Source organism: Bosea sp. (in: a-proteobacteria) (genome assembly GCF_023953965.1).
In the GTDB taxonomy this organism is placed as follows: domain Bacteria; phylum Pseudomonadota; class Alphaproteobacteria; order Rhizobiales; family Beijerinckiaceae; genus Allobosea.
Genome location: NZ_JAMLIX010000002.1, coordinates 333,120 through 438,823, shown reverse-complemented (window position 1 = coordinate 438,823; position 105,704 = coordinate 333,120). Strand labels below are relative to the sequence as shown.

Annotated in this window: 132 protein-coding genes and 2 tRNA genes (2 of these 134 cut by a window edge); 64 read left to right on the top strand and 70 right to left on the bottom strand. The window is 65.7% G+C overall.

From position 1 onward, the window contains the following. Window positions 1-663, top strand: the 3' portion of a protein-coding gene (locus M9917_RS17180) for a malonate--CoA ligase (protein WP_297255716.1). The gene continues 873 nt to the left of window position 1, outside the view; 663 of the gene's 1,536 nt are visible here — the last part of the coding sequence; its start codon lies beyond the left edge, outside the window; its stop codon occupies window positions 661-663. Here M9917_RS17180 and M9917_RS17175 read toward each other — a convergent pair. The 8 genes from M9917_RS17175 to M9917_RS17140 form a co-directional block, all read right to left on the bottom strand. After that, complete coding sequence (locus M9917_RS17175) at window positions 650-1,195, bottom strand: carboxymuconolactone decarboxylase family protein (protein ID WP_297255714.1); 546 nt, start codon at window positions 1,193-1,195, stop codon at window positions 650-652. The two genes, M9917_RS17180 and M9917_RS17175, sit on opposite strands and share 14 nt — an antisense overlap. A gap of 17 nt (window positions 1,196-1,212) precedes the next feature. Then, window positions 1,213-2,076: a carbon-nitrogen hydrolase family protein gene (locus M9917_RS17170; RefSeq protein WP_297255712.1), complete on the bottom strand. Its 864-nt coding sequence runs from the start codon at window positions 2,074-2,076 to the stop codon at window positions 1,213-1,215. Further along, window positions 2,073-3,743: an ABC transporter ATP-binding protein gene (locus M9917_RS17165; protein ID WP_297255710.1), complete on the bottom strand. Its 1,671-nt coding sequence runs from the start codon at window positions 3,741-3,743 to the stop codon at window positions 2,073-2,075. Before M9917_RS17165 ends, M9917_RS17170 begins: the two co-directional genes overlap by 4 nt. Continuing rightward, complete coding sequence (locus tag M9917_RS17160) at window positions 3,740-4,612, bottom strand: ABC transporter permease (RefSeq protein ID WP_297255708.1); 873 nt, start codon at window positions 4,610-4,612, stop codon at window positions 3,740-3,742. The genes M9917_RS17165 and M9917_RS17160 overlap by 4 nt, the downstream gene beginning before the upstream one ends. Beyond that, window positions 4,609-5,553: an ABC transporter permease gene (locus M9917_RS17155; protein ID WP_297255706.1), complete on the bottom strand. Its 945-nt coding sequence runs from the start codon at window positions 5,551-5,553 to the stop codon at window positions 4,609-4,611. Before M9917_RS17155 ends, M9917_RS17160 begins: the two co-directional genes overlap by 4 nt. Window positions 5,554-5,648: 95 nt before the next feature. Next, window positions 5,649-7,229, bottom strand: coding sequence for an ABC transporter substrate-binding protein (locus M9917_RS17150; protein WP_297255704.1), 1,581 nt, complete (start codon window positions 7,227-7,229; stop codon window positions 5,649-5,651). A 42-nt stretch (window positions 7,230-7,271) separates the two neighbouring features. After that, the gene (locus M9917_RS17145) at window positions 7,272-8,741 is read right to left on the bottom strand and encodes a M81 family metallopeptidase (protein WP_297255703.1); all 1,470 of its coding nucleotides are present in this window, start codon (window positions 8,739-8,741) and stop codon (window positions 7,272-7,274) included. A gap of 8 nt (window positions 8,742-8,749) precedes the next feature. Continuing rightward, window positions 8,750-10,075 carry an aspartate aminotransferase family protein gene (locus M9917_RS17140; RefSeq protein ID WP_297255701.1) on the bottom strand — a complete coding sequence of 442 codons (1,326 nt, stop codon included), beginning with the start codon at window positions 10,073-10,075 and terminating at the stop codon, window positions 8,750-8,752. Between the two features lie 205 nt (window positions 10,076-10,280). On the opposite strand from M9917_RS17140, the gene M9917_RS17135 reads away from it, so the two are divergent. The 12 genes from M9917_RS17135 to M9917_RS17080 all read left to right on the top strand — a co-directional run bounded on the left by M9917_RS17135 (window position 10,281) and on the right by M9917_RS17080 (window position 17,412). Next, on the top strand, window positions 10,281-11,171 hold the full coding sequence (locus M9917_RS17135; protein ID WP_297255699.1) for a MurR/RpiR family transcriptional regulator: 891 nt from the start codon (window positions 10,281-10,283) through the stop codon (window positions 11,169-11,171). Window positions 11,172-11,179: 8 nt separating this feature from the next. Further along, on the top strand, window positions 11,180-11,401 hold the full coding sequence (locus M9917_RS17130; RefSeq protein ID WP_297255697.1) for a hypothetical protein: 222 nt from the start codon (window positions 11,180-11,182) through the stop codon (window positions 11,399-11,401). Continuing rightward, complete coding sequence (gene hisD / locus M9917_RS17125; protein WP_297255696.1) at window positions 11,398-12,702, top strand: histidinol dehydrogenase; 1,305 nt, start codon at window positions 11,398-11,400, stop codon at window positions 12,700-12,702. Before M9917_RS17130 ends, hisD begins: the two co-directional genes overlap by 4 nt. Window positions 12,703-12,845: 143 nt before the next feature. Further along, window positions 12,846-13,241, top strand: a complete 396-nt coding sequence (locus tag M9917_RS17120; protein WP_297255694.1) for a response regulator transcription factor — start codon at window positions 12,846-12,848, stop codon at window positions 13,239-13,241. A gap of 50 nt (window positions 13,242-13,291) precedes the next feature. Continuing rightward, a complete protein-coding gene (locus M9917_RS17115) occupies window positions 13,292-13,522 on the top strand; it encodes a hypothetical protein (RefSeq protein ID WP_297255692.1) in 231 nt (76 codons plus the stop codon). Between the two features lie 125 nt (window positions 13,523-13,647). Next, window positions 13,648-13,974, top strand: coding sequence for a hypothetical protein (locus M9917_RS17110; protein WP_297255690.1), 327 nt, complete (start codon window positions 13,648-13,650; stop codon window positions 13,972-13,974). Between the two features lie 120 nt (window positions 13,975-14,094). After that, window positions 14,095-14,170 (top strand) — tRNA-Phe (locus tag M9917_RS17105). Between the two features lie 164 nt (window positions 14,171-14,334). After that, window positions 14,335-15,579, top strand: coding sequence for a tyrosine-type recombinase/integrase (locus M9917_RS17100; protein ID WP_297255689.1), 1,245 nt, complete (start codon window positions 14,335-14,337; stop codon window positions 15,577-15,579). Then, complete coding sequence (locus M9917_RS17095; protein ID WP_297255687.1) at window positions 15,579-16,604, top strand: hypothetical protein; 1,026 nt, start codon at window positions 15,579-15,581, stop codon at window positions 16,602-16,604. The genes M9917_RS17100 and M9917_RS17095 overlap by 1 nt, the downstream gene beginning before the upstream one ends. A gap of 96 nt (window positions 16,605-16,700) precedes the next feature. Beyond that, on the top strand, window positions 16,701-16,895 hold the full coding sequence (locus M9917_RS17090) for a helix-turn-helix domain-containing protein (protein ID WP_297255685.1): 195 nt from the start codon (window positions 16,701-16,703) through the stop codon (window positions 16,893-16,895). Between the two features lie 68 nt (window positions 16,896-16,963). After that, a complete protein-coding gene (locus M9917_RS17085) occupies window positions 16,964-17,098 on the top strand; it encodes a hypothetical protein (protein WP_297255683.1) in 135 nt (44 codons plus the stop codon). Further along, window positions 17,098-17,412: a winged helix domain-containing protein gene (locus M9917_RS17080; RefSeq protein WP_297255681.1), complete on the top strand. Its 315-nt coding sequence runs from the start codon at window positions 17,098-17,100 to the stop codon at window positions 17,410-17,412. The genes M9917_RS17085 and M9917_RS17080 overlap by 1 nt, the downstream gene beginning before the upstream one ends. Window positions 17,413-17,488: 76 nt before the next feature. Here the strand turns inward: M9917_RS17080 and M9917_RS17075 are convergent, their stop codons facing one another. After that, window positions 17,489-18,700 carry an IS256 family transposase gene (locus tag M9917_RS17075; protein WP_297254662.1) on the bottom strand — a complete coding sequence of 404 codons (1,212 nt, stop codon included), beginning with the start codon at window positions 18,698-18,700 and terminating at the stop codon, window positions 17,489-17,491. A gap of 231 nt (window positions 18,701-18,931) precedes the next feature. On the opposite strand from M9917_RS17075, the gene M9917_RS17070 reads away from it, so the two are divergent. Genes M9917_RS17070 through istB form a run of 4 tightly spaced genes read left to right on the top strand, consistent with a single transcriptional unit; the run spans window position 18,932 to window position 23,224 of the window. After that, window positions 18,932-19,345, top strand: a complete 414-nt coding sequence (locus M9917_RS17070) for a hypothetical protein (protein ID WP_297255679.1) — start codon at window positions 18,932-18,934, stop codon at window positions 19,343-19,345. Then, on the top strand, window positions 19,342-20,820 hold the full coding sequence (locus tag M9917_RS17065; RefSeq protein ID WP_297255677.1) for a bifunctional DNA primase/polymerase: 1,479 nt from the start codon (window positions 19,342-19,344) through the stop codon (window positions 20,818-20,820). The genes M9917_RS17070 and M9917_RS17065 overlap by 4 nt, the downstream gene beginning before the upstream one ends. Window positions 20,821-20,864: 44 nt before the next feature. Further along, on the top strand, window positions 20,865-22,364 hold the full coding sequence (istA, locus tag M9917_RS17060) for an IS21 family transposase (protein WP_297250232.1): 1,500 nt from the start codon (window positions 20,865-20,867) through the stop codon (window positions 22,362-22,364). Next, window positions 22,361-23,224, top strand: coding sequence for an IS21-like element helper ATPase IstB (istB, locus tag M9917_RS17055; protein WP_465246306.1), 864 nt, complete (start codon window positions 22,361-22,363; stop codon window positions 23,222-23,224). The genes istA and istB overlap by 4 nt, the downstream gene beginning before the upstream one ends. A 254-nt stretch (window positions 23,225-23,478) precedes the next feature. Here the strand turns inward: istB and M9917_RS17050 are convergent, their stop codons facing one another. After that, the gene (locus M9917_RS17050; protein ID WP_297255675.1) at window positions 23,479-24,117 is read right to left on the bottom strand and encodes a hypothetical protein; all 639 of its coding nucleotides are present in this window, start codon (window positions 24,115-24,117) and stop codon (window positions 23,479-23,481) included. A 283-nt stretch (window positions 24,118-24,400) separates the two neighbouring features. Between M9917_RS17050 and M9917_RS17045 the strand changes: the two genes are divergently transcribed. Together M9917_RS17045 and M9917_RS17040 are read left to right on the top strand one after the other, a co-directional pair. After that, window positions 24,401-24,736 carry a hypothetical protein gene (locus tag M9917_RS17045; RefSeq protein ID WP_297255673.1) on the top strand — a complete coding sequence of 112 codons (336 nt, stop codon included), beginning with the start codon at window positions 24,401-24,403 and terminating at the stop codon, window positions 24,734-24,736. Between the two features lie 66 nt (window positions 24,737-24,802). Beyond that, the gene (locus M9917_RS17040; protein WP_297255671.1) at window positions 24,803-25,090 is read left to right on the top strand and encodes a helix-turn-helix domain-containing protein; all 288 of its coding nucleotides are present in this window, start codon (window positions 24,803-24,805) and stop codon (window positions 25,088-25,090) included. A gap of 241 nt (window positions 25,091-25,331) precedes the next feature. On the opposite strand, the gene M9917_RS17035 is transcribed toward M9917_RS17040, so the two are convergent. Beyond that, entirely contained in the window at window positions 25,332-25,541 is a 210-nt protein-coding gene (locus M9917_RS17035) for a hypothetical protein (protein ID WP_297255669.1), read from the bottom strand. A 194-nt stretch (window positions 25,542-25,735) separates the two neighbouring features. Here M9917_RS17035 and M9917_RS17030 point away from each other — a divergent pair, with 194 nt between their 5' ends. Beyond that, window positions 25,736-26,038: a c-type cytochrome gene (locus tag M9917_RS17030; protein WP_297255667.1), complete on the top strand. Its 303-nt coding sequence runs from the start codon at window positions 25,736-25,738 to the stop codon at window positions 26,036-26,038. A gap of 91 nt (window positions 26,039-26,129) precedes the next feature. Here M9917_RS17030 and yacG read toward each other — a convergent pair whose 3' ends face one another. Together yacG and M9917_RS17020 are read right to left on the bottom strand one after the other, a co-directional pair. After that, entirely contained in the window at window positions 26,130-26,333 is a 204-nt protein-coding gene (yacG, locus tag M9917_RS17025) for a DNA gyrase inhibitor YacG (protein WP_297255665.1), read from the bottom strand. A 67-nt stretch (window positions 26,334-26,400) separates the two neighbouring features. Beyond that, window positions 26,401-27,009 (bottom strand): Maf-like protein, encoded by a 609-nt coding sequence (locus M9917_RS17020; RefSeq protein ID WP_297257106.1) that lies wholly within the window; start codon window positions 27,007-27,009, stop codon window positions 26,401-26,403. Between the two features lie 297 nt (window positions 27,010-27,306). On the opposite strand from M9917_RS17020, the gene M9917_RS17015 reads away from it, so the two are divergent. Then, complete coding sequence (locus M9917_RS17015; protein WP_297255663.1) at window positions 27,307-27,690, top strand: hypothetical protein; 384 nt, start codon at window positions 27,307-27,309, stop codon at window positions 27,688-27,690. 46 nt (window positions 27,691-27,736) lie between these two features. On the opposite strand, the gene M9917_RS17010 is transcribed toward M9917_RS17015, so the two are convergent. From M9917_RS17010 to M9917_RS17000, 3 genes are read right to left on the bottom strand one after another with little or no spacing between them, the layout of a single operon-like run. Next, window positions 27,737-28,573, bottom strand: a complete 837-nt coding sequence (locus M9917_RS17010; protein WP_297255661.1) for a CDP-alcohol phosphatidyltransferase family protein — start codon at window positions 28,571-28,573, stop codon at window positions 27,737-27,739. Between the two features lie 45 nt (window positions 28,574-28,618). Further along, window positions 28,619-29,359: a phosphatidylserine decarboxylase gene (locus M9917_RS17005; RefSeq protein ID WP_297257105.1), complete on the bottom strand. Its 741-nt coding sequence runs from the start codon at window positions 29,357-29,359 to the stop codon at window positions 28,619-28,621. 58 nt (window positions 29,360-29,417) lie between these two features. Continuing rightward, window positions 29,418-31,328, bottom strand: coding sequence for an ABCB family ABC transporter ATP-binding protein/permease (locus M9917_RS17000; RefSeq protein WP_297255659.1), 1,911 nt, complete (start codon window positions 31,326-31,328; stop codon window positions 29,418-29,420). A gap of 182 nt (window positions 31,329-31,510) precedes the next feature. Between M9917_RS17000 and M9917_RS16995 the strand changes: the two genes are divergently transcribed. Both M9917_RS16995 and M9917_RS16990 read left to right on the top strand, forming a co-directional pair. Next, window positions 31,511-31,852 (top strand): hypothetical protein, encoded by a 342-nt coding sequence (locus tag M9917_RS16995; RefSeq protein WP_297255657.1) that lies wholly within the window; start codon window positions 31,511-31,513, stop codon window positions 31,850-31,852. Window positions 31,853-32,060: 208 nt separating this feature from the next. Further along, on the top strand, window positions 32,061-33,215 hold the full coding sequence (locus M9917_RS16990) for a helix-turn-helix transcriptional regulator (RefSeq protein ID WP_297255655.1): 1,155 nt from the start codon (window positions 32,061-32,063) through the stop codon (window positions 33,213-33,215). Window positions 33,216-33,222: 7 nt separating this feature from the next. Here the strand turns inward: M9917_RS16990 and M9917_RS16985 are convergent, their stop codons facing one another. The 3 genes from M9917_RS16985 to cysS form a co-directional block, all read right to left on the bottom strand. Continuing rightward, on the bottom strand, window positions 33,223-33,570 hold the full coding sequence (locus tag M9917_RS16985) for a hypothetical protein (RefSeq protein WP_297255653.1): 348 nt from the start codon (window positions 33,568-33,570) through the stop codon (window positions 33,223-33,225). 183 nt (window positions 33,571-33,753) lie between these two features. Further along, window positions 33,754-35,352 (bottom strand): citramalate synthase, encoded by a 1,599-nt coding sequence (gene cimA, locus M9917_RS16980; RefSeq protein ID WP_297255652.1) that lies wholly within the window; start codon window positions 35,350-35,352, stop codon window positions 33,754-33,756. Next, window positions 35,349-36,809 carry a cysteine--tRNA ligase gene (gene cysS, locus M9917_RS16975; RefSeq protein WP_297255650.1) on the bottom strand — a complete coding sequence of 487 codons (1,461 nt, stop codon included), beginning with the start codon at window positions 36,807-36,809 and terminating at the stop codon, window positions 35,349-35,351. The genes cimA and cysS overlap by 4 nt, the downstream gene beginning before the upstream one ends. Window positions 36,810-37,132: 323 nt before the next feature. Between cysS and M9917_RS16970 the strand changes: the two genes are divergently transcribed. Next, window positions 37,133-37,462 (top strand): hypothetical protein, encoded by a 330-nt coding sequence (locus M9917_RS16970; protein WP_297255648.1) that lies wholly within the window; start codon window positions 37,133-37,135, stop codon window positions 37,460-37,462. A gap of 6 nt (window positions 37,463-37,468) precedes the next feature. On the opposite strand, the gene M9917_RS16965 is transcribed toward M9917_RS16970, so the two are convergent. The 3 genes from M9917_RS16965 to M9917_RS16955 all read right to left on the bottom strand — a co-directional run bounded on the left by M9917_RS16965 (window position 37,469) and on the right by M9917_RS16955 (window position 39,459). Continuing rightward, the gene (locus M9917_RS16965) at window positions 37,469-37,984 is read right to left on the bottom strand and encodes a CreA family protein (protein WP_297255646.1); all 516 of its coding nucleotides are present in this window, start codon (window positions 37,982-37,984) and stop codon (window positions 37,469-37,471) included. Between the two features lie 83 nt (window positions 37,985-38,067). Next, entirely contained in the window at window positions 38,068-38,601 is a 534-nt protein-coding gene (locus M9917_RS16960; RefSeq protein ID WP_297255644.1) for a hypothetical protein, read from the bottom strand. A gap of 45 nt (window positions 38,602-38,646) precedes the next feature. After that, the gene (locus M9917_RS16955) at window positions 38,647-39,459 is read right to left on the bottom strand and encodes a fumarylacetoacetate hydrolase family protein (protein ID WP_297255642.1); all 813 of its coding nucleotides are present in this window, start codon (window positions 39,457-39,459) and stop codon (window positions 38,647-38,649) included. Between the two features lie 62 nt (window positions 39,460-39,521). Here M9917_RS16955 and M9917_RS16950 point away from each other — a divergent pair, with 62 nt between their 5' ends. Further along, window positions 39,522-40,607, top strand: a complete 1,086-nt coding sequence (locus M9917_RS16950; protein WP_297255640.1) for a TRAP transporter substrate-binding protein — start codon at window positions 39,522-39,524, stop codon at window positions 40,605-40,607. Between the two features lie 10 nt (window positions 40,608-40,617). Here M9917_RS16950 and M9917_RS16945 read toward each other — a convergent pair whose 3' ends face one another. Beyond that, entirely contained in the window at window positions 40,618-41,568 is a 951-nt protein-coding gene (locus M9917_RS16945; RefSeq protein WP_297255638.1) for a phosphoribosylaminoimidazolesuccinocarboxamide synthase, read from the bottom strand. Between the two features lie 275 nt (window positions 41,569-41,843). On the opposite strand from M9917_RS16945, the gene M9917_RS16940 reads away from it, so the two are divergent. Next, window positions 41,844-42,965, top strand: coding sequence for a DUF2865 domain-containing protein (locus tag M9917_RS16940; RefSeq protein ID WP_297255636.1), 1,122 nt, complete (start codon window positions 41,844-41,846; stop codon window positions 42,963-42,965). 80 nt (window positions 42,966-43,045) lie between these two features. Here the strand turns inward: M9917_RS16940 and gltX are convergent, their stop codons facing one another. After that, window positions 43,046-44,386, bottom strand: coding sequence for a glutamate--tRNA ligase (gene gltX / locus M9917_RS16935; RefSeq protein ID WP_297255634.1), 1,341 nt, complete (start codon window positions 44,384-44,386; stop codon window positions 43,046-43,048). Between the two features lie 217 nt (window positions 44,387-44,603). On the opposite strand from gltX, the gene M9917_RS16930 reads away from it, so the two are divergent. The 5 genes from M9917_RS16930 to M9917_RS16910 all read left to right on the top strand — a co-directional run bounded on the left by M9917_RS16930 (window position 44,604) and on the right by M9917_RS16910 (window position 46,590). After that, on the top strand, window positions 44,604-45,251 hold the full coding sequence (locus M9917_RS16930; protein WP_297255632.1) for a hypothetical protein: 648 nt from the start codon (window positions 44,604-44,606) through the stop codon (window positions 45,249-45,251). Between the two features lie 35 nt (window positions 45,252-45,286). Further along, on the top strand, window positions 45,287-45,691 hold the full coding sequence (locus tag M9917_RS16925; RefSeq protein ID WP_297255630.1) for a hypothetical protein: 405 nt from the start codon (window positions 45,287-45,289) through the stop codon (window positions 45,689-45,691). Continuing rightward, window positions 45,688-45,960, top strand: coding sequence for a hypothetical protein (locus M9917_RS16920; RefSeq protein WP_297255628.1), 273 nt, complete (start codon window positions 45,688-45,690; stop codon window positions 45,958-45,960). Before M9917_RS16925 ends, M9917_RS16920 begins: the two co-directional genes overlap by 4 nt. After that, window positions 45,957-46,091: a hypothetical protein gene (locus M9917_RS16915; protein ID WP_297255627.1), complete on the top strand. Its 135-nt coding sequence runs from the start codon at window positions 45,957-45,959 to the stop codon at window positions 46,089-46,091. Before M9917_RS16920 ends, M9917_RS16915 begins: the two co-directional genes overlap by 4 nt. Before the next feature lie 88 nt (window positions 46,092-46,179). Next, window positions 46,180-46,590, top strand: a complete 411-nt coding sequence (locus M9917_RS16910) for a hypothetical protein (protein ID WP_297255625.1) — start codon at window positions 46,180-46,182, stop codon at window positions 46,588-46,590. Between the two features lie 762 nt (window positions 46,591-47,352). Here the strand turns inward: M9917_RS16910 and M9917_RS16905 are convergent. From M9917_RS16905 to M9917_RS16875, 7 genes are all read right to left on the bottom strand, one after another. Continuing rightward, on the bottom strand, window positions 47,353-47,685 hold the full coding sequence (locus tag M9917_RS16905) for a hypothetical protein (protein WP_297255623.1): 333 nt from the start codon (window positions 47,683-47,685) through the stop codon (window positions 47,353-47,355). After that, complete coding sequence (locus M9917_RS16900) at window positions 47,682-48,143, bottom strand: hypothetical protein (protein ID WP_297255620.1); 462 nt, start codon at window positions 48,141-48,143, stop codon at window positions 47,682-47,684. Before M9917_RS16900 ends, M9917_RS16905 begins: the two co-directional genes overlap by 4 nt. Continuing rightward, complete coding sequence (locus M9917_RS16895) at window positions 48,140-48,706, bottom strand: lysozyme (RefSeq protein ID WP_297255618.1); 567 nt, start codon at window positions 48,704-48,706, stop codon at window positions 48,140-48,142. The genes M9917_RS16900 and M9917_RS16895 overlap by 4 nt, the downstream gene beginning before the upstream one ends. A 66-nt stretch (window positions 48,707-48,772) precedes the next feature. After that, the gene (locus tag M9917_RS16890) at window positions 48,773-49,171 is read right to left on the bottom strand and encodes a hypothetical protein (RefSeq protein WP_297255617.1); all 399 of its coding nucleotides are present in this window, start codon (window positions 49,169-49,171) and stop codon (window positions 48,773-48,775) included. Further along, on the bottom strand, window positions 49,168-50,127 hold the full coding sequence (locus tag M9917_RS16885) for a hypothetical protein (protein ID WP_297255615.1): 960 nt from the start codon (window positions 50,125-50,127) through the stop codon (window positions 49,168-49,170). Before M9917_RS16885 ends, M9917_RS16890 begins: the two co-directional genes overlap by 4 nt. Further along, entirely contained in the window at window positions 50,127-50,468 is a 342-nt protein-coding gene (locus M9917_RS16880; protein ID WP_297255613.1) for a hypothetical protein, read from the bottom strand. Before M9917_RS16880 ends, M9917_RS16885 begins: the two co-directional genes overlap by 1 nt. Continuing rightward, a complete protein-coding gene (locus M9917_RS16875) occupies window positions 50,465-51,616 on the bottom strand; it encodes a hypothetical protein (protein ID WP_297255611.1) in 1,152 nt (383 codons plus the stop codon). Before M9917_RS16875 ends, M9917_RS16880 begins: the two co-directional genes overlap by 4 nt. A 41-nt stretch (window positions 51,617-51,657) precedes the next feature. Here M9917_RS16875 and M9917_RS16870 point away from each other — a divergent pair, with 41 nt between their 5' ends. After that, a complete protein-coding gene (locus M9917_RS16870; protein WP_297255610.1) occupies window positions 51,658-51,957 on the top strand; it encodes a hypothetical protein in 300 nt (99 codons plus the stop codon). Here M9917_RS16870 and M9917_RS16865 read toward each other — a convergent pair. Then, window positions 51,943-52,161: a hypothetical protein gene (locus tag M9917_RS16865; protein ID WP_297255608.1), complete on the bottom strand. Its 219-nt coding sequence runs from the start codon at window positions 52,159-52,161 to the stop codon at window positions 51,943-51,945. The genes M9917_RS16870 and M9917_RS16865 overlap by 15 nt on opposite strands. 26 nt (window positions 52,162-52,187) lie before the next feature. Here M9917_RS16865 and M9917_RS16860 point away from each other — a divergent pair, with 26 nt between their 5' ends. Continuing rightward, complete coding sequence (locus M9917_RS16860) at window positions 52,188-52,463, top strand: hypothetical protein (protein ID WP_297255606.1); 276 nt, start codon at window positions 52,188-52,190, stop codon at window positions 52,461-52,463. Between the two features lie 254 nt (window positions 52,464-52,717). Here the strand turns inward: M9917_RS16860 and M9917_RS16855 are convergent, their stop codons facing one another. Continuing rightward, window positions 52,718-53,308 carry a phage antirepressor N-terminal domain-containing protein gene (locus tag M9917_RS16855; protein WP_297255604.1) on the bottom strand — a complete coding sequence of 197 codons (591 nt, stop codon included), beginning with the start codon at window positions 53,306-53,308 and terminating at the stop codon, window positions 52,718-52,720. Between the two features lie 272 nt (window positions 53,309-53,580). Next, window positions 53,581-53,940 carry a hypothetical protein gene (locus M9917_RS16850; RefSeq protein WP_297255602.1) on the bottom strand — a complete coding sequence of 120 codons (360 nt, stop codon included), beginning with the start codon at window positions 53,938-53,940 and terminating at the stop codon, window positions 53,581-53,583. A 132-nt stretch (window positions 53,941-54,072) separates the two neighbouring features. Between M9917_RS16850 and M9917_RS16845 the strand changes: the two genes are divergently transcribed. The 3 genes from M9917_RS16845 to M9917_RS16835 are packed head-to-tail and all read left to right on the top strand — an operon-like array spanning window position 54,073 to window position 54,742. Next, entirely contained in the window at window positions 54,073-54,207 is a 135-nt protein-coding gene (locus tag M9917_RS16845) for a ribbon-helix-helix domain-containing protein (protein ID WP_297255600.1), read from the top strand. Further along, the gene (locus tag M9917_RS16840) at window positions 54,204-54,473 is read left to right on the top strand and encodes a hypothetical protein (protein ID WP_297255599.1); all 270 of its coding nucleotides are present in this window, start codon (window positions 54,204-54,206) and stop codon (window positions 54,471-54,473) included. The genes M9917_RS16845 and M9917_RS16840 overlap by 4 nt, the downstream gene beginning before the upstream one ends. Then, on the top strand, window positions 54,464-54,742 hold the full coding sequence (locus tag M9917_RS16835; RefSeq protein WP_297255597.1) for a hypothetical protein: 279 nt from the start codon (window positions 54,464-54,466) through the stop codon (window positions 54,740-54,742). The genes M9917_RS16840 and M9917_RS16835 overlap by 10 nt, the downstream gene beginning before the upstream one ends. Here M9917_RS16835 and M9917_RS16830 read toward each other — a convergent pair. Further along, entirely contained in the window at window positions 54,717-56,762 is a 2,046-nt protein-coding gene (locus tag M9917_RS16830) for a hypothetical protein (RefSeq protein WP_297255596.1), read from the bottom strand. The two genes, M9917_RS16835 and M9917_RS16830, sit on opposite strands and share 26 nt — an antisense overlap. A gap of 67 nt (window positions 56,763-56,829) precedes the next feature. On the opposite strand from M9917_RS16830, the gene M9917_RS16825 reads away from it, so the two are divergent. The 3 genes from M9917_RS16825 (at window position 56,830) to M9917_RS16815 (ending at window position 57,755) form a co-directional block, all read left to right on the top strand. After that, entirely contained in the window at window positions 56,830-57,117 is a 288-nt protein-coding gene (locus tag M9917_RS16825) for a type II toxin-antitoxin system RelE/ParE family toxin (RefSeq protein ID WP_297255594.1), read from the top strand. A gap of 1 nt (window position 57,118) precedes the next feature. After that, complete coding sequence (locus M9917_RS16820; RefSeq protein ID WP_297255592.1) at window positions 57,119-57,400, top strand: addiction module antidote protein; 282 nt, start codon at window positions 57,119-57,121, stop codon at window positions 57,398-57,400. A gap of 82 nt (window positions 57,401-57,482) precedes the next feature. Further along, complete coding sequence (locus M9917_RS16815; RefSeq protein WP_297255591.1) at window positions 57,483-57,755, top strand: hypothetical protein; 273 nt, start codon at window positions 57,483-57,485, stop codon at window positions 57,753-57,755. A 121-nt stretch (window positions 57,756-57,876) separates the two neighbouring features. On the opposite strand, the gene M9917_RS16810 is transcribed toward M9917_RS16815, so the two are convergent. From M9917_RS16810 to M9917_RS16695, 24 genes are all read right to left on the bottom strand, one after another. Next, complete coding sequence (locus tag M9917_RS16810) at window positions 57,877-59,853, bottom strand: phage tail tip lysozyme (RefSeq protein WP_297255589.1); 1,977 nt, start codon at window positions 59,851-59,853, stop codon at window positions 57,877-57,879. 17 nt (window positions 59,854-59,870) lie between these two features. Then, window positions 59,871-60,566 carry a hypothetical protein gene (locus M9917_RS16805; RefSeq protein WP_297255587.1) on the bottom strand — a complete coding sequence of 232 codons (696 nt, stop codon included), beginning with the start codon at window positions 60,564-60,566 and terminating at the stop codon, window positions 59,871-59,873. Between the two features lie 12 nt (window positions 60,567-60,578). After that, entirely contained in the window at window positions 60,579-61,094 is a 516-nt protein-coding gene (locus M9917_RS16800; RefSeq protein WP_297255585.1) for an HNH endonuclease, read from the bottom strand. Between the two features lie 9 nt (window positions 61,095-61,103). Further along, window positions 61,104-61,313: a hypothetical protein gene (locus M9917_RS16795; RefSeq protein WP_297255583.1), complete on the bottom strand. Its 210-nt coding sequence runs from the start codon at window positions 61,311-61,313 to the stop codon at window positions 61,104-61,106. Beyond that, a complete protein-coding gene (locus M9917_RS16790; RefSeq protein ID WP_297255581.1) occupies window positions 61,313-62,731 on the bottom strand; it encodes a packaged DNA stabilization protein in 1,419 nt (472 codons plus the stop codon). Before M9917_RS16790 ends, M9917_RS16795 begins: the two co-directional genes overlap by 1 nt. Then, window positions 62,731-63,123 carry a hypothetical protein gene (locus tag M9917_RS16785; RefSeq protein WP_297255580.1) on the bottom strand — a complete coding sequence of 131 codons (393 nt, stop codon included), beginning with the start codon at window positions 63,121-63,123 and terminating at the stop codon, window positions 62,731-62,733. The genes M9917_RS16790 and M9917_RS16785 overlap by 1 nt, the downstream gene beginning before the upstream one ends. A 68-nt stretch (window positions 63,124-63,191) precedes the next feature. Continuing rightward, a complete protein-coding gene (locus M9917_RS16780) occupies window positions 63,192-64,439 on the bottom strand; it encodes a P22 phage major capsid protein family protein (RefSeq protein ID WP_297255578.1) in 1,248 nt (415 codons plus the stop codon). Between the two features lie 20 nt (window positions 64,440-64,459). Continuing rightward, window positions 64,460-65,317 (bottom strand): hypothetical protein, encoded by an 858-nt coding sequence (locus M9917_RS16775; protein WP_297255576.1) that lies wholly within the window; start codon window positions 65,315-65,317, stop codon window positions 64,460-64,462. Between the two features lie 207 nt (window positions 65,318-65,524). Continuing rightward, window positions 65,525-66,679, bottom strand: coding sequence for an SGNH/GDSL hydrolase family protein (locus M9917_RS16770; RefSeq protein WP_297255575.1), 1,155 nt, complete (start codon window positions 66,677-66,679; stop codon window positions 65,525-65,527). 73 nt (window positions 66,680-66,752) lie between these two features. Further along, window positions 66,753-67,004 carry a hypothetical protein gene (locus M9917_RS16765; protein WP_297255573.1) on the bottom strand — a complete coding sequence of 84 codons (252 nt, stop codon included), beginning with the start codon at window positions 67,002-67,004 and terminating at the stop codon, window positions 66,753-66,755. Next, window positions 66,991-69,183: a portal protein gene (locus M9917_RS16760; RefSeq protein WP_297255571.1), complete on the bottom strand. Its 2,193-nt coding sequence runs from the start codon at window positions 69,181-69,183 to the stop codon at window positions 66,991-66,993. The genes M9917_RS16765 and M9917_RS16760 overlap by 14 nt, the downstream gene beginning before the upstream one ends. 5 nt (window positions 69,184-69,188) lie before the next feature. Further along, entirely contained in the window at window positions 69,189-70,499 is a 1,311-nt protein-coding gene (locus M9917_RS16755; RefSeq protein ID WP_367273926.1) for a PBSX family phage terminase large subunit, read from the bottom strand. Next, window positions 70,459-70,929 (bottom strand): helix-turn-helix domain-containing protein, encoded by a 471-nt coding sequence (locus tag M9917_RS16750; protein WP_297255569.1) that lies wholly within the window; start codon window positions 70,927-70,929, stop codon window positions 70,459-70,461. The genes M9917_RS16755 and M9917_RS16750 overlap by 41 nt, the downstream gene beginning before the upstream one ends. Before the next feature lie 785 nt (window positions 70,930-71,714). Next, complete coding sequence (locus tag M9917_RS16745; RefSeq protein ID WP_297255567.1) at window positions 71,715-72,242, bottom strand: hypothetical protein; 528 nt, start codon at window positions 72,240-72,242, stop codon at window positions 71,715-71,717. Between the two features lie 212 nt (window positions 72,243-72,454). Further along, window positions 72,455-72,631 carry a hypothetical protein gene (locus tag M9917_RS16740; protein ID WP_297255565.1) on the bottom strand — a complete coding sequence of 59 codons (177 nt, stop codon included), beginning with the start codon at window positions 72,629-72,631 and terminating at the stop codon, window positions 72,455-72,457. After that, entirely contained in the window at window positions 72,628-73,134 is a 507-nt protein-coding gene (locus M9917_RS16735) for a hypothetical protein (RefSeq protein WP_297255564.1), read from the bottom strand. Before M9917_RS16735 ends, M9917_RS16740 begins: the two co-directional genes overlap by 4 nt. A 58-nt stretch (window positions 73,135-73,192) precedes the next feature. Beyond that, window positions 73,193-73,978: a hypothetical protein gene (locus tag M9917_RS16730; RefSeq protein ID WP_297255562.1), complete on the bottom strand. Its 786-nt coding sequence runs from the start codon at window positions 73,976-73,978 to the stop codon at window positions 73,193-73,195. 142 nt (window positions 73,979-74,120) lie between these two features. Next, window positions 74,121-74,768 carry a DNA-methyltransferase gene (locus M9917_RS16725; RefSeq protein ID WP_297255560.1) on the bottom strand — a complete coding sequence of 216 codons (648 nt, stop codon included), beginning with the start codon at window positions 74,766-74,768 and terminating at the stop codon, window positions 74,121-74,123. Continuing rightward, window positions 74,765-75,163 carry a hypothetical protein gene (locus M9917_RS16720; protein ID WP_297255558.1) on the bottom strand — a complete coding sequence of 133 codons (399 nt, stop codon included), beginning with the start codon at window positions 75,161-75,163 and terminating at the stop codon, window positions 74,765-74,767. Before M9917_RS16720 ends, M9917_RS16725 begins: the two co-directional genes overlap by 4 nt. After that, complete coding sequence (locus tag M9917_RS16715) at window positions 75,160-75,681, bottom strand: helix-turn-helix domain-containing protein (protein WP_297255556.1); 522 nt, start codon at window positions 75,679-75,681, stop codon at window positions 75,160-75,162. The genes M9917_RS16720 and M9917_RS16715 overlap by 4 nt, the downstream gene beginning before the upstream one ends. Further along, window positions 75,678-76,088, bottom strand: a complete 411-nt coding sequence (locus M9917_RS16710; protein ID WP_297255554.1) for a hypothetical protein — start codon at window positions 76,086-76,088, stop codon at window positions 75,678-75,680. Before M9917_RS16710 ends, M9917_RS16715 begins: the two co-directional genes overlap by 4 nt. 266 nt (window positions 76,089-76,354) lie before the next feature. Continuing rightward, complete coding sequence (locus tag M9917_RS16705; RefSeq protein ID WP_297255553.1) at window positions 76,355-77,176, bottom strand: ParB/RepB/Spo0J family partition protein; 822 nt, start codon at window positions 77,174-77,176, stop codon at window positions 76,355-76,357. A gap of 6 nt (window positions 77,177-77,182) precedes the next feature. Then, window positions 77,183-78,238 carry a hypothetical protein gene (locus M9917_RS16700; RefSeq protein ID WP_297255551.1) on the bottom strand — a complete coding sequence of 352 codons (1,056 nt, stop codon included), beginning with the start codon at window positions 78,236-78,238 and terminating at the stop codon, window positions 77,183-77,185. Then, window positions 78,235-78,474: a hypothetical protein gene (locus M9917_RS16695; protein WP_297255549.1), complete on the bottom strand. Its 240-nt coding sequence runs from the start codon at window positions 78,472-78,474 to the stop codon at window positions 78,235-78,237. Before M9917_RS16695 ends, M9917_RS16700 begins: the two co-directional genes overlap by 4 nt. An 89-nt stretch (window positions 78,475-78,563) precedes the next feature. On the opposite strand from M9917_RS16695, the gene M9917_RS16690 reads away from it, so the two are divergent. The 15 genes from M9917_RS16690 to M9917_RS16620 all read left to right on the top strand — a co-directional run bounded on the left by M9917_RS16690 (window position 78,564) and on the right by M9917_RS16620 (window position 86,938). Continuing rightward, window positions 78,564-78,929 (top strand): XRE family transcriptional regulator, encoded by a 366-nt coding sequence (locus M9917_RS16690; protein ID WP_297255548.1) that lies wholly within the window; start codon window positions 78,564-78,566, stop codon window positions 78,927-78,929. 268 nt (window positions 78,930-79,197) lie between these two features. After that, window positions 79,198-79,494: a hypothetical protein gene (locus M9917_RS16685; protein WP_297255546.1), complete on the top strand. Its 297-nt coding sequence runs from the start codon at window positions 79,198-79,200 to the stop codon at window positions 79,492-79,494. Beyond that, the gene (locus M9917_RS16680) at window positions 79,491-80,021 is read left to right on the top strand and encodes an ImmA/IrrE family metallo-endopeptidase (protein ID WP_297255544.1); all 531 of its coding nucleotides are present in this window, start codon (window positions 79,491-79,493) and stop codon (window positions 80,019-80,021) included. The genes M9917_RS16685 and M9917_RS16680 overlap by 4 nt, the downstream gene beginning before the upstream one ends. Before the next feature lie 620 nt (window positions 80,022-80,641). Beyond that, complete coding sequence (locus tag M9917_RS16675) at window positions 80,642-80,971, top strand: hypothetical protein (protein WP_297255542.1); 330 nt, start codon at window positions 80,642-80,644, stop codon at window positions 80,969-80,971. 5 nt (window positions 80,972-80,976) lie between these two features. Then, window positions 80,977-81,348, top strand: coding sequence for a hypothetical protein (locus M9917_RS16670; RefSeq protein WP_297255540.1), 372 nt, complete (start codon window positions 80,977-80,979; stop codon window positions 81,346-81,348). Between the two features lie 3 nt (window positions 81,349-81,351). Beyond that, window positions 81,352-81,480 carry a hypothetical protein gene (locus M9917_RS16665; RefSeq protein WP_297255539.1) on the top strand — a complete coding sequence of 43 codons (129 nt, stop codon included), beginning with the start codon at window positions 81,352-81,354 and terminating at the stop codon, window positions 81,478-81,480. Between the two features lie 23 nt (window positions 81,481-81,503). Next, a complete protein-coding gene (locus M9917_RS16660) occupies window positions 81,504-82,379 on the top strand; it encodes a DUF7666 domain-containing protein (RefSeq protein WP_297255537.1) in 876 nt (291 codons plus the stop codon). A 173-nt stretch (window positions 82,380-82,552) separates the two neighbouring features. Continuing rightward, window positions 82,553-83,050 (top strand): siphovirus Gp157 family protein, encoded by a 498-nt coding sequence (locus M9917_RS16655; protein ID WP_297255535.1) that lies wholly within the window; start codon window positions 82,553-82,555, stop codon window positions 83,048-83,050. 2 nt (window positions 83,051-83,052) lie between these two features. Further along, window positions 83,053-83,700, top strand: a complete 648-nt coding sequence (locus M9917_RS16650; RefSeq protein ID WP_297255533.1) for a hypothetical protein — start codon at window positions 83,053-83,055, stop codon at window positions 83,698-83,700. After that, window positions 83,697-84,146 (top strand): hypothetical protein, encoded by a 450-nt coding sequence (locus M9917_RS16645; RefSeq protein WP_297255531.1) that lies wholly within the window; start codon window positions 83,697-83,699, stop codon window positions 84,144-84,146. Before M9917_RS16650 ends, M9917_RS16645 begins: the two co-directional genes overlap by 4 nt. Continuing rightward, the gene (locus tag M9917_RS16640) at window positions 84,146-84,478 is read left to right on the top strand and encodes an HNH endonuclease signature motif containing protein (RefSeq protein ID WP_297255529.1); all 333 of its coding nucleotides are present in this window, start codon (window positions 84,146-84,148) and stop codon (window positions 84,476-84,478) included. The genes M9917_RS16645 and M9917_RS16640 overlap by 1 nt, the downstream gene beginning before the upstream one ends. Further along, window positions 84,478-84,618: a hypothetical protein gene (locus M9917_RS16635; protein ID WP_297255528.1), complete on the top strand. Its 141-nt coding sequence runs from the start codon at window positions 84,478-84,480 to the stop codon at window positions 84,616-84,618. Before M9917_RS16640 ends, M9917_RS16635 begins: the two co-directional genes overlap by 1 nt. After that, entirely contained in the window at window positions 84,615-84,890 is a 276-nt protein-coding gene (locus M9917_RS16630) for a hypothetical protein (RefSeq protein ID WP_297255526.1), read from the top strand. Before M9917_RS16635 ends, M9917_RS16630 begins: the two co-directional genes overlap by 4 nt. Continuing rightward, window positions 84,877-85,902: a site-specific integrase gene (locus tag M9917_RS16625; protein ID WP_297255524.1), complete on the top strand. Its 1,026-nt coding sequence runs from the start codon at window positions 84,877-84,879 to the stop codon at window positions 85,900-85,902. The genes M9917_RS16630 and M9917_RS16625 overlap by 14 nt, the downstream gene beginning before the upstream one ends. Before the next feature lie 172 nt (window positions 85,903-86,074). Then, on the top strand, window positions 86,075-86,938 hold the full coding sequence (locus M9917_RS16620) for an outer membrane protein (RefSeq protein WP_297255522.1): 864 nt from the start codon (window positions 86,075-86,077) through the stop codon (window positions 86,936-86,938). 79 nt (window positions 86,939-87,017) lie between these two features. Here the strand turns inward: M9917_RS16620 and M9917_RS16615 are convergent, their stop codons facing one another. The 3 genes from M9917_RS16615 to M9917_RS16605 form a co-directional block, all read right to left on the bottom strand. Then, window positions 87,018-88,403, bottom strand: coding sequence for a class II 3-deoxy-7-phosphoheptulonate synthase (locus tag M9917_RS16615; RefSeq protein ID WP_297255520.1), 1,386 nt, complete (start codon window positions 88,401-88,403; stop codon window positions 87,018-87,020). Between the two features lie 325 nt (window positions 88,404-88,728). After that, a complete protein-coding gene (gene gor, locus M9917_RS16610) occupies window positions 88,729-90,099 on the bottom strand; it encodes a glutathione-disulfide reductase (protein ID WP_297255517.1) in 1,371 nt (456 codons plus the stop codon). After that, window positions 90,092-91,336, bottom strand: coding sequence for an O-antigen ligase family protein (locus M9917_RS16605; protein WP_297255515.1), 1,245 nt, complete (start codon window positions 91,334-91,336; stop codon window positions 90,092-90,094). The genes gor and M9917_RS16605 overlap by 8 nt, the downstream gene beginning before the upstream one ends. A gap of 224 nt (window positions 91,337-91,560) precedes the next feature. Between M9917_RS16605 and M9917_RS16600 the strand changes: the two genes are divergently transcribed. From M9917_RS16600 to M9917_RS16590, 3 genes are all read left to right on the top strand, one after another. Next, entirely contained in the window at window positions 91,561-92,526 is a 966-nt protein-coding gene (locus M9917_RS16600; protein WP_297255513.1) for a Bug family tripartite tricarboxylate transporter substrate binding protein, read from the top strand. 98 nt (window positions 92,527-92,624) lie between these two features. Further along, window positions 92,625-93,104, top strand: a complete 480-nt coding sequence (locus M9917_RS16595) for a tripartite tricarboxylate transporter TctB family protein (RefSeq protein ID WP_297255512.1) — start codon at window positions 92,625-92,627, stop codon at window positions 93,102-93,104. 13 nt (window positions 93,105-93,117) lie between these two features. Further along, window positions 93,118-94,617, top strand: coding sequence for a tripartite tricarboxylate transporter permease (locus M9917_RS16590; protein ID WP_297255510.1), 1,500 nt, complete (start codon window positions 93,118-93,120; stop codon window positions 94,615-94,617). An 89-nt stretch (window positions 94,618-94,706) separates the two neighbouring features. On the opposite strand, the gene M9917_RS16585 is transcribed toward M9917_RS16590, so the two are convergent. The 3 genes from M9917_RS16585 to M9917_RS16575 all read right to left on the bottom strand — a co-directional run bounded on the left by M9917_RS16585 (window position 94,707) and on the right by M9917_RS16575 (window position 96,529). Beyond that, on the bottom strand, window positions 94,707-95,204 hold the full coding sequence (locus tag M9917_RS16585) for a DUF2059 domain-containing protein (RefSeq protein WP_297255508.1): 498 nt from the start codon (window positions 95,202-95,204) through the stop codon (window positions 94,707-94,709). A gap of 169 nt (window positions 95,205-95,373) precedes the next feature. After that, window positions 95,374-96,075: a ribose-5-phosphate isomerase RpiA gene (gene rpiA / locus M9917_RS16580; RefSeq protein WP_297255506.1), complete on the bottom strand. Its 702-nt coding sequence runs from the start codon at window positions 96,073-96,075 to the stop codon at window positions 95,374-95,376. A gap of 109 nt (window positions 96,076-96,184) precedes the next feature. Further along, entirely contained in the window at window positions 96,185-96,529 is a 345-nt protein-coding gene (locus M9917_RS16575; protein ID WP_297257103.1) for a hypothetical protein, read from the bottom strand. Between the two features lie 200 nt (window positions 96,530-96,729). On the opposite strand from M9917_RS16575, the gene M9917_RS16570 reads away from it, so the two are divergent. Together M9917_RS16570 and M9917_RS16565 are read left to right on the top strand one after the other, a co-directional pair. Then, the gene (locus tag M9917_RS16570; protein WP_297255505.1) at window positions 96,730-97,428 is read left to right on the top strand and encodes an HAD family hydrolase; all 699 of its coding nucleotides are present in this window, start codon (window positions 96,730-96,732) and stop codon (window positions 97,426-97,428) included. A gap of 27 nt (window positions 97,429-97,455) precedes the next feature. Next, window positions 97,456-97,530 (top strand) — tRNA-Val (locus M9917_RS16565). 51 nt (window positions 97,531-97,581) lie between these two features. Here the strand turns inward: M9917_RS16565 and M9917_RS16560 are convergent. The 4 genes from M9917_RS16560 to M9917_RS16545 form a co-directional block, all read right to left on the bottom strand. Beyond that, window positions 97,582-97,929 carry a hypothetical protein gene (locus M9917_RS16560; protein ID WP_297255503.1) on the bottom strand — a complete coding sequence of 116 codons (348 nt, stop codon included), beginning with the start codon at window positions 97,927-97,929 and terminating at the stop codon, window positions 97,582-97,584. After that, a complete protein-coding gene (locus tag M9917_RS16555; RefSeq protein ID WP_297255501.1) occupies window positions 97,926-98,831 on the bottom strand; it encodes a hypothetical protein in 906 nt (301 codons plus the stop codon). Before M9917_RS16555 ends, M9917_RS16560 begins: the two co-directional genes overlap by 4 nt. 7 nt (window positions 98,832-98,838) lie before the next feature. Beyond that, on the bottom strand, window positions 98,839-99,111 hold the full coding sequence (locus tag M9917_RS16550; RefSeq protein WP_297255500.1) for a spike base protein, RCAP_Rcc01079 family: 273 nt from the start codon (window positions 99,109-99,111) through the stop codon (window positions 98,839-98,841). Window positions 99,112-99,218: 107 nt separating this feature from the next. Continuing rightward, complete coding sequence (locus M9917_RS16545) at window positions 99,219-100,277, bottom strand: hypothetical protein (protein ID WP_297255498.1); 1,059 nt, start codon at window positions 100,275-100,277, stop codon at window positions 99,219-99,221. A 109-nt stretch (window positions 100,278-100,386) separates the two neighbouring features. Between M9917_RS16545 and M9917_RS16540 the strand changes: the two genes are divergently transcribed. Both M9917_RS16540 and M9917_RS16535 read left to right on the top strand, forming a co-directional pair. Continuing rightward, window positions 100,387-101,298, top strand: a complete 912-nt coding sequence (locus tag M9917_RS16540; RefSeq protein ID WP_297255496.1) for a lytic transglycosylase domain-containing protein — start codon at window positions 100,387-100,389, stop codon at window positions 101,296-101,298. 180 nt (window positions 101,299-101,478) lie between these two features. Next, window positions 101,479-102,057, top strand: coding sequence for a L,D-transpeptidase (locus M9917_RS16535; RefSeq protein ID WP_297255494.1), 579 nt, complete (start codon window positions 101,479-101,481; stop codon window positions 102,055-102,057). Window positions 102,058-102,112: 55 nt separating this feature from the next. On the opposite strand, the gene M9917_RS16530 is transcribed toward M9917_RS16535, so the two are convergent. After that, entirely contained in the window at window positions 102,113-102,475 is a 363-nt protein-coding gene (locus tag M9917_RS16530) for a gamma-butyrobetaine hydroxylase family protein (protein ID WP_297255493.1), read from the bottom strand. A gap of 161 nt (window positions 102,476-102,636) precedes the next feature. On the opposite strand from M9917_RS16530, the gene moaA reads away from it, so the two are divergent. The 3 genes from moaA to M9917_RS16515 form a co-directional block, all read left to right on the top strand. Continuing rightward, window positions 102,637-103,650, top strand: coding sequence for a GTP 3',8-cyclase MoaA (gene moaA, locus M9917_RS16525; protein WP_297257102.1), 1,014 nt, complete (start codon window positions 102,637-102,639; stop codon window positions 103,648-103,650). Between the two features lie 85 nt (window positions 103,651-103,735). Further along, window positions 103,736-104,317: a hypothetical protein gene (locus M9917_RS16520; protein WP_297255491.1), complete on the top strand. Its 582-nt coding sequence runs from the start codon at window positions 103,736-103,738 to the stop codon at window positions 104,315-104,317. Next, a protein-coding gene (locus M9917_RS16515) for a hypothetical protein (protein ID WP_297255488.1) crosses the window boundary here: on the top strand, window positions 104,307-105,704 show its 5' portion. Its footprint extends 60 nt past the window's final position; only the first 1,398 of its 1,458 coding nucleotides appear in the window; it begins with the start codon at window positions 104,307-104,309; its stop codon lies beyond the right edge, outside the window. Before M9917_RS16520 ends, M9917_RS16515 begins: the two co-directional genes overlap by 11 nt.

The following is a 105,704-nucleotide window of genomic DNA, read 5'->3' as shown; positions in this document are numbered from 1 at the left end:
GACTGGCGCGAGCGGACCGGCCACGCCATCCTCGAGCGCTACGGCATGACCGAGACCAACATGAACACCTCCAACCCCTATGACGGGGACAGGGTGGCGGGCACGGTCGGCTTCCCGCTGCCGGGCGTGGCGCTGCGCGTCGTCGAGCCGGAGACGGGCGAGCCGCTCGGCGCCGAGGCGATCGGCATGATCGAGGTCAAGGGTGCCAACGTCTTCAAGGGCTATTGGCGCAACCCCGAGAAGACCGCCGCCGAGTTCCGCCCCGACGGCTTCTTCATCACCGGCGATCTCGGCAAGGTCGATGCCGCCGGCTATGTCCACATCGTCGGGCGCGGCAAGGACCTGATCATCACCGGCGGCTACAACGTCTATCCCAAGGAGGTCGAGGCCGAGATCGACGAGATGCCGGGCGTGGTCGAGAGCGCGGTGATCGGCCTGCCGCATCCCGATTTCGGCGAGGGCGTCACGGCGATCGTCGTCGCCAAGCCCGGCGCCGATGTCTCGGCTCAGGACATCGCCAAGGCGCTGGAGCAGCGCCTGGCCAGGTTCAAGCAGCCCAAGCAGGTCTTCGTCGTCGACGAGCTGCCGCGCAACACCATGGGCAAGGTCCAGAAGAACCTGCTGCGCGACCAGTACAAGGATATCTACGTCACGCCGGCGTGAGCGGCCGCGCCGCCATTTCGGCTGCGACGGCGTCGTCGATCGGCGTGTCATAGGTCATCAGCAGATAGCCCAGCACCGAATAGAAGCCGACGGTCGCGATCAGGTCGAACACCGCCTCGCGCCCCAGCGCCGCCGCAAGCTCGGCTTCCAGCGCCGGCGACAGGCGCCTGTCGTCGAACAGCGCATCGACCGCGCGCGCGATCAGCCCGTCCTCGCCCTCGGGCTCGCCGCGCAGCGCGGCGATGCGCCGGTCGCTCATGCCGAGGACCCTGGCCCGGCTGACATGATGGGCCCATTCATAGGGCGAGCCCATGCGGTGGGCCGCGCGCAGGATCACCACCTCCGAGCGCACGGGCCCGAGCGCACTGTCCTTGACGATGTGCTGGCGCAGCGGCGCCCACGCCTTCAGCAGCGCGGGGTGGTGGGCCATCGTGCGGTAGACGTTGAGCGCGCCGGCGAAGCCGGTCTTCATCTCGGCGATGGCCGCGGGCCAGTCGGCATCGCTGATCGGCGGGCAGGGAGAGTTCGTCATCGGATGATCTCGTCGGTTCAGGGCGTGAGGTACCTGGCATAGAGCGCCGGCGCCCGGTCGGCCCAGATGCCGGTGAAGCTGCGATAGCGCGCAACCTCGGCGAGGTCGATCCCGACGCGCAGCACGTCCTCACGGTCATGATCGAGCGCGCCGAGCACGCGGCCGTCGGGCGCGACCGCGCAGGAGCGGCCGAAGAAGCGCTGCCCGCCGCGGCTGCCGCTGCGGTTGCAGCTCAGGAAGAAGACGCCGTTCTCGGTCGCGCGCGTATAGGCGCGGTGGATGAAGAGGCCCTCATCCGCCACCGGCGCGGTCTCAGGCCCGAAGGAGGCCCAGACGCAGGTGACGATGCTCGCACCCTGCAGCGCGAGGATGCGGGTGATCTCGGGAAAGCGGATATCGTAGCAGATCTGCATGCCGAGCCGCGTGCCGAACACCGGACAGGTCTCGATGCTGTCGCCGCCGGTGAAGAACAGCTTCTCGTTCTGCCACTGATGGACCTTGGTGTAGTCGCCGAGCACGCCCTCCGGCCCGATCAGGAGCGAGGCGTTGCGCATCACGCCGGCGCGCAAGGCATCGCGCAGGCCGAGCCCGATGACGAGATGCACGCGGTGGCGGGCCGCGAGCGCGACGAGCGCCCTGATCTCCTCACCGTCCGGCGCGGCGCAGGCCTCGTAGAGCGCCGCGCCGAAATGCGGCACGTCGGCGACCACCGGCCCACCCGGCACCAGGGGCTCGACATAGCCGGTGTTCGACAATTCCGGAAACAGGATGAGCTGCGCGCCCTGCCCCGCTTCCGCCGCGACGATATCGTGGATGCGCCGGAAATTCGCGGCCGGCGCCAGGGGCTCGACGTCGAGCTGGACGAGGCTTGCGGCAATCATGCGCCCACTCCGGCGATGCGGCGCCCGGCCGCGAAATCCCAGTCCCGTCCCGGCGCCGCGTTGATCAGGGCCCGGGTATAGTCATGGCTCGGGCGGCCGAGAACCTCGGCGGCCGGCCCCATCTCGACGACGCTGCCGCGCTGCATCACCATCACCTCGTCGCAGATCTGCGCGGCGACGCGCAGGTCGTGGGTGATGAACAGCACGGCGAGGTTCCGCCGCTCCTGGATCTCGGCCAGGAGATCGAGCACCTGCGCCTGAACCGAGACGTCGAGCGCGGAGACCGCCTCGTCAGCGACGATCACCTCCGGCTCCATCATCAGGGCGCGCGCGATGGCGATGCGCTGGCGCTGGCCGCCGGAGAACTGGTGCGGGAAGCGCTCAAGGCTGATCGCGGGCAGGCCGACCACCTCCATCAGCTCGCCCGCGCGCTTCAGCGCCGCGCCGCGATCCTCGCCGAGATTGAGCGGCCCCTCGATCAGGCTCTCGCCGATGCGCAGGCGCGGATTGAGCGAGCGATTGGGGTCCTGGAACACCATCTGAACGCGCCGCCGCGCCGGGGCCAGCGCCTGCTGGCCCTTCAGATTGGCGATATCCTGCCCGTTGACGCGGATCTCGCCCGCTGTCGGCTCTTCCAGCCGCATCAGGCAGCGCGCCACGGTCGACTTGCCCGAGCCGCTTTCGCCGACGATGCCGAGCGTGCGCCCCCGTGCGAGCCCGAAGCTGACATCGTTCACCGCGCGCACATTGCGCCTTTCGCGCCCGAGAAGCTTGCCGATGAACGAGCCCAAGGAGAAGGTCTTCTCCAGGTTGCGGATCTCCAGCACGGTCTCAGGCCCGGCCGCGGCGCGCGGGGCGCGCGGCGTCAGCGACGGCACCGCCTGCAAGAGCTCGCGCGTGTAGTCCTCGCGCGGCCGGCTCAGCACCTGCTCGACCGGGCCGGTCTCGACGATCTCGCCGCGGCGCATCACGCAGACCCGGTCGGCGATGTCGACGACCACGCCCATGTCGTGGGTGATGAAGAGGACGGCGGTGTTCTGCTTGTCCTGCAGCTCGCGGATCAGGCTCAGGATCTGCTTCTGGGTGGTGACGTCGAGCGCGGTCGTCGGCTCGTCGGCGATCAGGAGCTTCGGCTTCAGCGCCAGCGCCATCGCGATCATCACCCGCTGGCGCTGCCCGCCGGAGAGCTGATGGGGATAGCTGTCGTAGATCCGCGCCGGATCGGGCAGATGCACCGCGGCGAAGGCGGCGAGCGCCGCCTCGCGGCGCTCCTTCGGCCGCATCCTCGTATGCGCCCAATAGACCTCGTCCATCTGCAGCCCGATGGTCAGCACCGGGTTCAGCGCCGTCATCGGCTCCTGGAAGATCATCGCCATCTCGGCGCCGCGCAGCGCCCTGGTGCGCGCGGGCGTCGCGGTGAGGATGTCCTCGCCGTTGAGCAGCACGGCGCCGGCCGTCGCCTGCAGCTCGTCGCGCGGCAGCAGGTCCATCGCGACCAGCGAGGTCACCGACTTGCCGGAGCCCGATTCGCCGACGAGGCAGAGCGTCTCGCCCGGATGGATGTCGAAATCGATGCCCTTCAGGATCTCGGCGGGACGGCGCCCGCGCGTCGCGACCCTGAGGTCACGGACGCTGAGGACGGGTTCAGTGGCGGCGGTTGCGGTCACGGGGCCCTCCCCTGCATCTTCGGATCGAGCCGGTCGCGCAGCGCGTCGCCGAGCAGGTTGATCGACAGGATGCACAGCGACAGGACGATCGCCGGCCAGAACACCAGCCAGGGGTTGATCGCGAAATAGAGACGCCCCTCGGCCATGATGTTGCCCCAGCTCGGGATCTCCGTGCCGATGCCGACGCCGAGGAAGGAGAGCGCCGCTTCCGTCAGGATGGCGGAGGCGTACATATAGGTGCCCTGCACGATCAGCGGCGCGATCGTCGTCGGCAAGAGGTGCTTGCGGATCAGCGTCGTCGGTGGCGTGCCGAGCAGCACGGCGGCGTCGACATAGGTCTCCTCGCGCGCCGCGATGACCCGCGCCCGGACGAGACGCACCACCTGCGGGATCGCCGGGATCATGATCGCGAAGATCACGGTGACGAGCCCGCCGCGCACCAAGGCGACGATGGCGATGGCGAGCAGGATGCCGGGGATCGCCATCAACCCGTCCATCATCCGCATCAGCACGCCGTCGAAGGCGCGGTACCAGCCGGCGAGCAGGCCGAGCGGCAGCCCGATCACGATGGCGCCGATCGCGACGCCGGCGCCGACCAGGAGCGAGACCCGCGCGCCGTAGACCACGCGCGAATAGAGGTCGCGGCCGAAGGAATCCGTGCCCAGCCAATAGGTGCCGGAGGCCGGCTTCAGCCGCATCGCGGCATTGAGCCTGGTCGGCTCGAAATTGGCGAGCTGCGGCGCGAACACCGCCATCACGATCACGGCGGCGAGGACGACGACGGCGAGCACCGTCGTCCAGTGCGGCGGGTTCTCCATGAGGCGGCGGCGCGCAGCCACGCCCTGCGCGGGGTTCGACGGAGCGCTCATTGGTAGCGGATCCTCGGGTCGGTCAGCGCATAGGAGAGGTCGATCAGGAGGTTGATCAGCACATAGGTGCCGGCCGTCAGCAGGATGATCGCCTGGATCAGCGGATAGTCGCGGGCGAGCACGCCGTCGACCACGAGGCGCCCGAGGCCGGGAATGTTGAACACCGTCTCGGTGACGACGACGCCGGAGACCATCATGGCGAAGCCCGTGCCGACGACCGTGAGGATCGGAATCGCGGCATTGCGCAGCGCATGGCGGAACAGCACGATCCGCTCGCCCAGTCCCTTGGCGCGGGCGGTGCGGACATAATCCTCGCGCAGCACCTCCAGCATCGAGGCCCGCGTCATCCGCGAGACCAGCGCGATATAGAAGGAGGAAAGCGCCAAGCCCGGCAGCACGATGCGGTGGAGGAACGGGCCGAAGCCCTCGGCAAAGGGCTTGTAGCCCTGCACCGGGAACCATTTGAGGTTGACCGAGAAGACGGCGATCAGCACGTAGCCGATCACGAAGATCGGCACCGAGAAGCCGACGACCGAGAGCGCCATAACGAAGCGGTCGATCAGCCCGCCATGGCGCCAGGCGGCGAGCACGCCGAGCGGCAGCGAGATCACCACCGTGAAGATCATCGCCATGACCGCGAGCGCGAGCGTCGGCCCGACGCGCTGGCCGATCATCTCCAGCACCGGGCGCTGCGAGATCAGCGAGGCACCGAAATCGCCCTCCGCCATGCTGGCGATCCAGGCGATGAACTGGCTGGCGATCGGCTTGTCGAGCCCGAGATTCTCGCGGATGGCGGCAAGCTGCGCCGGCGTCGCCTGGTCGCCGGCGATCGCCTGGGCCGGATCGCCCGGCGTCAGCCGCAGCAGCAGGAAGACGAACAGCGCCACGAAGAACATGACGGGGATCGCCATCACGAGCCTGCGCAGGAAATAGGAAGCCATGGAGCTCTCCACGCGCCTGGGCATCCGCCGCGCGGGCGATGCCGGAAACCGGGTCGGTCGGGCCGGGCGGCGGATCGCCGCCCGGCCCGCGCGGCTTACTTGCCGACGCCCCAGAACAGGGTGATCGGACCGGGCTGGAGGTTCTTCAGGCTGGTGCGCCAGGCGGCCACGGCCTGGAATTCGCCGGCGTTGTAGTAGAATCCCTCGTCCCAGGCGATCTGCTGGATCTCGCGGGCGATCTTCTTCTGCTCGTCGAGCGTCGCGGCGGTCAGATAGGCGGTGCGCAGCTCCTCGACGCGGGCGCTTTTCGGCCAGCCCGACCAGGCGGTATCGGCGCCCGAGCCGTCGAGCATCGCATGCACGGTCGGGTTCCAGATGCCGGAGACGCCCCAATAGGTGAAGAACATGTTCCAGCCGCCCTGCGCCACCGGCTGCCAGCCGTTCTTGCGCGACTGCAGCGTCGCCCAGTCCATCGAGACGACATCGACCTTGAAGCCGGCCTCGCGCAGCCGCTCGGCCGCGACGATCGGCTGGGTCGAGAGGATCGTGAGGTCCGTCGGCTGCATCATCAGCACCGGCGTTCCGTCATAGCCTGAAGCCTTGAGCAGCTCCCTGGCCTTGGCCATGCGCTCCTTGGCGTCGCCCTTGAGGAATTCCGAGCCGGCATCGGAGGCGAGCGGCACGTCGCAGCCATAGACCGAGGCGCAGAGCTTGTAATACTCGCTGTCGCCGATCGCGGTCTGCATCAGCTGGTCCTGGTCGAGCGCGAACATCGCCGCCTGGCGGACCTTCGGGTTGTCGAAGGGCGGCAGGCGGTGGTTGAAGCGGCCGGTGACCTGGCTGCCGAGCGCATTGATGGCGCCGGTCTTGATCTCGTCATTGGCCTTGAGCAGCGGCAGCAGGTCGATCGTCACCTGCTCGATCAGGTCGACATCGCCGGATTGCAGCGCATTGATCGAGGTCTGCATGTCCGGCATCGCCTTCCACACGACCTTGTCGACATTGATCACCTTGCCGCCGGCGGTCCAGCTCATCGGCTCGGAGCGCGGCTTGTAGTCCTTGTTCTTGACGTAGACGGCCTGGTCGCCCGGGCGATACTGATCCGCCACGAAGCGGAACGGGCCGGAGCCGATCATCTCGGTCACCTGCTTGCCGGCGGGCGTCTCGGCGAGGCGCTTCGGCATCATGAAGGGCGGCACCGGCGAGGGCTTGGCCAGAAGCTCGAGCACCTGCCCGAAGGGCTTGGCGAGCTTGATCACCAGCACCTTGTCGGAGGTCGCCTCGATCGAGGCGACATGCGCCATCATGGTGCGGGCTGCGCCGTCGTTCTCGGCCCAGCGCTTCAGCGAGGCGACGCAGTCCTCGGCCTTGACCGGGGTGCCGTCATGCCAGGTCAGCCCGTCGCGCAGCGTCAGCGTATAGGTCATCTTGTCGGCGGAGACGGCATAGTCGGCCATCTGCGGCTGGGGAGCGTACTTGGCGTCCATGCCGAGCAGCGTGTCGAACACCATGAAGCCGTGCGTGCGCACGATCTGCGCGGTGCTCAGGATCGGGTCGAGCGTCCTGAGCGGCGCCTGCATGACGACGTTGAGCGTCGTCTCGGCAAAGGCCGGCATCGCGTAAACGGAGCCCGCGAGCAGCGCGGCAACCCCGAAAGTCTTGAATCGAAACGTCATTGTAATCCCCTCTCGCGTGATTGATCTGGTTGGTCGGCGTCGTCAGGCGGGAGCGTCGCTCCACGGATAGGCCCCGGCCGTGTCGAGCTGCCGGTACGGAATCAGCCGCACGTCGGCGGGGCCGAGATCGGGCGTGTCGACCACCAGGATGCGGTCGGCCATCGGCTCGTAGTAATCGCGGAAATGGGTCTTCGAGCGCAGCAGGATCACGTCGTAATCCTCCGGCCGCTCGCCGAAGATGAAGAACGGGTCGCCATCGACGGCGAAGGCGAAATGCGAGACCACCGAGACGCGGACCCGGCCGATCTGAAGGAGCGCCGTCAGCCCGAGATCGACGAAGGAGCCGCGCTGATAGCGCCCGGAGACGGTGAAGGATTTCGGCCCCGACCAGATCACCCGCGCCACGGCCTCGAGCGGCCCGCCGGTCTCCGGCGCCGTCTTGCCGGCGAGCCTGACCGCAATCTCTGCCCCCTCGCCCGCTTCATGGGCCTGGGCCGCGGTCTCGGGATCGAGCAGGAAGGGCACATTGACCCGCCCGACGTCGCGGGTCAGCAGCAGGCGCAGCAGATGGGTCGAATCGTTCATCCGGTCGGCATGCTCGAGCAGCACGATCGGCCGGCCCCCGGCGGGCCGGCGCGCGATGTCGGCGAGCGCTTCCTCGGCGCCCAGGATCGGGATCGCGGCCGCGATGGCATGGCGCGCCGCGCGCAGCCGGCCCGAGAAGACGTCAGCCTTCGCCTGCGCCACCTCCTGCCCCGCCCAGTCGAGGCAGATCACCGACATGCCGGTATTGGCGCTGTCGGCATAGGAGAAGCCGGCCATGATCGAGATGTCGCAGTCGCCGGCGGCCTCGGTGGCGCGCGCCTCGGCGATGATCGAGGCCAGCGGCTGAAGCGCCGTCGCCGACATGATGGAGGGGATGACGACATCCGGCCGCGCCACGGCGAGGCCGGGCCGGCGGCCCCCGCGCAGCAGCCTCAGGAGCGCGCGGGCCGCCCGCTCGCCGGTCTCGCCCATGTCGATATGCGGGGAATGGCGGTAGGCGACGGCGATGTCGGCGCCGCGCAGCGTCTCACGGTCGATATTGCCGTGATAGTCGAGCGCGACCGCGATCGGCAGCGACGGGGCGGCGGCGCGCAGCGCATCGATGACATGCCGCTCGACGTCCCGGTAGGACGGCGCCCAGCAGGCGCCGTGCAGGAACAGGATCACGCCGTCGAGGGGCGCGCTGCGGGCGACGCCGTCGATGATCTCGGCGGTATAATGCGCGACCGCCTCGTCGGCGGTCGGTCCGAGCGCGCCGAGCAGCGTATGGAACAGCGGCACGAATTCCGCGCCTTGCGCCTCGCAGATCTGCAGGGCGCCGCCCGGAACCGTGTTGGTGCCGCGGAAACGCTCGGTCAGCGCGGCGCCACGCACGCAGACGCGCTCGAACTCCGCCAGCTCCACGATCTGCGGAACGGCCGTGACCGATTCGAGATTGAAGCCGGCGAAAGCGATGCGCAGCGTCATGGCGGCGATCAGCCCTTGACCGCAGCGTCGATCGCGCCGCCGATCCGCTCGACGATCTGGTCGACCTCCTCGGGTCTGATGATGTAGGGCGGCGCCAGCAGGACGTGGTCGCCTTGCCGCCCGTCGATGGTGCCGCCCATCGGGTAGCTCATCAGGCCGCGCGCCATCGCCTCCGTCTTGATCCGGGCATGGATCTTCAGCGCCGGGTCGAAGGGCGCCTTGGTCTGCCTGTCGGCGACGATCTCGATGCCGCGGAACAGGCCGCGCCCGCGGATGTCGCCGACATGGGGATGCTGGCCGAGCCGCTGGTCGAGCCCGGCCTGCAGGCGCTCGCCCATCAGCCGGACGTTCTCCAGCATCTCCGGCTGCGCGATCAGCTCGACGACCTTGTTCGCCGCCGCCGCCGCCATCGGATGGCAGATATAGGTGTGGCCGTGCTGGAACAGGCCGGAGCCCTCGGCGAAGGCGCGGTAGATCGTCTCCGAGAGAAGCACCGCGCCGATCGGCTGGTAGCCGCCGCCCAGCCCCTTGGCGATGGTGACGATATCGGGCGAGATGCCCTCCTGCTCGCAGGCGAACAGCGTGCCGGTTCGGCCCATGCCGCACATCACCTCGTCGAGGATCAGGAGCACGCCGTATTTGTCGCAGATGCGGCGGATGCGGGCGAAGTAATCCGCGACCGGAGCGACGGCGCCGAGCGTCGCGCCGACCACCGGCTCGGCGATGAAGGCGATGACCTCTTCCGCGCCGAGCTCCAGGATCTTGGCCTCGAGCTCGTCGGCGAGCCGGGCGGCGTAGGCTTCAGGCGTCTCGCCGGCCTTCTGGTCGCGATAGGCGTAGCAGGGCGAGACATGATGCGTCTCGGGCAGGATCGGCTGGAACTGCGCGCGCCGCCAGGCATTGCCGCCGGCGGCCAGCGCGCCGAGCGTGTTGCCGTGATAGCTCTGCCGGCGCGCGATGAAGTGGCGGCGCTGCGGCTCACCGATCTCGACGAAATACTGCCGCGCCATCTTCATCGCCGCCTCGACGGCCTCCGAGCCGCCGGAGACGAGATAGACGTAGTCGAGGCCCTCCGGCGCCAGCCCGACCAGCCGCTCCGCCAGCTCCTCGGCGACGTCGGTGGTGAAGAAGGAGGTATGGGCATAGGCGATGCGGTCCATCTGCGCGCGCATCGCGGCCATCACCTGCGGATCGCCGTGGCCGAGGCAGGAGACGGCGGCGCCGCCGGAACCGTCGATATAGCTGCGACCCTCCGCGTCGGTGATGAAGACGCCCTGCCCCGCGACAGCTCGCGGCAGGCGGCCGCCGATCGAACGATGGAGGATCCTGGTCATCTCAGCTTCCCGGATTGGCGCGGACATGGCCGCCGCGGCGGCCGTCTCATGACATGTCCCGTCAAATGATGCAACATTTGTTTTATAGAATACAAATCAGAAACAGTTGACTTGTGATCTGTTGCAAAAGAACATCCGTTGCAACCGCGCCGGTCGCCGTGGGACAAGCGGGAAAGCCGTATCCGGGCAGGAAGGTGTGATTCAGATGGTGCAGGCCGATCCCTTGCGCGAGCACATCGTCAGCCTCTTCGACGGCATGCCGCCGCAATTACGCCAGGCGGCGCGCTACATCCTGGAGCATCCGCAGGAGGTCGCGCTGGTCTCGATGCGCGAATTGTCGCGCAATGCCGGCGTGCAGCCCTCGACGATGACACGGCTCGCCAAGTTCCTGGGCCTTGCCGGTTACGACGACATCCGCGCCCATCATGCCGAGGCCATCCGCCTGCGCGTCGACGGCTTCGCGGCGCGCGCGATGCAGCATGGCGAGGAGGACAGGGACATGGCGGCGGCACAATTGTCGCGCCGCATGCTGCAGGGCCTCGCAGCCCAGATCGCGCGCCTGGCCGAGCCCGCCTCGCTGGAGCGCCTTTCGGCCGCCGCCGACCGGCTCGCCCGGGCGCGGCGCATCTTCGTGCTGGGCCTGCGCTCCTGCCATTCGGTCGCCTGGCATTTCCACTATGTGATGGCACTGCTCGGCGAGAAGAGCGTCCATCTCGACGGGCCTGCCGATACGGTCGGCGACGGGCTGATCCGGGCGGGGAAGGACGACGTCCTGCTGGCGATCTCGATCAACCCCTATGCCCTGCACAGCCTCGAACTGGCGCAACTCGCGCGCGAGAAGGGGCTCGGCATCGTCGCGATCACCGACAGCGAGGTCTCGCCGCTGGTCGGCATCGCCGACCACGCCGTGCTCTGCTCGACCGAGAGTCAGAGCTTCTTCCATACGCTGGCGCCGGCGCTCGCCATCTCCGAGGTGCTCTGCGGCCTCTTGGCGAACAAGGACCGGGCCGCCGCGCTGGAGGCGCTGCAGCGCGCCGACCGGCATCTTCTGTCCCTCAACACCTATGCGAGCGCCATTCCGCGCCGGAGGATCTGAACATCCCCATGGCCGGCTGGTCGGGGATCGAGCTCACCACCGTGCGCCAGCAGCGCCGCCGCATGGTCGAGGCGAGCCTGCGCATCCTCGGCCAGAGCCTCGCCGCGCCCGACCGGCCGGCGGTCTTCCACCGCGAGCCGGGGCGCCTGATCGTGCGCCGCACGGTTCGCCTCAAGCCGGACCGGGACGGGCGTCCCGCCGCCCCGCGACAAGGAGCAGCCGCCTCATGATACGCCAGCTCAAGCAAGCCGCCGCCCCCGCCGCCGGCCAGGGCGGCGATCCGGCCGTCGCCGCCACCGTCGAGGCCATCATCGCCGACGTCGCCGCCCGCGGCGACGCCGCCGTGCGCGAGCTCTCGGTCAGGTTCGACCGCTGGGACCGGAGCGATTACCGCCTGACCCGCAAGGAGATCGACGCCTGCCTGTCGGAGCTTCCCGCCAGCGCCATCGCCGACATCCGCTTCGCCCAGGAGCAGGTGCGCAACTTCGCCCACAGGCAGCGCGAATGCCTGCTCGACCTCGAGGTCGAGACCCGGCCGGGCGTCATCCTCGGCCACCGCAACATCCCCGTCGGCTCGGTCGGCTGCTATGTGCCGGGCGGCAAGTACCCGCTGCTCGCCTCGGCCCATATGTCGGTGATCACCGCCAAGGTCGCCGGCGTCGGCCGGATCATGACCTGCGCCCCGCCCCACCAGGGCAAGCCGGCGCCCGCCATCGTCGCCGCCCAGCATCTGGCCGGCGCCGACGAGATCTACTGCCTCGGCGGCGTCCAGGCCGTCGCCGCCATGGCCGTGGGCACGCAGACCATCACACCGGTCGACATGCCCGTCGGCCCCGGCAACGCCTATGTCGCCGAGGCCAAGCGCCAGCTCTTCGGCCGCGTCGGCATCGATCTCTTCGCCGGCCCCACCGAGACCCTCGTCATCGCCGACGACAGCGCCGATCCCGAGATCTGCGCCACCGACCTGCTCGGCCAGGCCGAGCACGGACCCGACTCGCCCGCCATCCTCCTGACAAGCTCGGAAAAGCTCGCCCGCGCGACCATCGCCGAGATCGAGCGCCTGCTCACCATCCTGCCCACCGCAGCCATCGCCGCAAGGGCCTGGCAAAACCACGGACAGGTCATCCTCTGCGACGAGGACGAGCTCGTCGCCGAGGCCGACCGCATCGCATCCGAGCATGTCCAGGTCATGACCCGCGACCCAGACCTCTTCAAGAACCGCATGCGCAACTACGGCGCCCTCTTCCTCGGCGCCCGCACCAACGTCGCCTATAGCGACAAGGTCATCGGCACGAACCACACCCTGCCGACGCTGGGCGCCGCCCGATACACAGGCGGCCTGTGGGTCGGAAAGTTCATGAAGACCTGCACCTTCCAGAAAATCCTCACCGACGAGGCCAGCGTCGCCATCGGAGAATACTGCTCGCGCCTGTCCATCCTCGAAGGCTTCGCAGGACACGCCGAACAAGCCAACATCAGGCTCAGAAAACTCGGTAACAAAAATATCCCATACGCCCAACCCGCCAAATGAAATGGTAAAAGAGCGGAGCCCGATACGATCCGGCGCTCTTGTCTTACGCACGGGAAGCCCCTACAGGGATCTGCCCCTGCGGAGAAGAAGCGGGCATTCCGCGACAAGGCCGGTTCCGGAAGCCGCGCGTGCGGGACGGCGGCATGGGACAGGACATCATGACGGCCGAGCCCGCTACCAGGCGACATATCCTCATCGCCGATGACGACCCGATGAGCCGGGACATGCTCAGTCGCCGGCTCGCGCGCCAGGGATTCGCCGTCACCACCGCCGAAACCGGCAAGTCCGCCCTTTCCCTCCTGGAGACGGGGCGGTTCCATGCCGTCCTGCTCGACGGGATGATGCCCGAAATGCCCGGCCTCGACGTGCTGCGGCATCTGCGAGGCGCCGCGAATCAGACGCGTGTGATCATGGTGACGGGCAAGGCGCTTTCGAACGACATCGAGGAAGCGATGGCGCTGGGCGCGGACGGCTACGTCACCAAGCCCGTCGATTTCAGGAAGCTCATGGCTCTCATCGAAGACGAGAAGCAGGGCTGATCCACCCCGAGGGGCTGCCGGCAAGCGCGGGCATCTTTCGCGGGCCGGCCTTGTCCGATCCCGACGACGGGGCCATTCTCACGCGGATGAAGCTCCTGCTCGCCCTCGGGATCGCCGCGAGCTGCGGCCTGGCGATCTGGCTGGCTCTGGACGGCAACGCCGTGATCGCTCTGCCGCTCGTCATCGTCGTGGGCGCCCTGGTGCGGGCCCTGGTCCGCATCGTCCGCGGCAAGCATTTCCGCCCCGCCGAAACGCCGATCGCACAGGATCCCAAAGACTGAGCCTAACCCGACCGCCGGGCGAAAGGAACGGCTAACCAAACGGCCGGCTTCACGCTGCAACCCGGCCGCTTCGATGGTAATCTGTGTTCTAGCCGACCACTGCAATCTTCGACGCTGGAGGATCGATGGCTGACAAGGTGAGGGATCTGCTCGGGCGCGAGATCGAAACGTTGCGCGCCGACGTGCTCAAGGCAGGGGTCCTCAACGCGAAGGCCCTGCAGGACAGCGCGGAAAGCCATGTCGCGCACCTCCATGAGGTGCTGCACGAATCCTCCGACCTGCAGGAAGCCTCGTTCCGGGTGGTCAACACCGTCATCGGCTTCGCCAAGCTGCTCTACAGCCAGGCCCCGGTGGCCGAATCGGAACGGGCCCGGCTCACGGCGCTCGCAGCCATCGATCGCCTCGCCGCTGTGATGGGCGGCTGCACATGGCGGGAGGCCGCGGCATCCTGAACCGCGCCGGCTGCGGGCGGCGCAGCGATGAAGAAAGCCGGCCAAAGTGACTGGACAGGCCGGGCGGCGGCCTCTATATCGCCCCCACCAACACGGACGGCCCCACGCCGATCCCGGTTCGCCCAGGTAGCTCAGTTGGTAGAGCATGCGACTGAAAATCGCAGTGTCGGTGGTTCGATTCCGCCCCTGGGCACCATTTTACCATTCGCTCACGTTCGCCGACGTTCACAAACCGGCCAAAACGGCCGGTTTTTTCATGTTTGGCGTTCACTGGCGTTCGTGGGTGACCGTTGACAGTCGCGAAGAATGTTGGCCTTCCTGTTGGCTCCTGACCAAGGCCAACATATTCGAGGCCAACAGATGGCCCTTACGGACAGTGCAATCCGAAACGCCAAGGCCACCGGCAAGCTGGTGAAGCTGTCCGATGGTGAGGGGCTGCAGCTCTGGATCACGCCGAACGGATCGAAGCTCTGGCGCCTGGCCTATCGGCTCGACGGCAAGCAGAAGAAGCTCTCCATCGGCACCTATCCTGCGATCGACCTGAAGACGGCACGTCAGAAGCGCGAGGAGGCGAAGCAGCTCCTGCGCGACGGCAAGGACCCTTCGGCCCAGAAGAAGGTCGACAAGCTCTCCGAGGCGGTCGCGCGAGGCGCGACCTTCGGCATCCGCGCCGACATGCTGATCGAGGCGAAGGAGAAGGCCGGCAAGGCGCTGGCCACGGTCGACAAGGTCCGCTGGCTGTTGAGCCTGGCCCGCCCCGACCTCGCCAAGCGCCCGATCGGCGAAATCAGCAGCATCGAAATCCTGGCCGTTCTCCGGAAGCTCGAAAATAAGGGCAATCTGGAAACCGCCAAGCGGTTGCGCTCCACGATCGGTGAAGTGTTCCGGGCGGCCATCATCGATAGCCTCGTCGCCAGTGATCCGACCGCTGCGCTGCGCGGAGCGATCCGGCCACCGGTCACGGTGAGCCATGCCGCGGTCACTAAGCCCAAGGCGCTCGGGGCGCTCTTGCGTGCCATAGATGGGCTCGACGGGCAGCCGACGACGCGCATAGCCCTGCAACTCATGGCGCTCCTCTATCCGCGTCCCGGCGAGCTTCGCATGGCCCGCTGGCAGGAGTTCAATTTCGAGCTCTGCGAATGGCTGATCCCGGCTGAGCGGATGAAGATGCGGATCGAGCACTACAAACCGCTGCCCCGGCAGGCCATCGCCCTGCTCGAGGAGTTGCGGACGCTCACTGCCGACATCGGGGAACAGGGCGGTAAGGCGCTATTGTTCCCATCATTGCGGACATGGCAGAAGCCGATCAGCGAAAACACGCTGAACGCAGCGCTGCGACGTCTGGGGTATTCGAAGGACGAGGCCACGGCACACGGTTTCCGCGCCTCCGCCTCGACGCTCTTGAACGAATCGAAGCTCTGGCACGCCGATGCCGTCGAGCGCTCCCTTGCCCACGAGGAGCCGAACAAGGTTCGCCGGGTCTACGCTCGCGGCGAATATTGGGATGAGCGGGTGAAGATGGCGCAGTGGTGGGCCGATCAGCTCGACGCTTGGCAGGCTGGGAAGACAGATGCCGCTGCGTCGACGGGAAAGGCAGTGTCGTGATGGACGATGCCTCCGAAGATATTTGGGAGAACGAGAGGCGCTGGCCATTGGCACCGCCTGGCTATCTATTCCTCGTTCCGGCATTCAATCGGATCGGGCGCCGTCTGTATGGCGATGCGTGGCAGGATGATCTCGGCGCGAACGAATTTTGGCCATTCTTGCCCGCCGATCCCGTAGAGGCGGACCCGGCCACGCTCGATTGGGCGAAGTGGATGGTTCTGGGAGAAAGGAGGCGATCGACGCCGGCCCCAGAGCCCCAATCTCAAACAGATCTGGCTTCGGCTCCAGACGATGGCGCGCGTCGACCACCGCTCGCTCTCGTTCATCCCGGCTGGCAACGGCACTTCAAAAAGCCAGAGCTCATCACACCGAAAGCGTTCCCGTTTCAGGATGGGGAATGGGATCGGTTGAAGGAGCGGGTCGACGCTCGAAATCGAAAAATTCAGCCCGGCATTGAAAAAGTGCTGGCCGCGACCCGTTGGCTCTACGATGCGATCTTCGAGCGCAAAATTCAGCCGTTCATCATGAGACAGGAAGGGGGCGACTGGCAGGCGTCAGCCCCCGACGACTGGATGGCGCCATCCCTCGATACGCTTCGAGCTAGGGTACGCAATGCCAGCATGTATCCAGGGGCCGCATCTTCCCGAGATGGGTCTCATTGGATTTTCCTGCCCGAAAAACGGCTGGACGATGCGCTTCAATCTGCAATCGCGCCGTCTCTGCTAAGCGTGGGGCTGCCGGCCTCGTCATGTTCGACTGCGACCGCCGGTGCCGCTTCACCGACAATGATGGTGAATATCACTCGGGCTATAGACCGCTCGGCTGAGCTGCTACGGCAAAACAATGATGCCACGAAGGAGGAAATCTATGCGGCTGTGCAAGCCGACGTTGGCGGCATCAGTCGTAACGCGTTCGAAACCAAAGTCTTAGGCGCCGGGCGCGAGCGAGCGGGGTTTCCTCGGAAAGGCAAACCCGGTCGGAAACGGAAATCGCCGAGCCAGAAATCGCCGAACCTAATCGAATAGCCAATAAATCGCGGAGGGCTTCCCGCGAATTCTCAACAGTATCAGCTTCCTCGCATCGCCCACCGCGTTCACCCGAATGCCAGCGAAGAGGAAGATATGGATCGCAACCCGGAGCTCCTGGCCTATTCGCCCAAGCAGGCCGCCCAATCCATCGGCATCGGCCTGACTGCCCTGTATGCCGAGATCGGCGCCGGCCGCATCAAGATGCGCAAGTACGGCAGGCGCACTCTCATTGCCGCCGAGGACCTGAAAACGTGGCTCGCGCGCCTCCCCGTGAAGGAGGCTGCGTAAGCACTATGGCCCGCAAACAATCGAGGCCGGTCACTCGCGAGAGTGCCGACCTCGGGAATGGACTTTGCTTGGCGGCTGTCCTTCCCGACCAATACACCATCGCCCCTGTCATCGCCACATTGCGGCGGCGCTTCGGTCTTTCCGATCATGTCGCCGCCCTGATCGCCGATCTCGCCGGGATCGGGCCGCAGGAGGTGCGCTGATGGCACGTCGTGGATATCCGAAGCTCGTCGTGCGCCTTCCTGACGGTTCGGCAATTCTGCCGGTCGGCCGGGAAGCGATGACGCTCCTCCTGCTCGTGAAGAAGGGCGACCAGGGCCTGCGGGCGTTCGATTTCCCGGAAGGCGCGCCCTATAGACTCGCGGCCTATGTTTGCGATCTGCGGTCGAAGATGAACCTCGCGATCGAGACGGATTACGAGAAGCACACGACCGGAGAGCACGCGATCTACACGCTGCGCACGCCCGTCCAGATCGAGCACATCGACTATGGCGACGGCGTCGGAGTGGCAGCATGAACGCAGCTCCTCCCGTCATCGACGATAGCGTCCGTCAATGTGGTGTAATTTCGGGTGTGGGACCGGGCCGTCATGATCAGGCGGCCTTTGGTGTAATCTGAAGGGGCCTTTCGTCCTCGATCGCCGGTGTGTTGAGGTCCGCCATGGCCTCGACCTGCATGTATCGATGCTGAAGCTGCCACTCGTCGTTGGCTTCGAGCAGGACGGCTCCGATCAGGCGGACGATGCTGTCCTCGTTCGGGAAGATGCCGACGACATCGGCCCGGCGCTTCACCTCCTTGTTGAGCCGCTCCAGCGGATTCGTGCTGTGCAGCTTCGAGCGGTGCTGGGCGGGGAAGGCCATGTAGGCGAGCACATCGGCTTCCGCATCATCCATGAAGCTTCCCAGCTTCGGCCATCTGGCGCGGAGTTGGTCGGCGACATGCCGCCAGGTCTGCACGGCACTGTCGTGGTCGGGCTGGATGAACGCCTGCCGGATCGCGGCGGCGACCATGGTGTGCTGGCCCTTGGGAACGTAGGCCAGCGCATTGCGCATCGCATGAACCCGGCACCGTTGCCATGTCGCGCCGAGCACGCGGACAAGGGCCGCCTTCAGCCCTTCATGGGCATCCGAGATGACCAGCTTGACCCCGGTCAGTCCCCTGCGCACCAGATCGCGCAGGAACGAGGTCCAGAACGGCTCGGCTTCGGACGGGCCGATGTGAAGGCCGACGATCTCCCTCTTTCCGTCGGTATCGACGGCGACCGCGATTATCGCCGCCACGGAGACAATACGCCCACCCTCGCGCATCTTCAGATAGGTGGCGTCGAGCCACAGATAGGGCCAGTCGCCGGACAACGGGCGCTTGAGGAAGGCGTTCACCCGCTCGTCGATGTCCTTGCACAGCTTCGACACCGACGATTTCGAGATGCCCGTCATCCCCATGGCCTGCACCAGTTCATCGACCTTGCGGGTCGAGACGCCGTTGATCCAGGCTTCCTGGATGACGGCGACCAGCGCCTTCTCCACCGTCTTCCTCGGCTCCAGGAAGCCGGGGAAGTAGGCTCCGCTGCGCATCTTCGGGATTTTCAGGTTCAGCGTGCCCAGCCGGGTGTCGAGCGTCCGGTCACGGTAGCCATTGCGCCAGGTCTGCCGGGCTTCGCCGCGCTCGTATCGCCCAGCCCCGATCAGGCCATCGACATCGGCCTCCATGATCAGTTGCAGCACGCTCTCGGCGATCGCGCGCAGAAAATCAGGGTCGCCGCTCTTCGCGGAAAGCTCGGCAAGCGCTAATCTGTCCTCGGTCATCGGGTTCTCCGTTTCGGTCAGGTCGAAGTCTTGCAACTCCACCTTCTCAAACGGACCCGGTGCCCACACCGGTTTTGGCCAAAAACGCAGCGGATTCTCCACCGCTGTTTCCACCGAAAGCGCTCCCCGAAATTACACCACGTCCTCGGACGCTACCTCATCGACAGCAAGGTCGCCAGGCGCACCTGCCGAAACTGCGCCTTCTACCACGGCAAGGTCACGAACCTGGCGGTGAAGGTGCTGCATGTCCCGCAGCCTGTGCCGGGCAAGCGCATCACCAATCATGTTCCGGTCGAAATGGGCGAGTGCCGGCGTCGCGCTCCCAATCTCGCAACGTCGACCAATCACGACTGGCAGATCGGCTCCGGGCATGGGATTTGGCCGGCAGTATTGCCGAGCGAATGGTGCGGCGAGTTCCAGTCCGCCGCGGCCGAGCTGGTCGCGGAGCTTGAGCGCCTCGGCAGGTGCATCATCCAATGCCGCGCGGACGGGAAATGCGACGTCGTCGTCATTGACGGCGTTGGTCAGAGCTTCGTCGATGTCGAGGGGATATCGCAGGACGATGCGACCTTGCGGGCAAACCATTGGGGCGAGCGGGGATTGCTGGTCGCATGGGGGCAGGAGCCTTCGAGGCCTGCCACATGAGCGACAATCCCAATCTCTCTGTCGCGCTGCGCCTCGCCACGCTGGGAATCCCGGTCTTCCCTTGCGCTCCTGAGCGGTATCCGTTCGACGAACAGGGGAAGAAGCCGCGCCCAGGCGTCATGTGGAAGGGCGCCGGCGCGACCACGGACGAACGGCAGATCAGGCAGGCGTTCCAGCGCTGGCCGGATAGCATCGTCGCGATCTCGCCGATCACAAATGGATGGCTTGTCGTCGATTGTGACCGGAAGCCCGGAAAGCCTGACGGCGTCGCGACGCTGAACGAACTGGCGTGGGCGAACGGTGATGACCCGCGCGACTGGCCGACTATCGAGACGCCCTCCGGTGGCCGGCATGTCATGTTCAAAGACCCCGGCAACCTTGCCGACACAACGTCGATCCTTCCGGGCATCGATATCAAGTGCAAGGGCTACATCATTGCCGAAGGGTCGACGCATCTCGACGGCCGCAGTTACAAGCCGGAAGGCGATGGCTATCTCGCAATGATCGAGATGGACGCCATTCCCGACATGCCGGGATGGCTGCATCAGGCGCTGCTTAATGCGAAGGCCGCAACGAAGGCGCATGAACCGCAACCGTCTAGTCGATCGTCTGCGCCCCCCACTTCCGGGGAATCAACAACGATTAGCGACAGCAGGTCGGACTTCTTCACCCGTATTAAGGGTGAGGCGCTGCGTCGGCTTGGTGAATGGGTACCGATCGCATTTCCGAAGGCGATATTTCAGCCCGGCACAGGGGCGTGGAGCATCAGCTCACGCGACCTCGGCCGAAACTTGCAAGAGCGCCTGTCGTTTCATCCCGAGGGGGTGCAGGATTTCGGGACGGAGCAGGCCAGCAGTCCGATATCGGCGCTGGTCGACCATGGCATTGTTCCCGACTCGCTTGCGGCTGCACGGTGGCTCTGCGATCGGCTGGCCATCGACTACGATGCCCTGTGGGCCGAGACGCATCCTGAGCCAGATATCGACCTGAGCCGGTTGAAGCCGAAACTGAAGCTTGTCTCGGTCGATGAAACACGGATTCCGGCATCGGACGCCGATCCGGTCGACATCTGGGGCAAGTTCAATCCACCAGCGCTCCCGGCCGGGTTGCTGCCGGCGGCGATCGAGGAGTTCGCGCACGTCCAGGGCGAGATGATGGGCGCCGATCCCGGCGGCCTGGCTTGCGCGGCGCTGGCGGTGTGCGCCGCCGCCATCCCGGACAGCATCAAGCTGCAGGTGAAGCAGCACGATACGAGCTGGACGGAATCGGCCCGGCTTTGGATCGCGCTGATCGGTGATCCGTCGACGAAAAAATCACCGGTCCTGTCGCAGGCGGTTCGGCCGCTGCTGCGCCTCGACGCCGCGCTCTATCGCGAATACGCGCAGGCCATGGCGGAGTATGAGGCGCTGCTGTGCAGGGCGGTGAGAAAACCATCCAGTGAAGCGCCTGCGTTTGTGCGGGCGCGGGCGGCGTAAAAGTCGTCCACTGGATAGGCTGATCCCTTTCGGGGTCGGCGGGGATGTTCGCTGTGGAGGTCTACGCGGCGGTTCGCGATTTCGTTTTCAATCAGAAGCAGAGCCGACGGGAAGCGGCTCGCGTGTTCGGGCTGAGCCGCGAAACGATCGCCAAGATGTGCCGGTTCTCGATCCCTCCGGGCTACACGCGCACGAAGCCGGTCGAGAAGCCGAAGCTCGGTCCGCTGCTGCCGGTGATTGAGGCGATCCTGGACGGAGACCGGGCGTCTCCGGTGAAGCAGCGCCATACGGCGAAGCGGATCTTCGAGCGGCTGCGGGACGAGCACGGCTTTGCCGGCGGCTACACGGTGGTGAAGGACCATGTGCGGCTCTGCCGGGCGCGGGGCCGCGAGACCTTCGTTCCGCTGGCCCATCCGCCCGGTCACGCCCAGGTGGATTTTGGCGAGGCGCTGGCGGTGATCGGCGGCGTGCGGCAGAAGATCCACTTCTTCTGCCTGGACCTGCCACAGTCGGATGCCTGCTTCGTGAAGGCGTATCCGCGCGAGACGACGGAAGCGTTCCTGGACGGTCACGTCTCGGCTTTTGGCTTCTTCGGCGGTGTGCCGCTGTCGATCCTCTATGACAACACCCGCATTGCGGTGGCGAAGATCTGCGGCGATGGCCGGCGCGAGCGGACGCGGGCCTTCACGGAGCTGGTGAGCCACTATCTGTTCCGGGATCGGTTCGGGCGCCCGGGCAAGGGCAATGACAAGGGCAAGGTCGAGGGGCTGGTGAAGTATGCCCGCTCGAACTTCATGACGCCGATCCCTTTGGCGGCGAGCTTCGCCGAACTGAACGCGATGTTGGCCGAGCGCTGCCGCCGGCGACAGGACGAGCGGGCCGGCCGGCATGCCCAGACGATCGGAGAGCGGCTTGTTGCCGATCTCGGGGTCTTGCGCCCTTTGCCGGCAGTGCCGCTGGAGCCGTGCGAGAAGCGTGGTGCGCGGGTCTCGTCGACGGCGCTGGTCCGATATCGGTCGAACGACTACTCGGTCCCGACGGCCTATGGCTTCCAGGACGTGGTGGTGAAGGGCTTCGTCGAGGAGGTCGTGATCCTGTGCCGGGGCGAGGAGATTGCCCGCCATCCCCGCAATTACGGGACGGGCGTGTTCGTCTCCGATCCGCTGCACTATCTGGCGCTAATCGAGGAGAAGCCGAACGCCCTCGACCAGGCCGCGGCCTTGCAGGGCTGGGACCTGCCCGAGGCCTTCCAGCACCTGCGCCATCTCCTGGAAGCGCGCATGGGCAATCGCGGCAAGCGCGAGTTCATCCAGGTGCTGCGGCTGCTGGAGGCCTTGCCGCGCGAGGTCGTGAGCTTCGCCGTCGGCGAGGCGATCCGGCTGGGCGCGATCGGCTTCGATGCGGTGAAGCTGATCGCGCTGGCGCGGCTGGAACGGCGCCCGGCCCGTCTGGATCTGGCGGCCTATCCGTATCTGCCGAGGACTACGGTGAAGACGACCTCGGCGGCCGATTACGCCGTGCTCCTGCCGGGAGCCGCGGCATGACGGGCTCGGGGAAAGAGACGATGCCGGCGGGCACGACCGCTGGAACGCCGCAGGTCCTGCTGGCGCACCACCTCAAGCAACTGAAGCTGCCAACCGTCCTGCGCGAGTACGACAAGGTGGCACGGGAATGCTCCCGCGACGGCGTCGATCATCCCCGCTACCTGCTACGGTTGGTCGAGCTCGAACTGATCGACCGGGAGCGGCGCACGGTCGAGCGGCGGATCCGGGCGGCGCGCTTCCCAGCGGTGAAGAGCTTCGACACCTTCGACTTCACGGCGATCCCGAGCCTGAACAAGATGCTCGTGCTGGAGCTGGCGCGCTGCGGCTACATCCTGCGCCGGGAGAACATCATCGCGCTCGGCAACAGCGGCACCGGCAAGACCCATGTCGCCCTCGCGCTCGGGCTGGCCGCTTGCCAGAAGGGCTTCTCCGTCGCCTTCACGACGGCGGCTTCGCTGGTCAACCAGCTCCTCGAAGCCCGCGACGAGAAGCGCCTGCTCAGGCTCCAGCGCGAGTTGCAGGCGGTCAAGCTGCTGATCGTCGACGAGCTCGGCTATGTGCCGCTGTCGCCGACCGGCGCCGAGCTCCTGTTCGAGATCTTCTCGCAACGCTACGAGCGCGGCTCAACCATCGTCACCTCGAACCTGCCCTTCGAGGACTGGACGTCCGTCCTGGGATCGGAGCGCCTCACCGGCGCGCTGCTCGATCGCCTGACCCACCACGTCAGCATCCTCGCCATGAACGGCGACAGCTACCGCCTCAAACAATCGGCCGGCCGCCGGCGCGCCTCCGCCGCGGCGGGGCAAAAACAGACCACCGCCAACGAAGCCGATCCAGAAACCGGCGAGATCATCCCCTGATCAATCCCGACAGCGCGATATGGCAGGGGCCCCGATCGGGGCCCCTGCCATATCCGCCACCCTCAACGCCAGTGGCCTGCTTTTACTCCGCCACGCTGGCCTGGAATCCGACCGCCGTTGACAACCACTGCTCTCAGCGGAAACAACACGTACTGCACCCGGTCAGATCCGATTGCCACTCCTTCTCACGCTCGGATGCGTCGGCCGTAGCGTCAACCACTTCCGGTTGCGACCCACAGGCATCTTTCTCTCGGTCAGCTTCGCCGGTCGGCCACATCAGGCGCTGCGGCAGCGGCGGCCGAATGCAGTGGGGCCTTCAATCTGTCGGCAGAAAGGAGTGTCTTTGCAGCCTTAATGGCCTCGTCAGGCAACGTGATCGTCACTGTTATTTGGAGTCGACGGATTTCCGCCAAACGCTCGGAAACATCGATGCGGAGCATCGCTTTCTCGGTTGGCTCCAAGAGCCGTACGAGGGCGCTGAAACTTCCTACGCTGTTGGGATCGATATGGATGTCGATCGGCACGGATGCGGCGCTAGCGAGCCGATAGGCCTCATCGCCACTGTCTCTGCGGCCCGTCCGATCATCGACGATCGGCAGGAGATCGTGATTGAATATTCGCAGGCGTTTCGGATGAGCGGAGGCGATGCTTTCGATCAGCATGGCATGGCTCGCGCGATTGCGAACGACCAATCGAACACCAACGAACTCATCAGGAAGGTCGCCGTAGCTTTCAATGTAGTGCTCGACGATCGGCTTTGTCGCATTGATCTCGCGCTGCTCCTTCCGAGCCGCTAGGCGAAAATTGCGCCAAGTGTAACTCGCCGCCACGAGCGAGATCAGCGCGGAGACGCCTGATATCCATTCCGCTCGCGTGATAGCTGACCAATCCATTCAGTGGCGACTCCCATGACCATCCTCAGCCTGGGAGATCGCGAGCGTTCCATCAACAGTCCGCCACGTCGGCTTCGGCCGGGGCAGCGCGAAACCTATGTTTCCTCTCCCGGTTAGCAAACCTGGATAGCGTTCCTAATGATGTAGCGAAGAATGAAATCCGGAGAGCTCTCCCGGTTTTCTGTGGCGGTCGAAAATGCGCGATCGGCAAAAAAAATCTGTTGGTGTCTTTCCAGGATATGCCCTCTTTGGATCAGCACGAGGCCAACCAGGGAGAGCGCCCGTGCATGACGATGATGGTTCCGATCTCGACGCCGCCCGCCGCTATCGCCGGCGGTTGAGGAAGCAGCGGGCCTACCAGGCCGATTACCGCGAGAAGCTCAAGAGAGCCGGCACGCCCGATCGCGACGATTTCGCCGCGGCCGTGCTGCGCATCGTGGTTTCGGGCTCCGCTCGGGATATCGAACGGCATGGCCCTCAGTGGGAGCGCCTGATCGTTCGGGAATTGACCGGAAAGGGTTTCGAGGCGGCAGCCGTGGCGCAGGCGTTCCGGAGGATGGTGGTTCGCGAGGTGAGGCGAATGCGGACGGCGGCGGCCCGCCGCGAAGAGCGCGATTGACCCGGTGGCAGGCCGGGCCGAAAAATCTTCTCGTCGTATGCATCGATATGCACAGAATCGCTCAGCATGAGATCCGGCGAGGGCGCCTTCATGCTGAAGCGAGATGACGAGGGGCAACGTGAGCCGGCGGGGCGCTGTCCTGCCTGCCACGATCGGGCAGGGGTTCGGCTGGCGTATCGCGTCGACGAGGCCGCCGATTTGATCGGCGTCGGGCGGACGACCTTCTATGCTCTGATCCGCGATGGACATATCGTCCCGCGCAAGCTCGGCCGGGCCACGCTGATTCTGCGCGCGGACCTCGATCGCCTTATCGAAACGCTGCCCCGGCAAGGGGCGGCGGGCGACGAAGGTTGATGTTCGTGATTTTCGAAGGCCCTGCGACATTATGGCGAGCGGAAAAAGGCCGAGGCGAGAGGCACCGCTGCGATTTGTTGGCCTTTTCGTTGGCCTCATAAGACAATCAAATAATAAATTATTAGATATATCAATTTCTTCGTCGATATATTCGATTCCGCCCCTGGCACCATCCCTTCCCAAAAGCGATCGACTGCCAGAACGTTAGCTCAGATCAAGGGCTTGAGCCTCGCCGTACTGGTCAACAACGGTGAGCGAGAATGCCTTTTCGCATGAAACGCAGGCGCATCCCCACCGATGTGAAAGCCGAGCCGCCGGCCTGAAGCTCCGCATCCCTCTGTGTGGATAAGACCGTTTCGGCCGCAGCTGCGGATATTCGCTTCTCGCTGAAGACCGCCGACAAGTCGGAGACTGTCGAACCCTCCAGGCATGCGGACTGCTGCGCGATCACCGCGGCCTCCTATGAGGCGATCGTCCGCATGAGGCCCGTGCCGCGCCGGTAGCCGGTGCCGGCCCGAAGGTCGTTGCGGCGGCTGACGGCCGCGCTATAGCTTGAGCATGATCCAGCACCTGCGATTCGCTGCTGTTTTCGCCGTCATGGCCGCCTCGCTCACGATCGGGATGGCGGCTGCGCCGGCTCATGCAATGCCGGCCGACGCCCAGCGTCCGGAGAATGCCGAAAGCGCCAGGATCGGGGAGCGCGTGGCGCAGCAACATTGCAGCCGATGCCATGCGATCGGCCGGACAGGCCAAAGCCCGAATCCGAAGTCGCCGCGCTTCCCGCTGATCGCGGAACGCTATCGGGACAACAATCCCGCTCCCGTGCTGATCGATGGCACGGTCGTCAGGCATCCCGGCATGCCGGAGTTCAGGATGCTTTCTTACGAAACGGATGGCTTGGTGGCCTATATCCGCCGGATTTCGCGGAAGTGGAAGCCGGCCCGCTGAGGTTCGGGCGAGCCGGAACCGCGCCGGACGAGCGGCCGCGGTGCAGATCCCGCCGGAAACGCCGGCTCCCTGCTGTTTTCCGGACCTGCGCTCAGTCCTCGCGCTCGCGCTGTTGCGGGACCTCGTCCGCCTCGTCGACCGGCTCGCCGGGAATCACGTAGTTGCCCTTGAGCCAGCGGCCGAGGTCGATGTCGGCGCAGCGCGCCGAGCAGAACGGCCGGAAGCGCGCGAGCGCCGGCTTGCCGCAGATCGGGCAGGGCCTCGCGGCCGGGGGCGCCTTTTCGGATTCGGTCATGCTGATGCGCGATGCCTCCATCGACGACGATACGGCCGATCGAAGGGCCGCGCGAGCCGCCCCCGCCTCAGGCGGCGTTCATCCAGCCGAAGCGGATGGGGAAACCTTCGCCGCCGAGAAGGTTCACCGTCTCGTAGAGCGGCAGCCCGACGACGCCGGTATAGGAGCCGACGAGCTTGACGACGAAGGAGCCGGCGATGCCCTGGATGGCGTAGCCGCCCGCCTTGCCGCGCCACTCGCCCGAAGCAAGGTAATGCTCGATGTCCTCGGTGGAAAGGCGCCTGAAGCGCAGCCGCGTCTCGACGATGCGGTCGCGGATCGCGCCCGACGGCGTCACCAGCGCGACGCCGGTATAGACACGGTGCGCCCTTCCGGAGAGCAGGCGCAGGCAGGCCGCCGCCTCGTCGACGATCTCGGCCTTGGGCAGGATGCGCCGGCCGACGGCCACGACCGTATCGGCGGCGACGATGTAGCAGCCCTCGAGATCGGCGCGAGCACGGGCGCCTTCGCGCGCGGCCTCGGCCTTCCCGCGCGCCAGGCGGCGGGCGAGATCGCGCGGGCGCTCGCCCTTGTGCGGCGTCTCGTCGAGATCGGCGGGGAGGAGCGCATCCGGCTTCAGCCCCGCCTGCTCCAGGAGCGCGAGACGGCGCGGCGAGGCCGAGGCGAGGACGAGCATCGGCCGCCAGCCGGGATGCTTGGGGGAAGAGAAGAAGCTCAAACTGCCATCCGAGACGATTCCGGTGCCGGGAGGGATCGGCACCGGGAGAGCCTTTAGAGCATTTCCGCGCCCCGATAAATCCGTCCGTGGCGCGTTTCCCGGAACCGGACCGGTCACCGCCGGGTTGAGTGATTGTCACCGGCTGCATGGCAGGCTGGTATACCACGCATTGCCAAGCGCGGCCGTTGGCGGCAGACTTTCTTTCCCCCTCGGCGTTCCGCCCCCTGTTCCATCGGCCTTCCGGAGTCCCCCATCATGCCGCAACCGCGCCAATCGACGGACTCCGCGCTGGCGACCGGGGTGGAGGCGCAGATCTTCGCGGCGCGCCTGGTGACCATGCATGCGGAAGCGAGCCTCACCATCGCGATGCGGATGCCGCTCTTGATGAAGGGCGCCTTCGGCGACAGCCGCGGCCAGCGCGAGGCCGCCAAGGCGGTGATCGAGAAGATGCTGGCCGTGGTCGAGAGCAGCTTCGCCGCCACCCAGGCGACGACCGCCTTCTGGTGGAGCTTCACCCTCAACCCGACCGGCCGCTTCGATCTCACGGCGGCGGCGGTCCGGGTCGCCGACAGCACGCTGGAACCCTTCGCCCGGCGCACCCGCGCCAACGCCACCCGCCTCGGCCGGTTTCGCCGCTAGAACTCCCCTGTCATTCCGGGAAGGCGCATTTCGGGAAGGCGGCTGATCAGGCCGGGCCGTCGGGCGTTGCCGCCGCCGCGGGAGGCGCCAGCGCGTGCGCGCGCTCCAGCCTGCGGTAGCGGGCGACGCTCACCGGAATGAGCGCGAGATAGGCGATGACGACGATCGCCAGCACCTCGAAGGTGTAGGCGAAGAGCAGCCCGGCCACGATCACGACGGCGACGAAGATCGGCAGCACCTGCGTCCTCGGAATGCGCATGCCCAGCGTCTTGCCGGCATAGCAGGGAATGCGCGAGATCGTCAGGAAGGCGATGAACAGGATGTAGAGGCCGACGAAGAGCGCGCCGTAGTCCTGCACCGGAACGCCGATGATGTGGAGATAGACCGGCAGCAGCGCGGTGATCGCGCCGGCGGGCGCCGGCATGCCGACGAAGAAATCCTTCTGCCAGTCGGGGCGGTCGGGATCGTCGATCATCACGTTGAAGCGCGCGAGCCGGAGAGCCATGGCGCAGGCCAGCGTCAGCACGATGATCCAGCCCACGGATTTCAGGTCGTGCAGGACGAAGATCCACAGCACATAGCCGGTGGCGACGCCGAAATTGACGAAATCCGACAGGGAATCGAGCTCGGCGCCGAAGCGCGAGGTGCCCTTCAGCATGCGGGCGAGGCGCCCGTCGACGCCATCGAGCGCCGCCGCGATCAGGATGCAGATCGTCGCCGTCTCGAGCTTGTTCTCGACGACGAGACGCATCGCCGTGAGGCCGAGGCAGAGCGCCAGCAGCGTGACGAGGTTCGGTGCGATCAGCCGGAAGGGAATCGGCCTGAAGCGGGCGCGCCTCGATTCGACGCGCTCCGGCTCGAAGGGTGGAAAGAGGTCGCTCATGCCAGCCGGGATACGCGGTTTTCGGGGTCCGCGCTAGCTTGTGCCTCAGATGTCGCGGAAGCTGCGCGCCATGGGCTCGTTGCCGGCAAGATCGGCGAGCACGGTCTCGCCGGCGATCGCGGTTTGCCCCTCGCCGACCAGCGGCACGACATCGGCCGGCAGATAGACGTCGACGCGCGAGCCGAAGCGGATCAGCCCGAAGCGCTCGCCGGCGGCGAGCGTGTCGCCTTCCTTGACGAAGGGCACGATGCGCCGCGCGATCAGCCCGGCGATCTGGACGACGCCGATGGCGCCGGCGGCGGTCTCGATCGCCAGCGCGTTGCGCTCGTTGTCGTCGCTCGCCTTGTCGAGCTCGGCGTTGAGGAAGAGGCCCGGCGTATAGGCCATCTTCAGGATGCGGCCGGGAACCGGCGCCCGGTTCACATGGCAGTCGAAGACGTTCATGAAGATCGAGATCCGGGTCATCGGCTCGGCCGGCAGCTCGAGCTCCGGCGGCGGCAGGGCCCGGGCGATCTGGCTGACGCAGCCATCCGCCGGCGAGATCACCAGCCCCTCCCGCTGCGGCGTGACCCGGACGGGATCGCGGAAGAAATAGCAGATCCAGACCGTCAGGATCGCGCCGATCCAGCCGAAGGGCGACCAGAGATTGGCGAGCACGATCGTCGCCACGAGGCCGATCGCGATGAAGACATAGCCCTCCTTGTGGATGGGCACGATCACCTTGCGGACGGAATCGACGAGGGACATGGCAGGTTCCGCTGTTCTGGCGGCGCGAGGCGCGCAGATGGTTGAGGCTGCGCTGATTTAGGGGTTTCGGGCCGGGAGGGAAAGAGGCCGCGTCCCCTCAGGAGATGCTGAGGCGCACGCTCTCCCCTTCTTCCTGCGTCGCGCGCTGGAGGGTGGCCTTGGCCTCGTCGACCTCGCGCTGGCGGTTCCACATCGCGGCATAGACACCACCGGACGCGAGCAAATCGCGATGATGGCCGCGCTCGACGATGACGCCCTTGTCGAGCACGATGATCTCGTCGGCATTGACCACGGTGGAGAGCCGATGCGCGATGACCAGCGTGGTGCGGCCCTCGCTGACGCGGTCGAGCGCATCCTGGATCTCCTTCTCGGTGAAGGAATCGAGCGCCGAGGTCGCCTCGTCGAGCACCAGGATCGGCGGGCCCTTCAGGATGGTGCGGGCGATGGCGACACGCTGCTTCTCGCCGCCCGAGAGCTTCAGGCCGCGCTCGCCGACCGAGGTGGCGTAGCCTTCCGGCAGGGTGCGGATGAAGCGGTCGATCTGGGCGAGCCGCGCCGCCTCCTCGACCTCCGGAAGCGTCGCCTCGGGCCGGCCGTAGCGGATGTTGTACTCGATCGTGTCGTTGAACAGCACCGTATCCTGCGGGACCATGCCGATCGCGGCGCGCAACGAGACCTGCTGCACATCGGCGATCGGCTGGCCGTCGATCAGGATGCGGCCTTCCTGCGGCTCGTAGAAGCGGAAGAGCAGCCGCGAGATCGTCGACTTGCCGGCGCCGGAGGGGCCGACGATGGCGACGGTGCGCCCCGGCTCGACCTTGAACGAGACGCCGCGCAGGATCGGCCGCTCCGGCACATAGGCGAAATGCACACCCTCGAACCTGACCTCCCCGGCCGGGACCGAAAGCGGCAGGGCGCCCGGCCTGTCGCGGATCTCGGGATCGCGGCCGATCAGCGAAAACATCTCGCCGATGTCGAGCGTCGCCTGCTTGATCTCGCGATAGACCGTGCCCATGAAGTTCAGCGGCAGATAGAGCTGGACCAGCATGGAGTTGATCAGGATCAGGTCGCCGACCGTGTTGGTCCCGGCCTGGAAGCCGCGCACCGCCATCACCATCGAGAGCGTCAGCCCCACCGTGAAGATCGCCGCCTGGCCGAAATTGAGCCAGGCGAGCGAGGTGTAGGATTTGACCGAGTTCCGCTCGTAGCGCGCCATCGAGCGGTCGTAGCGGGCGGTCTCGCGGGCCTCGGCGCCGAAATACTTCACCGTCTCGTAGTTGAGCAGCGAATCGATCGCCTTGGCGTTGGCGTCGGTGTCGGATTCGTTCATCGCCGAGCGGATGGCGATGCGCCATTCGGTGGCCTTGATCGTATAGGTCATATAGGTCGTGACCATCGCGACCAGGACCGCGACATAGCGCCAGTCGAACAGATAGAGCAGCACGGCGACGATCAGCACGACCTCGATGATCACCGGCACGAGCTGGTTGAGGCCGAGCCTGACCATCTCCTCGATGCCGTTGCGGCCGCGCTCCAGCACGCGGGTGAGACCGCCGGTCTTGCGCTCGAGATGAAAGCGCAGCGAAAGATGGTGCAGGTGCCCGAAGGTCTGGAGCGCGAGCGTGCGCACCGCGTGCATGAAGACCGGCGCGAAGATGGCGTCGCGCAGCTGGACGAAGGCCGCAGCCCCGACGCGGGCGAGACCGTAGAGCACCGTCAGCGCCAGCGGCGCCCCGACGAGCCAGGGCAGCCATTGCGCGAGGCTGGCATTGCTGCCGGCGAGCGCGTCCGTCACCCATTTGAAGGTGAAAGGCACGCCCATCAGCACCAGCCGCCCGGCGAGCATCAGGGCGAAGGCTGCGACGACGCGGCCGCGCAGATCGGCGCGCTCAGCCGGCCAGAGATAGGGCCAGAGGGCGCGGAAGGTGGCGAAGAAGCCGGACCCGGGCTGGATGACGGCAGAGTGGGAGAAACCCGGCGCCGGAGGCGGCGCTGACGGCACGGACATATTCGAACGATTCCAGTTGGAGCGCTCATATAGGCGCAATCGCGCGCCGTTGCATGGGCGATCTTCGACGATCTTCCACGATCCGCGGCGGCCCCTGCCCCCGAACGGCCTTGCTCTCGCCGAAAGCGCGATGTCTGATCCCGGCCGGGCGGGAAACGCCCGACATCGGGGAAGGAACCACCATGAAGGCCCACCAACTCGTCGCCCGCGGGATCGGCATCGGCGCCGCGATCCTGATCGCCCTGCCCGCCCTGGCGCAGGGCGCCAGGCCCCACCCCCAGATCACCATCACCAACCAGCGCGCCGTGCCGCTCGAAAGCCTGGAGATCGCCACCACCGGCGAGCAGTCCCGCCTCGTCGCCAAGCTCGCCAAGCCGCTGGCGCCCGGCAAGAGCACGACGCTCAAGCTCAACAAGCCGCAGGGCTGCAGCTATTTCATCCTGGGCAAGTTCGCCGACGAGGCCGAGACCGATGCCGACGGCATGGATCTGTGCAAGGACCGCGTGATCCGGCTGACGGAGTGACGCCGTTCCCGCCTCCCCTCCCGGCGGCTGAGGGATTCCGGCCTTCTCGACCCGGCGCGAGAGGCGCGCTGACGGCTTTCCGAGGATGCGCCTCCTCCGATCGGGGGAGGCAGTCCGGAAAGCGCTCGTCCTAACCTGACATCGGGACCATCAGGCCGGGCGCCGGCGACAGACAGCCCTGCCCGGCGCAACGAAACCGGGGTTTGCGATGGCGTACGAAGCCCTGCTCCACGAAATCTATGCCGCGCTCGCCGATCCGAACCAATGGCCTCGCACGCTGATCAGGATTTCCGATTATCTGGGCTGCCTTGGCGGACAACTGATCTACAATCCTCCCCCGGGCGGCAACGGCATGATGGTCGTCGGGCGCCTCGATCCTGTTTTGACGGATGTCTATTTAAAAAATTATACGCAGAATCCATGGACCTCGACCATGGCGAAACAGCCATTCGAGCAAGCCGTTGCCATAAGTTCACTGGTTGAACGCAAGGTTGTACAAAGAACGGCGTTCCATGCCGATGTTCTGTTGCCGCAAGGCATCACCGATATGCTGGCTATCAGCCATCGCAGTCTTTCTTTTGGTGGAGGCGTGGGAGGCGTGGGGTTTGCCCTGTCGGCGCGCGCGGAAAGCCGCATCGAACATATGCGCAAGCAGTTGGCGCGCCTGGCACCGCATATCAACCGGGCCGTCGACGCGACCCTGCACCTCGGCGCGCTGGCCGACGGCAGCAGGCAGTTGACCAAGGTTCTGGAGCTCCTGCCCAATCCCGCATTCCTCCTCGACGGGCGAGGCGGCGTCGTCCATGCCAACAGCCCCGCCGAGACGCTGCTGCGCAGCGGCAGCGGCCTCGTCTACGCCAACGGAGAAAGGCCGCAGCTGACGGCGGAGATCCCCAGCGAAAGGAGCGCCCTGGCGCGGCTATTGGCGAGCGCGCTCGCCGTCGCGACCGGCAAGGGCGGCGAGCCGGGAGAGCCTTTGCGCCTGTCCCGTTCCTCGGGCGAAGCGCCACTCGTCGTCATCCCCGTCCCGCTGCCGCCCCCGGCTTTCGCGCTCTGGGAAGCCGTCAGCTTCGCCCGGGTGCTGGTGATGGTCATCGACCCGACGATACGCCATGTCGCTGCAATCTCCGTGTTGCAGGCCACTTTCGGGCTGACGAAGGCGGAGGCGCGCGTGGCGAGCCTGATCGGAAGCGGCCTGAGCGGACCGCAGGCGGCCCAGGCTCTCGGCATATCGCCGTTGACGACGAAGACGCATCTCACGCACTGCTTCGAGAAAATGAACATACGCTCCCAGAACGAGCTTACGCGTATCCTCCTGTCCCTCCCCTCGGCCCATCAGGTGAACGGCGACACCAAACCGTGATCACACCTCATTGCCGCTCGACATGGAGCAGCAACCCGCCCGATCCGGCCTTGCCGGGGCCGCTGCGACAGCTTCGGGAGAGTCGATGCCGCTTGAAGGCGGTCAGGCCGATGACGATCCCGCAGCACAGGCTGTTCATCATGTTGATCGCCGCCAGCGGCACGTCGCCGAGCGACGTGAGCGCATAGGCGGCCGTCGATGTATTCGCCGCGACCCAGAGCCCCCATGTCCAATAGGAAATGGCGGCAGCGCCCGTGCTGTCGCGCGCGACGCGGACAATCTGCGGCAAATACGAGAATACCCGCAGGACGTTGAAGAAGCTGAACAGATAAAAGGCCGCGTCTGCCGTGGTCATGCGGGCCCTCCCTGCGGTACGTCGTGGGTCGGCTGTCCCGCTGAGTTTGTAGGGAGGCACCGATGGTCCGGCGTCGCCCGATCGGAGGAGGAATACGCCGGGCCGGCGAGACCGCCGCGCTCCTTCACGCGATCTCGAGCGGCCCGATGCCGAAGCAATGAGCCGGCGGAGACGGAAAGCGGCTCACGCCGTCGCGCCGGCCCTGACCAGCTTGTAGGTGATCGAGTCGGTGAGCGCCTGGAATGAGGCGTCGATGATGTTGGCGCTGACGCCGACCGTGGTCCAGCGCTCGCCGGTCTCGTCGCCCGATTCGATCAGCACGCGGGTCACGGCATCGGTGCCGCCCTGGAAGATGCGGACCTTGTAGTCCAGGAGGCGCAGGCTCCCGATCAGCGACTGGTAGCGGCCGAGGTCCTTGCGCAAGGCGATGTCGAGCGCATTGACCGGGCCGGCCTCGCCCTCGGCGGCCGAGATCAGCACGTCCTCGCCCACCTTCACCTTGACGATCGCCTCGGAGAAGGTGACGAGCTCGCCCAGCGCGTTGTAGCGGCGCTCGACATTCACGGCGAAGCGCTCGACGGCGAAATAATCCGGCACCTCGCCGAGGATGCGCTTGACCAGCAGGAAGAAGGAGGCGTCGGCGCCTTCGAAGGCATAGCCTTGAGCCTCCTTGTCCTTGACCTCCTCCAGCACGCGGTTGAGGCGGGGATCGTCGCGCCCGAGGGTTACGCCGATGCGCTCGAGTTCGGCGACGAGGTTCGACTTGCCGCCCTGATCGGAGACCAGGACCTTGCGGATGTTGCCAGTAGCCTCGGGCGCGACATGCTCGTAGGTGCGCGGGTCCTTGAGCACGGCGGAGGCGTGGATGCCGGCCTTGGTGGCGAAGGCGGAGGCGCCGACGAAGGGGGCATGGCGGTTCGGCGCGCGGTTCAGCATCTCGTCGAGCGCGCGCGAGACATGGGTCAGCTCGGCGAGCTGCGCCTCGCCGACGCCGAGCGCGAAGCGGTCGCGATAGCGCTGCTTCAGCTTCAGCGCGCCGATCAGCGTGACGAGGTTGGCGTTGCCGCAGCGCTCGCCCAGCCCGTTGAGCGTGCCCTGGATCTGGCGCACGCCCGCCTCCACCGCCGCCAGCGAGTTGGCGACGGCGCAGCCGCAATCGTCATGGGCGTGGATGCCGAGATGCTCGCCCGGCACGACCTTCGCAACCTCGCGGACGATCGCGCCGATCTCGTCGGGCAGCGTGCCGCCATTGGTGTCGCAGAGCACGACCCAGCGCGCGCCGGCCTCGTAGGCCGCGCGGGCGCAGGCGAGCGCGTAGTCGGGGTTGGCCTTGTAGCCGTCGAAGAAATGCTCGCAATCGAGCATCACCTCGCGGCCGGCGGCCTTCGCCGCTTCGACGCTCTCAGTGATGCCGGCGAGGTTCTCCTCGAGCGAGATCCCGAGCGCGACGCGGACATGGTAATCCCAGCTCTTGGCGACGAAGACGATGGCATCGGCCTTCGCCTCCAGCAGCGCGGCGATGCCCGGATCGTTGGCGGCCGAGCGCCCGGCCCGCTTGGTCATGCCGAAGGCGGCGAACTTCGCCCGCTGCGTCGGCTTCTCAGCGAAAAAGGCGGTGTCGAGCGGGTTGGCGCCGGGATAGCCGCCCTCGACATAGTCGATGCCGAGCCGGTCGAGCAGGCCCGCTACCATGCGCTTGTCGTCGAGCGAGAAATCGACGCCGGTGGTCTGGGCGCCGTCGCGCAGCGTCGTGTCGAAGAGATGGATGCGGGCGGCGCTCATCGCTTCGCCTCCCAGCTCGTCGTCGGCTCGCCGGTGGCGGGGTCCTTGCCGTCCTTGAGCGCGATGCCCATGGCGGCGAGCTCGTCGCGGATGCGGTCGGATTCGGCGAAGTTCTTCGCCCGGCGGGCGGCGAGGCGGGCGCCGATCAGGCGCTCGACCTCCGGCGCGATCGCCGCCGGCGCCGCGACCTCCGGCAGGGCGACGCCGATCAGGTCGAGGCCGGCCAGCAGCGCCGGCAGGTCGCCGGCCTTGCGCAAGGCGTGCAGCTCGGCCAGCACACGGGCGGTGTTGAGATCGTCGGTCAGCGCGTCGAGGAGTTCGGCCGAGGGTTCGGAGGCCGTCGTGCCCTGCGCGGCCTCCGCCCAATCCTGCAAGGTCTTGTCCGCCTCCTCCAGCGCCTTCACCGTCCAGTCGATCGGCTGGCGGTAATGCGTCTTCAGCATCGCGAGCCGCAGCACCGCGCCCGGCCACTTCCGGCCGCCGAAGGTATCGGTCTCCAGCAGCTCGTGGATCGTGACGAAGTTGCCGAGCGATTTCGACATCTTCTCGCCCTCGACCTGCAGGAAGCCGTTATGCATCCAGATATTGGCCATGGCCGGCTGCCCCTCCCCGCCACTGAGCGCGCAGCAGGACTGGGCGATCTCGTTCTCGTGGTGCGGGAAGACGAGGTCGATGCCGCCGCCATGGATGTCGAAGACATTCTTGCCCGGATCGTCGCAGGTGAGCCCGCCGCCGAAAGGCACGAGCAGCTTCGCCATCGACATGGCCGAGCATTCGATGTGCCAGCCGGGGCGGCCGGGCGTGGCGATGCCGGCGGGCGAGGGCCAGCCGGGATCGATGCCGTCGCGGCTCGGCTTCCACAGCACGAAATCCATCGGGTCTCGTTTATACGGGGCAACATCCACCCGTGCGCCCGCCAGCATCTCGTCGAGCGAGCGGCGGGCGAGCGTGCCGTATTTCGGCGCCTTGGCCAGATGGGCCACGGCCGGGACGTGGAACAGCACATGCTCCTCGGCGACATAGGCGACGCCGCGCGCGATCAGGCGCTCGATGATCGCCCGCATCTCTTCGATATGGGCGGTCGCGCGCGGCTCGGCCGTGGGGCGCAAGGTGCCGAGCGCGTCGACGTCGCGGTGGAACTGCGCGGTCGTGGTCTCGGTGACCCTGGCGATCGCCTCGTTCAGCGGCAGGCCGGGGAAGTCGCGCGCCGCGCGGGCGTTGATCTTGTCGTCGACGTCGGTGAGGTTGCGGGCATAGGTGACGTGCTGCGCCCCGTAGAGATGGCGCAGCAGCCTGAAGAGCACGTCGAAGACGATGACCGGGCGGGCATTGCCGATATGGGCGTAGTCATAGACCGTCGGGCCGCAGACATAGATGCGGACATTGCCCGGATCGATCGGCGCGAAGTCCCGCTTCGTGCGCGTCAGCGTGTCGTAGAGCCTCAGGGTCGGCTGCATCGGGGCAAAATCCTGGAACGAACGAAACGAAAATCGCCTGGCCGCTGGCCGGGGCGCTGTTGTCGGTTCGTTTTCAGGACGAGGACGTGAGCAGCCGGCCAGCGCAAGCTAGCGGCAGATAATGCAAATCCGGCGGTTGATGGCGGCTCGCGTCATGGTCGAAACTGATTGCCTTCCGCTGAGCTTTCCGTCAAGAGGGGCGCCCGTTGTTGCGTTGCAGCATTACCCCACGGTCACCGCGGTTCATTCAAATTTAACCGAACGGAACCATGCTTCCGATTCGCGGGTTCTCCATCCGCCCGCCGCCATCAGGATATCCATTCATGCGCCGCGCCGTGGCCCTCGTCGGATTGCTCGGGATCGTCGCCGCCGGCATCTCGCTCTCGATCATGCCGGCGGGCCGCTCGGCCGCCGCCGCCGGCGAGCAGCGCACCTTCCTGATCCCGGCCAGCGACGGCTACGGCGTCGCCGACTGCATCGCGTCGCGGGCCGAATGCGGCCGGATCGTCGCCGATGCCTGGTGCGAGTCGCAAGGCTTCGGCAAGGCCGTCGCCTTCGGCGTCGCCGCCCGCGAGGATTTCACCGGCACGCTCGCCAGGCAAAGCCAGACACAGGCAGCCGGGGAGCCGCTCAGCATCACCTGCGACGAGTGACGCCCCTCACCTGATCCAGTCGGAGCATTTCGGCGGCTCGCCCGAGGCGCCCCAGGGCATGACCGGCACGGTCGAGGTCGAGTTCTGCGGCGAACCGTCGATCAGCTTGTCGGTATAGACCAGATAGACCAGCACGTTGCGCTTGGCGTCGCAGCCGCGCACGATCTGCATCTTCTTCCAGACCAGCGAACGGCGCTCGCGGAAGACGACATCGCCCTGCCCGGCCTTCTCCTTGAATTTGATCGGTCCGATCTGGCGGCAGGACAGCGACACCTCCGAGACCTCCTCGGCGACACCGAACATGCCGGAGACGCCGCCCTTCTCGGGCACGGTGTAATGGCAGGCGACACCCTCGACGGCGGGATCGTCGACGCCGTAGACGGCGAGCTTGTCGTTAGGCGTCAGCATCTTCCAGACGGTCGACTTGCGGAAGATCAGGTCCTCCTGCGCCACGGCCGGCGACAGCGAGGCCCCGGACAGGCCAAGCGCCAGCGCGGCCAGAACCCAACGACGAAACGGCATTCCCATTCTCCCGGCATATTCTGGAGCCCCGATATGGGAAGCCGGACGGGCGCGCGCCAGAGTCCGGCGTCGCAAGGCGGCCATCACCCCGCCAGCGGCTTGAAGGCGAGATAGGCGGCGGCGAGCGCGCCGATGACGCCGAGCGAGAATAGGACGAGCTTCAGCCGCGTCATCGCGCTGGCGAAGGCGACATCGCCGCCGGCGATCTCAGGATAGCGGTCGAGCAGCCGCGCCACGGCGAAATTCTCCGCCACGTCGCAAAGCCCGCCGAGGAGCCAGCCCCCGCCGCAGAGCGCCGCCACCCACCAGGGCTGGCCGCGCAGGGAAAGACCGGCGGCGATCAGCGCGCCGATGATCGCATAGGTGAAGGCGAAGGCGACATCGGCCGGCAGCACGCGGTTGCGATAGCGGGCGCGCTTCTCCTCGCCATAGAGCGTGAACAGCTTCTCGACATCGGCGAGGCTGTAGCCGTCCCAGTCGTTTTCCAGCATGCGCGGCACGCCCTGCCGGTTCGACCAGAGGCCGACGAGCCAGAACAGCACCATCACCAAGACCGGCCCCCAGACGAAGAAGGCCAGCGGAATGACGCTGGAATAGAACGGCACGGTCTCGATCATGGCAACTCGGCTCTCGTCTCAAGCTCTCTTGGCGGGCCTTGAAGGTTATCCGCCCGCCCGGCCGCCGCCAAGCGGCAGGACCTCCTGCTCGATCGCGCCGAAGATCGAATGCCCGGAAAGGTCCTTCATCGCGATGCGGACGGTGTCGCCGAAGCGCAGGAGGGGCGTCGCGCGGTTGGCGACGGGGCCGGCGGTGACGATGGTGCCGGCCGAAAGGCCGCGCGTCGCGGCGGCATCGGCGATCAGCGCGCCGAAATCGCAGGCTGGATCGGCGCTCACCTCGGGCTTGCCGTTGACCTCGGCGATGACCGGCAGGCGCAGCCGCCCGCCCTGCCAGGCGCCGCCGAGCTCGTCCGGCGTCACCGCGACCGGGGAGCAGGCCGAGGACGGCCTCGCCCGGTCGCGCAGGTCGACATCGCTGACGAGCATGACGAGGCGGATCAGGCCGAGCGCCTCCTCGCGGGTCGCCGCCATCGGCACGTCGCCGGTTGCGACCGCGATCCGGGCCGCGAAGGCGATGCCCTCGCTGCGGGCCTGCACGGGCCGGCGCGCGCCCAGCCAGGCGTCGCTGGCGCCCCGGGACAGTTGCGGTTCGTCCCCTGTGGCCGACGCGTCGAGCCGCTGATAGGCGCGCGGCAAGGGCGCGGCGCAATCATGCTCGTGGAAGCGGAAGGAGGGGACGGAACCGTGCTCCAGCCCTTCGGCGAGGTCGGCGAGGCGCGGGGCGTGGCGGGGCCAGTCGTCGAGCGCCGCCTGCAGGGTCGGCACGACCGGGAAGGCGTCGGTGGCGCGGGTCAGGTCACGCGAGACCACGACGAGACGGCCGTCACGGCCATGCGCGAGCGAGGCGAGCTTCATGTCTTTCCATTCCCTTCCGAACGCGCCAATAAAGGCATAATTGGCGCGTGGGAGGAAACCAAATGGAACGTCGCAGCTTTTTGAAAACGGGAGCGCTGGCCGCCGCCGCGACGGGCATCGCGATGCCGGCGATCGCGCAGGCGCAGCCGGCGGTGAAATGGCGTCTGACGTCGAGCTTCCCGAAATCGCTCGATACGATCTTCGGCACGGCGCAGCAATTCTCGAAATACATGGCCGAGGCGACCGACGGGGCGTTCGAGGTCCAGGTCTTCGCGCCGGGCGAGATCGTGCCCGGGCTCCAGGCGCTCGATGCGGTCTCCTCGGGCACGGTCGAATGCGCGCATTCGCCGACCTATTTCTACATCGGCAAGGACCCGACGCTGGGCTTGGGCACCGGCATCCCCTTCGGCCTCAACGCCCGCCAGCAGCATAGCTGGTGGTATTTCGGCGGCGGCGGTGAGATCGTCAACGGCGTGCTCGACCGCTTCAACGCCTATTCCATCCCCTGCGGCAATTCCGGCTGCCAGATGGGCGGCTTCTTCCGCAACGAGCTGAAGAGCATCGACGACCTGAAGGGGCTGAAGTTCCGCATCGGCGGCATGGGCGGGGCGGTGCTCGCCAAGCTCGGCGTGGTGCCGACGCAGATCGCGCCCGGCGACGTCTATCCGGCGCTGGAGCGCGGCGCGATCGACGCGGCCGAGTTCGTCGGCCCCTATGACGACGAGAAGCTCGGCTTCGCCCGCGTCGCCAAATATTACTACTACCCCGGCTGGTGGGAGGGCGGCGCGATGCTGCACCTGATCATCGGCAAGGAGGCCTGGGCCAAGCTGCCGAAGCATTATCAGGCGATCGTCCAGCACGCCTGCGAGGCGGCCAACAACTGGATGCTGGCCAAGTACGATTTCGTCAATCCAGGGGGGTTGCGCCGCCTGGTGGCGCAGGGCGCGCAGCTGCGCGGCTTCCCGCTGCCCGTGATGGAAGCGGCGCTGAAGGCGGCCGAGGAGTATTACGCCGAGACCGGCGCCAAGAGCGCGGATTTCAAGAAGGGCTATGATTCGATGGTGGCGTTCCGCGGCGAGAACCTGCTCTGGTGGCAGATCGCGGAACTCTCCTACGACTCATTCATGAACCGGCTGAAGGCGCGCTGAGGCGCCGCCTTCAGAAATACCGCGCCAGATTGCGCCGGATGCGCGCGGCCGGGTCCTCGCCCCTCAGTGGATAGGCGAAGGGCGTTCCGGTGATCGTCTCGAAGGCCCGGACATAGACCGCCGAGGTCTGGTCGATCAGCTCCTGCGGGATCGGCGGCAGGTCCTGCGTATAGGGATCGCAGCGCGCCACGACCCAGTTGCGCACGAAATCCTTGTCGAAGGATTCCGGCTTCCCGCCGGCCGCGAAGCGCTCCGGATAGCTTGCGGCGAACCAGTAGCGGCTGGAATCCGGCGTATGGATCTCGTCGGCCAGCACGATCCTGCCCTGCGCATCCGTGCCGAACTCGTATTTGGTGTCGGCCAGGATCAGGCCGCGCTCAAGGGAGAGCGCCTGGCCGCGCGCGAACAGCGCGAGCGCGTAAGCCGAAACGGTATCCCACTGCGCCTGCGTCAGCAGGCCGCCCTCAACGATCTGCCTTGCCGAAAGCGGCTCGTCATGGCCGCCGTCGAAGGCCTTGCTGGTCGGCGTGAGGATGGGCTGCGGCAAGGCCTCGTTGTCGCTTAAGCCCTCCGGCAGCGTCAGCCCGTACATCTCGCGCCTGCCCTGCTTGTAGAGCGTCAGGATCGATGTGCCGGTCGTGCCGGCGAGATAGCCGCGCACCACCATCTCGACGGGCAGGATCTCGAGCCGCCGGCCGACGACGACGTTCGGGTCCGGGTATTCCAGCACATGGTTGGGGCAGATGTCGGCGGTGCGCTCGAACCAGTAGCGGGCGGTCTGGGTCAGCACCTGCCCTTTCAGCGGAATCGCCGCGATCGCCCGGTCGAAGGCGGAGAGCCGGTCGGTCGAGATCAGGATGCGGCGCCCGTCCGGCAGATCGTAATTCTCGCGGACCTTGCCGCGGTAATAGTTCGGCAGCTCCGGGATGACGGCTTCGTGAAGAGGCAGGTAATCGGACATGGACGGGCTTGCCTTCCCGGCGCTGCGCGAAAGGGCGGCGCGGCCGGGCCGCCGCCGCAGCCCTTCTAGCGAAAGCAGGGGTTTTCCACCACCGGGACCATGCGCCCTTCCCCGGATTGCTGCGCCGGTCCGAATATGGCATGCGAAGCCGCAGGCCCGCCGGGAGGCGCGGACGCTCCATAGTTCCGTCGTGTTTGGCGTGTGTTCTCGATGGTATCGGACGGAGCCGCCGCCCCGGCATGGATGACGTGACCCGACTTCAGATGATGCTGCGATTGTCCAGACGTTTCGGCATGGCCTTCCTGGCGCTGATGGCGCTCGGCGGCGCCGCCGCGGCGCAGTCGGCCTCCTGCAATGCCTGGCGCGCCGAGCTTGAAAGCCTGCAGGGCCGCGGCGGCGGCGATCCGCGCGCGGCGCAGGCCGCGCAGCGCGTCGGCGCCGAGCTCGCGCGGCTGAGCGGCCAGTATCGCGCCATGGGCTGCGACCGCGGCTTCAGCTTCTTCGAATCGCCCCCGCCGCAGTGCAACTTCGTCCGCCAGCAGATCGGCCAGCTGCAGAGCCAGTACGGCGCCCTGCAGCGCCAGGCGCAGGGCGGCGGCATCGAGCAGCGGCGCGCCCAGCTCGCCGCCGCGATCAACAACAACTGCCGGGCGCAGCCGCGCGGCTTCTTCGAGACGATCTTCGGGCTCGAGCCGCGCCGCGGCGAGATCGAATCGACGCTGCCCGAGCTCGATCCCGAAGAGCCGCTCGAGCCGGCGAAGCCTCGGCTCGGCGGCCCGCAGACCGTCTGCGTGCGGACCTGCGACGGCTATTTCTTCCCGCTCTCGAACAACACCGGCAACGGCGACGAGATGTGCCAGGCGCTCTGCCCGGGCAGCGAGACCCTCGCCTACGGCATGAGCACCGGCGGGGACATCCAGAACGCCGCCTCGCGCACGACCGGCCAGCCCTATTCGGCGCTGGCCAATGCCGGCAAATATACGCGCAGCTTCGACGCCGCCTGCGGCTGCCGCGGCCAGGGGCAGAGCTGGTCGGCCGCCCTCAAGGACGCCGAGTATCTGCTCGACAAGCGCAAGGGCGACGTCATCGTGAGCGAGCAGCGCGCGGCCGAACTGTCGCGCCCGAAGCCCGACCCCAAGCGCAAGGGCCAAGCCGCCCAGCCGGCGCCGGCGCCCGTTCCCGCCGTCCCCGACGAGAAGCCGATGCCGTCGGAGGATTCACCGACCGCCGGCACCGAATCGGCCGGCGTCGGCCCCGACATCGTCGGCGAGACGGTGCTCGACAGGAAGGACGGGCTGAAGAGCGAATCGCGCAGCGCCACCGGCGAACGCCGCGCGGTGCGCATCGTCGCGCCCAATCTCGCGCCCAATCTGAGCCCGCAGATCGTCAGGCCGTAGACACCGTCGGCGCTCCACCCATGTCATTCCGGGGCGCGCCGCAGGCGCGAACCCGGAATGACGATGGGAGGGACAAGCCGTCAGGCGTTCTCGCCCTTGAGCCGCTTCAGCGCCTTCGCGCGGCCGATCAGCGGCAGCAGGGCGGCGAGCTCGGGGCCATGATCGAGCCCCGTCAGGGCCTGGCGCAGCGGCATGAACAGCGCCTTGCCCCTGGCGCCGGTCGCGGCGGAAACGCCCTGGGTCCAGCTCTTCCAGGTCGTGGCGTCGAAGGGCTCCGGGGGCAGGAGCGCCGCTGCCTTCGCCGCGAAATCCGGATCGGCGATCACGGGAGCGACCGGCCCCTCGACGACCCGCCACCAGAGCTTCGCCTCGTCCAGCCGGGCGAGATTGCCGCGCACGGCAAGCCAGAACGCCTCGTCGGCCGCGATGCCCAGCGCCTCGAGCCGCTCCGACACCGCCGCCAGGGGCAGCTGGTGCAGCGTGCGCGCGCTTAGCGCCTCAAGCTCGTGCTCGTCGAACCTGGCCGGCGCGCGCGAGACATGGGCGAGCTCGACCAGCCCTGCGAGCTCGTCGAGGCTCGAGACCGGGCGCACCGCGTCGGAGGTGCCGACCAGCGTCGCCAGCGCGGCGACGGCGAGCGCCTCCACCCCGCTCTCGCGCAGGCCGCGCAGCGAGAGATGGCCGAGGCGCTTGGAGAGCCCCTCGCCGCTCGCGGTGGTGAGCAGGTTGTGGTGGCCGAAGACGGGCAGGCTCGCGCCCAGCGCCGCGAAAATCTGCGCCTGGACGGCGGTGTTGGTGACGTGGTCCTCGCCGCGGATGACATGGCTCACGCCGGTCTCGACATCGTCGACGACCGAGGGCAGCGTGTAGAGATAGCTGCCGTCCTCGCGCACCAGAACCGGGTCCGAGAGCGAGGCGCAGTCGACATGGGAGGGGCCGCGCACCAGATCGTCCCAGGCGACCGCGCGGGCCTCCAGCAGGAAGCGCCAGTGGGCTTTGCGCCCCTGCGCCTCGAAGGCGGCCTTCTCGGCGGGCGTGAGCTTCAGCGCGGCGCGGTCGTAGATCGGCGGCAGGCCGCGGGCGAGCTGGCGCTTGCGGCGCCGGTCGAGCTCGTCGGCGGTCTCGTAGCAGGCATAGAGCCGCCCTGCCCCGCGCAGGCGCCCGGCCGCCGCATCGTAGACCGCCAGCCGGTCGGACTGCCGGATCACATCGTCGGGCAGGATGCCGAGCCAGGCGAGGTCCTCGGCGATGGCCTCGGCATATTCGGCCTTCGAGCGGGCGATATCCGTGTCGTCGTAGCGCAGCAGGAAGCGCCCGCCATGCCGGCGGGCGAACAGCCAGTTGAACAGCGCCGGCCGGGCATTGCCGATATGGAGATAGCCGGTGGGCGACGGCGCGAAGCGGACGAGCGGGCGTGTCATGGCCGGCTTATGGCGCGTTTGCCGGCGGGCGACAATCGCGTCCTCGCACGTCTTCGGCCGGAATTTCCCATCGTTAACCCGGTATCAGCGTGAATCTCGCCAACGATTTGAAAACGCTCTCCGCCCGTTTTCTGCTCTGGCGAGAACAAACGTAGACAGAAGCGGAACCTACGAGAACGCTGAAAACCGCTTCCTGCCCCTCTCCCGAGAGAGCGCCATGAGCGGGGGGAAGGTTGCAGCGCTCTACGTCGAAACGGACGGCGCATATTTCGGGCTGACCGGTGTTGACCCCTGGGGCGAAGCCCGCGACGCTCGGTTTTATGCGGGGCCGTGGCCTGTCGTCGCGCATCCGCCCTGCCAGCGCTGGGGCCGGTACAGCGAGAACCATCCTATCACCGGCAAGATCGCTATCACTGGCGATGATGACGGGTGCTTCGCCGCCGCCCTGGCGGCCGTCCGATCTTTCGGCGGCGTGATCGAGCATCCGAAGGACAGCAAGGCGTTCGTCGGGCCTCACAGCTTCAACCTGGGGCGGCCGTCACCTGTCGGCTGGACGAAGGCTTGGGATGGCATCGGCTGGATCTGCCAAGTCGAGCAGGGCCATTACGGGCACTTCAGCCGGAAGGCGACATGGCTCTATGCGAGCGGCGTCGAATTGCCGTCACTGCGTTGGGGCCGCGGTGAACAGCGCATCCACCCCGTTGCTCTCGCAAAGCATGGATACGCCAAGGCCCGCCGCATCGGCGTGATGGCCATGGTCGGCGGCAAGGACAAAACCCGCATCCGCAACGCTACGCCGGCAGAATTCCGCGATGTCCTGATCGCGATGGCTCGCTCCGCGTACGAACTCCGGAGGGCCGCCTGATGTCTACCCCCTCATCCCCGCTCGGGGAGAACGCTATGGCCAAGCGCCTGCGGATGGTCGCATCGGGCTTTCTCAAACCTGACAACGGCTCATCCGCTCCTCTTGCCGACGAACTTCGCGCCGCAGCCGACGCCCTAGAGGCCATGGGCCGCGAGCTGGCGGAGGCGCGACGCGAAAGGGATGAGGCCCGCGAGCACGAGAATATGGCTCGCGCTACCTATGACCCGATGGCAGCGATTATCGCCACCCGCCAGCGCGACGAAGCCATGGCCGCGCTGCAGGAGAGGGAAGAGCGCGCTACCTCAGCGATCAAGCTCGCTGACGGATACGGCATCGTCCTCGTCATGATCGCGGCCGGATGCTCGGACCCACGGCGGTTCGCGAAACGGATGCTCGCCGAATACGAGCCGGAAGCCAAACAATTGGGGATCACGAAATGAAGATGACCGCCAAGGTTGTTCCTTACAGCAGCGTCGTCGGCTCTTCGATCACGCTCCATGCCGAAAGCAGGCTGACCGTCTGCCAGCTTTCGTTGCTCAACGTCATCCCGCCGTCGTTCAAGTTCACGCCCGAACTGCACCGGGAGGCGAGCACCCGGATTGCGGAATGGGTCGCAGCCGCGCTCAACAGCGCTCCCGAGTTCGAGCCTATTGCGCTGGAGCCCGAGGACCGCTCCGCCCTCGCGCGGGAAGAGGAGGATGGGCGATGAACGACCTTCGCGACGGCAGCAAGCGCTTCGGCCGCGCCTTCTTCATGAAGCAGATGACAGGCAAGCGCCCCATCCCGGACGATTTGCTGATCCGTGAACTGCCGTCCGCGAAAGCCTCCCCCCATGTCTGAGCGGGCAAGCACGAAGGGGCGGGATGATGAGTTGGCATCCGCGAGACTCCGGCCAGAGCCTAGCAGCGATGATGCCTATCACGGCCACATGACCATGGCGGACGGTTCGCACGTCGCACTGACTGCCGAGGACGCGAAAGCCCTGTGGGAGGCCACCGAGGCGGCGCAGGCCAAAAGCGAGGCCGACTTCCCCGATGAACAGACCGCTCTTCGCGAGATGTCGCGCGCTCATCATCGGCTGAAGGACTTCGGTTGGCGCGATGCGATCTACTGCCCGAAAGACGGCAGTGAGTTCGAGGTCATCCAGGCCGGCAGCACGGGCATCCACCGCTGCCGATACGATGGCGCGTGGCCCAAGGGGTCATGGTGGATCTTGGCTGATGGCGACCTCTGGCCGTCACGCCCCATTCTGTTCCGTCTCCTCCCCGAAGCGCAGGCCGAATACGACCGCAAGATGGCCGAAGCGGCCAAGAGGTTTCGCGATGAAAATCACCGCTAAGGTCGTCCCGTACAGCAGTGTCGTCGGCTCGTCGGTCATCCGGGCACAGGGAGAGTGAGATGATCCGCCCCAACGGCTTCACCATCGCCATTGCCTTCATAGCTGTGGTGCTTGTCGGGGTGTACAGGTGGTGGATGGGCGATTGGCGATGAAAAACCCCTACCCCTCGTTCTTCGCCCGCTGGTGGCTGCTGATTCCGATGATAGCCGGGTCCGTAATCTGGTGGGCAGTCTTTTTCGGGCAAGCGCGGAAGCTATGGGCTGCTCTGTTTGGATGACTCGACAAACAAGAACGGATCATGAATCGTGAGGTATGAAGATCGAGCTTTTCCTTCGTCGGACCTACAATGACCACCCACGCCCTGAGGACGACGACAAGTTCTGGTCGGTGATCCACAAAGGCTTATGGGTAGGATCGATCAATCTCACGCAGGGCGCATCTGACGACCCGCCCTATTGGGCGTGGACAATTCAGACCGAATTGGCCGTCAGCGCCAGAGGCGTCCAGACATCCGGCAGAGAGGACACCCGCATAGGCGCGATGCGAGCATTCCGACGAGCTTTCGAGCGCGTTATGCACGCCGTGGGTGACCAAGGATGGGCCAGTTTCGCCGAGCACATGAAGCGCGCCAGTCGGAGATGAAACAAAAAAGGGCCGCCGCCCCCTTTCGGAGACGACGGCCCAAGTCAACAGGGAGGCAACAAACCGAGAGGACAGGAGCCCTCTCGTACCCGCCGGGGCTGCCGGCGGATCTCTGTGCGATCAGGGCCGCGATGGGCTTGGCGGTACGGAGTTCCACCGATCCAACAGCGCTTCAATGCGCCCGGTGGATCGCAGGACGTTGCGGACATCAGCCGCGAGCTCGGCCGTCTTTTGCCGGTCTTCGGCTGCCGCTCTCCGCGCTTCTCGCGCTTCGGCTTCAACCCTGTCGATGCGTGTTTCTATCCGCGAGATCGCTTCTGAGGCTCGGCTGTCCGCATTGCTGGCGTCTTTCCACCAGACAATCCCGGCCAGCGCGAGACCGATCGCGACCGGGATAGCCGACGCGATGAAGCGATCCCATAACTTGCCGTCCTGATTAACGCGCAGGTTCATTTGCGCCCTCCATAATGGGCGTTGAACCACTCTTTCGCCGTGTGGCCGCCCATGTAGAGGGTGAGGTAAAGGCCGGTGAAGGCGACGAGATCGGCCATCGGAACGCTGATCCGGAAGAACGGCGCCAGGACGACGGCGAAGGGCCACATGATCAGCACCAACCACATGCCGGCCGGCCGCCAGGCGCTGTAGAACCAGCCGCGCTCACCCTCCTGCGCGACGAGGGCCGCATAGGTGGCGAGTTCCTGTCCGCGCTCGGCCTCGACTTGCCGGACGATGACGGTCGCCTCAGGCTTCGTCTCGATCGCCTCCTTGACAGCTTCTGGCGTCGCCTGTGTTCCGAGCGCATCGGCCAGTGCGCCAATGGCCGCCGTTGCGAGGGCGCCGACAGGACCGCCGATCACGGTTCCGAGCACGGGCGCGCCGGCCTTCACCAGCGCCTGCACAAGATCGTTCATGCGGCCAACCTCCTTTTGAAAGCCTCGACGAAGCGCGCCCATAACCCCAGCCGAGGCACGGTCGGCAGCGGGTCGGGCTTGAGGGCGACCGTTTCGGGCGGGGTGGTCAAAACGGGCTTGAGGAACAGCGCGCGCTCAGCGGCTCGACGCGTCACGAGCCCCTTCATCACCTTCCCGGCCGCCTTATTCCAGACAGAGAACTGATCGGCGGCGCCGGCGTAGTCGCGAGCGTTCAGCTTCTTGACGAGTGTCGATTTGGCGAAGGCCCCGGCACCGATGTTGAAGGCCAGCGACACCAGCGCATCGAACTGGTTCTGGTTGAGCGGCGCGGTAACGGCTTTCGAAACCGCAACCTCAAAGGTCGCCAAATCGCGGGACAGAATCTCGTCGCACTCAGCGGCCGTGATCGTCATGCCTTTCGCGACCTTGGGCGGCCCGGCGGCACTGGTATGGCCTACGCCGATAGTCCACGGCTCTCCACCAGTTGCGGGATCAGGATAGGCCACAAGGCGCACGCCCTCATGGCTCGCAATGGCCTTGCGGCCAGCGGCGCTGACTTTCATGACAATGCTCCAGGCAAAGAAAAACCCGCCGTGAGGCGGGGCGGAACGGTCGGATTGGCGCTGCGGTCAGTAGGTCGGAGCCATAACCTCGTCGGCTCTCTGCTCACCAAGGGCGCCGACGATACCGGCACGCAGGGCCGGATGGTCGGGATCGCCGGTATCGAGATATTGCGCGGCCTCGAATATCCGGCGCAGGCGCAGCGGGGCGGCGGCAAGAGCCGTATCGAGCAATTCCGCTTCCTCATCGGTGAGACGTCGCCACAGATCAGCCTTGGCGATCCGCGTCAGGGCGGGCACCGGCGGCGCGCTGTAGGGTTCGATCGCGAGGCCGCTGCCGTGCAGGGCAGCCCAGGCTTCTGGCGTATCCGCCTCGGAGAGCGCGACGGCGCCGGCCTCCTCGGTCAGCGCGACAACCGCCGTGCTCTCCTCATTGCCATAACGAGCAGATAGAAACGTGTAGCTCATCCCTTGATCACCTCCGCGACGAGAGTGGCGCGCGAGGAGCCGCCGAAGCTTCGGGCGCTCGCGCTGCCGTTCAGGCGCAGCGTGCCGGAGGTGCTGGGCCCAACCCGGATTGTGTAGGTGACGGCCGACGTCGTGGCCGGCGAATCCTCAACCTCGAAATCGAGGGCCATCCAAGCGGCGTCGCCTCCCGCTACCTTCGCTTGTAGCGCGTTCGCGGCGCCAGAGCGGAAAATAGCCGCCACATATTGGGCCGAGCCGACGTAGCCCCAGCTTGTGAACCGCAGCCGCACCTTGTCCGAGGTCGATGACGGCGTGACGGTCACGGACAGAACCTGCGTGCCTTCCGTGTTCTGCGGCTGCGTGTCGTCGGCCGGGATGGTCGCTGTAAGGTCGACGTTAGCCGTATACTCGGCATAGGCGCTGGAAATGACCGATCCGGCCGGGGCGACGGCAGGCGCTTGCCACGACGGGGCGGTCCCGGCGCCGTTCGATGTGAGGACATAGGTGCTCGTTCCGGCCGCAAGCTTCGACAATGCCGTCGTGCTGCTGGCATAGAGCAGGTCGCCTATCGTGTAGCCCGTCTGGCCCGTGCCGCCGTGATCGGCGGGAATCGTGTCCGTTGTGTTGACCTTGGCGTCGAGCACCAGTTGCAGGCCGTTGACCTGATCGATGTCATGCGTATGCGCCGAGGGCGGGAAGGTGCTGGGCTTGCCGCTGAGCGTGTCCCACGTCACGACCGGGAGAATGATATCGCTCACCGGAACGCGGATGAATGAGCCGTCCGCATTGCGCAGCGTGAATTCGTAGTTCTCCGGGTCGATAGGTAGCGAGGATTGCTGGATCTGCGACCAGTCCATCTTGATCGTGATCGAGCCGCCCGCGCGGATGATAGCGATAGCGTCGCCCGGCAGAACGCGAGCGGGGAAGAACGGCGCGAGCCGCATGGTCATGGCCATCAGCGATAGCCTCCCTCAATAACAGGAAGATCGGCAATGACAGGCTCCTGCACGAAGCCGGTCAGCGTGTCGGTGGCGAGGATGTTCACGGTGTAGGAGCCGGCGCAGATGTTGCGCATCTCAGAGGCCGGAAAGCGGAAATCGAAGCCGTCGCCGGCCAGCGTCAGCTTGCCGTCGTCGGTCGAACCGTAGAGTCGCCGGCATCCGCGCTGGTCGACGACCTCCATCTCGATCCTGACCGTCGTCAGGTCCCAAGGGGTGTTCGTCCGATCGTCGATCACATCGACATGGCCGACGAAATCAGCCGCGTTCGGCTGGCGGGGGAAGGAGCCGAGATTCATAGCTTGATGAACCAGGTGACGAGAATGCCGGGCGGCAGGTTGCCGTGCGCCTGCCCGCCACCGGCGTTGATGGTGACGCTCGTCGAGGACGAGGCATTCAGGAACGAGACGAGATTGCCGGCATTGGGGGACTGCGAACCGCCCCCGGAATAGCCGATGAAGTTGCCCGGCACGTTGAGCATAACGTTGAAGCCGCTCGGCGCTCCCACAGTCGTTGAGGTCGATGCGCTGTTCGGGATATTGGCCGGAAGCTGGCCTGCGGTCAGAAGAAGGCTGGACGCGCCGCCGGCCGCACCTGCCTGCTGCGCATCGCTGAACAGCGAGAAGCGCGCCGCCTTGTTCGTCCCGGCCGTGACCCCGGCGCCGGTGGAGAGCGTGACCGTCGTCCCGCTGATGGCGCTGATCGTCGTGCCCGCCGGGATATTCTCGCTGACCACATACATCCCGACGACGAGGCCGGACGCCGAACCGACCGTGGCCGTCGCGCTGGCATTCGTCGTCGTGACCGTCGTCGAGACTTGCAGCACGTTCGCCGCGCTGTTGCCCATGTCGTCGAGGCCGAACGGCGCCCTGCCGCGCATGCTCGGAAGCTGAAGCGTCTTGCCGGCGGCGAAATCCGCCGCGCCGGTCGCGCCGCGCCCGCTGCTCACCGGGCAGATAGCATCCGTCAGCCGATCCCAAAGCCAGATGTACAGATCCTCGGTATCGTCGTTGGCGCGCTCGGTGGCGCCAGACCCCGCATTGCCGATCGTGCGGGCATTGAGGCGGACGAAACCGGAGAGCGGGCCTGGATCGAAGCTCCATTTCGTATCGCCGGTCTGAAAGCGCTCGGAAGCCGGAATCGATCCGCCACCACCCGACGAGGCCGGCGCGGGGTTCGCGATCCCGTCGTCATCGAACAGCAGCGTTCCGCCCGGCGTCCGTACGCGCTGGCGGTAGTCGGTGTATGGCAGGTAGACCGCAGGCCAGCGGCCCGAAGCATCGGCCTCGATCACGTTCGGCAGAGGCGCCGTGAGTGCACTATCAGCATACGCAACGAGAGGCGTGGTGGTCCCGGCAATCCAGAAGTTGAGCCATGCCCCGGCGACGAGATCGCCGTTGAGATCGAGCACGGTCGTTCGGGATAAGGGCCAGAGATAGGCGCTCATGGCGGCTCCATAGAAAAAGCCCGCTCGTGTGAGGAGCGGGCTTGGACGAAATTGCCAAAAGGCTGGCACGGATTGATATCGACTCGTCAGAGCCGTCAGGTCAGGATCGCGGGAAATGGGAGGGGTGGATGAGCATAACGCTAGAAGGACAAATGACGGCCGGCGCCAGCATTGCCGCTGCGCTACTCAAAGCGCTTGTGAGCGAAGGCGTCCTCAGCGTCGATAAGGCCCATCAGCTCCTAAACGCCGCGACGAGGGAATTCTCGGGAACATCGAACCCGCATATTGTGGACGCGAGCGACGTGATTGAAGCGGTGCGTCGAACTCTACCCAGCGGGTGAAGGTCGCTCGTCTCTATGCATGGCGTCATAGATGCGGCTGGCTTCGCTCAGGATTTCCAGCGCTTCGTCGCGGTCTTCGGGCAAATCAGCCGCCAGTTTCGCCGCTTTGACGCGGCGGTAGTAAGCTCGGGTCTTCTTGTGCTCATCGCTCGCGAGAAGGCCCTGATTATAGCCTAGCATGCCTGATTGGACGATTTGATTCATGGTACACTCCTGAGATGAGGGCTGGGATGAGCGAAGCAGCATTCAAGCTCGAACTGCGGCTTGCCGCTATGGAGCAGATAATTCGAATGCTGCTCGTCGATAAATTCGCCCGAGAAGGGCTGACGGTTGGCGAAGCTAAGGAAACAATCGCCCTGATTATCGAGAAAGCCGCTTCCGACACCACGCCAGAGGCGAACCCAGCGCAGTCAGACATGATTGCAGCCGAGTGGGAGGAGGCGATGAGAGCGCTACTAGACGGCGTCGCGTCGACTCTGGAAGCGGTGGCAAGGAGGCGTAGCTGAAGCGGATGTGTGGCCTGCTGAGATCAACGCCATCTAGGTCCGCAATCTTGGCCTCTTCGCCGGCCTTCAGTGCGGCCATGCCGACTTTGACCAACGGCTCATTGAAGACATCCACAATTCTCGCGCCGTCCTCGGTCAAAATGCCCTTCCGGGTCGACTTTGGGAACGGAACCGCTGACATGGTACACTCCTGAGATGAGATGGCTCTGGTACATCGCTCAAGCATGAAAAAGGGGGCCGAAGCCCCCTCGTAGTCACGCGGCCTGATCGGCAATGGGCGGATCGCGCTTGATCGCCGTGTAGGTGAACATCTCGTACTGGTTCTCGTCCGCGAACATGGCGGGCGTCGTCGGCAGATTGAGCTTGAACCAGAGTTCGCGCGCCGCCTGACAGCTGAAGGTCTGACGGGCCTCCGTCACCAGAGACTTGCGAACCTTGATCGTCTCTTCAGCGGTGGGCGAACCCGTGATCGCCGCCGACCGATCCGCTGTCGAGCGGCCATAGAAGTGCTTGTGAAGCACCGTGTAGCACTCGCGCTGGTACAGGAGCACCCGCTCACGGACGGCGTCGTCCTTGATACGGGCGGTGTCGATGGTGAACAGCCATCCGTTGACGAGTTCGAGCTTGAGGCAAACCGCCTCCTGATCGCCGCCACGACCGAAAGGTGTTGCCATGATGGCAATACCTTCGGACAGGATCGGGTCACGCTGAGCGCGCCGATACTGCGCCGACCAGTCCATCCCCATCGACTCGACGATGGGCTTCAACGCCACGAACGTGCCGTCGTCGTTCTCGAATCCGTAGAGTTGGTCACCACGGAAATTGACAGTGATAATCTGACCCATGATAGGGTCCTTTCGTTTCTCGACGCCCATCACAGCGTCGGGGCCAAAACGGCTACGGGGTTGCGAGCGCCGGCCAAAGCAACAAGCAACCCCGTAGACCACCGCTGGTGATGCAGCGGCTCCCGCCGTCGCGGAACTGAATTGAAATTACTGGCGAATCTGACTCGCGAACAAGAGTCGGCGCACGGTGAACTCACTTGTCCCCATTACCCACAACGGAAACCGGGCAAAACCGGAACTTCTGCTTGACTTCGCAGAATCAGCTCCGCCGGTCAGTGCCGGCACAGAGAAGCCTTCACCGCGCGAAGACCAACGAGCAGATTGGAAAACACCGGCATGATCTTTTCGTCGATGTTGTCGCCATCGCGGTAGATGATGACTTCCAACTGGGCGATGGCGTCCTCGATAGTGGCCGGAACAGCGCGATAGACATCGTCTGCGCTTCCATTCCAGATATTGAATGCTGCCGTTTCCTCGGCATTGGTCTTCGGCTCGATGGCGTTAAAGATGGCCGTTTCGCGCCAGAAGATCCCCGCGAGGGATTCGAGCCCCTTGGGTGAAACGCCCGTGATATCGGCACGAAATGCATCTGCCCGAACAGCGGCCTGCGTGCTATGTGTAACTTCAGCCATGTCGATCTCTCCAGGATCGGTGTTGGTCAGGGCCGGTGATGGCGGTGCAAACGCCTCCCGGTCCGTCTAAAGTTACATAACTTATGTGAAATGACAAGACACGCGCCCGAACCCAAGAGCACGCGCCTGAACATGGTGGTCGAGCCTTCGCTCATCGACCGCATCGACGCATGGCGCTCGAAGCAGCGTCCTATCCCCTCCCGATCCGAGGCAATTCGCGAAATGGTGAAAACCATGCTCGATATCGTGGAAAAGGACCGGGGATGAGGGTGCTGCTTGCAATCGGCATCGCGATCTATGCCGTATCGTTCTACGAACCTAGCTATAAGGTATACGGCGCGTGCCGGGCGAACTGGATCGAGAAATTTAAGCCCGTTCTTGAGATGTCATACGACCCATCAAGGAACGACATGGAATATATGAAAGCCTGCATGTTGGCGAAGGGATACCGGCCGCATTATTCAGAAGAATGCTTAGGCTTCGATCATTTCAACACGGCTTCATGCTATAAGATGCGGATGCCATGGGATTGAAACCCGACAACCCCGAGCGCCTAACCTTCTTCCAGCGGACCGGACGCCAGTTCGATAGCGTCGGGCCAATGGGCAAAGCCGTTCTGGTGGTTGTCTACGCCGTAGGCTTCACTGCCCTGTTGTTTCTAGCTAGGTGGTTCGCGGACGATGCCAATTTCATCAGCCGCTTAGGAGAGAGCTTGTTCGGCCCCTGGGGCAAAATATTGCCTCTGATCGTACTTTTCGGCGCCATAGGCATATTCATCATCGTTGAGAAGGGCCGCCGATAAGCGACGGAAGAACGCCTCCGGCCGCCATCCCCCCGCCCCGCGTAAGCGCCCCGGCCGTGCCCGAGATAGCGCGAGACACAGGTCCCGGAACCGCCTTCGTCGCCGCCGCCCCCTTCGACAGGCTGCCGACGTTGCGCAGGAGCGGCAAAGCCGCCAGCGCGAGATACTTCGGATCGCCGGTCTGCCAAGCGGTTGCAACACCAGCCGCCGTGCCAGCGATTCCGAGGCCCGCGTTCGAGCCCAGCATGCGTGCAACCTCATAGCCCGACTTGCTCGGATTTGTCGCCTTCGGATCGGGGACCGTTCGGCGCATGACATAGGCCAAACGCTGCATCTGGCCGATCTCCTGAGGCGTGAACAGCACCTTCGCCAGCGGCGCACCCTGGCGGTTCGTGAAGTCAACGATGGAGTTCGCCATCGCCTGGTTGCCCGTGCCACGAGCCGGCTCGATCGCCTTCGTCCATGCCGCCTGCCGAAGCGCCTCCCATTCGGGCGAGTTCGGCTTGAGGATGCGACGCAGCTCGGAGGCGACACGCGCGGAGCGCCCCGCCTGCTGCGCCCCGGCCGTGCCAAGGAGCCAATTCGCAACCTCCTCCCCGGTGATGCCGTCGCGCTGCATCTTCACGATCAGGGCAGAGGCATCATCGCCCGGCTTAGCCTTCGTCAGGCCCTTGTACTGCGACCACAGCTCTCGGCCCTTCTTCAGGTCGTCGATGGCGGTCGCATCGCCGGAAAACAGCTTCTGATCGATCGCATCGTCCAACCACTTGTCGAAGGATTTCCTGATCGTGACCAGTGCCCGCATATCCTCCGCATTGGTCGGGCGGACCTGGGACAGCGATTTGCGTGCCTGATCGAGGCCGGACAGGGATTGCGCAACCGCTCCGTCCGGCGCGCCCTCGAAACCGGAAACACGCCGCAGGATGTTCATGGCGTTGGTCGTGCCGCCATAGGTGCCGTAATTCGGGTTCACAACGATGCCGGCCGCTTCCAGATCGGAGGCAACACGGCCGGCAAGGTTCTTCACCTCGTCGAGCCCGATCGTCGCGTTCTTCGCAGCGGCCGAGTTGTAAGCCGCCGTCGATGCCTGCTTGAGACCCTGAGCCTGATTGCGGACAGCACCGGACACAGCCTCGCCCATCGCCGGGGCCGGCATGGGCTGACCACCTAAACCACGAGAAATTCCCTGCTGCGCATTTGCGATGGCCTCCGCCTGCCTAGCGTCGAATGCCTGCATCTGGCGGGTGGCAGGGATGCCCCGAGCATTGTTTCGTGCCGCCTCCTCGAAAGCCTGCTGGGTGATGTCGCCGGAAGCCTGACCGCGAGAGAGAGGGATGCCGAATTCGGCGGCTTCGCTGATCGCCTGCGGATTCGGCTTGCCGCGAGCGCCAAGGAAACTGCGGACAGCCGCCCCCGCGCCGCTGGCAAGAGCTTCGCCGCCAGCACCGAATGCGCCCCCTAGCTTAGCACCTTGAATCGCTGCATCTCTCCGGCTTTCAGCGTCAGTGCCTTCACCAGCGCCCGCAATGCCACCAAGCGCCGCGCCGACTCCCGCCCCCTGAAGCATCCGAGCGCCGAGCGCGGGCGCCGTCACCAGCTTGGTAGCGGCGACACCAGGAACGAGAGAGCCGCCGATCTGCCCGGCAAGGAAGGTTCCGGGGTTGGCCCTCTGCGCCTCCTCGATCTGTCGGCGCGCATCGTCACGGCGGCGCTCGTAGGCTGCGCCGATACCTTCAGGAGCTTGCCCGGTAAGGTAGTCGATGCCGGCGTTGATGCCGCCGGCAATTTCGTCCCCAAAATTCCCTGTGATGCCCTGAATGGCGCCCTGCCAAGCCGAGCTCAGGCGAGATGTCGGCTCGTTCGCGGGGGCGGCTTGCGCAAACGGATCATGATCCACCGGCACAAGCTTGGGCTCGCGACGGTTTGGAGCCACGGTGACGACCAGCGGTCCGCTGCCGGTGTCCTGCGGGACATCCGCGAACGGGTCGTGATCGACAGGGACAAGGCGGGGTTCAGCCATTTTCAGCCTGTAACTTTTATTTCACAGATCAGTTGACAATCCCCGGTTCGTAACTTATAAGTTACGTATGCTCAGGGTGATCGAAACAATCGAATTCGCGGACTGGTTCGGTACTCTGCGCGATGTCAACGCCAAGGCTCGGATATCGATCCGCATCCGCCGCGCTCAGGACGGCAACCTTGGCGATGTGAAATTCTTCGACGGCATCGGTGAAATGCGGATCGACTACGGCCCAGGCTACCGGGTCTATTTCGTGAAGCGCGGCAACGAACTCGTCATCCTGCTCTGCGGCGGGGACAAAGGATCGCAGCGCAAGGATATCAAACGGGCAATCGAGATTGCGAAGGAGGTCTAAGATGCCAATCGAAACCCGCGAATTCGACATCCAGAACTATCTCAAAACCCCTGAGGAGCGGGCCGCTTACATCGAGGCCGCACTAGAGGAAAATGACCCCGCATTCCTCGCAAAGGCCCTTGGCGATGTCGCCCGCGCACAGGGTATGACGCAGGTTGCGAAGGATGCCGGTGTGACGCGCGAAGCCCTCTATCGCGCGCTTTCCGAGAAGGGCGACCCACGCCTGTCTACCTTCATGGGCGTCCTTCACTCCCTGGGCCTGAAAATGCGGATTGCGGCTTAGCCATCACCGCACCTGAAGATATTTGCCGCCCCCTCGACTCTTTCAGGAGCCGCCGTCAGGATCGGGACGGGAGGGCTGGGATATGGCGGAAGAACTAAGCGATATCGATCATCTGACAGCGCGCATAGCGGCGCTTGAACTGCTGATGACGACCGCGCTGGCTGGCCACATAGGCCGCGAGGAAGATCCAGTGGCGGCAGCTCAAGCCATGCGAGAGGGCGTCATGGCCAGCGGCCAGATGCTACAGCGCGGATTCTCGCCCAAAGACGATGCAGTGTGGGCCGTCGTTGTTCAGTGTCTGGAACAGCGGCTTCGCGAGTTGCTTGCCAGAGCCCAGCGGGAGTCAAGGCGATGATTTCTGTTGGTTCCATCTCGCAAAGACCAATGAAGGCACTCGTGTATATCCCCGTGACAGCCTTCGTTTCGGGACTCATTCCTGCACCCATTGTCCGTTGCGGAGAGTGATGGTTTAGCTATCAACGTACCTGAAGATATTTGCCGGGACGCTCGGAATCGGGGACATACCAGTTTCCATCCGACGCCTGCCGTGCTCCCTGCATAGGCGGCTGTGCCGCTGGCGAAGGCAGCGGAGGCGATGAGCCATCAGGGCGTCGATACTGGTCCGCATAGCCCTGCGGCAGAGCGGGAGCAGCAGCAGCAGGGGCAGGCTGCCCCCTACCCGCTGCCTTGGGCTCTGCCGTCTCAGCCTCCGGGAACAGCGGATTCTTCTCCGAAAACTCTGCCAGCCTCTCATAGAAGCCGTCATCGAGCCGCTTGTTCTGCTTGATGTAGTCGCGGCGCAGGCCCTCGATCTCGATATCGCGCTTGGCCAGCCGGCGCATGTAGTCGATGATGAGCTTGTTGCCTTCCGGCGTCCGCTCAAGGCCCGGTGTCAGGCTCATAAGGAACTCGCGGTCCTTGTCCGACAGAGCGCCTGGCATGCCGGCCCCGCCCGATGGATTGCGCAATTCAAGCGCGAACCCGTTCGCGATGGCGTTGACAGCCTCAGCAGGGCCGAGCCCTTCGGTCTCGATCCCGAACAGAGCCTTCGCCGCTCGTGCCAGCGTGAGCGCGGCCTGAGCCCCCGCGCCAGTCCTCACATTCGGGTTGGCCAATAGCGTTTCGAGGCGGTTCAGGGTTGCGATCTTGCCGTTCGCATTTGCCCCCCGCTTTGCAACATCGCGGCTCAATTCCGCAAAATCCTTGGCGCTCTGCTTATCGTACTCCTTCTCGCCGGCCCCGAGGTTGATTTCGGTCTTCCCAGCCGCCCGGAGCTCCTTCTGGTAATCGACGAACGAGCCCTGATAGCCTTGCCGGCGCGCAAGTTCGTAGTTGCGCTGAACATCGGTCGGCTTCGAGCCTTCCACGCGCCTTTCAGCATCCTTGACGGCGAGATCTAGCTGAGCCTTCGCCGCTGCTCTCGTCCTTTCGGTCGGAGCCGTGACATAGCGGCCCATCGCCATACGAACGGCTGGGTCAGTCGAAATCGCCTGCGGGATGATCTCGCCGGTACCAGGGATAGCGAAGCCTTGCGCGTTGGCGGCGCCAGCCGCAGGCGCATCCGCTCGGGTCGCCTGTGCCTGCTCAAGGCGCTGAACGTCCTCTTCGGTCTCCGCGACCTGAACAGGACGCTGGGATGTTGGCTGATTGCCGTAGCGCTGTGCATACTGGGCCGTCAGCCCCTCGCGACGAGCGTGCTCGCCCTGCCCCGGTCGATCATACCCGCCGAACCGCCAAGCCTGCGCCATGATCTGGTTGGCTTCCTGCGGCGTCTGAGCGGCGTTGAGGCGCGGGATGAGCGTCGGGTCTTCCGAGGCGAGAAAGGCCGCCTGTGTCTCAGGTGAGCCGTTGCCCTGCTCCCCACGGCTAGCGGCGAAGCGTTGTAGGTTCTGAAGCCGCTCGGCCCGCCACGACATGATGCCGCCGGCTTGACCGGGCTGCCCGCTTTCGGAGGGATCGTTCCACGTCCTGCCTGCGTTCTGCGGGCTGTAGCCGCTTTCCGACCTGCCATAGGCCGCGACGGCAGCCAACCCGTTCGGGTTGGTCAACCCGGCATTCTGGACGCCACCGAGGAAGCGATTCTCAACTTCGTTCGGGGTGCCTATGGGCGCAACAGCGGCGGTGGGGCTAGCAGCGCTGCCCCTTATCCAGTCCTGCTCAAGCTTCCGATCAGCCTCCTTCTGCCCCAAGGACAGAAGCGCAGCGCCGCCCTGGATATCTCCGGTCCCGATGAGCGCGCGACCAAGCGAATTGAAGTCACCCGTCTTCGCTGCCTGCCCGAGGGCACCGAGGCGCTGTTCCTGAAGGTCGAGCTTCCGCTGTTCCTGCTGCTGTTTCCGCATGTCGGGAATCAAGTTCCCGAGCGTCTGCGACATGCTGGAAACAGCCGCGTTCTCCGCGCCGTAGTTCGTCGTCAGGCTCGGGATGTGGAGCGGGGTGAGCTGGAAAGCCATTATCGCCACCAATCGCTTTAAATGGCGCCGCCGCCACCGGCGCCACCGAAGTTCAAGAAGCCACTGCCGAGGCCACCGGTCGCGAGGCTGCCGAGGAGCTTCACGCCTCCGGTGATGCCGTTGATCATGTTCGCCTGGTTCTGGCTCTTGGCCTGATCGCCGGCTTTCAGAGCCTCGGTCCCGAGCCCGACAATGCTCTTCGTCGTGTTGTCCATGACAGAGGCGCGATTGCCGAAGTAGTCGGTTGCAAGACCGGCCTGAGAACCGAGAACGCCAGCTTGGCCGCCAATGCCCTGCTGATACATCCCGAGATAGGGCTGAAGCGCCGCGCGCTCCGCTCCGAGCTGCTGGCCCGCAAGCCCCTGCGCAAAGGCCAATGTGTCGGTGTCGAAATTGCCGCTGTTCAGCATCCCCTTCGCAGACGCCTGACGCCCAAGCGCCTGAAGCCCTTGGCCGAGGTTCCATTCGTAGCCACCGGAGCCCTCAAGCGCGCGCTGGATGTCAGCACCGCTACCGAGCGTGAGCGCGTTGTACTTGTCGAGGCCCTGCTGACCCTGAGCCGTCATCCCCGAGTAGAGGTCGCCGGCTTGCCCGAGGTAACCCTGTGAGGCGTCGTAACCCTGCCCAAGCTGGCCAAGGACATTGGCTTGGTTGTCCTGAAGCAGGTTGGTGCCCCATTGGGCAGCGACTCTAGCACCGCGTGCAGAAGCCATAAGAACGCTCCTTTAAGCTGCGCGCGCAAAAGCACCGAAGTGCTTAGCTGCGTTGACACGATAAGCCTCAGCGGCGGCTTCAAGTGTTCTGAAATAGCCAATAAATACCGGCTTTCGGGCAATGTGGACTCTCGCGACCCATTTCTTTTCGCGGGTAGCGAAGCAGACACCTTTAACGCCACACTTGTTGCGGCTGGATACAACAGTGTTTCGAGACTGCTCTGTTCTCGAAGCGCATCTCAGATTGATTTTGACGTTGCGGGCACGATCCCCGTCAACGTGATCAATCTCTGTGCGTGGCATTTCCCCGGTATAGAAGAGCCACGCTAAACGATGCGCAAGGTAATCAGTCCCTAGAAGCCGCACCCGCCTGTACCCGATTTTCATCGGCCGATCCGCACGTTTCCCAGCGAACTTCACATTCCAGCCTTTGGTGATCCGGTCGTCACCTTCGCGAGGTCGCCAGAAGAAATGCCCATTCTCTCGGTCGAACAACAAATATCGGGAGAAATCTCGCAGAGTTTCCATGTCAAACTCTCAGAATGGAGGCAGCACGCCGTAGACCGTCGTGGGATTGACGCGCGTCTCGTTCAAAGCCACCCGCAACGTCTCGATCTGACTGGCCTGCTCGGCCACGACCGTCAGCAGCAGCCGCAGGAACAGATAGTAATTCGGGTCGAGCACGTTCGCCGGCATCTGAACCGCCCGATCGGCTGCGCCCGGCAGGGTTGGAAGCTGTGAAGCCATCAGCCCTTCGCCTCAACCTGAAGCGTCCCGCCGAACAGCGTGATCGGGCGTGGATCGGAGCATTGCACCCTGATCTGCGCGCCCTTGGCCGAGGCCGTTCCGAGCCGGTTGACCCTGATACCCTGCTCGTACTTGCCCTGAGCGCCGATCTCGCGGACGACAGGGCTGCCGAAGGTCACGCCACCATCCCGCGACCACGAGACAGACACGAGCGGGTTCGTCTCGATCGGCTCCTGCCCCGGTGCGGTACCGACGCCGGACATGATGTCGAGGTCAAGCCGCGGCATGGACGCGCGAGCCGGAAAGCCGCTCATCGTCGAGCTGATAGCGTCGAAAATCAGCGGGTCACCGAATTCGTAGCCGTAATCAGGATCGATCATGCCGAACTTGCCGGTCTGGTCGTCGCCAACCACCCAGGAACCGAAGCATTTGACGCAAGCCGAGGCCCGCCAGATCTTGCGGTCATAGCTCGCGCGTTCGAACCACGAGCCTGTTGCGAGGTCATAGCACCACGTCCAGTCGTCGCAGGACAGCGCCCAAACAGCATGGCCTTCGTGGCCATAAACGACTGCCCTCAAGCCGCTCTTGTCGGTCAGGCGCTCGAGGTCTTTCGACACCGAAGGGTTGGAAACAGGCTCTGCGATGTTGCCGTTGATCCGGTAGACGACATTGTCGCCGCCAGCGAAGATGATGGCGTTCGACCAGTCGTTCTCAAAGCCCGCGATGGCATCGGGGCCAGCAATGCCGCGCGGGATCGTATCGAGATAGGAGAACGGGAAGCCCGTCGCGTTGCCGGTATTCGGCCAAATCTCGATCGTCTGCGGCCCGCAGGCATAGAGGTTCTTGCCGAGGGCGATGACGCGGAGAAGCCCGTCAGGCTTGCTCTCGGCAAAGGCCGTATCCAGCGTGTTGATGGAGGTATCGTTCAGCCCTGAGGCCCGCATACGCGAGTTGCCGTAGCTGAAGATGAAATAGCCGCCGAGGAAGCAGACCGAGTTGGGCGAGCCGACATCAGGATCGGGATACGAGCTCGCTCCGGTCGACATATCGACCACAAAGGCCGTGGAATCCGTCACCGCCACGATGTCGGGCGTCGGGCTCTTGTTGTTCCTGGCGAAATAGACCGTCTCGGAACCGGCGAAGGCGCCGAGGTCGTTGGGGACATAATTACCACCGATCAGCGTGATCGTTCCCAACCGGTCGTTCAGCGCCTCAAGCGCGACGCCGTTGATCTCGATGGCGCCCCGGCAGTGCGAACGGCCCTCAACCTCGATGATCGAGCGAACGCCAGGGGGGCGGCTGATCTTCACCCGTCCGTCCGCAAGCTTTTCGGCAAAGGCGTTGACGAGGCGACCGCCGCTCTCCGCGAACTTGCCCTTCGCGGATGAGGTCGGGAACGGGACCTGAACCGGAGGCATCAGTTGCTGATCCTGAAGTAGCCCCGGCGGCGTCGGATCATCAGCGCGGGGTCGACCCGCAACCTGTCGCGCGTGCCGCGGTTGATGCGAGCCAGCGTCTTGAGGTCTTCGACCGCCTGCGCGCCTTCGGCCACAAGAGCCGCATTCGCAGCCAGCCCGAAATCACCCGCCAGCTTCCATGCAATGAAAGAGCGCAACGGGAAGAACTGCGCATCGTCGATGTCGCTAGGCTCGATGGGCTGTAGGACGGCGTTGGTATCCAGCAGGAACCTGAAAAGGCGCGGCAGAGCCTTGCTAACCTTCTGCGTGTCCTCGTTCGCGATCGGCTGGCCGGTTCCGACCTCTTCCAACCGCTCTAGAACAGCAGTCACAAGCTCTTCGCTGGTGGCCATGACTTGCCCTCAGATGGCGAAAGGGGCAGCCGAAGCCGCCCCTCTCAGGGTTGTGGATGTCAGGACGATCAGGGCGAGCCGGACAGGCGCGTCGCGAGACGCGGGTCGATGGTCTTCGCCCCGAACAGGATATCGAGACGGAAGGCGCTCTCATCGTTCGTGCCGTCGTAGACCGGGATGACGCGGACCGAGAGACCCTTGTAGGTCTCACGGGCGACATCGACAGCGCCGGGCGGGCGAACGAGCGGGACGCTCACCAGAGCGAACGCATTCTTGTGGAACACGAGGTTCTGGCGATAGCCCGTCGAGTCCGTCCCGAGCGGGGTTACGACCTTGTCGTTCAGGTTGGTGACGCCGGACGCAACTGCGATGTTCTGGAAAGCACCCGTCCAGATCATCGCCGGATAGAACGTCACATCGACCTGATTGCCCGATGCGTTCGCCGTCGAGACGACGGTGAACTGCTTGTTGAAGGGCAGACGGGCCTTCGTCACCGGGTTCACCGCGTAGACATCCGCGATGGTGAACACGTCGCCGGGCTGAAGCGCAGGCGCAGAAGCCGAGAAGCCGTCGATCGTGATCGTCTGCAACATCGAGTCCTTCACCGCATCGTAGGTGATGGTCGACGAATTGACGGTCTGATCGACTGCCGGGGACCCGGCCCATACGCCGATCGTATGCGTCGGGATGTTCTGCGACATGAACGTATCGACGCCGCCGATCTCGCCCAGCGAGCCCTTGCGGTAGGCGCCCTTGGCCGCGTCCTGGATGTAGAGCGCGGTCTGAGAGCCCAGCAGGCCCCAATGATCGGCCGGCGACAGAACCGCCGAACGATCGGAAGGGACGGCGTATTCGTCCAGACGCTCCGGCGCCTTCGCGAAGTCGGCGTAGGAGTTGACCGTCTGCCCCGGCGTGCCCACCCAGTTCGGAACGAACTTGTAGAGGGACATCAGGTAGCTATCGACCGAGTTTGCAAGCTGGACCATGGCCGGCTTGATGACGCGCTCGGAAAGCTCCCCGATCTTCAAGGTCAGATCCTGCGAGCTGAACTTGAAATCGACGCCGCGACGCTGATCCACGGTGATCGTGGTCTTGCCCTCGGTCACGTCCTGCGTCGCCAAGGTGGCGTTGGTGCGGACGGTGAAGTCGGTCGGACGACGGATCGAGATGGTTTCACCCACCTCATAGCCGTTGATCTTCTTGTCGAACTCGTTCTCGTAGCCTCGGAAGACCTGCTTGGCCATCACGAGGTTGTTGTCGAGGATCATCAGCGCCTCTTTGGCGATGATGTCCGCAGTGAGCACAGTCTGTGCCATTGCCGCCTATCCTTTGAGGATCAGGCAGCTCCCTTGTTCCGATGGGCCACGTAGTCTTCCATGCTCATCTTGGAGAGGTCGAGGACGGGAGATGCGCCACCTTTGGGCGCCTTGATCGGGGGTGCTGCCTTGGTTGCCGTTTTCGGGTTCGGCAGAGACAGGCGGTCTTCCAACCGGCCGATTTCCTTGGCAGCCGACAGCGGGCTCATCGCGTTGAGGCGATCGAGGAGCGCTGGATTCTTGGCGAGGTGATATTCGATGACGGCGCTCTTCTCGCTTTCAAGGAGAAGCTGCCCGACAGCGTGGCTGACCTTCAGGCTCGCCGCACCCTTCATGACCTCTTCGAAGTCATTGATGGACGCGCGCGCCTCCCGCTGCCGCTCCTGATAGTCCAGAAGCAGTTCGCGATGGGCTTCCTGCGTGGTCTGCTGTGCCTGCTGCGCCTGGCGTCGGATATCGCGCGTGGCAATGCGCTTTTCCGTTTCATAGGCGGTCAGGGCCCGCTCGTAAGCGAACCAATCGCCGTTGAAGTCCTCCTCATTGGGAGGCTCGCCAACTTCCCTGCGAACCAGATCGTCGAGCGCAGCCTTGTCGTCAGCGGCAGCCGCCAGAGGGCGACTTTCCTGCTGTGCGAGCTTGGCAGCGAGCGCATCGCGCTCACGCTTCAGACGCTGGTATCGGGAGGGGCGCTTGGGCTTTTCGCCCTCGCTGTCATCGTCACCGTCCTCGCCGTCGTCGGCTGCGGAATCGGCTTCCGTCTCTGTTTCGGCCTGTTCCTCGGTCGATACGACCTTGGTCTCGGCCTCAGACTTTTCGCTTTCGGCAGGCGCAGCACTTTCGGCGGCCGGCTCAGTCGGCAGGTTGTCATCCTCGTTCATGATATTCCCAAAGAAAAAGGCGCCCGGTGAGGGGCGCCCTGCTCATCATCGCGGCTGCCGCTTCGTGCGACGGCCTGCGTGAAGGTCGTTAAATTCAGTCGATGATCGGCGCTCGGCTCGCCAGATCGAGGAAGAGCGCGAGACAGCCGAGCCAGAGGATGGCGATGGTCAGCATGGGCTTGGCCGTCCTGAAGCGAGCGGCAGGTTCTAAGCCGGCACCTTGCGGACCATCACCTGACCGAATTTCACGGTCAGGTTGGCGCCAACAGTCGCATAGATCGCGATACCGACATTCGCCGCGCCGGGCGCGCCGCTCAGGGCGATCGGGATTGCACGGACCACGATGGGCTGACCCGGATTGGGACTCTCTATGTTGGCAAGGCCAGTCGTGCTGCTGTCGAAATAACCACTGCAAAGAATCCGCGCCCCCTGCCAGCCGGTGCCCTCGACCTCGACGCAGAGCCACGCCTCAAACAAGTCCGGCTGCGAGCCGCTGAACGGGACAGAGCGCGAAAGCGTCGCCGCCGTGGCCGAAGTCCCACCCGAAAACTGAACGACCTGTGCCTCCGCCCCATTGGCCAGCGCACCCTTCGACGCAACGATTGTCGCATCGCCGGAAGCACGTCCAAGATTCCAGCCTGTCGCGACATCTCCGGTGGGCGGATTCGTCCCGCCCTTCGTGCCGGCCGTGCCTGTGAGCAGCGGATTGCCGCAGAGATTTTCGGCCGTCACCGTGGTCGGCAGGATCGAACCGAAGGGCGGGAGAATGGGGGTCATGACGCGAGCCCATTCCTTGCCAATGAGGTAGGCGCCGTATTCCAGCGGGTGAACCCCGTCGCCGCTCTGCGCCGGTGATGCGGCAGACCGCGGATTGAATACCGCCTCCATGTCCGTGATGATGTAGCGCTGGTCCGCCGCTGCGCGGGCTCGGATGTTGGCGTTGGTCGCGAGCATCGCGGCAGTGCGCGTCTCGACGGTTTGTCCCTTCGGCAGGATCGGGATCACATTGAGGCGCGCGCCGATTGAAAGCGGCCCGCCGTAGATGGTTGGCTCAGCATGCCCAGCCGCACCCCACAACGCATCCTCTAACTGAGATTGCGTCTTGGAGCCGTCATTCGTCCCGATCAGGATGGAATAAATGGCCGGCGATAGGCCCATGGCGGTCACGATCCGCCCAAGCACATCATCGACGCCCTGCCCGCTGGTCGCCAGATTTCCGCCGGGCGGAATGTAGAGCGGGGCACCTGACAGCATCGATCCCCAGCGGACCCAGCTACGCAGCCCTGTGCTAGCCCAGGCGAAGCTGGTGATGCTGTCTCCGTCGAGCACCCAGCGGGCGTGCGCGGGGAGAGGCGGCAACATTCCACCCGCGCCGAGACGCAGACCCTTGCCGCCCCCAAACCTGACAGTCCGAGAGCGGCCAACGGTCAGCATGTCAGCGGATCACCGCAACGCGGGAATCGATTCCCCGCGCTTCTCCGCTGCGAGCGTAGACGTTCTGCCCTGTTACCCCGATATCCGCGCTGCCTTCCTTCTCGGTCAGCGTGAAATGATCAGCATTGATGTTCGTCGGCGCGCTCGACGCTACTACGAATCGAACAGACCCACTACGAAGCTGAAGCGCGCAGGGCGTCGAGCCCAGATCGGCCCATGCATCCGTCGTCAACGTCGTTTCAGTCGTTGCCATTGCCGGCTCCGTTCTGTTTGGCCCGCATCGTCATCTCTTCCGAGCGCTGATGGGCGGCGATCACAGCGGTATCGCGCCGAAGTTCAGCGTCCGCCTCGGCCTGCTGGCGCTTCAGTTCCAGTTCTTCGGATGCGATCTGCCGTTTGAGGGCGATTTCCTGCAAAGCAAGGTCGCGCTTGAACTGGAATTCTGCCTGCTTCAACGCCATTTCGGCTTCGGCCTTCATGCGCGTGGCCTCGATCTCCGCAGCAAGTTCCTGCTGCTTCAAGGTCATCTCAGCTGCCTTCGCCTGCTGGTCGCCCTGAAGCTTGGCCTGCTGCATCTGCATCTCGGCCTGAAGCTTCATCTCGTCGGGGTTAGGCGAAGGCAGCGGAGGCTGCTCGCCGCGTTTCTTCGCCATCAAAGCCTGGATGGGCGGTGGCGCTATCGCCGCCATGCGCTCTGCCAACTCATCGGCATGAGGCCAGTCCTGCATTTTGGCGAACAGGTCCAGCACCGCAGGAGCAACCGCAGGAGCGGACTGCATGAATCCGGTCATACCCTCCCGAGCCTCGGAGCGCAGACTGTCATAGGCCGGGCCCATTTTCACGACGACATCGTATGCGCCCGTCGTGACATCGTTCATGACCTGGTGAACGCCGCCTTCCGCTACCCCCTGCGGCTGATTGATCTGCTGCGGCTCGACGCTGAACCCATCCTCGCCAACGATGCGGATCGTGCGCGCCGTGTCGTAGGTATGCGGGATCAGGTCAGTGATGACCTGCGCCGTGTGATTGATGGCCTCTCCGAAGTTCGCGACGTAGACGAAGGAGCCGGTATCGCCCTGCGTCTCGCGCGCCTCGATCGCCTTGCCGCTCGTCTCGTTCGACCGCTGGCCCAGGGATGCGTCGTAAATGCCAATGACTGCCTTCATGCCATCGACATTGCGCATAATGCCGTTGGTCAGGCCCTGCGATGACACGGGAGGCTGTGACCGCTCTGGCCGTGCGCCACCGTTTTTCGGATCGGGCTTGTACGGAAGATAGGGATGGTTCTGGGTATTCGCCGTTTCCCAGACATCCTGGTAATTCTCGAAATTCTCCTCCGTCCCAACGAACGGCGCCTTGGGCTGAAGCGCGACCATCTCGGTTTCCGCCGAGATGTAGTAGTTCAACATCCGCTGGCTGTCCTTAGCGAGGCGGACGACGCCGCGACGTACGACCTTCCGCCCAATGCGGATCTCCTCGCCAACCACGGGGATGATCGGGATGTAACGTCCCTTCCACTCCTCCGGTTCGGACAAGACCTCGCTGTATGACAAAAGCGCCCGCATGACCTTGTGGCTGTCGCGGACTTCGATACGGACCGGGGCGCCCTGCGCCTGCGCTTCCGCGACCATGCGCTCGATTTCAGCGACCTCTTCCGGCTTCTTGCCGGTCAGGTCATCGACAGAGCCATCAGGCAGCAGCACGAGCCGGCGCTTCGTCGGCTCCTTGTACCAGTATTCGCAGATCCGGACGTAATCCTCCGAAACCCAGCCTTCCCAGGCCGAGTGCGAATGAAGCTCGTAGCCGGTCGCTGATTTGCCGGGGTACTCCTGATTGAACCGGCGCCGGCTGAGATCGACCGGCACGAAACAGTACATCGCGTCCGATTTCGACGGCAGGACCGCGTCAGGATCGAACAGCGTCATGATCGGGTCTTCAATCGGCGCGATGCGGATTTCCTGATTGAAGGTCTGATCGTCGGAATACTCGGTCGTCACTCGCCAGGCGCCGATGCCGCATGTGACCTGGCTATCTGCCGCGCGGCCGTAGACGATCTGGGCCCGCGACCTGTTTTCGATGTAGCGGATCAGGCCAGCCAAAACCTCGGCCGTCTTCGGGTCGCCCCGGCTATCGACGGGAACGCATTTGATGCTGGGCCGCATCTGCCGCATCTTGCCGGTGATCTGGCGAATGAACTGCGGCAGGCGATTTTCAGTCAGGCAAGGACGCCCCTCGATCTCACGCTCGCGCCTGATCTTCGGGTCCCACTGGCCATCGCCTTCGGAAAAGCCGAGATCCTCATAGGCTTCGTCGATGTTGTGACGCTCGCGCTCATAGGCGTCCTCATAGCGCTTACGAAAAACGGCCAGGAGGTCGTTATCCTCGCTGACCGCTTCCTTCGCGCCATTGGCGTCATTGTTGGTTTCTGCCATGAGGCTTAAGCCCTCATCCAGCCTCCGGCGCCGCCGCTGATCCGCAGCTTGCGTTCCTTGGGCTGTCTTGGTTCTTCGTAGACGATGCAGCCGAGGCCGAAGGCGTCTGCTGCGTGCGATGACCAGTCGTGCTCAGGGCCGAGGTCGATCTGTCGATCCTCGTCCTTCTTCGCGTGATAGGCGCCGAGCGCTTCGACGCCGCCTCGCGTTGTCTCTTCGTTGAACCAGATCGACGGGAACAGCCGCCGGGCCGCTTCGATGCGGTTCATCGCGGCGCCCTTGCCCTGGTTCGGGACGACGATGACCTCGAACCCGGCATCCTTCAGCGCGGACTCGTAGGAAACATCATAGACCTTGTCGTTCGAAGCTCCGTCGTGCGGGAGGATACAGAGCGCATTGCCGTATCCATTCGCCCGCAGCCAGTTGATGTGCGTCGCGAGAGGCTGTCCTTGCGCCTCGTAGTAATTCAGTACGCGGATTTCGCGGCCGATGAACTGCATGATCCAGATGGCGCAGGCGTCGGCCTTCGCACCAGTGCCGCCAATGTCCCAAATCGCACGGACGGTCATCAGCGGGTCTGCCGCGACCTTCCCTATGCGGCCTTCCTGCTTCGCCTTGACAAGACTTTGCGCGTAATAGGCGCCTTCCGTCACCTTGGCGTAATCGCCTTCCCAGATGTGGTCGTACATCTCGGGCTGATCCCGCAGGCAGTCCAAGCGCTCTTGCTCAAGCACGCTCGGGAACCACGGATTGTGTTTCCAGTTGGCCTGGACCACGACAGCGCCAGTCGGCTTGACCTCGCCTCTCAACATCATGTCGATGGGGTCGCTGCGACGGCGAGGATTCCAGCCGCACCAGATTTCAGACCCCTCGGCGCGGATCGTCGGGCGAAGCAGGCTCAGCGAGCGAGAGCTGATCGTCTGCGCCTCCTCGATCCACGCCCGCTTGAAGCCCTCAAGCGACTTGATCGATTCCGCCGTGTGGTCCTGCATGCCTTGGAAGATGATCGCGCCATCGCCGGGCGTTTCGATTACCTCGCGGAAGACCTTGAAGCCGTCTGCCTCACCGATGCTGAAGTCTGCCAACTTCGCTTCTATCAGGCGCTTTGCGGATTCCTTTAGCGTCTTCTGGACCTCGCGGATGCAAACCGAGAGAAGGCCCTTGTGCGCCAGACTGTCCTCCAAGAGCATCCCGGCGAAGAAGTGGGACTTGCCGGAGCCGCGGCCGCCATGAGCGCCTTTGTATCGCGATGGCTCCAAAAGCGGCTCGAATACCTCAGCCGTTGGGATCGATAGCGTTCGGCCTGACGATGACACGCTCGATCCTCGTCACAGTCTCGATAGCGCCGCCGTCAGCGCCGGTGTGCTCATTGACGACCTTGTCGCGCCACCTGTCAGGGCGGCGATTCGTCAGCCAGAGCTTTGCGGCCGAAGGGTCGGGAGGTACGTGTTCATCCACCGGGGCTCGGATGATTTCCCCTTGATGCTGAAACACCTTTTCGCTCTCGAATGTGTAACCAACGGCTCGGTTGAACAGCGCGCGCTCGACACGCTCATCTGCGGACTCTTTCCCGCATGTGACCGCCTGACAAAAATCAGCGTGGACGTTCTTCCACCTGTAGATTGTTCGCGTATCGACACCGAAAAAGTCAGCCAGTTCGTAGTCAGTCGCACCGAGCGCGCAGAGCTTCGAAGCCTGCTCGGCGAACTCAGGCCGATAATCCGTTGGCCTGCCTCGCTCTGCCATTCAAAAACTCCCCGATACGCTGGTCAACCTGATGGAGCCTGCCCTCCAAACGGGCGGTTTCGATCAGGCTCTTGACCCGCTCTAACTTCACCCTGGCCCGCTCCGCAGCCTCGCGCGAACCGAGCCGAACGAGGCTGCGAATGTTGGCCTCCATGGTCCGGTAGGCGCGCATGATGTGCTTTGGTCGCTTAGCGACAGCCTTCACTGCGTTCGCCCGACGAACTTCGATAGAGCAGTACGGCTCATCGCCACCATCTGCTATGTTCAGAAGCCGAGCACCAGACGTGCGGGCCTCCGAGATATGGCGCCGCTCGCTCTCACGCCAATCTGCGCACCTGACCTCGATGATGATTAGGCTCGGCTCTCCATATTTCCGGATCCAAGCGTAGAGCGGCGTATTGCGGCGCCGACTTTCGCGCATGTGCCCTGCCAGACGCCGCGCGGGGTTTCGGGCTTTCCCAATGTAGCGGAGTTCTCCAGTTTCCCGATCGCAGAGGCCATAAATGCTTGCGGCTTCAGCGTCGTCGCTAAACTCTGACGGCCTGCCCATTAGCACCACACGATGTACTTTGCGATCGGGAAGCGTAGATTGCCCGTCCGGCTCCACGGCCGTTTGATTTCATACCAACCAGACCAATCGACGCCCCAAGCATCAATGCCCATGGCGCCCATCACTCACCCCAACAAAAAAGCCCGGCGGCCTTTAGGGCTCCGGGCGCAAATCTCTCACTCTGCATATCAGGATAGGGCATGGCAGGAATCTCGTCAATACCTGCCATCTGGCATCACAGCCTCATCCTGTTCGCAATGACGTTGAGAGCGCAGCGGAAGGCGCCCATGGCTGCTTCGCCTTTGATGTCTCGGTCCATTACGCAAACGCGCATGAGAACGGCATTGCCCTCGTAATGCATGCCTGCATCGGCAAGCGCGTCTTGCAGCTCGCCATAGTCGGACCGGATCTTGGCGATTGTCTCGTCGTCGAGCTCGGCGCCGCTGCCTGTGCTGCTGGCGACCATCTCAGCCGCCAAGCTTGGAAAGCGCGGCAGACTGTTTGTGATGACAGCGTGGTAACGGACAGCGCGCCGCGTGAACGTCTCAGCCGCATCGAACTGACGCTGGTCGATCATGCCGCCGAGAAAGAGTCGGCCGAAGGCGTAGCCTGCCATGGGTGATTGGTTGCCGCGCCTGTGAGGCTGGGAAAGGGCAACCGCGATGATCTTGTCCGGGCGCTCCCCGCGATCGGCGCGGACGATGGATCCCGACTTCGGATAACGCCTTACGCCTTCGCGTCGTTTCGCGCCTGCCTTTGCCATACCCGTTCCTTTCAGCACCAGATGATGGGAGCACGTAAAAGCGCCATCCTGCGGACTGTGATGCTCCACTCCGACAGAAAGTCTCGGTGTGGCAGATAACCGAATACTTTGAGATGCTTCAGGTCGTAAAGGTAGGCTCTGCTGACCAAGTCCTCGCACTCGTCGAAAGTCTCGGAACAGAACACGCGATATCGGCCTGCCTTCGCCATGTGTCAGTCCTTTTCGATGAGATCGCCATCCGCATCACAATGATCTGGGGGCCAGCCGGCCTTGCGAATGTTGAGATGGCGGAAGAGATACCGGAACGGCGAGACAAGCGCCTGCGCTACGATGAGCGCGAGGAAGAACGCCAGCCACGGCGAATTGGTCGCGAATTCGAAGGCATTCATGCCGCCTCTCCCTTCCTGCTCTGCCAGTCGTCGTATTGCTCGTCAGGGCTGGGAACCACGCGATCCGAAAGGCCATCGCGGAAAATGGCCATAGCCTCGTCGGAGAGGCGGTAGCTGCCGCCCTTGAGCTTTGCGGCGATGCGCTCAAGATCCTTGTCGCGCTGCGCTCGTAGAGCTTCCGGCATGGTCTCTCGATCGGCCACTGTCTCGCCAGTCGACGGCTTGATGCCGAAGCGCTCGCGGGCTGCATCAGCTTGGGCTTTACGACGGGCCCATTCCTCTTCGGTGGGCTCGACATCGCCCGGCGCCGGGAGAGCCATGCGCTTCGGAGGCGCGATCAGGTCCTCGCAATAGCGGCAGGCGCGGGACAGCTCGGCCGTGGTCGGCAGGAAGCGGCCGCCGAACCAGTCGAACTCGCCACGGATAAGCCGCGTCACCGCCTTCTGGATCGCCGGGAGAGAATAGCCTTCGACGGCCATGAGGTAGGTCGCGGCTCCGCCCATGCCGTTGCCGCGCTCCGCCGGATAGGCGACGAACAGCGGCTTCAGGGCGTTGGTGGCCTCAGTTTGCGATGCGGGCGAATGGCTGGACATTGCTTCCGAACCTCAGGTTTTCGATTTCTTCCAGGCCGTCGAGCAGAGAGTTCCGTTTGGCTTGGCGAGGGGGAGCGCGTTGCTCCGTCGAGCGATCCGACAAGACGCGGGCGATGTAGGGGATGGGATCGCCGCTGCCGTGGATGGATGCTTCGTTGATTGCCCACAGAACCCGGCCGGCGTCGCTGCCGGTGTCCTTCAGCCACTTGCCGACCATGCTGCGGGCCTTGGGGGGCACGACGTGCATCGTCTCAAGCGTCAGGATGCCATCGGTCCAAAGCTGGTCGACGAGAGAAACGGCCGGGGCGTCGCCACCAGCGTTAGCTGGTGGTTCTTGTTTGGCTCTGGCTTCTGGCTTCTGGGCTTTATCCTCAGGGTTATCCGGGGGGTTAACCCCCTTCTTCAAAGAGGGATTACCGCCCTTGCCGCCATTGGCCTTATCCTTGGCCTCTTTCTCGGTGTCAGCCTTCATGCGTCGGCTGAAAATAAGTCCCGCATCGTCACGGCTGAGGACGCCGGCCTCGGTCAGTTCGGCAAGCAGAGCCTTGGCGTCATCGGCACCGCAGCCAGCAAGGGCCGCCATCTGACCGACCGTCAAAGCCTTCCCGTTGACGAGCAGATAACCTCGCGGAGTTGCCTCGTGCATGAGGCAAAGCATTTCCATCCAAAGGCCGCGTGCGGCCAAGGAGCACATGCGCAGGGCCGGGTCAGCGCGCCAGTCGGAAGGGTAGAATTTCAGCCAGGGGGCGCTCATTGCGCCACTCCACATTCACAGCGCCACATGAGGACGGACCAGACGCCATGCGTCGGGCCGAGGTCAGCGGCAATCATCCACCCGCGACGGTGGAAGGCATCCACATCGCCATGCCGGACATACTGAAAGGTGCCTGTGCGCGTCATAGCTGCATAGCCTCCTGAACGGGCTGTGGGGCTCGAGCCAATTCAAGGCGCGGGCGCTTCAACTCGTCGGATATGCGTCGGCATGCGACGTCGAAGTACCTCGGCTCGCGCTCTATGCCGACGAAGCCCCGGCCTTCTTGGACACAGGCCACGCCAGTCGACCCGCTGCCCATGTAAGGATCTAGGACGATGCCTTCGGGGACGTATCCGACGCACCAAGCCATCACCTCGATCGGCTTCTGCGTTGGGTGAAGTTTGCCGCCGTCCATATTCATGGGGCGGTACATGAACCTCCGAGCAACCTGATCGAGGTTGGTCCAGGCGATCTCTACGTCAGCGAAGTCACGGCCGGCATTGTTCTTGTCCCAGACGAGGATGCACCGTGAAGGAGGCACGTCGAAGTAATTTCCTCCCCACAGTATCGTCGGAACGCCCAGCGCCAGCAGAGGGGAAACGTCCGCGGCCTCATCGTCCCACGAACCCCCGTGCCCGCGGCTGACAGCAAGGCGGTTGCTCTTGGTGATGTTGATCCCATAAGGCGGGTCGGTCACGACGGCATCGACCTTGCCGAGCGTCGGTAGGATCTCGCGACAGTCGCCCAAATGAAGAACCACGTCTTCCGAAAGGTGTTCGACCCTGCTCACGCCACGTCCCTCCGCTCTTCATCGCGGGCGGTGGGTGTCTCGAATACGTGGACGCGGCAGAAGCCGGGCTCGACATCGGAGCCGCGCGCCACGGTCGCCTTGTGGGTGTGCTTGTCGTCAGAGACGATGCCGGCTGGCTTCTTCAGCCAGTCCTCAACCGCCTTGATGCGGTTCGTGATGTCGCCCCGCATCTTGAGCGGAAGCGTGATCTGGATATCGAAGGCGCCCTCGAACCTCGGGAATCCACCCTGTGGCTTGCTGAGCCACGCATAGTTCAGCGCAGCGATTGACCAGCGCTTGTACTCGCGCGACTTCACGCGCCCCCGCTTGGGGACGTTGACGAACAGGTTGTTCGTGCTTGGCGGCAGAGGGAGATTGAGGACGAGCACCTTCATCGGCTGCGCCCTTCCTGGGCCTTTGACGCGATTTCCGCTGAAAGAACGCCCATGAGCGCCGCAAAGTCGCGATCCTCGGCCATGAGGAATTCGATCTTGTTGAAGCCGCTCAGGATGGTGGTGTGGTCGCGGCCGCCAAGCTTGGAGCCGATGTGGGGGAACGACATCGTCGTATGCTTGCGCAGGAGCCAGTAGGCCATCTGGCGGGCACGGACGAGTGGAGCGCGGCGGCTCTCGCCTATGATGGCGACCCGGTCGAATCCGGTGTGCTTAGCGACGACCTCAAGAACGGAGGTCGTGCAGGAGGCCCGACGCGAGCCGGGGGACGCCAAGCTCAGCCAGTCGCGAAGGTATTTCTCCCGTGGGTCCGGCTCGGGTTCGGACGGCGCCACGATGATGGGTTCCGGGGCCTTGGCAGGCTTTGGAACCGGCTTGGCGTAGAACTGCGCACGCAGAGCGCGACGCGCGGCATAGATCTCCGCCGCGCTGGTGTATTCCTTGGTGGGGACGAGGCTCATGGCTGCCCCCTCATCCGAGCCAAGCAGTCGCGAGCCGTTGCCAGAGCAGCCTCAGCCGCGCGGTAGTCGTCGCAAGACGGGCCGAAGCCCATAGCCTCAAGAAGCCGCTTTTCGTGCTCAAGGCGCTCAATCTCCTGCTGGATGTCAGCCAGGGCGGCCGAGACGATGCGGTCGCGCAGATCGGCGCTGACCTTCTTGACGCGCTGGCGGATGATGTTTGTGAATGTTCCGGGCGCCGCGCGAAGCCGGCGCGCAACCCGAGCGGTAGCCGTCTCGGCGCATCCGCCAAGGCGGTCCTGATCACGAGCGACGAGGCGCTTTGAGAACTGCGCCACAACGGCAAGTCCCATCTCACTCAACTCCGACTGACTGATTTGACCGGAATCCCGGCAGTTTTTGCTCGGCATGACGTGCTCCTGTCTGTGGACAGGAGGCGCGCATGGAGCGGCTTGGAGATGTCGTTCACCGAGTGCTTGCAGGCTTGACGGTGACGACGGATGAAAAGGCAGGCGGGACGGCTGATGAAGCCGCCCCGCCACTCGCGCAGCGGCTGGGAGGAGACGGGTGCCGCGCGAGGAAGGGTGGTGCTCATCCCCACACCTCGATCAGACGAAGCGCGAAGATGACGACGGGAAAAGCCGCGAAGACGAGCATGGAAAGGTAGAGGCGCATGTCAGCCGAACCTCGCGTCCATGACAGGGATATCGGGGAAGAGATGATCGCGCGCCCGTTCACGCCACTCATCCGGCGCTTGGTCGAACAAGCGGACGACCTTCGTCAGCCACTGTTCGTAGGACTCGATTTCGTTCCGGGGCACCGGTGCGGGACTGATAGGCTTGCGCGCCTCTCGTTCGGCAGCGATTTCGCGAACGACCGCTTCCTGACGTTCGGGATCGGCACGCGCGACGCGCAACAACGCTGTGCGATTGTCGTCGAGGCCGGCTTCGCGAGCGGCGGCCTTAGCCTGTTCAGAGAGGCTAGCGACCTTAACGGCGCGGGATGCGTCCATCCGGCCAATGCCAAGCTCGCGCTCAGCAGCGCGGAAGCCTTTGTCTTTCGGCTGGACGCCGCCAGAAGGTGGCACAAGTTGTGCCACCTCTTCCTTCTTCGCATTCAGCCTGACCCAATCCGCAATTTGCTCGTCCCTCTCCAAAGAGGTCAGTTCGGCACGGTGAAGGTTTTCGGCAATCTCCCAAAGTCGGGCGTCGATCTCGTCGCAGTCGCGCTCGATAGCCGGAATACGGTCGTATCCGAGCCGGCGAAAGGCTTCGAGACGATGGGCGCCTGCGACGACGGCAAACCCGCCAAGGACTTCGCCAGTTTCCGGGTCCAGAATGCTGGGGTCTACCCGAACTGTGATGGGCGTCTGCAACCCGATCTTGCTGATCGAGTTCATCAGGATTTCAACCGCCCCCTCATTCAAGGGACGGCGCTCTCCGACCACGAAGATATCGCGCATCGGCAGCATCTGAACCGTGAACGAGGGGACGGCCATGCTGGATCACTCCGGCTGGGGGAAAGGCTGGGCAGTGTCCCAGCGGAGTGCGGAGAGCTGCGCGGACCGACCGCGCACCCAGAGATTCCAGGCATTGATCGTGGCGGCCGTGATGCGCCCGGCATTGCCGCCGCCGCTCGCCGGGGCGATATCACCACCACGAAGACCTTCACGAAGGACGAGGATAGGGTCCCGGCGCTTGAGGCTGGCGCCATCGGCCAGCCGATCAACGAAGTGATCCAGACGCCGCGCGTTCTGCGACTTCGTCTCAATCAGATAAAATGCCGCAGCCATCCCCGCGGCGGAGGTCTTGAGCTTCTTGCCGATCCGGCCTCCCGCCGTCGTCGCATCCTCCAAAAGCGGATGCTGTTCGACGATCTGCTTGATCTCGTCGTTCGAAAACGAGGAATTCCCGCCAGGCGCATCGCCGGTGACGATGGCGATGAGACGGGCCGAGGCAGCGAGCAGCGCCGTGTTCTTGTATCCGGCGACATGAAGCGTATCGCTGCCGGAGCGCATGCCGCCGGTGTCGAGGACATCGAAAACGTCGCGCCCCTCACCGAACGTCGCCATCATCTGGACAGCCCGGCCCGCGGCGATGATGCCGTTGAGACGGTGCTGGCCGTTGTTCAGGCGACCATCGCGGGCGAAGGAGATGCCCTGCGAAGTCAGCTTCCACCGGCCCTCCCGAATCGTGCGATCCCACAAGGCTACGCGCTTGGGACGCAGCGGGCGGTTGCCGGTATTGCACTTGGCAAGAATGACTTCAGCCGTGACAGGGCTGATCGTGACGACTTCGGAGTGAAGTTCGCTCGCTCCGAGCTTGGTCGACATGGCAATGCGGTCTTCAAGCCATGCGGTCGCGCGCCGAGCTTCCGAAACATGTGTCTCGGAGAACAGGCTTTCAGTGTTCCCAGCCTTTGCATTCGGCTGGGCAAATGCTACATTCAGCATGTTGATTTTGCCTTTGACTTGGGCGCGCATTGCCTCGGCTTGCGCGCCCTTTTTCATGTCCGCGTCATTGCGGGCCGAAGGTCGGAAATGCGGGAGGAGAGCGCTCATGCAGCCCTCTCTTCAGAGGGCTTGGCGGCGGGGTGCTTGGACCGATGAGAGCGCATAAACGCTCGGACCTCGACTTCGGTCTCGGGCCAGATGCGCGCCGGGCGACCATTGGCGCGCGGCGTTCGCAGCCGCTCGACCAGCCGACCATTGCGGGCGGCGAGAAGGCCGAAGCGGTATTCGCCCATGCCCGTCTCGCGGAGGAAATCTTCGATGTCGGAGAGAAGCAGTGTGCTCATAGGCGAGCATTATGCACGCTTTAGCGGGTATTGCAATACCCGCGACAACGGGCACACGCTTTTGCGAGCATCATGCTACGCCAGCGCCTATGGATTGGCGCCAGCGCTTACTCAATGCTGCTGAGAAAACGGGCAGGTCTGATCGCTCGATCAGCTTGGCGGCCAACCTTGGCCCCAACGCACTGAACGAGATCCGGAACACCTCGAAAGAGCCGAGCGTCGAGCGAACGCTAAAGCTCATCGAGGAAATCGGCGTTAGCCGCTCCTACGTGTTCCTCGGAATTGAGATCACCCCTGATGTGGAGGAGATCGTGGAGCTGCTGGGGAGGGCGTCGCCTCTTGCCCGGCAGGGATTCGCTGCTTTTCTTCGCGAGAGACAGCCGCCCGAAGCCAAGACAGCGCCTCAGCCTGATCCTCAGGCGGCAGCTTCTGAAAATCGCGAAGCATCTCGATAAGTTCGGTGTCCTCGCTCATCCCCGCTTCCCCCTCACGCCACTGTTCACTTTTCGTTCACTGCAATCAAGAGCTAAGGCAGGGCGTTGACAACGGGAGTCAGGGGAGGACTTAAATCCTAGATTGGTTAACGAGGCTCGTTATGGACAAGGTCGACTACGTAGCCGCCTCCGACAATGACCGATATGCGGAACGACGGGAGCGCGCTGACAGCCTGCGCATCGTGGGGCGCTATATCGCGATGTTCACTATGCGAAACAGGAGGTAGGGGTGCAGGCGACGCCTCTGACGGCATCCGAGCTCTTCGCCTATGCCTCCGTGTTGCTAGCGACCCTGACGCTTGTTGTCGCGCTGGCGGGTATATTCGCTTTTCTAGGGCTGAGGCGGACCGCCAAGAAAGAGGCGCAGCGTGTAGCTGCCGAGATTGCAGAAGCTCGTGCAGAGACGGCGGCCAACCTGTATCTTCAATCGGAACTACCCGAACTGATGCGAATTTATATGACTTTCGGGCCTGAATCGGCTAACATAGATCGTGGCGATTCAGTCGCTAAGGAGGGAGGCAGTTGAGATTTTCCGAGCAAATGCAACTTGTCCTTCGGGCGATGCAAAATGCGCCCGTCGATGTTGAGGGGCTGGCGCTCACTCTTGGCTTGCCTGTGCGCGAAGCATACCTTGGTGACGATACTGCTGGGATGCTTGAGAAGGTATCAGACGGGTTCTTCAACAAAACTCCTTCCGGCTATCAGATCGTGGTCAATGCCGACCAGCCCGAGACGCGGAAGCGATTCACAATTGCCCACGAGATCGGCCATTTCCTGTATCACCGGCACCTGATTGGTAACGGCGTTGGGGATAGCAAGGCATTCCGTAGCACCGACAAGCAGCGCTATTTCAATACGGCCATCGGGCCTAAGCAGGAAACTGAGGCAAATCAGTTCGCTGCTACGGTTCTGATGCCCAAGAGCCTGGTCGCGCGGGTTGCGCGTGAGGAAGGGCTGAATAGCCCGGCGGCTCTTGCTAAGCGCTTCGGCGTTTCGGAGCACGCCATGTGCATACACCTTGGCGAACCATACGAGCCGAGACTAAGCCTCTAGGCGGGCCCGCATTTTCCAGCCCCGCGCCACCCGGCGGGGTTTTTGTTTGGCTGCTGACGGGTGGCGGACTCGACTCCGAAACACTCAAACGTCAGATTGCGCGGACGCGTACCCTAGTGGTTAGCGCCGGGCTGATCCCCCGATCAACGCACTAGAACAGCACGCGCCCGCGCCTGACCTCGCGAGTGCCGTCGCCTCAAACGCGGCAGCCTGCGAGCAAGGGAGATCACACGGGGCCGCCCAAGAACCACGTGATCGCGACACGTGGAACTTGAGCGGGGCCGATAGACCCTCGAACGGCGGCTTATCCGTAACGAGGGACGTACCACGCTTCCCGCAAGGGTCGCGCGCGCGTGACCCGGAGGGCTTCCCCCATGAAGGGAACCTACCGTGTCATCGTCAACGTGAAGATCGATATCGCCGCCTGCCTCACCGCAATCACGGCGCTCATCTGGTACTTCGCTTGACGCAGCGGGGCTGTCCGAAAGGGCGGCCCCGTTTGCGTTTGTACACTCCGATTCGGGGGGTGTCAAAATAAACTACACGCGATTGCGTTTACATCGTTGACATACCCGCTTTAGCGTGCAATTATCTCCTCACACACAGAGGAGACGGCAGCGATGGCCACCACCTACCGGGCATATTCCGCGACGCGAGGCTGGATCGATAAGCAGGACGCCATCGCCATCATGGCGCGGGCGTTCGCTGAGAAGCTTCAGGAAGTCACCTGCGTTCGTGCTCTCGGCGAGCCGGATGATGAAGACGCTGCCAAGGTCAACGCCTTCATCCGCATGATCGCGGAGGGCGCCGACCAGCTCGTCACCGCCATCATCGAGAACGCCGAGGGCCGCGATCTGGTGCAGGCCGGCGCGTGGATGGATATCCCGCTGGTCGAGGTTCGGGAATTCGAGGTTGCCCCGCCGGTCCGTCACCTTCAGGCCGCGGAGTAGCCGCCATGGGCGCGGAGAAGTTCACGAAGGGGCCTTGGGTTGCTCTCGGTGATGTCCATCAGGTTGGTAATCTGGACGAGCATCTCTGGTGCGGCGATGTCTCGCCAAACAATGCCACCCCTTTTCGCGGCCCCATCTGCCACATCCAGTCGTGCGACCACATCGGCGGCATCTCGCGCGAAGAAGCCGAAGCCAACGCCCGCCTGATCGCCGCCGGGCCGCAGATGTTCGAGGCGCTGAAGGCCGCGCGGCAGCAGGTCGTCACGCTGGGCGGCGAAGTTATCGAGGCTGATGGGAAGATCGTCAGCGACGCCATTCAGGCGGCCATTCTGATGGCCATCGACAACGCCCTCGCCGCAGCCACCGGGGAGGCGTGAGCGATGAAGCTCTACATCCCCGCCCGCGAGCCTGAGACCAGCCGGGCCATCGACCGCATCGGCGACATGGCCGCAGCGCTCCTGATCGTCGCCGGCGGCTGTTGGGCCGTCGCACTCGCAACCTTTCTCTGAAATCTCCGACCGAAAGAACCGTCATGGCAACCACGCGCGCAAAGGCCGCCTGCCCGGCGACCGAAACGAAGGTCATCACTTCCATCAAAGGGTTCAACCACAAGCTTCAGTGCCGCAAATTCCAGTTTGAGGTTGGCAAAACCTATGAGGCAAAAGGCGCCATCAAGGCATGTGCCAACGGCTTTCACGCCGTATCCATGGACGACCTCTTCCACGCCTGGGATTTCTACCCGATCGTCGACGACGAAGGCCGACTGAATCGCTACGCTATCACTGAGCAGTCTGGGGCGACCGACGAGGAGAAGACCGAGAAAGGCACGAAGATCGCCTCTGCCTCCATCGCGATCAAAATGGAACTTTCGCTGCCCGAGTTCATCAAGAAGGCGGTCGATCGAATTATAGAGTTGACGAAGGGCAAGACTGCGGATGCCGCTGGCAACTCCGCCCAGATCGGCAGCAGCGGCGACTCCGCCCGGATCGGCAGCAGCGGCAACTCCGCCCAGATCGGCAGCAGCGGCGACTCCGCCCGGATCGGCAGCAGCGGCGACTCCGCCCAGATCGGCAGCAGCGGCTACTCCGCCCGGATCGGCAGCAGCGGCGACTACGCCCGGATCGGCAGCAGCGGCGACTCCGCCCGGATCGGCAGCAGCGGCTACTCCGCCCAGATCGGCAGCAGCGGCGACTACGCCCGGATCAATTCGACGGGCAGGGACGCGGTCATCGCATCGGCCGGAGCCGGCACGGCCGTCAGCGGCATTGATGGCACCTGGGTCAGCCTTGCCGAGTTCGTTGACGGTAAGTGCGTCGGCTTCGCCACGGGCTGCATCGGCAAGGATGGCCTGATGCCGAACACCCCGTACCGCGCTAAGGGCGGTAGGCTGGTGGAGGAGGGGCAATGAAGCGAGCCTCCATCATTTCAGCTGTTGCCGAGCGTGACAGCCATGCTTTCCGCTGGCTTCGGATTGCCGCCCGCCTCCGTCGCGAAGGCGCAATCTATGACGCCAGGATCGCGGTGCGCACATCCCGCCTCTGGCCTGCCCCGCCCCTTCCCGATCGCAAGGCAGCCTGAGCCATGAACCCGCAGCTTGTTTTCCGCGTCGTCCGCGAAATCACCGACCTGCTCTCCGTCTATCCCGAGCTTGGGGAAGACGAGACGCTTCGCTCGGATACCCTCGAAGGCGAGACGGACATAAACAACATCCTCGCCAAGCTCGTTCAGGAGCGCGAGGCGGCCTATGCGATGGCCGAAGGTGTCAAGGCCCCAGTCAACGATCTGCGGGAACGCAAGGCGCGTCTAGAGCGCCGTGGCGATGGCTATGGCGAAGCTATCGAGCGCGTCATGGCTGCGGCCGGCTTGTCGAAGGTCATGCTGCCGAATGCGACGATCTCGGTTTCGCAAGCTGCGCCTTCCGTCGTGATCAAGGACGAGGACGCCATTCCAGAGCGCTTCGTCCGCATCAAACGCGAGATCGACAAGGCCGCCATCAACGCAGCCGTGAAAGCTGGCGAGGAAATCCCCGGCGTCGTCGTCGGTAATGGGGGCCAAAGACTTATGGTTCGGGTGAAGTAGCCATGAATCACGCTGAAATCAAAAAGCTGTTCGACGGCTTCGGGGCCGATATCGACCGCGATGATGTGTGGCAGGTTCAGTCCGCCACTGTTATTAAGCACAAGGCTTTGGAGCGCCTTGCCGCCGCCGCTAAGATCGAGTTCGAGCACCCGCAGGTGCTACGGGCAGAACGTGACGAGGCTGTCATTCTCGTCGTCGGCAAGCTTGGCGAGCGCTGCGAATGGTCGATTGGCGAAGCTCTGGTCAACACCAACTATCGCGTCACCGGCAAGATGGCGGCCTACGTCTACGCTATGGCCGAGAAGCGCGCGAAGGACCGCGTCATCCTCAAGCTGGCTGGCCTGCACGGCCTCTACAGTGAGGACGAGGCCGACGAGTTCAAGGAATCCAGTTCCGCGCCCCAGCAAGGCCGGAACGCGCCCGCCGCCGTTTCTCGCACTTCCGGCGCGGGCGCGCCCCTTTCGAAAGCCTATGGCGCCTTCATTCGGACGATGAACCTCAGCCGCTCGAAAGCCGAGCTGCGCGAATGGTTCTTCGCCAACAAGGACGCTATTGCCGAAAACCTCTCGCCTGAGGAGAGCAAGCAGCTTGTTGACGAGCGAAACAAGCTTGCGATGCGCCTGCCTGAGTTCTTCGAGGGCGCGGCATGAGCAACGACCTTCGCTCTCGCGTCTTCGTAAAGCGCAATGGCGGACTGTTCCCCGGCGACGCCCTGGCGAGGGCTGCCTTCGCCAAGATGAAGGACGGCGCCGGATATCTCGTCAACCTGCATCGCCCGCGCAATCTGATGCACCATCGCAAGCTATTCGCGCTGCTCAACCTCGTGCAGGACAATACGGATCGGTGGCCTACGGTCGAAACCCTACTGGATGATCTCAAGATCAGCACCGGGCTTTTCGAAACACGTGTGAATGCCGTCACCGGAATCCCCTATATCGTCGCGAAATCAATCAGCTTTGCCAGCATGACCCAGGACGAGTTCGAACAGTGGTTCGAAAGGGCTGTGGACTTGATCTGCAAGCAGGTGCTTGCCATGGATCGCGAATACCTGCTGGCGGAGATCGGTGACATTCTGGCCGGGCGGAGGGCCGCCTGATGCGCTGGCCCCTCTCCACCCGCGACCGTCTGCGTATCTTCACCCTACATGGTGGCGTCTGCCATTTCTGTGGCGGACGGATACAGGTCGGAGAAGCGTGGGACGTGTCGCATGACCGGCCGCTTGCCCTGCTTGGCGAGGACGACGACGACAACCGCAAGCCGGCCCATCGGAAGTGCCACCGGAGGCATACCGCGGAAGTCGATCAGCCAGCCATCGCAAAGGCGAAGAGGCGCGAGGCCAGACATTTAGGCGCGGCCCGCAAACCCCGCACGATCCGCCAGTGGCGCAAATTCGACGGCACCCCCGTCTTTGCAACGAGGGAACGCTGATGACCGCTGAAACCATCATCGGCATCTCGATCGCTATCACGATTGCGGCGTGGCTCATTCGCTTCGCGATCTGGATCGCTTGGCCGAGAAAGGCACACGACCCTTATGAGCAGGCGCATGGGTGGGAGGAGGGACAATGAGCCGGGCTCAGGTTCACCCTGTCTTCGTCGACCGCAAGACGGCGGCAGAGATGCTGATGATCAGCGTCGAGACGTTCGATGCTTGGGTTCGCGGCGGGTTCCTGCCGCAGGCGCACATTGACCGCGGACAGATCATGCGGTGGCATTGGCCATCCCTGGAAGCGCTGTTGGCGCATCTTGGGGACGCGCCGGTTCACGCAGATCCGTTCATGGAAAACATCGCTGATGTCTTCGGGAAAAAAGCGAAGGGCCGCAATCGTGCCGCTGCCTGAGGGTGTATTCCGCATCAAGAAGCCGACCGGGAAGGTGTATTTCTACCACCAGACGGGACGGCACTTGGCGAAGGCCCTTCGCGGCCCGCTGACACGCATCCCTTATGAACCACGTGAAGCCGAGTTCTGGAAGTTCTGCGAAGCGCTCAATGGCAGGAGCACGGCACCGAAGAAAGGCACATTCAAGGCCATCATCGAGCTCTACAAAGCGTCGCAGAAATGGGCCGGCTTCAGCCCGAAGACACAGAACGTCTACGACTACTATCTCGGCTTGATCGAAAAGGCGTGGGGCGACCAGGCCGCCGACGATCTCACGCTGACGGCGATATCAGCGGCGCGCGATGCTCTGGCCGCCACGGCGCCAGTTTCGGCTAATCTCTTGATCCGCGTTCTACGCGCTATGTGCGCCTGGGCGATCGGCGATGGCTATATGACTCGCAACCCGGCCCGCGATGCGCCGCAGGTCGAAACCGAGGTAGAAACGACCGAGCCTTGGCCGGAGGCTGTTTGGATTGCCGTCGTGAAGCACGGGCCAACAGATCTATCGCGGCTCGCCTATCTTGGCAGAGCCACCGGTCAGCGCGTAGGCGACCTCGTGAAATTCTGGCCGGCGATGCGCCGCGGTGACGGGCTCGACATCAAAATCAGCAAGCTTCGCGGCAAAAAGCACTTCATTGCGCTTTCGCCGAACCACCTCGCCGAGATAGACGGCTGGAAAGTGGGGGAAATGACACCCTACCTGACGAAGCCGGACGGCAAGCGCCACAACGAGGCATCCATCCGATACAGGCTGCGCACGTGGCTGGCAGACAATGCCCCTGAGCATATCCGGGGCGCCGAGGTCAGCCCACATGGTCTGCGCGCCCTCGCCTGCTGCGATGCCCGCCTTGCTGGGCGAACCCATCAGGAGATTTCCGCCCTCTTCGGCATGTCAATCCAGATGGTGGAGCGCTACACGAAACACATTGACCAAGAGGCGCTTGCCCGAAAGGCGCGCTCCGGAATGGACTAGAGACAGAACACCGCCTGCAAACTTTCTCTAATCAGTCTGAAAACCAATCTGCGAAAACACCGATGGAAAAGGGCCTCATGACCATGGCAGCGTTAACCCGGTATTAGGGTTACCGGGGCATGAATCGTCCCCGGAGCAGGGTGGAACCGAACCGCTGCTCGGGGAGATCAGGATGCGCATCCGTTCCATCGCGCCAAGATTGGGGCTCGCCGCGCTCGCCGCCGCGGCCCTCGCCGTTCCCGCGCTCGCGGCCGACTATCCGGTGCTGCGCGGCTCGCAGATCGAGGACGCGCCGCCGGCGCCGTCGAGCTTCAGCTGGGACGGCTTCTATGTCGGCGGCGGCGCCGGCGTCTCCGAGACCAAGTTCAAGCCCGGCAGCGGGCTCCAGGAGCTCGCCCGCTTCGCCTTCCGCAACACGCTGCTCGGCAGCGAAGTCGACATGGGCAACCTGCTCAGCAGCCTGCCCGACAAACGCGACAGCGGGGCGACCTTCTTCGGCCTCGCCGGCTACAACTGGAGCTTCGGCGACGTCGTGCTCGGCTTCGAGGCCGACTACACCCAGTCCTCGCACCGATATCTGCTCACCGACTACATAGCCCGGCGGGCCATAACCTCCAACGGCACCGTCAACGATTTCTCGCTCACGACCAGCCAGGGCGCCAAGCTCCACGACTATGCCACGGCGCGGCTGCGCATGGGCTGGGCCTACGGCAACCTGATGCCCTTCGCGACCATCGGCGGCGCGGTCGGGCGCTTCAACACCCTCTCGACGATCACGGCGACGAACTACCTCACCCAGATCAACCCCGTCACCGGACTGCCCGAGCAGGGCCAGGCCAACGGCTACCCCCTCACCGTCGGCGCGGCCAAGAAGAACGTCTACAGCTTCGGCATGGCCGTCGGCGCCGGCGTCGACTGGGCGCTGGCGGACAACATCTTCCTGCGCGGCGAATACCAGCACATCCGCTTCGCCGACGTCGAGGGCACGACGACGACGGTCAACACCGGCCGCGCCGCGCTCGGCGTCAAGTTCTGACGGCACTGGACACGGACGAGAAAAAAGGCCGGGACCTCGGGTCCCGGCCTTTTTCATGTCGTGCGGGGGCGGAAGCGCCCTATTCGGCCGCCTCGACCTCGGGCCGCGCCCGGCCGGCGCGCTGGCGCTTGACCAGATCGGCGACGGTGAAGGCGAGCTCCAGCGCCTGCTCGGCGTTGAGGCGCGGATCGCAGACCGTGTGATAGCGGTCGTTCAGGTCCGCATCGGTCATGCCGCGGGCGCCGCCGGTGCATTCGGTGACGTTCTGGCCCGTCATCTCCAGATGCAGGCCGCCGGCATGGCTGCCCTCGGCCTCGTGGACGGCGAAGAAGTTCCTGACCTCGCCGAGGATCAGGTCGAAGGGCCGGGTCTTGTAGCCGCTCGCGGCCTTGACCGTGTTGCCGTGCATCGGATCGCAGGACCAGACGACGTTGCGGCCTTCCCGCTGCGTCGCCCGGACCAGCGCCGGCAGGTGGTCGAAGACCTTGTCGGCGCCAAAGCGGGCGATCAGGGTGAGCCGCCCGGCCTGGTTCTGCGGATCGAGCACCTCGATCAGCTTGAGCAGGCCGTCGACCGTGGTCGATGGGCCGCATTTCAGGCCGATCGGGTTCCTGATGCCGCGGAAGAACTCGACATGGGCATGGTCGAGCTGGCGCGTGCGATCGCCGATCCAGAGCATGTGGCCGGAGGTGTCGTACCACTCGCCGGTCGTCGAATCCGTGCGCGTCATCGCCTGCTCGTAGCCGAGCAGCAGCGCCTCGTGGCTGGTGTAGAAGTCGGTCGTGCGCATCTCCGGATGGGTCTCCGGGTCGATGCCGATGGCGCGCATGAAGTCCAGCGCCTCGGTGATGCGCTCGGCCACCTCCTGGTAGCGATGCGACTGCGGCGAATCCTTGACGAAGCCGAGCATCCAGCGATGCGCGTTGTCGAGATTGGCGTAGCCGCCGGTCGCGAAGGCGCGGATCAGGTTGAGCGTCGCCGCCGACTGGCGGTAGGCCTCGAGCTGGCGGCGCGGGTCCGGGATGCGGGCGTCGGCGGTCGCGGCGATGTCGTTGACGATGTCGCCCTTGTAGCTCGGCAATTCGAGATCGCCGACCTTCTCGGTCGGGGCCGAGCGCGGCTTGGCGAACTGGCCGGCGATGCGCCCGACCTTCACCACCGGCGAGCCGCCGGCGAAGGTCAAGACCACCGCCATCTGCAGGAACAGCCGGAAGAAGTCGCGGATGTTGTCGGCCGAATGCTCGGCGAAGCTCTCGGCGCAGTCGCCGCCCTGCAGCAGGAAGGCCTCGCCGGCGGCGACCTTGCTCAACGCCCGCTTGAGCTTGCGCGCCTCGCCCGCAAAAACGAGCGGCGGAAAGCCGGCGAGCTGCTGCTCGACCGCCTTCAAGGCTGCCTGGTCCGGATAATCCGGAATCTGCTGGACGGGCCTGGCCCTCCAGCTCTCTGGCGTCCACCGCTCGGACATGGGACTACGTGCTCCTGACTTGTGATCTCGCGCGTCGTTAACCTCTTGGTAGCGCGAAGGGCCGGCTATACACCGGCGGAGCCGGAATGGCCACCATCCGGCGCTCCCCGCCGCCGCAGCCCGCCCGGTGGCGGATCGGCGGTCCCGGAAAGGCGATTCTCCGCAATGGGATAGAGGCGGCCCTTGCCATGGCGCGGCAAGGGGCTGCCATTCCGATTCAAGCGCTTCGCAAGGTGATTCAACCGGGCGGCGAGGACCACACAGTCGCGGGTTCCGAATTCACGCCTGCGGCGCGCCCCGGAATGACGGACGTGGTCCCGCCGCTTCAGCCCGCCCGCGGCGTGCGCATCGTGACGAGTTCCTCCGCCGCGCTCGGATGCAGCGCGACGGTGCGGTCGAAATCGGCCTTGGTCGCGCCCATCGTCACCGCGATCGCGACCGCCTGGACGATCTCGCCGGCATCGTGGCCGAGGATGTGGACGCCCAGCACCTTGTCCGATGCCGCATCGACCACGAGCTTCATGTAGACGCGCTCCTGCCGGCCGGAGATCGTCGCCTTCATCGGGCGGAAGCCGGATTCGAAGACCCGGACCTCATGTCCGGCCGCGACCGCCTGCGTTTCCGACAGGCCCACAGTGCCGATCTCCGGGGTGGTGAAGACCGCCGAGGCGACGATGGCGTGGTCGACTGTCCAGCGCCGGCCGCCGAAGGTCGTATCGGCGAAGGCGTGGCCCTCGCGGATCGCCACCGGCGTCAGGTTGACCCGGTCGGTCACGTCGCCGACCGCGTGGATCGAGGGCACGCTGCTGGCGGAGGCCGCGTCGACCGCGATCTCGCCGCGCGATCCGAGCACGACGCCGGCCTGCTCCAGGCCGAGTTCCCTGGTGTTCGGCCGGCGGCCGGTGGCGACGAGGACGACATCGGCCTCGACCGGCTCGCCCTTCGAGCAATGGGCGCGGCGGGTGCCGTCGGGTAGTTCCTCGATGCGCGTGATCGTGCAGCCGAGCCGCATGCGGATGCCGGCCTCGGCGAGCGCGTCGCGCAGGCGGTCGCGGATGTCCTCGTCGAAGCCGCGCAGGATGTTGTCGCCCCGGTGCAGCACCGTCACCGCGACGCCGAGCCTCGCGAAGAGGCTGGCGAATTCGAGCGCGATATAGCCGCCGCCGACGACGAGCAGCCGCTTCGGCAGCACCGGCAGATGGAATATCTCGTTGGAGGAGATGCCGAGCGCGCCGCCGGGGATCGGCGGGTCGAAGGCGGGCCAGCCGCCGGTGGCGACGAGGATGTGACGGGCGCGGACCACCTCCCCGCTCGTCGTCAGCCTGACCGCGTGCGGCCCCTCGACGACGGCGCGCTCCTCACGGATCGCGACGCCGGCGCCCTCCAGCCCCTTGCGGTAGAGGCCGGAGAGGCGCGTGACCTCGGCCGCCACCGCGTCGCGCAGCTTCGGCCAGTCGAAGACCGGTGGCTCCGGCAGCGTCCAGCCGAAGCCGGCCGCGTCCTCGAAATCCTCCGCGAAGCGGCTGGCATAGACGAACAGCTTCTTCGGCACGCAGCCGCGGATGACGCAGGTGCCGCCGATCCGGTCCTCCTCGGCGATCATCACGCGGGCGCCGTGGCCGGCCGCGATCCGCGCAGCGCGCGTGCCGCCGGAACCGGCCCCGATGACGAAGAGGTCGACGTCGAACTCAGGCATGGTCTTCTCCCTGCGCGAACCAGAGGATGGCGGCTCCCAGCACGGCGATCCACCAGCCTTGCCAGGCACCGTGCCCGACGGCGGCGATCGCGAAGGCGCCGGTGAAGAGGGCGAGCCTCGGCGCCATCTCCCGCGCCGTGAGCCGGCCGAGCCGCGCGAGCAGGGCAAGCCCCGCCAGCACGAGCAGCCCTGCGCCGATCACACCGGTCTCGGCCCAGGCCTGGAGCGGCATGTCGTGCGGATGGCCGACGCCCAGAAGCTCCCGGTGCTCGGGCGAAACCGCGGCCGCGACCGGATGCTCCCGCATGGCGGCCGATGTGCCGAAGCCCGCACCGGCAATCGGGCGGGCGCGGGCCGCCTCGCCGAAGCTTACCCAGATGTCGATGCGCGCCTGCCCGGTCATCGCGGGGAAGCGGTCGAGGATCAGCGCGGGCAGCCCGTCGCGCGCGGCGAGGCCGAGCACCGGCGCCAGCGCCATGGCGAGGACGAAGGCCGAGGCCGCCGCCGTCAGCATCAGACGCGGGCGAAAATGCGCCAGCGCCCAGCACAGGACGACGACGGCGAGGCCGAGCCCGGCCGAGGCGCTCTCGGAACGCAGCACCAGCGCGGCGACGGAAAACGCCAGGACGATAGCCAGCAGCCGGTCCGACCGGCTGAGGCTCCAGAGGCCGTGGATCGCCGGCACGGCGAGCACGAGCGCCGTGATCGCCGTGCGGTTGAAGACGAAGCCCATCAGCTTGCCGACGCCGAGCGCCGCCCGCTGCGACAGGCCCGAGGCGAGCTCGACGATCGTGAGCAGGCAGGCGAGGATGATCGCGACGGCGAGCGCCCTGAGCCAGGCGGGCCGCGGGCGGAAGCGGCCGCAAGCCGCGATCGCGAGCGCGCAGGCGATCGGCAGCACGAGCTCCCCCCAGGCCGAGAGCGAGGCCGCCGGCCGGTGGCTCCACAGGATCGAGACGAGCGCCCAGGCGAGGAAGGCCGCGAGCGCGAGCGCCGGCGGCGAGGCGGCAAGACGGCGCAGGCGCGCGGCAAGCGCGCGCCCATCGCCGGCCGCGACCGCCGCCGCGGCAAGCGAAGCGCCCGCGAGCGCGAGCATGAGCGGGGAAGAGCGGTTGGCGAGCCACATCGCCAGCGGCATCAGCACCATCAGCGCCGCGCCGGTTCCCGTCAGCAGCCGCGGCAGGCCGGCGCGGTCCGGCACGGTTTCGGGACGATCGGCGAGGCGTGGCGGGCTCATGGCCTGCGCTTACGCGATCGCGCAGGCTGCGGCCAGTGGCAGGCGCGCAGGATCGGTCGAGTCGTAGAACAAAAGGCATAGATGACGCTGAGAAATCGGCCACCGCCGAAAATTCTTGACTTCCGATTATGCAATGGGGCGCAATTGACGTTTGACGCGGCAAGGTGCCACAGGCTCACCGCCCCAAAAAACCCGTGGGCCAAGGCCGCAATCGGAGGAAATTCATGCTGACATCCATCCTGAAGCGCACCGCCCTGACGGCGGTGGCCATCGCCGCCCTCTCGACGGCGGCGCTGGCCCAGCTTCCCGAACTCAAGATCATGGCGCCCGCCGCGCCCGGCGGCGGCTGGGACGGCACGGCCCGCTCGATGCAGCAGGCGCTCACCGCCGCCGGCATCGTCAAGAGCGTGCAGGTCAACAACGTGACCGGCGCCGGCGGCACGATCGGGCTCTCCCAGCTCATCGGCGCCAAGGGCGACGGCCACCAGCTGATGGTCAACGGCTTCGTCATGGTCGGCGCCATCCTGCTCAACAAGTCGCCGGTCAACCTGACCCAGGTCACGCCGATCGCGCGCCTCACCGCCGAGGCCGAGGTCATCGTCGTGCCGGCGGAATCGCCGCTGAAGACCGCCAAGGACCTGGCCGCGGCCCTCAAGGCCGACCCGGCCAAGGTGACCTGGGCCGGCGGCTCGGCCGGCGGCACCGACCACATCCTCGCCGCGCTGTTCGCCCAGGCCGTCGGCGCCGACGCCCGGAAGATCAACTACATCCCGTTCTCGGGCGGCGGCGAGGCGCTGGCGGCGATGCTCGGCGGGCGCGTCACGGCCGGCGTCTCCGGCTATGGCGAGTTCGAGGGCCAGATCAAGGCCGGCAAGCTCAGGGTGCTCGCCGTCTCCTCGTCGAAGCGCCTCGAGAACGCGCCGGACGCGCCGACGCTGAAGGAGCAGGGCATCGATCTCGAGCTCCTGAACTGGCGCTCCGTCGTCGCCCCTCCCGGCCTGACGCCTGAGCAGACCAAGGCGCTGGTCGGCACGATGGAGCAGATGGTCAAGTCGAAGGAATGGCAGGAGATCCTCAAGGCCCGCGGCTGGGACGATTCCTTCCTCGCCGGCGACGCCTTCAGCGCCTTCCTCAAGGACGAGATCGCCCGCGTCTCGAAGGTCATGACCGAAGTCGGCCTGGTGAAGTAGGCCGGGCAGGACCGCAAGACACCGAGGGGCCGGGAAACCGGCCCCTTTTTTCCCCGCCGAGAACGCCGCAAGAGCGCCGGCCCCATGCTGGAAACGCCATGACCAACGATACGCATACGCAAGGCGCCAACAAGCCGGCCCTGGTGGTGGGCGTCCTCCTGCTGATCACCGCCGCCCTCGTCGGCTACGACGCCTCGACGCAGACCATCACCTCGAATTACGGCGTAGGCCCCACCGCCATGCCCTATGTCGTGGCGGCAGGCCTCGTCATCCTCGGCCTCGCGCATTTCTTCGTCGCCTTCCGCGAAGGGCTGCCCGAGCCCGAGGCGGCCGACACCGCGGCGCTCGCCTGGATCGCCGGCGGGCTTGCCTTCCTGATCGCCTGCATCGCGCTCGGCGGCGGCTTCACCATCGCGATTGCGGTGGTCTTCGCCTGCACCGCCCGCGGCATGGGCCGGCAGGCGCTGCTGGTCGACCTCGCGATCGGCTTCGTGCTGGGCCTCGCGATCTTCCTCGTCTTCGCCAAGGTCCTGACGCTGATCCTGCCGGCGGGACCGCTCGAGCAACTGTTCCTCTGAAGGAGAGCCGACCATGGATACCCTGCTCTCCCTCTTCCACGGCTTCAGCGTCGCGCTCGAACCGTCGAAGCTCTTGTTCTGCCTGATCGGCGTCTTCCTCGGCACCGCCGTCGGCGTGCTGCCCGGCATCGGCCCGGCGCTGACCGTCGCGCTGCTGCTGCCCGTCACCTTCAAGCTCGATCCGGCAGGCTCGCTCATCATGTTCGCCGGCATCTACTACGGCGGCATGTATGGCGGCTCGACCACCGCGATCCTGCTCAACGCGCCCGGCGAAAGCGCCTCGATGGCGACCGCGCTCGAGGGCAACAAGATGGCCAAGGCCGGGCGCGGCGGGCCGGCGCTCGCGACCGCGGCGATCGGCTCCTTCGTCGCCGGGCTGATCGCGACGATCGGGCTCGCCTTCCTCGCGCCCTGGCTGGTCGAGGTCGCGGTGAAGTTCGGCCCCTGGGATTATTTCGCGCTGATGATCGTCGCCTTCGTCACGGTTTCGGCGACCTTCGGCGACTCGCCGCTGCGCGGCCTCACCAGCCTGTTCATCGGCATCACGCTCGGGCTGATCGGCATCGACAAGCTGACGGGACAGTCGCGGCTGACCTTCGGCGTGCCGGACCTGCTCAACGGCGTCGAGGTGACGACGCTGGCGGTCGGCCTGTTCGCCGTGGGCGAGGCCTTCTACGTCGCCTCCAAGCGCTTCCGCGATCCCGAGGAGATCATCCCGATCAAGGGCTCGCTGTGGATGACCGCGCAGGACTGGAAGCGCTCCTGGGCGCCCTGGCTGCGCGGCACCGCCTTCGGCTTCCCGATCGGCGCGCTGCCGGCCGGCGGCGCCGAGGTTCCGACCTTCCTGAGCTATTCGACCGAGCGCAAGCTCTGCAAATATCCCGACGAGTTCGGCAAGGGCGCGATCGAGGGCGTCGCCGGGCCGGAAGCGGCCAACAACGCGTCGGCCGCCGGCACGCTGGTGCCGCTGCTGACCCTCGGCCTGCCGACCTCGGCGACGGCGGCGATCATGCTCGCCGGCTTCCAGCAATACGGGCTCAATCCCGGCCCGCTGCTGTTCGCCGAGAAGCCGGACCTGGTCTGGGGCCTGATCGCCTCGCTGTTCATCGCCAACGTCATGCTGGTGATCCTGAACCTGCCGCTGATCGGGCTCTGGGTCCGGCTGCTGGCGATCCCGCAGCCCTGGCTCTATGCCGGCATCCTGGTCTTCGCCACGATGGGCACGCTCGCGGTCAACTCTTCGCCGGTCGAGCTCGGCATGCTCTTCGCCTTCGGCTTCCTCGGCTATCTGATGCGCCGCTACGACTATCCGGTGGCGCCGATGGTGGTCGGGCTGATCCTGGGGCCGATGGCGGAGGCGCAATTGCGCCGCGCCCTGCAGATCAGCCTCGGCGACCCGATGATCCTGCTGGAGAACCCGATCTCGGCGACGCTGCTCGGCATCGCCTTCCTGGCGCTGGTCGCGCCCTTCCTGATGAAGGGGCTCAACCGCTTCCAGGCCTCGGAGGACTGAGCGGGCCACGCCGCCACCTTCACGAAAAAGGGCCGGCGCATCCGCGCCGGCCCTTTTTATCCCCGAGCGCCGAAGGCGCCCGTCAGCTTTCAGAACGTATGGCCGCGCTTGCGCATCTCCTGCGAGAAGCGATCGAACAGGTACTGGCTGGTCTGCAGGCTCCAGGGCTGCAGCTCCTTGAAGATCTCGTCCATCGCCTGCGGCCGCAGGGTGTTGTAGCGCTGGCCGACCGGGGACCTGAAGAAGCCGGCGACCTCCTTCAGATCGGGCTCGGTCATCTTGCTGGCGAAGATGGCGGTCGCGGTCCTCGCCATCTCGTCGGCGCGCTTGTCGGCTTCCGGCTTCAGCTCGGCGATGACGGCCTCCATGTCTTTCTTCATCTCCGGACGCGTCGCGACGAGATCCTGGGCGCTCCGCTCGAACTCGTTGTAGATGTTGGTGATGCTCTGCGAGACGCCGGTGAGGTCCATCACCTCGCGCGCCGCCTGGAGATGGCTTTGGGTCAGCGTCGGCGCCTGGGCGAAGGCGGGAGCTGCGCACAGGAGCGCCAGACCGACGGCGGCCCTGACGAGAGAACGACGGATCATGCCTTGAAACCCCTTCATCGTCGGCGCATCGCCGGAGAGCACGATTGCACCCCCGGCAGCGATGCTCCGGTCATTACGCGCGTTCCTTAGAGCATCGGACCGGAAAGTGGAATCCACTTTTCGGAACAATCCGATGCCGGAACAAGGAGCTAGATCGCACAGAACGGCATCATCCGATCCGGCCGAGCAGCTTCAGCCCGTCGGCGCCGGCCAGGATCGCGCCCGAGGCGAGCCCGATGAACAGGCCGTGCTCGACGACGCCGGGCACCCCGTTCAGCGCCTGCGCCAACGCTTCGGGCCGCTCGATTGCGCCGAGATGCGCATCGAGCAGGTAATGGCCGCCATCGGTGACGAGGATCGCACCGTCCGGGCGCCGGCGCAGCACGAGCTCGCCCGCCGCGCCCGCGGCGGCAATGGCCTCGACCACGGCCCGGCGCGTCACTTCAAGCCCGAAGGGCACGACCTCGATCGGCAGCGGGAAACGGCCGAGCGTCTTCACCAGCTTGCCGTCATCGGCGATCACCACCATCCGGGCCGAGGCCGAGGCGACGATCTTCTCGCGCAGCAGCGCCGCGCCGCCGCCCTTGATCAGGCGCAGCTGCGGATCGATCTCGTCGGCGCCGTCGACGGTGAGGTCGAGCTCGGGCGTCTCGTCGAGCGTCGACAGCGGGATGCCGAGCGCGACCGCCTGGGCCTGCGTCGCCTCGGAGGTCGCGACGCAGAGGATCTCGAAGCCCTCGGCGACGCGCAGGCCGAGCAGATCGACGAAATGCTTCGCCGTGGAGCCGGTGCCGAGCCCGAGGCGCATGCCCGGCCGGACGAGCTCCAGCGCGCGCGCGGCAGCCTGTTTCTTCAGATCGTCGGCAGTCATGGCTCCGTCCGGCTCCGCTTGAGGAAGACAGCCACCGTCCTCGCGGGGGCGACGGCGCTCTCCTGCCCCGGCGGAGCGCTCAAGTCCAGCGCGCGGGCGGAGCGCGGCGTCATTTCGCCTGGGGCGTGCACACCGTCTTGTCGTCGAAGACGTAGCAGACGCTCGCCTCGCCGGTGCGCAGATTGACGCGGAAGATGCCGCCCTCCTTCTCATGGCGCGACGGCATCAGCCCGTATTCGCCGGGCGGCTGGGGGCCCGCCCCCTCGCCCGCGGGGAAGCAGATCGTCTGGCCGACGCCGCCTTCCTTGAGCTGGAACTGGCAGGCGCCGACCTCGCCCGTCGCCTTGTCGATCCGATAGACGCGGTTGAGATCGGTATGCGGCGCGGGCGCGAACTCGAAAGAGCCGGCCAGCGCCGGCGCAGCGCCTGGCAGCGCGAGCCCCGCCGCCAGCATGGCGACCGCGATCGACGCCCCTCTTCCCGTGATCTTCGACATGATGGCCTTCCCTGCCGCCGGTCGCACGACGAATCGGGCTTCAGGATACCATCCCGCGCGGCAAATTTGGGGAGGCGGCGTCACGGGGCTTGCCAGCCCGGCCGCGAGGACCTTTAACCGGGGCTCCCGACCGCATCGCGCCCTCGAAAGTCCCGATCATGAGCCTGCCTCCCATCGTCGTCTTCGATCTCGACGGAACGCTCGCCGAGACGGCGCCGGACATTATGCGGGTCCTCAACGTGATCCTCGAGCGCGAGGGCCTGCCGGCGCTGCCGCTGGCGCGGGCGCGCGAACTCGTCGGCGCAGGCGCCCGGGCCCTGATCGAGCGCGGCTTCAAGGTCTCGGGCCGGCCGCTCGAGCCTGCGACGCTGGAGCGGCTCTTCGCCGATTTCCTGACGATCTACGCCACGGACACGGCGGCGAACAGCCATCTCTTCGACGGCGTCGCCGGCGCGCTCGATCTGCTCGCGGGCGAAGGCTATGCGCTGGCGGTCTGCACCAACAAGCCGATCCTGCACACGCGGCTGATCCTCGACCATTTCGGCATCGCCGGCCGCTTCGCGGCGGTGGCCGGGCGCGACACATTCCCCTTCTTCAAGCCCGATCCGCGCCATCTCACCCTGACGATCGAGGCGGCGAAGGCCGATCCGGCGCGGGCCGTGATGATCGGCGATTCCCGCACCGACATCGCGACCGCCCGCGCCGCCGGCATCCCCTCGATCTGCGTGCCCTTCGGCTATACCGACGTGCCGATCGAAACGCTGGCGCCGGATTTCGTCATCCAGCATTTCGACGAGCTTCCCGGCGCGGTCGGCCGGGCGCTGAACTCTGCGGCGCGCGCGTCCTTGACGGCATGAGGCGCGCCGACTAGGAGAGGCCCGTTCGGGCGGCTAGCTCAGCGGTAGAGCACTCCCTTCACACGGGAGGGGTCACAGGTTCGATCCCTGTGCCGCCCACCATCGACACGACGTTCGCGGGGAACCGACCACCCGTCCGCGCAGGGCAGGATGCTAGGCACGAAGCACGCCGAGCAGCCGGTAAGCCGCCTCGGCATCCTCATCGAACACCGCGACGAGATGCGCCGGATCGGCCGGGCCGCCGATCCTGACGCGTGACTGAGCCCTCACGGCCGCTGCCATGTCGGCGCCCCATTCGGGCTCCACCAGCGCAGACTGCGCGGCTGCCGCGAAACCTTCCGAGACCAGCCCCGAGGCCACTGCGTAGCGGTTGCCCGCCTCATCCCGCCAGCCGGCCTCGCCATAGGTCTTTCCATCCGCCTCGCTGTAGCCGAGCACGCGGGCGAGCGCGTTGGCGTCGCCGATCAGCGCCTCAGGACAGGCGATCGTCACGCGGATCATGGGAACCTCCCCTGCCAATAGGCCCTGAGCGACGCCTCGTCCCCGGCCGGGAGCGAGCCCTGCACATAGAGCACGTCGCAGAGCCGGGTCGCCCGCAGGACGTTCTCGGTCGCCGCGATCGCGATGCCGCGCTCGACGGTGATCGCGCCGAGGTTGTCGACCCAGGCGCGGCTGTAGGTGCCGGCCGGCAGCGCCACGTCCAGCGTGTCGTTGCCGTCGTCGTAGAGGTGGTAGCGTCCGCCGGCCAGCGTCAGCGTCGGGCGGGAGAGCGCGGTCGCCTGGATCGCATGACGGCCGGCGATCTGGCGGACGCTGACGGCGTGGACCGTGAAGTCGACCGGCGTCGCGTCATACCCGTAGAAGCCGAAGCCGAAACCCGTGCCGGCGGTGCGGTTGCCGAAGCGGGCGACGTATTCGACCGGCGAGCCGGTGAGCGTGAACGAATGCAGCACATCGGTGCCCCCCGCTCCGGTGAGGCCGACCGTCCGGCCTAGACCGGAACCGCTGAGCGTCGCGCGAACCTCGATGGCCGCTCCGAGGGGCCATGAGACACCGGAGTTGATCACGAGATTGTTGCGATCGATCAGGTTCTCGAAATGCAGGGTCGAGGCGGTCCGCGCCGCATTCCCGGAGACGTTGGCGAAAACCCATCCGGCCGCCGTCAGGCTCGCCGGGGCGAGATTGGCGCCGAGCGTCGCGCCCTGCGAGATGTCGAGGGCGAGACCGACCGTCTGGCCGGCGGCGGAGGCGGCCGTGCCGGTCTGGCTCTGGAACAGCCGGCCCCGCGCCGGATCGAACCCGCCGGCCCAGAAGCCGGGAGAGCCGCCGGCGAACAGGAGGGCCGGCGACCAGGCGGAGCCGAGGGCCGAAAGCTGCGGTATCGACAGGCTGAAACCATGCATGCCGGCCTCACGAGATCAGCGCGACGATGCCGGTCGCCGTCGTGCCGGTGGCCATGATCTTCCTGGCGCGGATCGGCAGGAGCTGGCCGGGAATCACCGTCAGCGCGACCGGCGAAGCATCCTCCAGCGCGACGACGGCGATCGTGCCGGCCACGCCGGCCACGATGCCGTTCGTGACGTATTCAAGCTCGTCGCTATCGTGAGGCGTCACGGCGCGCAGCATGACGGCCGGACCGATCGCCGACATGGCATTGTTCGCATAGCGGTTTTTCGCGGGCATGGGACTTCCCTTGCGTTCCGCCCGCCGGTGAGGCGGGGCATGGATGGCTGCCCGATAATGTCCTTGATTCATTTCATGGGGATAAATTCCTATAACCTGCCTGTACCTCAGCGCAGCACGTTCGCCGCGCCGTCTGCCCCGGGCGCGCCGCCGCTGGCGATCGCGACGAGCTCCGCGCTGAAACGGGCCGCGACCGGCAGCCGGAAATGCAGCGGATCCCAGTAGTTGGCGTCCTGCGTCGTGATCGGCGAGGCATGCGCGTAATCGACGAGCGTCGCGCCGTGGCGGCGGGCGAGCGCCGCGATCTCGGCCTTGCAGCGGGCGTAACGCTGCCAGCCGGGCGAGCCTTCGCGCGGATAGGCCGCGAGGTGAGCGGGCGGCAGCACCAGCATCACCTGCGTCTCCTTCGGGAAGGCCATGATGCTCTCCTCCAGCCAGGACAGCGCCGGAAAGCGCCAGCGGGCGCTCTCGGCCGGCGCGACGGAAGCCGGCGGCGAGAGCGGCGCAAGGTCGGCGACCCTGCCGCCCAGGCTGGCATAGATATGGGCCTGTGCCCGGATGAGATCGTAGCTCGCCTCGGGCGGGGTGAAGACCTCGTAGCCGTCGCCGCGGATGCGCGCGGGCGACCAGCCGAGCCGATGGGCCAGGAGGCGGCCGGCGATCTCGAGATTGGTCAGGTTGAGGAGCTTCGGCCAGTCGCTCCAGGCGACCTCGCGCGAGAACCAGGCCGGCACCGGCCGCGGCGTCAGGCGCCTGCCCTCGTCGGTCGCGTCGGCCTCGCACCAGGTCGTGTCGATGCCCCAGATCAGCCGCCGCGGCACCCGGACATGCGCGCGGAAGAGCCGCGCCATCTCCATCTGCTCCCAGGGCGTGGCCGCATTCATGGCGAGGTTGACGAAGCGGGCATCGAGCCCGCGCGACAGGGCCTGCGGGTCGACGAGACGCATCGTCGAGGTGCCGATCACCGCCGCGTCGAAGCGCCCGGAGCGGACGAGCTGCGGATACATGAAGCGCTGGTTGATATCCATGATCGGCCGCGCCGCGTCGCCGGCATGGACCCGCATGCCGAAGGGATCGAGCGCGGCAACGAAGGCGAAGACGAGCCCCGCCGCGGCCAGCGCCGCCAGCAGGAACCATCGCGACCAGGCTATCCAGGCTTTCGCCATTCCGGCTTTCCGCTCCGTCTGATGCGGCGTCCTTCTAGAGCATGCACGGCCCGCTTGAACACCCGTCTCGCGACTGGCTGCGGCGCGCCGGACATGCGAGAAGCCGGCGATGCCCGCCGACCTTCGCCGCCCGATCGGACGTCTCGCCGCGCTTGTCCTCGCGGCGGTGCTCGCGCTCGCGCCCGCATCGGCCGAGGAGGCCACCCCACCCTCCTCCGGCATCCAGGACGCGCTGTGCCGGCTGATCGACGACGCGGCCAGGGCGCAAGGCCTGCCCGCCGCCTTCCTGACCCGGCTGATCTTCCAGGAATCGAGCTTCCGGCCCGGCGTCACCAGCCCGGCCGGCGCGCAGGGGCTCGCCCAGTTCATGCCCGGCACGGCGCGCGAGCGCGGGCTCGTCGACCCGTTCGACCCGGAACAGGCCGTGCCGAAGGCAGCGCATTTCCTGGCTGAGCTGCGGGTGCGCTTCGGCAATTGGGGGCTCGCCGCGGCGGCCTACAATGGCGGGCCGAATCGCGTCGCCGCCTGGCTTCAGGCCCGCAAGGCCGGTGAGACGCGCTTCCTGCCGGCCGAAACCGAGAACTACGTCCTCGCCGTCACCGGCCGCACGGCCGAGGACTGGGCGCAGGCCGCCGCCGAGCCGGGCAACGGCGACGGGCGCTCGCCGCCGGCGACGCTGGACGGCGATGCGCAAGGGGCTTGCGCGCCGACGCTCGCCGCGATCCGCCAGTCCCGCCCCGCCCTTCCGGCGATCGCGGAAGCGCCCTTCGCGCCCTGGGGCGTGCAGCTTTCCGGCAATTTCTCGAAGGCGCGGGCGCTCGCCGCCTTCCAGCGGGCGGCGGGCCGCCACCGCACGATCATCGGCGCGCTGCCGCCGATGGTTATCGGGACACGCCTGCGCAGCCGCGGCACCCGCGCCTTCTACCGGGTGCGCCTGCCTGCCGCGACGCGCGCCGAGGCGAGCGCGCTGTGCCGGCGCATCCAGGCCGATCGCGGCGCCTGCGTCGTGCTGAGAAGCTGAGGCCGGGCGGGCGATGTTGCAGGCGCGCAACGGCATGCGGCAAAGCTGACATGCTCCCGGCGATGTGATCGCGGCCTGATTGCACGGCCCCGGCGAAGCTGACAGGACGTTGAGGAGACGTTGACTTTTCCCATGTCAACTTCGCGATCCAGCCGCCCCGTCCGCCCGAGGTTTCCTCCGATGTCCCGCTTCCTCCGCCCGGCCCTGCTCGCCGGTCTTGGCCTCTTCGCACTCGGCTCCGCCGCCCGCGCCGAAATCGATCCGCTGACCCGCCAGCCGCTGATCCAGTACGTCGATCCCGCCAAGGCGCAGGCCACCGCCATCCCGCGCGAGATCGTCGACTACACGACCCAGCACAAGCCCGGCACGATCGTGATCGATTCGGCGGCGCGGCGCCTCTATTTCGTGATGCCCGACGGCAAGGCGATGCGCTACGGCGTCGGCGTCGGCCGCCCCGGCTTCGACTGGGCCGGGACCCAGATCGTCTCGCGCAAGCAGGAATGGCCGACCTGGACCCCGCCGGCGCAGATGCTGAAGCGCCGCCCCGACCTGCCGCGCTTCATGCCCGGCGGCCCCGACAATCCGATGGGCGCGCGCGCGCTCTATCTCGGCTCGACGCTCTACCGCATCCACGGCTCGAACGAGCCGGAGACGATCGGCCAGGCGGTATCCTCCGGCTGCATCCGCATGCTGAACGAGGACGTGATCGACCTCTACGACCGCGCCAAGGTCGGCACCCGCGTCGTCGTGGCGCGCTGAAGAACACGCAAGCGTTGGATCGAGGCCGGCGGCGACGCCGGCCTTTTTCGTCGGGTTACCGCCGCCGCTCGCGCGACAGGCCCTTCTCGGCGAGCGCCGCGACATAAGCCCGCATCTTCTCCTCAGCCTGCTCGCCGAGCTCGCGCAGATAATCCCAGGCGTAGATGCCGGTCTCGTGCATGTCGTCGAAGCCGAGCCTGACGGCATAGTTGCCGACCGGCTCGACCCGCAGGATCTCAACCCCGGCCTTGCCGGGCACGACGGTCTTCTGGCTGGGATGGTGCCCCTGCACCTCGGCCGAGGGGCTCTCGACCCGCAAAAGCTCGGCCGGCAGCGCGAAGGCGGCCCCGTCGTCGAAGGCGACATGCAGGGTCCGGCGGTCCTTGGAGAGGCGCAGTTCGGTCGGCCAGGACGACATGGTCGGTCTTTGTCCTTTCGCAAGGCTGCAGGCTGCCGGCGCTTGACCTTCGCCGGCTGAGTGCCAATGTCATGCTATAGCAAGTCGAAGGCGCGCCCGCATCCTGCGCGGAGCGGCCGCTTCGGTTGCGGGAACGTGAGGCAGACGTGCTGCTCGACGACATGAAGCCGCTGACGCGGCCGCCGCTGGTCGACCCGTTCGGCCGCACCATCTCCTATCTGCGCATCTCGGTGACGGATCGCTGCGATTTCCGCTGCGTCTACTGCATGTCCGAGGACATGACGTTCCTGCCGCGCAAGGACCTGCTGACGCTCGAGGAGCTCGACCGGATCGCCAGCGCCTTCGTCGCGCGCGGCACGAAGAAGCTCAGGCTGACCGGCGGCGAGCCCCTGGTGCGCCGCGACATCATGAGCCTGTTCCGCTCGCTCTCGCGCCATCTCACCTCCGGCGCGCTGGAGGAGCTGACGCTGACCACCAACGGCTCGCTGCTCTCCCGCCATGCCCAGGAGCTTGCCGGCTACGGCGTGCGCCGCGTCAACGTCTCGCTCGACACGCTCGACCCCGACAAGTTCCGCGCCATCACCCGCCGGGGCGACCTTGCCGTCGTGCTCGCCGGCATCGCGGCGGCACGCAAGGCCGGCATCCGGGTCAAGATCAACGCGGTCGCGCTGAAGGGCGTCAACGACGACGAGATCGAGCATCTGATGCTGTGGGCCCACGGGCTTAACATGGACCTGACCCTGATCGAGGTCATGCCGATGGGCGAGATCGAGGCCGGCCGCGTCGACCAGTACCTGCCGCTCTCGGTGGTGCGCGGGCGGCTGATGGACAGATATACCCTGGTCGACGATCCCTACCGCACCGGCGGGCCGGCGCGCTATGTCCGCGTCAAGGAGACCGGCGGGCTCGTCGGCTTCATCACGCCGCTGACGCATAATTTCTGCGAGAGCTGCAACCGCGTGCGGCTGACCTGCACCGGCACGCTCTATATGTGCCTCGGCCAGGAGGACGCCGCCGATCTGCGCGCGCCGGTGCGCGCCTCGCCGGACGACGCCCTGCTGCTGCGCGCCATGGACGAGGCGATCGCCCGCAAGCCGAAGGGCCACGACTTCATCATCGACCGCCGCCATCAGCGCCCGGCGGTCGGCCGGCACATGAGCGTCACCGGCGGGTGAGACCGGCAAGGCGCGGGGAGCGGCGCGGCTTGACCACTCCCCCGAAAGCGCTACCGTCACCGTCATGGCGGGTCGGTTGCGTCGGATGGCTCAGGTAGCGGCGGCCCGGTTGCGGGCGACCGGCGCGGCATGCCTCGACATCCTGCGGCAGACCCATGCGGCCCGGCTCGCCATCATGGCGGCGCGGCTGCGGCGCCCGCTCCCCCTCCTCGCCATGCTGATGCTCGCGGCCCTGCTGCTTTGCCTGTTTCTCGGCTGGTCGTCGGCGCGCGGCGTCTTCCGCGCGCTCTCGCCGGCCGGGATCGGGGCCGGCGTCGCCGCCGCCGCGGTCGGGCTTCTCGTGCTCGAACTCTGCGCCGCCTTCGCCGTCACGCTGATGAGGGCGGGCCTGCAACTCGCCTGCGACACCGGGCGCCACCGCATCCGCGCCCTGCTGGTGATCGCGAGCGGGCTCGGGCTCGTGGCGACGGCCCGGCAGCTCACGGCGGAGGGGCCGGCATTCCTCTCCGGCGCGCTCCTGCCGATCCTCGGCCTTTGCGCGCTGATTTCCCTGACGATCTGGTTCGAGCGCGCCTATCGGCGCCCGGCCTATCCCGGCTTCCGCGATTTTTGGGCCGATGTCGTCACGGCCCGCCACATCCTGATGCGAGCCGCCCATGGCGAATGACGACGGCCAGGCCTCCTGGGCCTCCCCTCCCAGCGCCCATCATCTGGCCGAAGCGGTGCGGGCCGGGCATCACGGCGCCGGTGACGCCCTCGAGAACCAGCCCGCCGCCGATGCGACGATGCTCTCGCAGACCGAGCAGACCCTGATCGCCCGGGCGCGCGAGCATGCCACGGCGATCCGGCAGGAGGCGGCGGCAAGCCTCAACGCGGTCCAGGCCGAGATCGCGGGCCGGCGCGCGCTGTTCACGCAGCAGCGCTTCGAGGACGGGGTGCGCGGCATCGAGGCGGCGATGCGCGGGATGCTGAGCAAGCATGGCGGCGAGCTGGAGCAGCGCGTCTACGACGCGCTCAGGGCCAGGCGCGAATACGCCTTCTTCAACTACGAGAACAAGCTGAGCGCCGATCCCAGCCCCGACAAATGGCAGTTCATCCTGTTCTTCCTCGTCGTGCCGCTGGTGATCGAGAGCCTGCTCAACGGCAATTTCTTCGCCGAGGCGAGCGATTTCGGCCTGATCGGCGGGGCTGCGACCGCCGTCATCATCTCGGCGCTCAACATCGCGCTCGGCTTTTGCATGGGGGTCGGCCCGGCGCGCTACTGCCAGCATGTGAAGGGCTCGCATCTGTTCTGGGCGCTGCCGGCCTATGCCGGGATGATCGCGCTGATCGTGCTGTTCAACCTCGCCGTCGGGCATTATCGCGAGATGCTGATCGCCAACCCGGACGCACGCTCCTTCCAGGTGATGCCGCGCCTGATGGAGAACCCCCTGGCGATCTACGACATCAAGTCGGTCGCGCTCGTCATCATCGGCTGCCTCGTCGCCTTCGTCGCGGCGACGAAGGGCTATTCCGCCTTCGGCACCTATCCGGGCCAGGCATCGGCCTATAAGCGCTGGCGCCAGCGCTGGAGCGCGGTCGAGGAGGAGCGCCGCCGGCTCGACGCCACGCTCCTGCCGGAGCTCGAGGCGGTCCGCGGCCGCAGCGACGGCTTCCGCGAGGACTGCCACGACGAGCTTCGCAGGCTGCAGGGCGTGAAGGCCGCCGCCGAGACGGCGCGCGATCTTTATCTCTCCCGGCTCGGGCAACTGCGCGCCGCCAAGGACGCGGCGATGATGCAGTATCGCGAGGCGAACCTCAGGGTGCGCACCGACCTGCCCCCGGCCTATTTCACGCAATCGCTCAACCTGGCGGAGATCGACCAGCCGGCAGAGCTGCCGGAATACGTCGCCGTCCGGCGCCTGATCGAGGATTTCGAGCAGCAGCTCACCAGCATGCCGGCCCTGATCGAGGCCAAGCTCAAGGAACGGCTGACGCTGCTGCGCGGCGTCGATCTCGCAGGCCGGATCGAGCAGGTGAAGCTCACGGCGGCGCAGGCCGGCCGCGAGGCGTTC

Coding starts and splice junctions, on each gene's coding strand:
- M9917_RS17175 (WP_297255714.1), bottom strand. CDS start 1,195: ATGACGAACTCTCCCTGCCCGCCGATCAGCGATGCCGACTGGCCCGCG.
- M9917_RS17170 (WP_297255712.1), bottom strand. CDS start 2,076: ATGATTGCCGCAAGCCTCGTCCAGCTCGACGTCGAGCCCCTGGCGCCG.
- M9917_RS17160 (WP_297255708.1), bottom strand. CDS start 4,612: ATGAGCGCTCCGTCGAACCCCGCGCAGGGCGTGGCTGCGCGCCGCCGC.
- M9917_RS17155 (WP_297255706.1), bottom strand. CDS start 5,553: ATGGCTTCCTATTTCCTGCGCAGGCTCGTGATGGCGATCCCCGTCATG.
- M9917_RS17150 (WP_297255704.1), bottom strand. CDS start 7,229: ATGACGTTTCGATTCAAGACTTTCGGGGTTGCCGCGCTGCTCGCGGGC.
- M9917_RS17145 (WP_297255703.1), bottom strand. CDS start 8,741: ATGACGCTGCGCATCGCTTTCGCCGGCTTCAATCTCGAATCGGTCACG.
- M9917_RS17140 (WP_297255701.1), bottom strand. CDS start 10,075: ATGACCAGGATCCTCCATCGTTCGATCGGCGGCCGCCTGCCGCGAGCT.
- M9917_RS17135 (WP_297255699.1), top strand. CDS start 10,281: ATGGTGCAGGCCGATCCCTTGCGCGAGCACATCGTCAGCCTCTTCGAC.
- M9917_RS17130 (WP_297255697.1), top strand. CDS start 11,180: ATGGCCGGCTGGTCGGGGATCGAGCTCACCACCGTGCGCCAGCAGCGC.
- hisD (WP_297255696.1), top strand. CDS start 11,398: ATGATACGCCAGCTCAAGCAAGCCGCCGCCCCCGCCGCCGGCCAGGGC.
- M9917_RS17120 (WP_297255694.1), top strand. CDS start 12,846: ATGGGACAGGACATCATGACGGCCGAGCCCGCTACCAGGCGACATATC.
- M9917_RS17110 (WP_297255690.1), top strand. CDS start 13,648: ATGGCTGACAAGGTGAGGGATCTGCTCGGGCGCGAGATCGAAACGTTG.
- M9917_RS17100 (WP_297255689.1), top strand. CDS start 14,335: ATGGCCCTTACGGACAGTGCAATCCGAAACGCCAAGGCCACCGGCAAG.
- M9917_RS17095 (WP_297255687.1), top strand. CDS start 15,579: ATGGACGATGCCTCCGAAGATATTTGGGAGAACGAGAGGCGCTGGCCA.
- M9917_RS17090 (WP_297255685.1), top strand. CDS start 16,701: ATGGATCGCAACCCGGAGCTCCTGGCCTATTCGCCCAAGCAGGCCGCC.
- M9917_RS17080 (WP_297255681.1), top strand. CDS start 17,098: ATGGCACGTCGTGGATATCCGAAGCTCGTCGTGCGCCTTCCTGACGGT.
- M9917_RS17075 (WP_297254662.1), bottom strand. CDS start 18,700: ATGACCGAGGACAGATTAGCGCTTGCCGAGCTTTCCGCGAAGAGCGGC.
- M9917_RS17065 (WP_297255677.1), top strand. CDS start 19,342: ATGAGCGACAATCCCAATCTCTCTGTCGCGCTGCGCCTCGCCACGCTG.
- istA (WP_297250232.1), top strand. CDS start 20,865: ATGTTCGCTGTGGAGGTCTACGCGGCGGTTCGCGATTTCGTTTTCAAT.
- istB (WP_465246306.1), top strand. CDS start 22,361: ATGACGGGCTCGGGGAAAGAGACGATGCCGGCGGGCACGACCGCTGGA.
- M9917_RS17050 (WP_297255675.1), bottom strand. CDS start 24,117: ATGGATTGGTCAGCTATCACGCGAGCGGAATGGATATCAGGCGTCTCC.
- M9917_RS17040 (WP_297255671.1), top strand. CDS start 24,803: ATGAGATCCGGCGAGGGCGCCTTCATGCTGAAGCGAGATGACGAGGGG.
- M9917_RS17030 (WP_297255667.1), top strand. CDS start 25,736: ATGCCGGCCGACGCCCAGCGTCCGGAGAATGCCGAAAGCGCCAGGATC.
- yacG (WP_297255665.1), bottom strand. CDS start 26,333: ATGACCGAATCCGAAAAGGCGCCCCCGGCCGCGAGGCCCTGCCCGATC.
- M9917_RS17020 (WP_297257106.1), bottom strand. CDS start 27,009: ATGCTCGTCCTCGCCTCGGCCTCGCCGCGCCGTCTCGCGCTCCTGGAG.
- M9917_RS17015 (WP_297255663.1), top strand. CDS start 27,307: ATGCCGCAACCGCGCCAATCGACGGACTCCGCGCTGGCGACCGGGGTG.
- M9917_RS17010 (WP_297255661.1), bottom strand. CDS start 28,573: ATGAGCGACCTCTTTCCACCCTTCGAGCCGGAGCGCGTCGAATCGAGG.
- M9917_RS17000 (WP_297255659.1), bottom strand. CDS start 31,328: ATGTCCGTGCCGTCAGCGCCGCCTCCGGCGCCGGGTTTCTCCCACTCT.
- M9917_RS16995 (WP_297255657.1), top strand. CDS start 31,511: ATGAAGGCCCACCAACTCGTCGCCCGCGGGATCGGCATCGGCGCCGCG.
- M9917_RS16990 (WP_297255655.1), top strand. CDS start 32,061: ATGGCGTACGAAGCCCTGCTCCACGAAATCTATGCCGCGCTCGCCGAT.
- M9917_RS16985 (WP_297255653.1), bottom strand. CDS start 33,570: ATGACCACGGCAGACGCGGCCTTTTATCTGTTCAGCTTCTTCAACGTC.
- cimA (WP_297255652.1), bottom strand. CDS start 35,352: ATGAGCGCCGCCCGCATCCATCTCTTCGACACGACGCTGCGCGACGGC.
- cysS (WP_297255650.1), bottom strand. CDS start 36,809: ATGCAGCCGACCCTGAGGCTCTACGACACGCTGACGCGCACGAAGCGG.
- M9917_RS16970 (WP_297255648.1), top strand. CDS start 37,133: ATGCGCCGCGCCGTGGCCCTCGTCGGATTGCTCGGGATCGTCGCCGCC.
- M9917_RS16965 (WP_297255646.1), bottom strand. CDS start 37,984: ATGCCGTTTCGTCGTTGGGTTCTGGCCGCGCTGGCGCTTGGCCTGTCC.
- M9917_RS16960 (WP_297255644.1), bottom strand. CDS start 38,601: ATGATCGAGACCGTGCCGTTCTATTCCAGCGTCATTCCGCTGGCCTTC.
- M9917_RS16955 (WP_297255642.1), bottom strand. CDS start 39,459: ATGAAGCTCGCCTCGCTCGCGCATGGCCGTGACGGCCGTCTCGTCGTG.
- M9917_RS16950 (WP_297255640.1), top strand. CDS start 39,522: ATGGAACGTCGCAGCTTTTTGAAAACGGGAGCGCTGGCCGCCGCCGCG.
- M9917_RS16945 (WP_297255638.1), bottom strand. CDS start 41,568: ATGTCCGATTACCTGCCTCTTCACGAAGCCGTCATCCCGGAGCTGCCG.
- gltX (WP_297255634.1), bottom strand. CDS start 44,386: ATGACACGCCCGCTCGTCCGCTTCGCGCCGTCGCCCACCGGCTATCTC.
- M9917_RS16930 (WP_297255632.1), top strand. CDS start 44,604: ATGAGCGGGGGGAAGGTTGCAGCGCTCTACGTCGAAACGGACGGCGCA.
- M9917_RS16925 (WP_297255630.1), top strand. CDS start 45,287: ATGGCCAAGCGCCTGCGGATGGTCGCATCGGGCTTTCTCAAACCTGAC.
- M9917_RS16920 (WP_297255628.1), top strand. CDS start 45,688: ATGAAGATGACCGCCAAGGTTGTTCCTTACAGCAGCGTCGTCGGCTCT.
- M9917_RS16915 (WP_297255627.1), top strand. CDS start 45,957: ATGAACGACCTTCGCGACGGCAGCAAGCGCTTCGGCCGCGCCTTCTTC.
- M9917_RS16910 (WP_297255625.1), top strand. CDS start 46,180: ATGACCATGGCGGACGGTTCGCACGTCGCACTGACTGCCGAGGACGCG.
- M9917_RS16905 (WP_297255623.1), bottom strand. CDS start 47,685: ATGAACCTGCGCGTTAATCAGGACGGCAAGTTATGGGATCGCTTCATC.
- M9917_RS16900 (WP_297255620.1), bottom strand. CDS start 48,143: ATGAACGATCTTGTGCAGGCGCTGGTGAAGGCCGGCGCGCCCGTGCTC.
- M9917_RS16895 (WP_297255618.1), bottom strand. CDS start 48,706: ATGAAAGTCAGCGCCGCTGGCCGCAAGGCCATTGCGAGCCATGAGGGC.
- M9917_RS16890 (WP_297255617.1), bottom strand. CDS start 49,171: ATGAGCTACACGTTTCTATCTGCTCGTTATGGCAATGAGGAGAGCACG.
- M9917_RS16885 (WP_297255615.1), bottom strand. CDS start 50,127: ATGGCCATGACCATGCGGCTCGCGCCGTTCTTCCCCGCTCGCGTTCTG.
- M9917_RS16880 (WP_297255613.1), bottom strand. CDS start 50,468: ATGAATCTCGGCTCCTTCCCCCGCCAGCCGAACGCGGCTGATTTCGTC.
- M9917_RS16875 (WP_297255611.1), bottom strand. CDS start 51,616: ATGAGCGCCTATCTCTGGCCCTTATCCCGAACGACCGTGCTCGATCTC.
- M9917_RS16865 (WP_297255608.1), bottom strand. CDS start 52,161: ATGAATCAAATCGTCCAATCAGGCATGCTAGGCTATAATCAGGGCCTT.
- M9917_RS16860 (WP_297255606.1), top strand. CDS start 52,188: ATGAGCGAAGCAGCATTCAAGCTCGAACTGCGGCTTGCCGCTATGGAG.
- M9917_RS16855 (WP_297255604.1), bottom strand. CDS start 53,308: ATGGGTCAGATTATCACTGTCAATTTCCGTGGTGACCAACTCTACGGA.
- M9917_RS16850 (WP_297255602.1), bottom strand. CDS start 53,940: ATGGCTGAAGTTACACATAGCACGCAGGCCGCTGTTCGGGCAGATGCA.
- M9917_RS16845 (WP_297255600.1), top strand. CDS start 54,073: ATGGTGGTCGAGCCTTCGCTCATCGACCGCATCGACGCATGGCGCTCG.
- M9917_RS16840 (WP_297255599.1), top strand. CDS start 54,204: ATGAGGGTGCTGCTTGCAATCGGCATCGCGATCTATGCCGTATCGTTC.
- M9917_RS16835 (WP_297255597.1), top strand. CDS start 54,464: ATGGGATTGAAACCCGACAACCCCGAGCGCCTAACCTTCTTCCAGCGG.
- M9917_RS16830 (WP_297255596.1), bottom strand. CDS start 56,762: ATGGCTGAACCCCGCCTTGTCCCTGTCGATCACGACCCGTTCGCGGAT.
- M9917_RS16825 (WP_297255594.1), top strand. CDS start 56,830: ATGCTCAGGGTGATCGAAACAATCGAATTCGCGGACTGGTTCGGTACT.
- M9917_RS16820 (WP_297255592.1), top strand. CDS start 57,119: ATGCCAATCGAAACCCGCGAATTCGACATCCAGAACTATCTCAAAACC.
- M9917_RS16815 (WP_297255591.1), top strand. CDS start 57,483: ATGGCGGAAGAACTAAGCGATATCGATCATCTGACAGCGCGCATAGCG.
- M9917_RS16810 (WP_297255589.1), bottom strand. CDS start 59,853: ATGGCTTTCCAGCTCACCCCGCTCCACATCCCGAGCCTGACGACGAAC.
- M9917_RS16805 (WP_297255587.1), bottom strand. CDS start 60,566: ATGGCTTCTGCACGCGGTGCTAGAGTCGCTGCCCAATGGGGCACCAAC.
- M9917_RS16800 (WP_297255585.1), bottom strand. CDS start 61,094: ATGGAAACTCTGCGAGATTTCTCCCGATATTTGTTGTTCGACCGAGAG.
- M9917_RS16795 (WP_297255583.1), bottom strand. CDS start 61,313: ATGGCTTCACAGCTTCCAACCCTGCCGGGCGCAGCCGATCGGGCGGTT.
- M9917_RS16790 (WP_297255581.1), bottom strand. CDS start 62,731: ATGCCTCCGGTTCAGGTCCCGTTCCCGACCTCATCCGCGAAGGGCAAG.
- M9917_RS16785 (WP_297255580.1), bottom strand. CDS start 63,123: ATGGCCACCAGCGAAGAGCTTGTGACTGCTGTTCTAGAGCGGTTGGAA.
- M9917_RS16780 (WP_297255578.1), bottom strand. CDS start 64,439: ATGGCACAGACTGTGCTCACTGCGGACATCATCGCCAAAGAGGCGCTG.
- M9917_RS16775 (WP_297255576.1), bottom strand. CDS start 65,317: ATGAACGAGGATGACAACCTGCCGACTGAGCCGGCCGCCGAAAGTGCT.
- M9917_RS16770 (WP_297255575.1), bottom strand. CDS start 66,679: ATGTTGCCGCCTCTCCCCGCGCACGCCCGCTGGGTGCTCGACGGAGAC.
- M9917_RS16765 (WP_297255573.1), bottom strand. CDS start 67,004: ATGGCAACGACTGAAACGACGTTGACGACGGATGCATGGGCCGATCTG.
- M9917_RS16760 (WP_297255571.1), bottom strand. CDS start 69,183: ATGGCAGAAACCAACAATGACGCCAATGGCGCGAAGGAAGCGGTCAGC.
- M9917_RS16750 (WP_297255569.1), bottom strand. CDS start 70,929: ATGGCAGAGCGAGGCAGGCCAACGGATTATCGGCCTGAGTTCGCCGAG.
- M9917_RS16745 (WP_297255567.1), bottom strand. CDS start 72,242: ATGGCAAAGGCAGGCGCGAAACGACGCGAAGGCGTAAGGCGTTATCCG.
- M9917_RS16740 (WP_297255565.1), bottom strand. CDS start 72,631: ATGAATGCCTTCGAATTCGCGACCAATTCGCCGTGGCTGGCGTTCTTC.
- M9917_RS16735 (WP_297255564.1), bottom strand. CDS start 73,134: ATGGGCGGAGCCGCGACCTACCTCATGGCCGTCGAAGGCTATTCTCTC.
- M9917_RS16730 (WP_297255562.1), bottom strand. CDS start 73,978: ATGAGCGCCCCCTGGCTGAAATTCTACCCTTCCGACTGGCGCGCTGAC.
- M9917_RS16720 (WP_297255558.1), bottom strand. CDS start 75,163: ATGAAGGTGCTCGTCCTCAATCTCCCTCTGCCGCCAAGCACGAACAAC.
- M9917_RS16715 (WP_297255556.1), bottom strand. CDS start 75,681: ATGAGCCTCGTCCCCACCAAGGAATACACCAGCGCGGCGGAGATCTAT.
- M9917_RS16710 (WP_297255554.1), bottom strand. CDS start 76,088: ATGCCGAGCAAAAACTGCCGGGATTCCGGTCAAATCAGTCAGTCGGAG.
- M9917_RS16705 (WP_297255553.1), bottom strand. CDS start 77,176: ATGGCCGTCCCCTCGTTCACGGTTCAGATGCTGCCGATGCGCGATATC.
- M9917_RS16700 (WP_297255551.1), bottom strand. CDS start 78,238: ATGAGCGCTCTCCTCCCGCATTTCCGACCTTCGGCCCGCAATGACGCG.
- M9917_RS16695 (WP_297255549.1), bottom strand. CDS start 78,474: ATGAGCACACTGCTTCTCTCCGACATCGAAGATTTCCTCCGCGAGACG.
- M9917_RS16690 (WP_297255548.1), top strand. CDS start 78,564: ATGGATTGGCGCCAGCGCTTACTCAATGCTGCTGAGAAAACGGGCAGG.
- M9917_RS16675 (WP_297255542.1), top strand. CDS start 80,642: ATGGCCACCACCTACCGGGCATATTCCGCGACGCGAGGCTGGATCGAT.
- M9917_RS16670 (WP_297255540.1), top strand. CDS start 80,977: ATGGGCGCGGAGAAGTTCACGAAGGGGCCTTGGGTTGCTCTCGGTGAT.
- M9917_RS16665 (WP_297255539.1), top strand. CDS start 81,352: ATGAAGCTCTACATCCCCGCCCGCGAGCCTGAGACCAGCCGGGCCATC.
- M9917_RS16660 (WP_297255537.1), top strand. CDS start 81,504: ATGGCAACCACGCGCGCAAAGGCCGCCTGCCCGGCGACCGAAACGAAG.
- M9917_RS16655 (WP_297255535.1), top strand. CDS start 82,553: ATGAACCCGCAGCTTGTTTTCCGCGTCGTCCGCGAAATCACCGACCTG.
- M9917_RS16650 (WP_297255533.1), top strand. CDS start 83,053: ATGAATCACGCTGAAATCAAAAAGCTGTTCGACGGCTTCGGGGCCGAT.
- M9917_RS16645 (WP_297255531.1), top strand. CDS start 83,697: ATGAGCAACGACCTTCGCTCTCGCGTCTTCGTAAAGCGCAATGGCGGA.
- M9917_RS16640 (WP_297255529.1), top strand. CDS start 84,146: ATGCGCTGGCCCCTCTCCACCCGCGACCGTCTGCGTATCTTCACCCTA.
- M9917_RS16635 (WP_297255528.1), top strand. CDS start 84,478: ATGACCGCTGAAACCATCATCGGCATCTCGATCGCTATCACGATTGCG.
- M9917_RS16630 (WP_297255526.1), top strand. CDS start 84,615: ATGAGCCGGGCTCAGGTTCACCCTGTCTTCGTCGACCGCAAGACGGCG.
- M9917_RS16620 (WP_297255522.1), top strand. CDS start 86,075: ATGCGCATCCGTTCCATCGCGCCAAGATTGGGGCTCGCCGCGCTCGCC.
- M9917_RS16615 (WP_297255520.1), bottom strand. CDS start 88,403: ATGTCCGAGCGGTGGACGCCAGAGAGCTGGAGGGCCAGGCCCGTCCAG.
- gor (WP_297255517.1), bottom strand. CDS start 90,099: ATGCCTGAGTTCGACGTCGACCTCTTCGTCATCGGGGCCGGTTCCGGC.
- M9917_RS16605 (WP_297255515.1), bottom strand. CDS start 91,336: ATGAGCCCGCCACGCCTCGCCGATCGTCCCGAAACCGTGCCGGACCGC.
- M9917_RS16600 (WP_297255513.1), top strand. CDS start 91,561: ATGCTGACATCCATCCTGAAGCGCACCGCCCTGACGGCGGTGGCCATC.
- M9917_RS16595 (WP_297255512.1), top strand. CDS start 92,625: ATGACCAACGATACGCATACGCAAGGCGCCAACAAGCCGGCCCTGGTG.
- M9917_RS16590 (WP_297255510.1), top strand. CDS start 93,118: ATGGATACCCTGCTCTCCCTCTTCCACGGCTTCAGCGTCGCGCTCGAA.
- M9917_RS16585 (WP_297255508.1), bottom strand. CDS start 95,204: ATGATCCGTCGTTCTCTCGTCAGGGCCGCCGTCGGTCTGGCGCTCCTG.
- rpiA (WP_297255506.1), bottom strand. CDS start 96,075: ATGACTGCCGACGATCTGAAGAAACAGGCTGCCGCGCGCGCGCTGGAG.
- M9917_RS16575 (WP_297257103.1), bottom strand. CDS start 96,529: ATGCTGGCGGCGGGGCTCGCGCTGCCAGGCGCTGCGCCGGCGCTGGCC.
- M9917_RS16570 (WP_297255505.1), top strand. CDS start 96,730: ATGAGCCTGCCTCCCATCGTCGTCTTCGATCTCGACGGAACGCTCGCC.
- M9917_RS16560 (WP_297255503.1), bottom strand. CDS start 97,929: ATGATCCGCGTGACGATCGCCTGTCCTGAGGCGCTGATCGGCGACGCC.
- M9917_RS16555 (WP_297255501.1), bottom strand. CDS start 98,831: ATGCATGGTTTCAGCCTGTCGATACCGCAGCTTTCGGCCCTCGGCTCC.
- M9917_RS16550 (WP_297255500.1), bottom strand. CDS start 99,111: ATGCCCGCGAAAAACCGCTATGCGAACAATGCCATGTCGGCGATCGGT.
- M9917_RS16545 (WP_297255498.1), bottom strand. CDS start 100,277: ATGGCGAAAGCCTGGATAGCCTGGTCGCGATGGTTCCTGCTGGCGGCG.
- M9917_RS16540 (WP_297255496.1), top strand. CDS start 100,387: ATGCCCGCCGACCTTCGCCGCCCGATCGGACGTCTCGCCGCGCTTGTC.
- M9917_RS16535 (WP_297255494.1), top strand. CDS start 101,479: ATGTCCCGCTTCCTCCGCCCGGCCCTGCTCGCCGGTCTTGGCCTCTTC.
- M9917_RS16530 (WP_297255493.1), bottom strand. CDS start 102,475: ATGTCGTCCTGGCCGACCGAACTGCGCCTCTCCAAGGACCGCCGGACC.
- moaA (WP_297257102.1), top strand. CDS start 102,637: ATGAAGCCGCTGACGCGGCCGCCGCTGGTCGACCCGTTCGGCCGCACC.
- M9917_RS16520 (WP_297255491.1), top strand. CDS start 103,736: ATGGCTCAGGTAGCGGCGGCCCGGTTGCGGGCGACCGGCGCGGCATGC.